Annotated in this window: 116 protein-coding genes, 1 tRNA gene and 1 riboswitch (2 of these 118 cut by a window edge); of the genes, 49 read left to right on the plus strand and 68 right to left on the minus strand. The window is 68.3% G+C overall.

The genetic code is table 11. The annotated features are described in order from the left end of the window. The 18 genes from JOE67_RS02780 to infC form a co-directional block, all read right to left on the minus strand. Positions 1–264, minus strand: the 5' portion of a protein-coding gene (locus JOE67_RS02780; RefSeq protein ID WP_204974053.1) for a bifunctional hydroxymethylpyrimidine kinase/phosphomethylpyrimidine kinase. Its footprint begins 1,863 nt before the window's first position; the window shows 264 of its 2,127 coding nt (coding positions 1–264); the start codon lies at positions 262–264; its stop codon lies beyond the left edge, outside the window. Beyond that, positions 261–1,124 carry a hydroxyethylthiazole kinase gene (gene thiM, locus JOE67_RS02785; protein ID WP_204974054.1) on the minus strand — a complete coding sequence of 288 codons (864 nt, stop codon included), beginning with the start codon at positions 1,122–1,124 and terminating at the stop codon, positions 261–263. The genes JOE67_RS02780 and thiM overlap by 4 nt, the downstream gene beginning before the upstream one ends. Beyond that, a riboswitch (TPP riboswitch) is annotated at positions 1,116–1,209 on the minus strand. (Overlaps the previous gene by 9 nt.) 51 nt (positions 1,210–1,260) lie before the next feature. Further along, positions 1,261–2,232 carry an NAD-dependent epimerase/dehydratase family protein gene (locus tag JOE67_RS02790; RefSeq protein ID WP_204974055.1) on the minus strand — a complete coding sequence of 324 codons (972 nt, stop codon included), beginning with the start codon at positions 2,230–2,232 and terminating at the stop codon, positions 1,261–1,263. A 64-nt stretch (positions 2,233–2,296) separates the two neighbouring features. Beyond that, positions 2,297–2,725, minus strand: a complete 429-nt coding sequence (locus tag JOE67_RS02795; RefSeq protein WP_204974056.1) for a cupin domain-containing protein — start codon at positions 2,723–2,725, stop codon at positions 2,297–2,299. Continuing rightward, positions 2,722–3,306 carry a pyridoxamine 5'-phosphate oxidase family protein gene (locus JOE67_RS02800; RefSeq protein ID WP_204974057.1) on the minus strand — a complete coding sequence of 195 codons (585 nt, stop codon included), beginning with the start codon at positions 3,304–3,306 and terminating at the stop codon, positions 2,722–2,724. The genes JOE67_RS02795 and JOE67_RS02800 overlap by 4 nt, the downstream gene beginning before the upstream one ends. A 93-nt stretch (positions 3,307–3,399) precedes the next feature. Beyond that, positions 3,400–5,898, minus strand: coding sequence for a phenylalanine--tRNA ligase subunit beta (gene pheT / locus JOE67_RS02805; RefSeq protein ID WP_204974058.1), 2,499 nt, complete (start codon positions 5,896–5,898; stop codon positions 3,400–3,402). Next, positions 5,898–6,947, minus strand: coding sequence for a phenylalanine--tRNA ligase subunit alpha (gene pheS / locus JOE67_RS02810; RefSeq protein ID WP_204974059.1), 1,050 nt, complete (start codon positions 6,945–6,947; stop codon positions 5,898–5,900). Before pheS ends, pheT begins: the two co-directional genes overlap by 1 nt. 119 nt (positions 6,948–7,066) lie before the next feature. Continuing rightward, positions 7,067–8,005 (minus strand): amino acid ABC transporter permease, encoded by a 939-nt coding sequence (locus JOE67_RS02815; protein ID WP_204974060.1) that lies wholly within the window; start codon positions 8,003–8,005, stop codon positions 7,067–7,069. After that, a complete protein-coding gene (locus JOE67_RS02820) occupies positions 8,002–8,655 on the minus strand; it encodes an ABC transporter permease subunit (protein ID WP_204974061.1) in 654 nt (217 codons plus the stop codon). The genes JOE67_RS02815 and JOE67_RS02820 overlap by 4 nt, the downstream gene beginning before the upstream one ends. A 61-nt stretch (positions 8,656–8,716) precedes the next feature. Further along, positions 8,717–9,622: a glutamate ABC transporter substrate-binding protein gene (locus JOE67_RS02825; RefSeq protein ID WP_204974062.1), complete on the minus strand. Its 906-nt coding sequence runs from the start codon at positions 9,620–9,622 to the stop codon at positions 8,717–8,719. 41 nt (positions 9,623–9,663) lie between these two features. Continuing rightward, complete coding sequence (locus tag JOE67_RS02830; RefSeq protein ID WP_420827627.1) at positions 9,664–10,410, minus strand: amino acid ABC transporter ATP-binding protein; 747 nt, start codon at positions 10,408–10,410, stop codon at positions 9,664–9,666. Between the two features lie 152 nt (positions 10,411–10,562). Continuing rightward, on the minus strand, positions 10,563–11,522 hold the full coding sequence (locus JOE67_RS02835) for a TAXI family TRAP transporter solute-binding subunit (RefSeq protein ID WP_204974063.1): 960 nt from the start codon (positions 11,520–11,522) through the stop codon (positions 10,563–10,565). Beyond that, positions 11,519–12,901: an ATP-binding protein gene (locus JOE67_RS02840; RefSeq protein ID WP_204974064.1), complete on the minus strand. Its 1,383-nt coding sequence runs from the start codon at positions 12,899–12,901 to the stop codon at positions 11,519–11,521. The genes JOE67_RS02835 and JOE67_RS02840 overlap by 4 nt, the downstream gene beginning before the upstream one ends. A 3-nt stretch (positions 12,902–12,904) precedes the next feature. Beyond that, positions 12,905–13,579: a response regulator transcription factor gene (locus tag JOE67_RS02845; RefSeq protein ID WP_204974065.1), complete on the minus strand. Its 675-nt coding sequence runs from the start codon at positions 13,577–13,579 to the stop codon at positions 12,905–12,907. 10 nt (positions 13,580–13,589) lie between these two features. Next, positions 13,590–14,396 carry a TrmH family RNA methyltransferase gene (locus JOE67_RS02850; protein WP_204974066.1) on the minus strand — a complete coding sequence of 269 codons (807 nt, stop codon included), beginning with the start codon at positions 14,394–14,396 and terminating at the stop codon, positions 13,590–13,592. An 85-nt stretch (positions 14,397–14,481) separates the two neighbouring features. Further along, complete coding sequence (gene rplT, locus JOE67_RS02855; protein WP_204974067.1) at positions 14,482–14,868, minus strand: 50S ribosomal protein L20; 387 nt, start codon at positions 14,866–14,868, stop codon at positions 14,482–14,484. 33 nt (positions 14,869–14,901) lie between these two features. Beyond that, positions 14,902–15,096, minus strand: a complete 195-nt coding sequence (gene rpmI / locus JOE67_RS02860) for a 50S ribosomal protein L35 (RefSeq protein ID WP_204974068.1) — start codon at positions 15,094–15,096, stop codon at positions 14,902–14,904. Between the two features lie 74 nt (positions 15,097–15,170). Continuing rightward, positions 15,171–15,794, minus strand: a complete 624-nt coding sequence (gene infC, locus JOE67_RS02865) for a translation initiation factor IF-3 (RefSeq protein ID WP_204976633.1) — start codon at positions 15,792–15,794, stop codon at positions 15,171–15,173. A gap of 200 nt (positions 15,795–15,994) precedes the next feature. Here infC and JOE67_RS02870 point away from each other — a divergent pair, with 200 nt between their 5' ends. After that, the gene (locus JOE67_RS02870) at positions 15,995–16,426 is read left to right on the plus strand and encodes a DUF1844 domain-containing protein (protein WP_204974069.1); all 432 of its coding nucleotides are present in this window, start codon (positions 15,995–15,997) and stop codon (positions 16,424–16,426) included. A 202-nt stretch (positions 16,427–16,628) separates the two neighbouring features. Here the strand turns inward: JOE67_RS02870 and JOE67_RS02875 are convergent, their stop codons facing one another. Together JOE67_RS02875 and priA are read right to left on the minus strand one after the other, a co-directional pair. Then, a complete protein-coding gene (locus JOE67_RS02875) occupies positions 16,629–17,432 on the minus strand; it encodes an SseB family protein (protein ID WP_204974070.1) in 804 nt (267 codons plus the stop codon). Continuing rightward, entirely contained in the window at positions 17,416–18,162 is a 747-nt protein-coding gene (priA, locus tag JOE67_RS02880) for a bifunctional 1-(5-phosphoribosyl)-5-((5-phosphoribosylamino)methylideneamino)imidazole-4-carboxamide isomerase/phosphoribosylanthranilate isomerase PriA (RefSeq protein ID WP_204974071.1), read from the minus strand. Before priA ends, JOE67_RS02875 begins: the two co-directional genes overlap by 17 nt. A gap of 182 nt (positions 18,163–18,344) precedes the next feature. Here priA and JOE67_RS02885 point away from each other — a divergent pair, with 182 nt between their 5' ends. Next, positions 18,345–19,526: a MinD/ParA family ATP-binding protein gene (locus JOE67_RS02885; RefSeq protein ID WP_239527957.1), complete on the plus strand. Its 1,182-nt coding sequence runs from the start codon at positions 18,345–18,347 to the stop codon at positions 19,524–19,526. Between the two features lie 46 nt (positions 19,527–19,572). Here JOE67_RS02885 and hisH read toward each other — a convergent pair whose 3' ends face one another. From hisH to JOE67_RS02905, 4 genes are read right to left on the minus strand one after another with little or no spacing between them, the layout of a single operon-like run. Further along, positions 19,573–20,205: an imidazole glycerol phosphate synthase subunit HisH gene (gene hisH / locus JOE67_RS02890; protein WP_204974073.1), complete on the minus strand. Its 633-nt coding sequence runs from the start codon at positions 20,203–20,205 to the stop codon at positions 19,573–19,575. Further along, positions 20,202–20,804, minus strand: a complete 603-nt coding sequence (hisB, locus tag JOE67_RS02895) for an imidazoleglycerol-phosphate dehydratase HisB (RefSeq protein ID WP_204974074.1) — start codon at positions 20,802–20,804, stop codon at positions 20,202–20,204. Before hisB ends, hisH begins: the two co-directional genes overlap by 4 nt. After that, positions 20,801–21,892 (minus strand): histidinol-phosphate transaminase, encoded by a 1,092-nt coding sequence (locus tag JOE67_RS02900; protein ID WP_204974075.1) that lies wholly within the window; start codon positions 21,890–21,892, stop codon positions 20,801–20,803. Before JOE67_RS02900 ends, hisB begins: the two co-directional genes overlap by 4 nt. A gap of 39 nt (positions 21,893–21,931) precedes the next feature. Then, entirely contained in the window at positions 21,932–22,312 is a 381-nt protein-coding gene (locus JOE67_RS02905) for a LysM peptidoglycan-binding domain-containing protein (protein WP_204974076.1), read from the minus strand. A gap of 304 nt (positions 22,313–22,616) precedes the next feature. Between JOE67_RS02905 and lexA the strand changes: the two genes are divergently transcribed. After that, entirely contained in the window at positions 22,617–23,303 is a 687-nt protein-coding gene (lexA, locus tag JOE67_RS02910) for a transcriptional repressor LexA (RefSeq protein WP_204974077.1), read from the plus strand. A gap of 104 nt (positions 23,304–23,407) precedes the next feature. On the opposite strand, the gene metE is transcribed toward lexA, so the two are convergent. Together metE and JOE67_RS02920 are read right to left on the minus strand one after the other, a co-directional pair. Then, positions 23,408–25,720, minus strand: coding sequence for a 5-methyltetrahydropteroyltriglutamate--homocysteine S-methyltransferase (gene metE, locus JOE67_RS02915; protein ID WP_204974078.1), 2,313 nt, complete (start codon positions 25,718–25,720; stop codon positions 23,408–23,410). Then, complete coding sequence (locus JOE67_RS02920) at positions 25,717–26,667, minus strand: methylenetetrahydrofolate reductase (protein WP_338041475.1); 951 nt, start codon at positions 26,665–26,667, stop codon at positions 25,717–25,719. Before JOE67_RS02920 ends, metE begins: the two co-directional genes overlap by 4 nt. Positions 26,668–26,782: 115 nt before the next feature. On the opposite strand from JOE67_RS02920, the gene JOE67_RS02925 reads away from it, so the two are divergent. After that, on the plus strand, positions 26,783–28,648 hold the full coding sequence (locus JOE67_RS02925; RefSeq protein WP_204974079.1) for a S9 family peptidase: 1,866 nt from the start codon (positions 26,783–26,785) through the stop codon (positions 28,646–28,648). 3 nt (positions 28,649–28,651) lie between these two features. Here the strand turns inward: JOE67_RS02925 and smpB are convergent, their stop codons facing one another. The 3 genes from smpB to ftsE form a co-directional block, all read right to left on the minus strand. Continuing rightward, positions 28,652–29,128 carry an SsrA-binding protein SmpB gene (smpB, locus tag JOE67_RS02930; RefSeq protein WP_204974080.1) on the minus strand — a complete coding sequence of 159 codons (477 nt, stop codon included), beginning with the start codon at positions 29,126–29,128 and terminating at the stop codon, positions 28,652–28,654. 66 nt (positions 29,129–29,194) lie between these two features. Next, complete coding sequence (gene ftsX / locus JOE67_RS02935) at positions 29,195–30,109, minus strand: permease-like cell division protein FtsX (protein WP_204974081.1); 915 nt, start codon at positions 30,107–30,109, stop codon at positions 29,195–29,197. Next, positions 30,106–31,134, minus strand: coding sequence for a cell division ATP-binding protein FtsE (gene ftsE, locus JOE67_RS02940; protein ID WP_204974082.1), 1,029 nt, complete (start codon positions 31,132–31,134; stop codon positions 30,106–30,108). The genes ftsX and ftsE overlap by 4 nt, the downstream gene beginning before the upstream one ends. Positions 31,135–31,301: 167 nt before the next feature. Here ftsE and JOE67_RS15460 point away from each other — a divergent pair, with 167 nt between their 5' ends. Then, positions 31,302–32,342, plus strand: a complete 1,041-nt coding sequence (locus tag JOE67_RS15460; RefSeq protein ID WP_239527958.1) for a DUF2510 domain-containing protein — start codon at positions 31,302–31,304, stop codon at positions 32,340–32,342. 88 nt (positions 32,343–32,430) lie between these two features. Here the strand turns inward: JOE67_RS15460 and prfB are convergent, their stop codons facing one another. Then, positions 32,431–33,540 carry a peptide chain release factor 2 gene (gene prfB / locus JOE67_RS02950; protein ID WP_204974083.1) on the minus strand — a complete coding sequence of 370 codons (1,110 nt, stop codon included), beginning with the start codon at positions 33,538–33,540 and terminating at the stop codon, positions 32,431–32,433. A gap of 133 nt (positions 33,541–33,673) precedes the next feature. Between prfB and JOE67_RS02955 the strand changes: the two genes are divergently transcribed. Continuing rightward, on the plus strand, positions 33,674–34,897 hold the full coding sequence (locus tag JOE67_RS02955; protein ID WP_204974084.1) for an MFS transporter: 1,224 nt from the start codon (positions 33,674–33,676) through the stop codon (positions 34,895–34,897). A 16-nt stretch (positions 34,898–34,913) separates the two neighbouring features. Here JOE67_RS02955 and JOE67_RS02960 read toward each other — a convergent pair whose 3' ends face one another. From JOE67_RS02960 to JOE67_RS02975, 4 genes are read right to left on the minus strand one after another with little or no spacing between them, the layout of a single operon-like run. Further along, positions 34,914–35,321, minus strand: coding sequence for a hypothetical protein (locus tag JOE67_RS02960; RefSeq protein WP_338041476.1), 408 nt, complete (start codon positions 35,319–35,321; stop codon positions 34,914–34,916). A 23-nt stretch (positions 35,322–35,344) separates the two neighbouring features. Next, positions 35,345–35,818 carry a TadE family protein gene (locus JOE67_RS02965; RefSeq protein WP_338041477.1) on the minus strand — a complete coding sequence of 158 codons (474 nt, stop codon included), beginning with the start codon at positions 35,816–35,818 and terminating at the stop codon, positions 35,345–35,347. After that, the gene (locus JOE67_RS02970; RefSeq protein WP_204974086.1) at positions 35,787–36,188 is read right to left on the minus strand and encodes a TadE/TadG family type IV pilus assembly protein; all 402 of its coding nucleotides are present in this window, start codon (positions 36,186–36,188) and stop codon (positions 35,787–35,789) included. Before JOE67_RS02970 ends, JOE67_RS02965 begins: the two co-directional genes overlap by 32 nt. A gap of 12 nt (positions 36,189–36,200) precedes the next feature. Continuing rightward, positions 36,201–36,386 carry a hypothetical protein gene (locus tag JOE67_RS02975; RefSeq protein ID WP_204974087.1) on the minus strand — a complete coding sequence of 62 codons (186 nt, stop codon included), beginning with the start codon at positions 36,384–36,386 and terminating at the stop codon, positions 36,201–36,203. Positions 36,387–36,544: 158 nt separating this feature from the next. Between JOE67_RS02975 and JOE67_RS02980 the strand changes: the two genes are divergently transcribed. From JOE67_RS02980 to JOE67_RS03040, 13 genes are all read left to right on the plus strand, one after another. Further along, positions 36,545–37,960 carry a recombinase family protein gene (locus JOE67_RS02980; protein ID WP_124895951.1) on the plus strand — a complete coding sequence of 472 codons (1,416 nt, stop codon included), beginning with the start codon at positions 36,545–36,547 and terminating at the stop codon, positions 37,958–37,960. A gap of 211 nt (positions 37,961–38,171) precedes the next feature. Beyond that, positions 38,172–38,468, plus strand: a complete 297-nt coding sequence (locus tag JOE67_RS02985; RefSeq protein WP_204974088.1) for a hypothetical protein — start codon at positions 38,172–38,174, stop codon at positions 38,466–38,468. A gap of 181 nt (positions 38,469–38,649) precedes the next feature. Then, the gene (locus JOE67_RS02990; protein WP_124895953.1) at positions 38,650–38,862 is read left to right on the plus strand and encodes a hypothetical protein; all 213 of its coding nucleotides are present in this window, start codon (positions 38,650–38,652) and stop codon (positions 38,860–38,862) included. Further along, the gene (locus JOE67_RS02995) at positions 38,859–39,278 is read left to right on the plus strand and encodes a hypothetical protein (protein ID WP_124895954.1); all 420 of its coding nucleotides are present in this window, start codon (positions 38,859–38,861) and stop codon (positions 39,276–39,278) included. The genes JOE67_RS02990 and JOE67_RS02995 overlap by 4 nt, the downstream gene beginning before the upstream one ends. Then, positions 39,275–39,571 carry a hypothetical protein gene (locus JOE67_RS03000; protein ID WP_124895955.1) on the plus strand — a complete coding sequence of 99 codons (297 nt, stop codon included), beginning with the start codon at positions 39,275–39,277 and terminating at the stop codon, positions 39,569–39,571. Before JOE67_RS02995 ends, JOE67_RS03000 begins: the two co-directional genes overlap by 4 nt. Then, the gene (locus tag JOE67_RS03005; protein WP_124895956.1) at positions 39,568–40,296 is read left to right on the plus strand and encodes a bifunctional DNA primase/polymerase; all 729 of its coding nucleotides are present in this window, start codon (positions 39,568–39,570) and stop codon (positions 40,294–40,296) included. Before JOE67_RS03000 ends, JOE67_RS03005 begins: the two co-directional genes overlap by 4 nt. Then, complete coding sequence (locus JOE67_RS03010) at positions 40,293–41,510, plus strand: ATP-binding protein (RefSeq protein WP_204974089.1); 1,218 nt, start codon at positions 40,293–40,295, stop codon at positions 41,508–41,510. Before JOE67_RS03005 ends, JOE67_RS03010 begins: the two co-directional genes overlap by 4 nt. A gap of 328 nt (positions 41,511–41,838) precedes the next feature. Beyond that, positions 41,839–42,156 (plus strand): hypothetical protein, encoded by a 318-nt coding sequence (locus tag JOE67_RS03015; RefSeq protein WP_204974090.1) that lies wholly within the window; start codon positions 41,839–41,841, stop codon positions 42,154–42,156. A 71-nt stretch (positions 42,157–42,227) separates the two neighbouring features. Next, positions 42,228–42,440, plus strand: a complete 213-nt coding sequence (locus JOE67_RS15835) for a WhiB family transcriptional regulator (RefSeq protein ID WP_124895959.1) — start codon at positions 42,228–42,230, stop codon at positions 42,438–42,440. Between the two features lie 122 nt (positions 42,441–42,562). After that, positions 42,563–43,135, plus strand: a complete 573-nt coding sequence (locus tag JOE67_RS03025; protein WP_124895960.1) for a hypothetical protein — start codon at positions 42,563–42,565, stop codon at positions 43,133–43,135. A gap of 235 nt (positions 43,136–43,370) precedes the next feature. Further along, positions 43,371–44,021 (plus strand): recombinase family protein, encoded by a 651-nt coding sequence (locus JOE67_RS03030; RefSeq protein ID WP_204974091.1) that lies wholly within the window; start codon positions 43,371–43,373, stop codon positions 44,019–44,021. Positions 44,022–44,057: 36 nt separating this feature from the next. After that, a complete protein-coding gene (locus JOE67_RS03035) occupies positions 44,058–44,591 on the plus strand; it encodes a DUF6998 domain-containing protein (protein WP_124895961.1) in 534 nt (177 codons plus the stop codon). Positions 44,592–44,772: 181 nt separating this feature from the next. Further along, positions 44,773–46,002 (plus strand): hypothetical protein, encoded by a 1,230-nt coding sequence (locus tag JOE67_RS03040; protein ID WP_204974092.1) that lies wholly within the window; start codon positions 44,773–44,775, stop codon positions 46,000–46,002. A gap of 158 nt (positions 46,003–46,160) precedes the next feature. On the opposite strand, the gene JOE67_RS15840 is transcribed toward JOE67_RS03040, so the two are convergent. Beyond that, positions 46,161–46,373 (minus strand): helix-turn-helix domain-containing protein, encoded by a 213-nt coding sequence (locus tag JOE67_RS15840; RefSeq protein WP_124895963.1) that lies wholly within the window; start codon positions 46,371–46,373, stop codon positions 46,161–46,163. 154 nt (positions 46,374–46,527) lie between these two features. Between JOE67_RS15840 and JOE67_RS03050 the strand changes: the two genes are divergently transcribed. Beyond that, positions 46,528–46,692, plus strand: coding sequence for a hypothetical protein (locus JOE67_RS03050; RefSeq protein WP_204974094.1), 165 nt, complete (start codon positions 46,528–46,530; stop codon positions 46,690–46,692). Positions 46,693–46,754: 62 nt separating this feature from the next. Next, positions 46,755–47,120, plus strand: a complete 366-nt coding sequence (locus JOE67_RS03055; RefSeq protein WP_124895964.1) for a hypothetical protein — start codon at positions 46,755–46,757, stop codon at positions 47,118–47,120. Between the two features lie 63 nt (positions 47,121–47,183). Here the strand turns inward: JOE67_RS03055 and JOE67_RS03060 are convergent, their stop codons facing one another. Continuing rightward, positions 47,184–47,837: a hypothetical protein gene (locus tag JOE67_RS03060; RefSeq protein WP_124895965.1), complete on the minus strand. Its 654-nt coding sequence runs from the start codon at positions 47,835–47,837 to the stop codon at positions 47,184–47,186. Between the two features lie 249 nt (positions 47,838–48,086). Here JOE67_RS03060 and JOE67_RS03065 point away from each other — a divergent pair, with 249 nt between their 5' ends. From JOE67_RS03065 to JOE67_RS03075, 3 genes are all read left to right on the plus strand, one after another. Beyond that, the gene (locus JOE67_RS03065) at positions 48,087–48,677 is read left to right on the plus strand and encodes a hypothetical protein (protein ID WP_124895966.1); all 591 of its coding nucleotides are present in this window, start codon (positions 48,087–48,089) and stop codon (positions 48,675–48,677) included. 354 nt (positions 48,678–49,031) lie between these two features. Then, positions 49,032–49,604 (plus strand): hypothetical protein, encoded by a 573-nt coding sequence (locus JOE67_RS03070; RefSeq protein ID WP_124895967.1) that lies wholly within the window; start codon positions 49,032–49,034, stop codon positions 49,602–49,604. Continuing rightward, positions 49,601–51,010, plus strand: a complete 1,410-nt coding sequence (locus JOE67_RS03075; RefSeq protein ID WP_124895968.1) for a hypothetical protein — start codon at positions 49,601–49,603, stop codon at positions 51,008–51,010. Before JOE67_RS03070 ends, JOE67_RS03075 begins: the two co-directional genes overlap by 4 nt. Positions 51,011–51,038: 28 nt before the next feature. On the opposite strand, the gene JOE67_RS03080 is transcribed toward JOE67_RS03075, so the two are convergent. From JOE67_RS03080 to JOE67_RS03090, 3 genes are read right to left on the minus strand one after another with little or no spacing between them, the layout of a single operon-like run. Next, positions 51,039–51,932, minus strand: a complete 894-nt coding sequence (locus JOE67_RS03080) for a type II secretion system F family protein (RefSeq protein WP_204974095.1) — start codon at positions 51,930–51,932, stop codon at positions 51,039–51,041. Then, positions 51,929–52,786: a type II secretion system F family protein gene (locus JOE67_RS03085; RefSeq protein WP_204974096.1), complete on the minus strand. Its 858-nt coding sequence runs from the start codon at positions 52,784–52,786 to the stop codon at positions 51,929–51,931. The genes JOE67_RS03080 and JOE67_RS03085 overlap by 4 nt, the downstream gene beginning before the upstream one ends. Next, entirely contained in the window at positions 52,783–53,925 is a 1,143-nt protein-coding gene (locus tag JOE67_RS03090) for an ATPase, T2SS/T4P/T4SS family (RefSeq protein WP_204974097.1), read from the minus strand. The genes JOE67_RS03085 and JOE67_RS03090 overlap by 4 nt, the downstream gene beginning before the upstream one ends. A gap of 126 nt (positions 53,926–54,051) precedes the next feature. Here JOE67_RS03090 and JOE67_RS03095 point away from each other — a divergent pair. Together JOE67_RS03095 and JOE67_RS03100 are read left to right on the plus strand one after the other, a co-directional pair. After that, positions 54,052–54,133: transfer RNA gene (locus JOE67_RS03095), tRNA-Leu, on the plus strand. A 58-nt stretch (positions 54,134–54,191) separates the two neighbouring features. Then, positions 54,192–54,956: a DedA family protein gene (locus JOE67_RS03100; protein WP_204974098.1), complete on the plus strand. Its 765-nt coding sequence runs from the start codon at positions 54,192–54,194 to the stop codon at positions 54,954–54,956. Between the two features lie 43 nt (positions 54,957–54,999). Here the strand turns inward: JOE67_RS03100 and ku are convergent, their stop codons facing one another. Continuing rightward, positions 55,000–55,908 carry a non-homologous end joining protein Ku gene (gene ku / locus JOE67_RS03105; protein WP_204974099.1) on the minus strand — a complete coding sequence of 303 codons (909 nt, stop codon included), beginning with the start codon at positions 55,906–55,908 and terminating at the stop codon, positions 55,000–55,002. 67 nt (positions 55,909–55,975) lie between these two features. On the opposite strand from ku, the gene JOE67_RS03110 reads away from it, so the two are divergent. Beyond that, entirely contained in the window at positions 55,976–58,525 is a 2,550-nt protein-coding gene (locus tag JOE67_RS03110; protein ID WP_204974100.1) for an ATP-dependent DNA ligase, read from the plus strand. A gap of 110 nt (positions 58,526–58,635) precedes the next feature. Here JOE67_RS03110 and JOE67_RS03115 read toward each other — a convergent pair whose 3' ends face one another. The 6 genes from JOE67_RS03115 to JOE67_RS03140 form a co-directional block, all read right to left on the minus strand. Then, positions 58,636–59,556 carry a cation diffusion facilitator family transporter gene (locus JOE67_RS03115; RefSeq protein WP_204974101.1) on the minus strand — a complete coding sequence of 307 codons (921 nt, stop codon included), beginning with the start codon at positions 59,554–59,556 and terminating at the stop codon, positions 58,636–58,638. A 90-nt stretch (positions 59,557–59,646) separates the two neighbouring features. Beyond that, complete coding sequence (rdgB, locus tag JOE67_RS03120) at positions 59,647–60,237, minus strand: RdgB/HAM1 family non-canonical purine NTP pyrophosphatase (RefSeq protein ID WP_204974102.1); 591 nt, start codon at positions 60,235–60,237, stop codon at positions 59,647–59,649. Then, on the minus strand, positions 60,234–60,980 hold the full coding sequence (gene rph / locus JOE67_RS03125; RefSeq protein WP_204974103.1) for a ribonuclease PH: 747 nt from the start codon (positions 60,978–60,980) through the stop codon (positions 60,234–60,236). Before rph ends, rdgB begins: the two co-directional genes overlap by 4 nt. 40 nt (positions 60,981–61,020) lie before the next feature. Next, positions 61,021–61,863 carry a glutamate racemase gene (gene murI, locus JOE67_RS03130; RefSeq protein ID WP_204974104.1) on the minus strand — a complete coding sequence of 281 codons (843 nt, stop codon included), beginning with the start codon at positions 61,861–61,863 and terminating at the stop codon, positions 61,021–61,023. Positions 61,864–61,874: 11 nt separating this feature from the next. Next, positions 61,875–62,810 (minus strand): N-acetylmuramic acid 6-phosphate etherase, encoded by a 936-nt coding sequence (gene murQ, locus JOE67_RS03135; protein ID WP_204974105.1) that lies wholly within the window; start codon positions 62,808–62,810, stop codon positions 61,875–61,877. A gap of 45 nt (positions 62,811–62,855) precedes the next feature. After that, on the minus strand, positions 62,856–64,322 hold the full coding sequence (locus JOE67_RS03140) for a glycoside hydrolase family 3 protein (RefSeq protein WP_204974106.1): 1,467 nt from the start codon (positions 64,320–64,322) through the stop codon (positions 62,856–62,858). A gap of 85 nt (positions 64,323–64,407) precedes the next feature. Between JOE67_RS03140 and JOE67_RS03145 the strand changes: the two genes are divergently transcribed. Next, the gene (locus JOE67_RS03145; protein WP_204974107.1) at positions 64,408–65,727 is read left to right on the plus strand and encodes a nicotinate phosphoribosyltransferase; all 1,320 of its coding nucleotides are present in this window, start codon (positions 64,408–64,410) and stop codon (positions 65,725–65,727) included. A gap of 12 nt (positions 65,728–65,739) precedes the next feature. Here JOE67_RS03145 and JOE67_RS03150 read toward each other — a convergent pair whose 3' ends face one another. The 3 genes from JOE67_RS03150 to JOE67_RS03160 form a co-directional block, all read right to left on the minus strand. Next, positions 65,740–66,006, minus strand: a complete 267-nt coding sequence (locus JOE67_RS03150; protein WP_204974108.1) for a DUF3039 domain-containing protein — start codon at positions 66,004–66,006, stop codon at positions 65,740–65,742. Between the two features lie 67 nt (positions 66,007–66,073). Further along, a complete protein-coding gene (locus JOE67_RS03155; protein ID WP_204974109.1) occupies positions 66,074–67,639 on the minus strand; it encodes a hypothetical protein in 1,566 nt (521 codons plus the stop codon). Beyond that, positions 67,615–68,829 carry an ABC transporter ATP-binding protein gene (locus tag JOE67_RS03160; protein WP_239527960.1) on the minus strand — a complete coding sequence of 405 codons (1,215 nt, stop codon included), beginning with the start codon at positions 68,827–68,829 and terminating at the stop codon, positions 67,615–67,617. The genes JOE67_RS03155 and JOE67_RS03160 overlap by 25 nt, the downstream gene beginning before the upstream one ends. Between JOE67_RS03160 and JOE67_RS03165 the strand changes: the two genes are divergently transcribed. From JOE67_RS03165 to JOE67_RS03190, 6 genes are all read left to right on the plus strand, one after another. Then, entirely contained in the window at positions 68,801–69,661 is an 861-nt protein-coding gene (locus JOE67_RS03165; RefSeq protein WP_204974110.1) for a hypothetical protein, read from the plus strand. The genes JOE67_RS03160 and JOE67_RS03165 overlap by 29 nt on opposite strands. Before the next feature lie 276 nt (positions 69,662–69,937). Then, a complete protein-coding gene (locus tag JOE67_RS03170; protein ID WP_204974111.1) occupies positions 69,938–70,630 on the plus strand; it encodes an NTP transferase domain-containing protein in 693 nt (230 codons plus the stop codon). 94 nt (positions 70,631–70,724) lie between these two features. Continuing rightward, positions 70,725–71,633, plus strand: coding sequence for a hypothetical protein (locus tag JOE67_RS03175; protein WP_239527961.1), 909 nt, complete (start codon positions 70,725–70,727; stop codon positions 71,631–71,633). Positions 71,634–71,710: 77 nt separating this feature from the next. Next, positions 71,711–72,013 carry a hypothetical protein gene (locus JOE67_RS03180; protein ID WP_204974112.1) on the plus strand — a complete coding sequence of 101 codons (303 nt, stop codon included), beginning with the start codon at positions 71,711–71,713 and terminating at the stop codon, positions 72,011–72,013. Positions 72,014–72,178: 165 nt separating this feature from the next. Next, complete coding sequence (locus JOE67_RS03185) at positions 72,179–73,768, plus strand: acyl-CoA carboxylase subunit beta (RefSeq protein ID WP_420827630.1); 1,590 nt, start codon at positions 72,179–72,181, stop codon at positions 73,766–73,768. After that, positions 73,765–73,983 carry an acyl-CoA carboxylase subunit epsilon gene (locus JOE67_RS03190; protein WP_338041478.1) on the plus strand — a complete coding sequence of 73 codons (219 nt, stop codon included), beginning with the start codon at positions 73,765–73,767 and terminating at the stop codon, positions 73,981–73,983. The genes JOE67_RS03185 and JOE67_RS03190 overlap by 4 nt, the downstream gene beginning before the upstream one ends. Positions 73,984–74,291: 308 nt before the next feature. On the opposite strand, the gene JOE67_RS03195 is transcribed toward JOE67_RS03190, so the two are convergent. The 4 genes from JOE67_RS03195 to JOE67_RS03210 all read right to left on the minus strand — a co-directional run bounded on the left by JOE67_RS03195 (position 74,292) and on the right by JOE67_RS03210 (position 78,445). Then, positions 74,292–75,290: a hypothetical protein gene (locus JOE67_RS03195; RefSeq protein WP_204974114.1), complete on the minus strand. Its 999-nt coding sequence runs from the start codon at positions 75,288–75,290 to the stop codon at positions 74,292–74,294. Further along, on the minus strand, positions 75,287–76,525 hold the full coding sequence (locus JOE67_RS03200; protein ID WP_204974115.1) for a sensor histidine kinase: 1,239 nt from the start codon (positions 76,523–76,525) through the stop codon (positions 75,287–75,289). Before JOE67_RS03200 ends, JOE67_RS03195 begins: the two co-directional genes overlap by 4 nt. Then, a complete protein-coding gene (locus JOE67_RS03205; RefSeq protein ID WP_204974116.1) occupies positions 76,515–77,177 on the minus strand; it encodes a response regulator transcription factor in 663 nt (220 codons plus the stop codon). Before JOE67_RS03205 ends, JOE67_RS03200 begins: the two co-directional genes overlap by 11 nt. Before the next feature lie 68 nt (positions 77,178–77,245). Further along, complete coding sequence (locus JOE67_RS03210) at positions 77,246–78,445, minus strand: class I SAM-dependent RNA methyltransferase (protein WP_204974117.1); 1,200 nt, start codon at positions 78,443–78,445, stop codon at positions 77,246–77,248. Between the two features lie 50 nt (positions 78,446–78,495). Here JOE67_RS03210 and JOE67_RS03215 point away from each other — a divergent pair, with 50 nt between their 5' ends. Next, the gene (locus JOE67_RS03215; protein WP_204974118.1) at positions 78,496–79,143 is read left to right on the plus strand and encodes a Maf family protein; all 648 of its coding nucleotides are present in this window, start codon (positions 78,496–78,498) and stop codon (positions 79,141–79,143) included. A gap of 67 nt (positions 79,144–79,210) precedes the next feature. Next, positions 79,211–80,980, plus strand: a complete 1,770-nt coding sequence (locus tag JOE67_RS03220) for an acetyl/propionyl/methylcrotonyl-CoA carboxylase subunit alpha (protein ID WP_204974119.1) — start codon at positions 79,211–79,213, stop codon at positions 80,978–80,980. A gap of 68 nt (positions 80,981–81,048) precedes the next feature. Here the strand turns inward: JOE67_RS03220 and JOE67_RS03225 are convergent, their stop codons facing one another. Then, positions 81,049–82,497: an NAD(P)H-quinone dehydrogenase gene (locus JOE67_RS03225; RefSeq protein ID WP_204974120.1), complete on the minus strand. Its 1,449-nt coding sequence runs from the start codon at positions 82,495–82,497 to the stop codon at positions 81,049–81,051. Positions 82,498–82,545: 48 nt separating this feature from the next. Here JOE67_RS03225 and JOE67_RS03230 point away from each other — a divergent pair, with 48 nt between their 5' ends. From JOE67_RS03230 to JOE67_RS03240, 3 genes are all read left to right on the plus strand, one after another. After that, positions 82,546–83,379 (plus strand): purine-nucleoside phosphorylase, encoded by an 834-nt coding sequence (locus JOE67_RS03230; protein ID WP_204974121.1) that lies wholly within the window; start codon positions 82,546–82,548, stop codon positions 83,377–83,379. Continuing rightward, on the plus strand, positions 83,376–85,049 hold the full coding sequence (locus JOE67_RS03235; RefSeq protein ID WP_204974122.1) for a phosphohexomutase domain-containing protein: 1,674 nt from the start codon (positions 83,376–83,378) through the stop codon (positions 85,047–85,049). The genes JOE67_RS03230 and JOE67_RS03235 overlap by 4 nt, the downstream gene beginning before the upstream one ends. Positions 85,050–85,179: 130 nt before the next feature. Beyond that, the gene (locus JOE67_RS03240) at positions 85,180–85,926 is read left to right on the plus strand and encodes an alpha/beta hydrolase (RefSeq protein WP_204974123.1); all 747 of its coding nucleotides are present in this window, start codon (positions 85,180–85,182) and stop codon (positions 85,924–85,926) included. Positions 85,927–85,928: 2 nt separating this feature from the next. Here the strand turns inward: JOE67_RS03240 and JOE67_RS03245 are convergent, their stop codons facing one another. The 9 genes from JOE67_RS03245 to JOE67_RS03285 form a co-directional block, all read right to left on the minus strand. After that, entirely contained in the window at positions 85,929–86,774 is an 846-nt protein-coding gene (locus JOE67_RS03245; RefSeq protein ID WP_204974124.1) for a carbohydrate kinase family protein, read from the minus strand. A gap of 7 nt (positions 86,775–86,781) precedes the next feature. Continuing rightward, positions 86,782–87,867, minus strand: coding sequence for an adenosine deaminase (locus tag JOE67_RS03250; RefSeq protein ID WP_204974125.1), 1,086 nt, complete (start codon positions 87,865–87,867; stop codon positions 86,782–86,784). Between the two features lie 17 nt (positions 87,868–87,884). Beyond that, positions 87,885–89,219: a thymidine phosphorylase gene (locus tag JOE67_RS03255; RefSeq protein WP_204974126.1), complete on the minus strand. Its 1,335-nt coding sequence runs from the start codon at positions 89,217–89,219 to the stop codon at positions 87,885–87,887. Then, positions 89,216–89,614 (minus strand): cytidine deaminase, encoded by a 399-nt coding sequence (locus JOE67_RS03260; RefSeq protein WP_204974127.1) that lies wholly within the window; start codon positions 89,612–89,614, stop codon positions 89,216–89,218. The genes JOE67_RS03255 and JOE67_RS03260 overlap by 4 nt, the downstream gene beginning before the upstream one ends. Before the next feature lie 8 nt (positions 89,615–89,622). Continuing rightward, positions 89,623–90,915: an ABC transporter permease gene (locus JOE67_RS03265; RefSeq protein WP_204974128.1), complete on the minus strand. Its 1,293-nt coding sequence runs from the start codon at positions 90,913–90,915 to the stop codon at positions 89,623–89,625. Continuing rightward, entirely contained in the window at positions 90,912–92,210 is a 1,299-nt protein-coding gene (locus JOE67_RS03270; RefSeq protein ID WP_204974129.1) for an ABC transporter permease, read from the minus strand. Before JOE67_RS03270 ends, JOE67_RS03265 begins: the two co-directional genes overlap by 4 nt. After that, a complete protein-coding gene (locus JOE67_RS03275; protein WP_204974130.1) occupies positions 92,207–93,760 on the minus strand; it encodes an ABC transporter ATP-binding protein in 1,554 nt (517 codons plus the stop codon). Before JOE67_RS03275 ends, JOE67_RS03270 begins: the two co-directional genes overlap by 4 nt. Before the next feature lie 66 nt (positions 93,761–93,826). Further along, on the minus strand, positions 93,827–94,927 hold the full coding sequence (locus JOE67_RS03280; protein WP_338041479.1) for a BMP family lipoprotein: 1,101 nt from the start codon (positions 94,925–94,927) through the stop codon (positions 93,827–93,829). 156 nt (positions 94,928–95,083) lie between these two features. Then, a complete protein-coding gene (locus JOE67_RS03285) occupies positions 95,084–96,196 on the minus strand; it encodes a mannose-1-phosphate guanylyltransferase (protein ID WP_204974131.1) in 1,113 nt (370 codons plus the stop codon). A 189-nt stretch (positions 96,197–96,385) separates the two neighbouring features. Between JOE67_RS03285 and sdhC the strand changes: the two genes are divergently transcribed. The 8 genes from sdhC to JOE67_RS03325 all read left to right on the plus strand — a co-directional run bounded on the left by sdhC (position 96,386) and on the right by JOE67_RS03325 (position 103,579). After that, positions 96,386–96,820: a succinate dehydrogenase, cytochrome b556 subunit gene (sdhC, locus tag JOE67_RS03290; RefSeq protein WP_338041480.1), complete on the plus strand. Its 435-nt coding sequence runs from the start codon at positions 96,386–96,388 to the stop codon at positions 96,818–96,820. Further along, the gene (locus JOE67_RS03295; protein ID WP_204974133.1) at positions 96,820–97,263 is read left to right on the plus strand and encodes a succinate dehydrogenase hydrophobic membrane anchor subunit; all 444 of its coding nucleotides are present in this window, start codon (positions 96,820–96,822) and stop codon (positions 97,261–97,263) included. Before sdhC ends, JOE67_RS03295 begins: the two co-directional genes overlap by 1 nt. 17 nt (positions 97,264–97,280) lie before the next feature. Continuing rightward, the gene (sdhA, locus tag JOE67_RS03300) at positions 97,281–99,086 is read left to right on the plus strand and encodes a succinate dehydrogenase flavoprotein subunit (protein WP_204974134.1); all 1,806 of its coding nucleotides are present in this window, start codon (positions 97,281–97,283) and stop codon (positions 99,084–99,086) included. 2 nt (positions 99,087–99,088) lie between these two features. Continuing rightward, complete coding sequence (locus tag JOE67_RS03305; protein WP_204974135.1) at positions 99,089–99,853, plus strand: succinate dehydrogenase iron-sulfur subunit; 765 nt, start codon at positions 99,089–99,091, stop codon at positions 99,851–99,853. 68 nt (positions 99,854–99,921) lie between these two features. After that, positions 99,922–101,004 (plus strand): YhjD/YihY/BrkB family envelope integrity protein, encoded by a 1,083-nt coding sequence (locus JOE67_RS03310; RefSeq protein WP_204974136.1) that lies wholly within the window; start codon positions 99,922–99,924, stop codon positions 101,002–101,004. A gap of 10 nt (positions 101,005–101,014) precedes the next feature. Next, positions 101,015–101,908 (plus strand): exodeoxyribonuclease III, encoded by an 894-nt coding sequence (locus JOE67_RS03315; RefSeq protein WP_204974137.1) that lies wholly within the window; start codon positions 101,015–101,017, stop codon positions 101,906–101,908. An 85-nt stretch (positions 101,909–101,993) separates the two neighbouring features. Continuing rightward, a complete protein-coding gene (gene trpS, locus JOE67_RS03320; protein WP_204974138.1) occupies positions 101,994–102,998 on the plus strand; it encodes a tryptophan--tRNA ligase in 1,005 nt (334 codons plus the stop codon). A gap of 179 nt (positions 102,999–103,177) precedes the next feature. Beyond that, on the plus strand, positions 103,178–103,579 hold the full coding sequence (locus JOE67_RS03325; protein WP_338041481.1) for a hypothetical protein: 402 nt from the start codon (positions 103,178–103,180) through the stop codon (positions 103,577–103,579). 27 nt (positions 103,580–103,606) lie between these two features. Here JOE67_RS03325 and pth read toward each other — a convergent pair whose 3' ends face one another. Together pth and JOE67_RS03335 are read right to left on the minus strand one after the other, a co-directional pair. Then, positions 103,607–104,185, minus strand: a complete 579-nt coding sequence (gene pth / locus JOE67_RS03330) for an aminoacyl-tRNA hydrolase (protein ID WP_204974139.1) — start codon at positions 104,183–104,185, stop codon at positions 103,607–103,609. Between the two features lie 104 nt (positions 104,186–104,289). Beyond that, the gene (locus JOE67_RS03335; RefSeq protein WP_204974140.1) at positions 104,290–104,916 is read right to left on the minus strand and encodes a 50S ribosomal protein L25/general stress protein Ctc; all 627 of its coding nucleotides are present in this window, start codon (positions 104,914–104,916) and stop codon (positions 104,290–104,292) included. A gap of 214 nt (positions 104,917–105,130) precedes the next feature. On the opposite strand from JOE67_RS03335, the gene JOE67_RS15615 reads away from it, so the two are divergent. Further along, positions 105,131–105,256: a hypothetical protein gene (locus JOE67_RS15615; RefSeq protein ID WP_274606813.1), complete on the plus strand. Its 126-nt coding sequence runs from the start codon at positions 105,131–105,133 to the stop codon at positions 105,254–105,256. 130 nt (positions 105,257–105,386) lie between these two features. After that, the gene (gene gndA, locus JOE67_RS03340; RefSeq protein WP_204974141.1) at positions 105,387–106,835 is read left to right on the plus strand and encodes an NADP-dependent phosphogluconate dehydrogenase; all 1,449 of its coding nucleotides are present in this window, start codon (positions 105,387–105,389) and stop codon (positions 106,833–106,835) included. Positions 106,836–106,909: 74 nt separating this feature from the next. On the opposite strand, the gene manD is transcribed toward gndA, so the two are convergent. The 3 genes in view from manD to JOE67_RS03355 are tightly spaced (at most 22 nt apart) and all read right to left on the minus strand, a layout consistent with a single transcriptional unit that may run on beyond the window. Then, positions 106,910–108,148 (minus strand): D-mannonate dehydratase ManD, encoded by a 1,239-nt coding sequence (manD, locus tag JOE67_RS03345; protein WP_204974142.1) that lies wholly within the window; start codon positions 108,146–108,148, stop codon positions 106,910–106,912. 22 nt (positions 108,149–108,170) lie between these two features. Further along, a complete protein-coding gene (dgoD, locus tag JOE67_RS03350) occupies positions 108,171–109,319 on the minus strand; it encodes a galactonate dehydratase (protein ID WP_204974143.1) in 1,149 nt (382 codons plus the stop codon). Next, positions 109,316–109,839: the 3' portion of a gluconokinase gene (locus JOE67_RS03355; protein WP_204974144.1), read on the minus strand. 4 nt of this gene lie beyond the right edge of the window; 524 of the gene's 528 nt are visible here — the last part of the coding sequence; its start codon lies off the right edge, out of view — the gene reads right to left on this strand; the stop codon is at positions 109,316–109,318. Before JOE67_RS03355 ends, dgoD begins: the two co-directional genes overlap by 4 nt.

Below are 109,839 nucleotides of genomic sequence, written 5' to 3' on the forward strand. Positions count from 1 at the left end.
ATGCACGCCGTCGACGCGCGCTCCCCGCCGTCGGGCCTCGACCACCGCATCGACGCGATCGTCGACCACGAGCAGGGCCCGACCGGCGATCGCCTCGCTCAGCGCGATCAGCTGCTCGACGATCGAGGCGTCCGGGGCGTCCTTGTCGCGAAGCTGTACCACGGTGACACCGCCGGCCACTGCATCGCGGACCGTGTCGACGACGCCCCGATCGCCGCACAGGTCCGGATCGGTGACGAGATACGTCGACAGGTCGGCACTCACAGCGCACCCGCCTCGATGCGGTTGGTGCTCTCGTCGACGCGCGCTTCGGCCTCGATGTCAGCAGGATCGATCCCGGAGAGCGCGTCGAGCAGGGCGACGGCGAAGCTACCGGGGCCGTCCGCCGCGCGGGCGGCGTGCTCGGCGGCGATCGTGTACACCAGCGTCGCGGAGGCGACGGCATCCAGCGCGTCCGCTCCGACCGAACGCGCCGCGCCGAGGAACGCCGCCATGAGCGCGCCGAGGGCGCAGCCACCGCCGGTGACGCGAGTGAGCAGGGCGTCACCGTTCGCGATGCGGATCGTGCGGGTGCCGTCTGTCAGCAGGTCGACCGGCCCGGAGACCGCGACCACGCTGCCGCATCGCTCGGCGATCGCGCGAGCGGCATCGATGGCCGCATCCGGCGCATCGACGGCATCCACGCCCCGACCTCCTGCGCCGGTTCCCGCCAGCGCGAGGATCTCGCTGGCGTTGCCGCGCACGGCCGTCGGATGCAGCGATGCGAGTTCGGCGGCGAGCGCGGTGCGCACGGGCAGCGCGCCGACCGCGACGGGGTCGAGCACCCACGGGGTGCCGGCGGTGTTCGCTCCGGCGACGGCCTCGAGGCTCGCCGCACGCTGCTCCGGGGTGGGCGTGCCGAGGTTGATCAGCAGCCCGGACGCGACTCCGGCGAACATGCCGGCTTCTCCGACGATGTCGACCATCGCCGGTGACGCTCCGACGGCGAGCAGGGTGTTCGCGGTGAAGCCGGTGACCACCGCGTTCGTGATGCAGTGCGTGAGCGGTGGCGCCTCTCTCACGCATGTCAGGAGGGCGGCGGCGACGGCCGGGACTCGGGTGGACGGACGCAGAGGATCGCTCATGGGCGACATCCCTTCGCTAGTACGAACTAGATCAGGTTCGACGGGTGTGATCTCAGCCGCGGATGCGGCACCCCGTGTCACTGCACGCGAGTCTAGCGAGGCGTCGGTCGTGTTCAGCGCCGAGAGACGCCGGATGTCAGGACGACGTCAGCTCGTGGATCAGGGCCTCCTCGTCGTCGCGGCTCAGCCCCGCCCGCCGCTCGCGGTCGAGACCGCGAGCGCGCTCGTCGTCGAGCACAGCGCGGATGGTGTCATCCGGCGGGGTGAGGCGTCCCCCGGCGGCGCGATACGCGGAGTTGTCACGACGCATGAACCCGGGCATGTCGGCCGGCAGCCACAGCGGCAGCGAGCGCTCTCCCATCCAGTACTGCACATCATGAGCTTCGAGCCAGGCGTCGCCGGCCTCCAGCAGCTCGCCGGTGTGGCCGGCTGCCGCACGGATGCGGCTGAGCAGGTCGGCGAGCAAGTGCACATCCCCGATGGCGTTCACAATGCCCCGGCGCGGCTTGCCGGAGAGGAACTCCGCGAGGTCGTCGACGTCGATCACCTGGGCCGAGCGTCCGGCGAGCTCGGGCACCAGCACCGGCCCGATGCCCGCCCTCGCGAAGGCCGCCGCCCAGTACCCGAATCGGTCGCTCGGGTCACCAGGGCCGACGATCAGCCCTGGTCGCACGATGAAGGCTCGCTCGCCGAGAGTCGAGACCGCCTGTTCGGCGGCGACCTTCTGGGCACCGTACTCGTACTCGTCGCCGGGTCGCGCAGGCGCATGCAGCTCGCCCGACTCGTCGAGCCCCTCGCTCGCATCGTCGGAGTACACCGACATCGATGAGACGTACGTCCAGTGCTCGGTGCGATCGCCCAGCGCCTCGACCGCCTGCGCGACGTGCTCTGCGCGCGAGGAGATGTCGACGATCTCGTCCCAGCGGTGCTCGGCGAGCCGGTCGTACACCCCGGGTGCATCGCGGTCGCCTCGAAGCAGGACAGTGCCGTCCGGCGCCGCCCGATCGCCGCGCGCGAGACAGGTCACCTCCGCTCCGGCATCCCGCCATCGACGCGCGATGCGCCCCGAGAGCCATCCTGTTCCACCGAGTACGAGCACCTTGGTCATGCCGCAATGACACCACTCGGCTGGAGGCGACGGAAGCGATTCCGCTCAGAGCGTCAGACGGCGCTCACCATGGCATCGGACGGTCCGGGCCGCGCCGGGAGTCGTCCGGCATGTGCGGAAGACTCTCGCCGCCGGAGCGGATGCACAGCCAGCGCAGCTCTGCCGGACTGTCCGGCAGGGCGCGCCAGGTGCGCCAGACGCCCTGGCCCACGCGCACCACCGTGCCCTCGGCGACGTCGACGACGTCATCGTCGAGACCCATCTGGCCGCGGCCGCCGAGGAAGACGTACAGCTCCTCGACCTTCTCGTGCACATGCCAGTAGCCGGCCTGCTCGCCTGGCACGAGCGCATTGGCCGTCATGCCGATGTACTGCATGGTCAGCTCGTGGTCCACGACACGTCGTCCGTCGCGCGAGCGCGCCTCATCGAAGCCGCCGTGGAAGGCACGCCAGTCCTGCTGCGCGCCGATCTCGATCACCTGGTAGTCGCTCATCCCTGCTCCTCGATGTCGTCGGTCTTCTCTGCGCGCTCGACGCCGTGCACCCAGCCCCGGTCTCGCAGCCGGTAGATCAGCCGCACGTGGTCGCGATCGGGGCGTCCCTGCCAGAACTCGACGCGCTCGGGGACGACGCGCCACAGCATCCACTCCCCCGGCAAGACGCGGGCGCGCGCCGACCGGGAACGCGCGGCGAGGTCGGCGGCGCTCTCCTCAGCCGTCGCCTCGACCACCCGGCCGCGCACACGGACCGCGCGCATGAGCGGCTGCCACCAGAAGGCGAGCGCTGCGCTGGGCCGGCCGGCCAGCTGCATGCTCTTCGCCGAGCGACGGTGCCCCGCGAATGCCCAGCCCCACTCGCTCACGTCCTTCAGGATCAGGGTGCGGGCATCAGGCATCCCCTCGGAGTCGACCGTCGCGAGCGTCATCGCAAGAGGCTCGGCCACGCAGCGATCCAGTGCGTCGTCGAGCCAGCTCAGGAACAGCGCAACCGGGTCTGCCGGCGCATCGCTGGGGTCGAAGGCGGGGGCGTCTCCGGTCAGGCTCGGCACGGCCCTGAGGCGGGCGGCGGTGGTCATGCTCTGAGCCTACGCACCGCCGGGGCTCGGAGGGTCCGCAATCGCAGCAGCCCTCCTGAGCCGACCGGCTCAGAAGGGCTGCTCGCAGACGGGTCAGTCGCGGATGCTCGCGCCGACACGCTCCGCCGCGAGAGCGACGCCGGCCATCTTGGCCTCGCTCGCCTCGGCGGCTGTCAGGGTGCGGTCTGATGCCCGGAAGCGCAGCGCGAAGCTGAGGCTCTTCTGCCCCTCGCCCAGGCCATCGCCACGGTAGTCATCGACGAGACGCACCGACTCGAGCAGTTCGCCGGCGCCCTCGACAAGGGCGTCGCGCACCTCGGATGCCGGCACCTCGACGCCCACGGCGAGCGAGACGTCCTGAGTCGCGGCGGGGAACGTCGACAGCGACTCGGCAACCACACGGTGACCGGCGAGGGTCAGCACGCGATCCAGATCGAGTTCGAGCACGTAGGCCCGACCGGGGAGGTCCGCGTCGGCCGAGACCTGCGGGTGCAGCTCGCCGACGTAGCCGACCTGCTCACCGGCGACGGTCAGCGCTCCGGCACGGCCGGGGTGCAGGGCGGCGCGCTGCGTCTGCTCGACCTCGATCTCGACACCGGCTGCGACGGCGATCACCCGCACGGCGTCGAGGGCGTCGGACAGGTCGACGTGCTCGGCGGCGCGGCCAGGCTGGCGCGTGGTGATGCTGCCCGTCAGCAGCGCCGACACGAGGCGAGGCTGCGGCGGGATCGACGCGTTCAGCTCGGCGAGCGTCTCGTCCGAAGGGCGCTGACCGAGTGGCGGGACGATGTCGGTGCCGTACACGACGCCCTCTTCGGGCGTGAACACCGAGCCGACTTCGAACAGCGCGAGATCGACCAGCCCGCGCGAGATGTTGCGGTGGGCGGTCTGCATCAGGCCCGGCACGAGCGAACGGCGCAGGAACGGCAGCTGGCCATCCAGAGGGTTCGCCAGGCGGATGCCGGACAGGTGCGCTCCGGAGGGCGAGCCGTGCAGATCGTTCTGCTCCTGCGTGGTGAAGGGGAACGACGGCGTCTCCACGAAGCCGGCCGCGGCCAGGGCATCCGCGACGCGCTTGCGGCCCACCTGGAGGGCGGTGTAGCCGCGGCCTGACGGCGGCGTCGGCAGGACCGACGGAATGCGGTCGAGTCCGTGAATGCGCGCGACCTCCTCGACGAGTGTCCACTTGTCGGTCAGGTCGCGCCGCCAGCTCGGCGGGATGACGAACCAGCCGCCGTCGGCCTCGGAGACCTCAGCGCCGATCATCTCCAGCGCGCCCGTGATCTCGTCGTCGGTGTAGTCGACGCCCACGACGCCCTGGGTGAAGCCGCGCGGCAGATCGATGCCGGCGATCTCGACCTCGGCGTACAGCGCACCGCCCTCGTCGGTCAGCGTCCCACCGGCGAGCTCGACCATGAGGTCGGCGACGCGGCGCGCGGCGACGAAGGGGATCAGCGGGTCGACACCGCGTTCGAAGCGCTTCGACGCCTCGCTGGGCAGCTTGTGCCGACGGGCCGAACGGGCGATCGTCACCGGGTCGAAGGTGGCGGCCTCGATGAGAACGTTGCGGGTCTCATCGCTCATCTCCGTGGTGCCGCCGCCCATGACGCCGGCGAGGCCGATCGGACCCGAGCCGTCGGTGATGAGCAGGTCCTCGACGTGCAGGTCTCGTTCCTGGCCGTCGAGCGTCGTCATCCGCTCGCCGGCGGTCGCACGACGCACGACGATCCCGCCCTGCAGCTTGTCGAGGTCGTAACCGTGGACCGGGTTGCCGAGCTCGAGCATGACGTAGTTGGTGATGTCGATGAGCACGCCCAGGGATCGCATCCCCGCGAGGCTCAGTCGCGCGACCATCCACGGCGGAGTGGGGCGCGACGGGTCGACCCCGCGCACGACGCGTGCGACGAACTCGCTCGCGCCGACCGCACCGCGGATCGGGTTCTGATCGTCGACGCGGATCTCGAAACCCGCGCCCGGCTGCAGCTCGGCGAAGTCGCGATCGGCGGGGTCGCGGAACTCCGCTCCGGTCGCATGCGAGTACTCGCGAGCGAGTCCGCGCATCGAGAAGCCATAGCCGCGGTCGGGCGTCACGTTGACGTCGACGGCGAAGTCGTCGAGGTGCAGAAGCGCGATGGCATCCGTGCCGACCTCGGGGTCGAGCCCCAGCGTCGACAGCACGATGATGCCGTCGTGCTCGTCGCCCAGACCCAGCTCGCGTGCCGAGGCGATCATGCCGTCCGAGACGTGACCGTAGGTCTTGCGAGCGGCGATCGGGAACGGGCCGGGCAGCACTGCGCCAGGCAGTGTGACCACGACCTTGTCGCCGACCACGAAGTTGTGGGCGCCGCAGACGATGCCCCGGGGCTCGGCCTCGCCGACATCCACCTGGCACCAGTTGATCGTCTTGCCGTTCTTCTGCGGCTCCGGCTCGATCGACAGCACCTGACCGACGACGACCGGACCCGAGATCTCGAAGCGGTGGACATCCTCCTCTTCGAAGCCGACCGACACGAACGACTCCAGGACGTCCTCAGCCGTGGCATCCGGTGCCACATCGACGTACTCGCGCAGCCATGAGAGAGGAACGCGCATCACACCACCATCCCGAACTGCTCGCTGAAGCGCACATCGCCCTCTGCCATGTCGCGCATGTCCTTCACATCGCTGCGGAACATCAGGGCGCGCTCGACGCCGATGCCAAAGGCGAACCCGCTGTACACCTCGGGGTCGATGCCCGCCGCGCGCAGCACGTTGGGGTTGACCATGCCGCAGCCGCCCCACTCGATCCAGCGCGCGCCGCCCTTGAAGGTCGGGTGCCACAGATCGAACTCGGCTGACGGCTCGGTGAACGGGAAGTAGTTGGTGCGCAGGCGAGTCTTCGCCTCGGCGCCGAACAGCTGCTTCGCCAGGTGATCGAGCGTTCCCTTGAGGTGAGCCATCGTGATGCCCTTGTCGACCACGAGACCCTCGACCTGGGTGAACACCGGAAGGTGCGTCGCGTCGAACTCGTCGGTGCGGTACACGCGTCCGGGGCACAGCACGTAGATCGGCACCTCGCGATCGAGCATCGAGCGCACCTGCACGGGGCTCGTGTGCGTGCGCATCACGAGATGGCGCGAGGTCGGGTCGACGTAGAACGTGTCCTGCTCCTGTCGGGCAGGGTGATCCTCGTCGAAGTTGAGTGCGTCGAAGTTGAACCACTCGTGCTCGAGCTCGGGACCTTCCGCGATCTCCCAGCCCATTCCGACGAAGATGTCGCTGATCTGCTCCTGCATGAGCGGCAGCGGGTGGCGGGCGCCGACGCGAGAGCGCGACGCGATCGCGGTGATGTCGACTCGCTCGGCCTCGAGGCGCGCCGCCGTCTCGGCCTCGGCGAGCTCGGCCTCCTTGGCGGCGAGCGCCTGGGTGACCCTGCCCCTCCCCTGCCCGATGAGCTTTCCGAACGCGGCCTTGTGCTCGGGCGCGACCTGACGCATCGAGGCGTTGAGAACGGCCAGCGGCGAGCCCTCGGCGACGTGGGCCCCGCGGGCGGCCTTCAGCTCTGCCGTGTCGGCTGCGGCGCCGATCGCGGCGAGCGCGGCGTCGACGGCCGACTCCACCGCCTCGGGTGTGATCTGGGGTGTTTCGGGCGAGTCTGACACGAGAGAAGAGTCTACCGGCGGACGGGCTGCCGCCCTGCCCGCGGCCTCCGGCGTGATCGAGCGGCGAGAAGCAGAGAAGGCGTCCCCGGTCGGGGACGCCTTCTCTGCCGCGTCTTGGGTCAGAACTGCGCGGGCGGGGCGCCCGAACCCGGGTCGAACTTGCCCGCACCGCGCTGCATGGCGATGACTTCGGTGACCGTCGACTCCCCGTGGATGCGGGGGTCGGCGCCACCGGCATCCGGCGTGTAGCCCTTGAGCTTGGGCGAGTGCCGCGTGCGCACCTCCACCCACTTCGCGATCCCGGCGAGGATCAGGCAGAGCGCGATGTAGATGCCGCCGATGACGAACGCCGACTGCAGGATCGGGCGACCCTGCTGCGAGCTGAGCAGCTTCGCGTAGTACAGCAGCTCGGGATAGGTGATGATGAAGCCGAGCGCGGTGTCCTTGAGCGTGACGACGAGCTGCGCCACGATCACGGGCAGCATGGCGCGCACGGCCTGCGGCAGCAGGATCAGGCGCATGACGCCGCTCTTGCGCAGACCGATCGCGTAGCCGGCCTCCTTCTGGCCCTTTGGCAGCGACTCGATGCCGGCGCGGAGCGCCTCGGCGAGCACCGAGCCGTTGTAGACCATCAGGCCGATGACCACGGCCCAGTACGGGTCCATGTCGACGCCGACCACGGGCAGGCCGTAGTACAGCAGCATCATGAAGACCAGCACCGGCACGGCGCGGAACAGCTCGATGATCACCCCGACCGGGATGCGCACCCACGCATGGTCGGACAGCCGCCCGATGGCGAGCACGAAGCCGAGGATGAGACTCAGCACGGCTGCGAGGGCGAAAGCGCCCAGCGTCTTGCCCAGGGCCCCCAGGATCCCCATCCACACGTTCGAGAACGTGAAGACGTACCATTTCTGCGGCTCGAACTGTCCGCTGGCGTACATGCGGTAGACGACGAAGCCGATCGCACCGAGGACGACGAGGATCGTGATGACGGCGAGGATGCGGTTGCGAGCGATCGCCCGCGGACCGGGTACGTCATAGAGCACTGAGGTCATCGTGCGATCCTCCACTTGTTCTCGAGGTGGCGCTGCACCGCGCTCATCGCGAGCACCAGCACCACGAAGACGATGGCGACCCAGAGCAGGACCTCCATCGGGTTGCCGGGGCGGCCAGGTGCGTCGTTGATCGTGGCCCGCAGAGCAGCGAGCTCGCCGATCGAGAAGCCGGCGGCGACGGTCGTGTTCTTCAGCAGCGCGATGAACACGCTCATCATGGGCGGCACGACAGACCGGAACGCCTGCGGCAGCACGACCAGGGTCATGACCTGGCCGAACGGCAGGCCGATCGCGCGTGCGGCCTCGGCCTGCCCGACCGGCACCGTGTTGATGCCGGCGCGCAGGACCTCGGCGACGTACGTCGCGGTGTAGATGCCGATGGCGAGGATGCCGAGCACCGTGTTCGACAGGTCTGGCAGGCCCAGCTGCGGGTAGCCGAACACGAAGAAGAAGACGAGCGTCAGCGGGGTGTTGCGGACGATGTTCACATACGCCGTGCCGACGGCACGCGCGATCGGCACGGGCGAGACGCGCATGGCGCCCACGATGATGCCGAGCACGAGCGCGATGAGACCGCCGATGAAGAACACCAGGAGGGTGTTCGCGATCGCCTCTCCCCACAGGTCGAGGTTTCCGAAGATGACGTCCACGCCGTCTTCCCTTCTCAGGAGGTGTTCGGGGCGGCCCGTTCAGAGCCGCCCCGAGAGGTGATCAGTACGCGTCGACCTTCGGCTGCTCGACCTCGATGCCCGACTCGCCCAGGTTCTTGTCGAAGATGCCCTGCCAGATGTCGTTGTTCTCGGTGAACAGGTCGTTGATGTGCTTGCGCAGCACGTCGTCGCCCTTGGCGAGGCCGACGCCGTAGCGCTCCTCGGTGAAGAGACCGCCGGTGACCTTGACCTCGTCCGGGTACTGCGCGGCGTAGCCGATCAGGATGGCCTGGTCGGTCGTGACCGCGTCGACCTTGCCGTCGATCAGGTCCTGCACGCAGGCGGAGTACAGGTCGTACTCCTGCGTCTTGATCTCCTTGAAGTTCGCCTTGATGTTCTGGATCGGCGTGGAGCCCGTGGCCGAGCAGACGGTCTTGCCGTTGAAGTCCTCGAGCTTGTCGGCGTCGGGGTCGTCCTTGCGGATCAGCAGACCCTGACCGGTGATGAAGTACGGACCGGCGAAGTCGATCTGCTCCTTGCGCTTGTCGTTGATCGAGTACGTGCCGACGTAGTAGTCGATGTCGCCGTTCACGATCGCCTGCTCGCGGTTCGCGGACGCGATCGGCTTGAAGTCGATCTTGTCCTCGTCGTAGCCGAGCGAGGCGGCGATCCAGCGAGCGATGTCGATGTCGAAGCCCGTGCGTTCGCCCGTCGTCGCGTCGAGGTAACCCAGGTTGGGCTGGTCCTCCTTGACGCCGACGGTGACCTTGCCCGCGTCCTTGATCTTGTCGAAGGTGGGGCTGCCGTCGAGCTTGACGTCCTTGGCGACCTCGAAGAGCGGCTTGTCGCCGCCGTCACCGGTGCCGCCGCCGCCCGGGTTGCTGGGGCTGCCGCTGTTGCAGCCGGTGAGGGCGAGCAGCGCCGCCGTGGCGACTCCGATGCCTGCGAGAACTCGTGTGCGTCGCATGTGCGTCTCCTTCTGTGCTGTGGTGCTGTTCGGTGTGCGGGTCAGTGGGTGAGGAGCTTCGAGAGGAAGTCCTTGGCGCGGGTGCTCTTGGGGTTCGTGAAGAACTCCTCGGGCGTCGCCTCTTCGACGATCTGGCCGTCGGCCATGAAGACGACGCGGTTGGCGGCCTTGCGTGCGAAGCCCATCTCGTGAGTCACGACGATCATCGTCATGCCCTCCTTGGCCAGTTCGACCATCACGTCGAGGACCTCGTTGATCATCTCGGGGTCGAGCGCGCTGGTCGGCTCGTCGAAGAGCATGACCTTGGGATGCATGGCCAGAGCGCGCGCGATCGCGACGCGCTGCTGCTGTCCGCCCGAGAGCTGCGCCGGAAGCTTGGACGCCTGCTGCGCCACGCCCACGCGTTCGAGGAGCGCCATCGCCTCCTTCTCGGCCTCGCCCTTCGGCTTGCCGAGCACCTTGATGGGCCCCAGGGTGACGTTCTCGAGGATCGTCAGGTGCGCGAAGAGGTTGAACGACTGGAACACCATGCCGACCTCGGCGCGCAGCTTCGCGAGGCCCTTGCCCTCGGCGGGAAGCGTCTTGCCGTCGATGCGGATCTCGCCGCTCGTGATCGTCTCGAGACGATTGATCGTGCGGCAGAGCGTCGACTTGCCCGACCCGGACGGGCCGATGACGACGACCACCTCGCCCTTGTCGACCTGCAGGTCGATGTCTTTGAGCGCGTGGAACTCGCCGTAGTGCTTCTCGACGTTCTCGACCACAACCAGCGGTTCGGGTGTGCTCATGCTGTCTCCTTCGGGACGAGGGCTCCGATGGAGTGCGACGCGCCGTTCGGGCGTGACGCGACAGGATCCCCATCGAATCCACTGACGGTCTCAGGATATTCAGCCCCGCACAAGGGGGCCAGCCTCTTGAGTGATTCTTGAGCGTGCGGTACTCAGCCGTGCGCGTCGCGGTAGTACTCGATCGCACCGGGGTGGAGCGGTATCGGATCGGTGAAGATCGCGAGGCGTCGATCGAGAAGCGCCGCGGCGGGGACATCCCCGGCGATCTCCACCCGCGACGCGAAGAGGACGTCCAGCACCTCGCGGACCAGATCGTCCGGCACATCCGCGGACCCGACGAGGTAGTTCGGCACCGTCATCGCGCTCGTCGGCTGCTCACTGCCGTACGCTCCGACGGGGAACTCCGCCGGTCGGTACACCCCGGGGTGCGCGAGGCCGGCACGTTCGACGGCGTCCGCATCGATCGAGAGCAGCCTGATCTCGCGCTCCCCCGCCAGCCGCTCGATCCCCGGCGTCGGCAGGCCGCCGACCCAGAAGAAGGCGTCGATCCGTGACCCGTCGAGCGCGGCGATGGAGGCATCCAGACCCAGCTGGCGGTCGTCGACCGCCTCTGTTCCGATGCCGGATGCCTCGAGAACCCTCTTCGCGACCACGCTCACGCCCGAGCCGCGCGCTCCCAGCGAGACGCGGCGGCCGGCGAGGCCGGAGATCGAACGGACGTCGGAGTCGGCGCGCACGACCACGTGCACATACTCGTCGTAGAGGCGCGCGACCGCGCGGATCGGCAGCGGATCGTCGAACTCCCCCGTGCCCGACACGGCGTCGGCCACGACGTCGCTCTGGGCGAAGCCGAGATCGGCATCGCCCGCGCCGATGCGGCGGAGGTTGTCGACCGAGCCGTTGGTCTCGTGAAAGCGCACATCGGCGTCCATGTCGGACGACAGAGCTTCTGCCAGGCGCTGACCGTAGTCGTAGTACACCCCGGTCGCGCTGCCCCCGGCGAGCCGGATCGGCCGCTGTGCCCACGTCGGCTGCGGCGGCGCGCATCCGGATGCCAGAAGCACGGCGACGAGGAGCAGCGCCGCGACCGGGCCCCTGAGAAGCCTGCTCATCGCTCCCCCGCTGCCGGAAGGCCGAACGACACGCAGAGACCTCCGCCCTCCGCGCGGTCGACCGTCACGCGGCCCCCGACCGAGCGCAGCAGGTCGGTCGCGATCGCCAGACCGAGCCCTGAGCCGGGACTGTTCTGGTCACGGGCACTGCGCCAGAACCGGTCGGTGGCCTGCTCGAGCTCCGCCGTCTCGAGGCCGGGGCCGTGATCGCGCACGGCGATCCGGCATCCCTCATCCGTCCTGTCGACCGACACCTCGATCCGCCCACCGCGAGGCGAGAACTTCACCGCATTGTCGATCACCGCGTCGAGCGCGCTCTCCACGATCGCCTCGTCCGTGCGGCTCCGCACCTCTGCGACCCCGCTGACCCGGAACGCGACGTCCCGGCGAGACGCCACATCCTGCCACGCAGCTGCGCGCCGCCGCGCGAGAGCCGACAGGTCGACGTCGACGAACGTCGAAGGCTGTCCGCCTCGCCGCGCGAAGCCGAGCAGAGTGTCGAGGATCCTGGTCATCCGCCGGCCCTCTTCACGGATCTTCTCGACATCGGCGGCACCGACACCGCCGTCCCCGAGATCCGCGGCGAGAACCTCGACGCGCAGCAGCAGAGCGTTCAGCGGGTTGCGGAGCTCGTGAGACGCGTTCAGCGCGAACTCCTGCTGCCGCGACAGGACCCGCTCGATCTCGTCAGCCATGCGGTTGAACATGACGATCATCCGGTGCAGCTCCTCCGGCCCGGTCTCATCGGCGATGCGCGCGTCCATGTCGCCGCGCTCGATCGCCTCCATCGCCCTATCCAGCCTTCGCAGCGGCCGCAGCACCCAGCCTGCCAGGCGGGAGACGACGAAGAGCCCCGCGGCGATCACCGCGATGACGACCGCTGCGGTGAGCAGCCACAGCCTCGCGATCTCCGCGCGCGGCACATCGACACTCGCCGACATGACCACCGCCCCGATCACGTCTCCGCCCTCGTACACCGGCTCGACCAGCGACAGGTCGCCGAACTGCCACGGCATGACGTCCTGCGGCAGCTCGCCGCGGCGGCCCGAGAGCGCAAGCGCGATCCTCGCGGCAATGTCGTCCACCTCGAGCAGCGGCCTCTCGTCGCGCGGAGCCCACGGCCGCCCTGCGCGATCGACGATCACGATGCTCGTGCCGTACAGCGAGCGGTAGCGCTCGGCCTCACCGTCGAAGACCTCGCTGCTTCCGGACAGCAGAGCCTGCCGGGCGCTGGTGACGAAGTAGCTGAGGTCACCCAGCTGCTCGGCGTAGAACTCCTGCTGCACGCCCCTGGCCGCGCTCCATGCGAACCCGCCGCCGAGCACCGTCACGACCAGCACGAGCGGCAGGAGGAAGACGATGAACAGTCTTCGGCGCACCCGTCATCCCTCCAAGCGGTAGCCGACGCCGCGCACGGTCTCGATGAGCGAGGCGCGGCCGATCTTGCGGCGGATGGAGGCGACGTGGACCTCCAGCGACCGGGCGAAGCTCTGCCAGTCGGTGTTCCACACCTCGCGGATGATGCGATCGCGCGGCACCGGCACGCCGGGGTACCTCGCGAGCACGGCGATGATGTCGAATTCCTTCCGTGTGAGATCTATCGGCTGCTCGCCGACCATCACCCGGCGGGCGACGAGGTCTATCCGCACGTCGTGGATCGCGATGAGCGAGCGGTCGGCAGGACTCGAGTGAGCGTCGAGCGGATGCAGACGGCGCGTGACCGCCTCGATCCGGGCGAGAAGCTCCCGAACGTCGTACGGCTTCACGATGTAGTCGTCTGCACCCGCGCGCAGGCCCCGGATGCGCTCGTGCACGTCGGTGCGGGCGGTCGCGATGATCACCGGCACCCCGCTCTGCGCGCGGATGCGCCGACAGAGGTCGACGCCGTCGACATCAGGCAGGCCCAGATCCAGCAGAACCACCTCGGTGTCGGAACCGAGCAGTCCGAGCGCCTGAGCGCCGTCCTCCGCGCGAACCGTCGCGTAGCCCGAGCGGCTGAGGAAGGCCTCGAGCGCCTCCGCGACGCGGTCGTCGTCTTCGACGATCAGGATGCGCATCCGTCTCCGTTCAGACGTCCGCGCGCTGGGCGAAGGCCGACTCGTACAGGCAGACGCTCGCGGCGGTGGCGAGGTTCAGCGACTCGGCGCGGCCGAAGATGGGCAGACGGAGCGCGCGATCGGCCTGCGCCAGCGCATCGTGCTCCAGACCACGTGCCTCATTGCCGAAGAGCCAGGCCGTCGGCTGCGCGAGCACACCCTGGGCGCGGGCGGCGAGCAGATCATCGCCCTTCACGTCGGCTGCGAGCACGTTCATGCCCGCATCGTGCGCTCGGCGGATCACGTCGTCGAGGTCGCCGCCGACCGAGACCGGCAGGTGGAACAGCGAGCCGGTCGTCGACCGAACGACCTTGGGGTTGTACGGGTCGACTGTACGGCCGGTGAGCACCACGGCATCCGCCCCGGCCGCATCCGCAGCGCGGATGATCGTCCCGAGGTTGCCGGGATCGCGCACCTCCTCGCAGATCGCGATGAGCTTCGGCGAGGCCGCGAAGATGTCGCGCACCGACGTCGGGGTCTGCCTGGTCACGGCCACGAGACCCTGCGGCGTGACCGTGTCGGCCATCGCTGCGAGCACGGCTTCGGTCACGTACTCGACCTCGACGTCATGCTCGGCGGCGAGGGCGCGCACGTCGGCGTGCTTCTCCCACGCAGTGGGCGTCGCGAACAGCTCGACGATCGCGTCGGGCAGGTAGTGCAGCGCCTCGCGCACGGACTGCGGCCCCTCGAGCAGGAACAGCCCGGTCTCGACCCTCGCGCTGCGCTTGGTCAGCTTGGCGACGGCACGGACGCGGGGAGAGCGGGGGTTCTCGAGCACCGGCCCAGTCTATCGGGGCACAGGATGCGCGAACGGGCGCCTCCCCGAGGGGAGACGCCCGTTCAGAACGTTCAGAACGCGAGGATCAGGCAGCGGCCTTGGGCGCGTTGACGTCCGAAGGCAGAGCGTTCTTGGCGACCTCGACGAGGGCGGCGAACGCACCGGCGTCGGTCACGGCCAGGTCGGCCAGCATGCGACGGTCGACCTGCACACCCGCGAGGCCGAGGCCCTGGATGAAGCGGTTGTAGGTGATGCCGTTCTGGCGGGCAGCGGCGTTGATGCGCTGGATCCACAGACGACGGAAGTCGCCCTTGCGCTTGCGACGGTCACGGTACGCGTAGACGAGCGAGTGGGTGACCTGCTCCTTCGCCTTGCGGTACAGGCGCGAACGCTGGCCGCGGTAACCGGACGCGCGCTCGAGGATGACGCGACGCTTCTTCTGCGCGTTGACTGCGCGCTTGACTCTTGCCATTTTCGTGTGTTCCTTTTCGTACGGGCGTCGCGCTCAGCGACCGAGAAGCTTCTTGGCGACCTTGGTGTCGGCCTTCGAGAGGACCTGGTCCTGGTTCAGGCGACGGGTGCGACGGCTCGGCTTGACCTCGAGGTTGTGGCGCATGCCGGCCTGCTGCTTCTTCAGCTTTCCGCTGCCGGTGATCTTGAAGCGCTTCTTCGCACCCGAGTGGGTCTTCTGCTTCGGCATCTTCTCTTCCTTCGTGTGGCGCCCTGGCGGGCGACGGTGGGTACCCGCTCGGAAGCGGGAGCTGGTGGGGCGGCTTATGCCGCGGACTCGTCGGTCGGCGCGGAATCGGCGCTGGCGCCGTTCTTCGCCTCGCGGGCAGCCTGCTTGTTCGCGGTGCGGACCGCGTTCTGCTCGGCCTTCGCCTCGGACTTGTTCTTCAGCGGAGCGACGACCATGACCATGTTGCGTCCGTCGATGGTCGGGTTCGACTCGACCGTGCCGAACTCGGCGACATCCTCGGCGAACTTGCGCAGCAGACGCACGCCCTGCTCGGGGCGCGACTGCTCGCGACCGCGGAAGAGGATCATCGCCTTGACCTTGTCGCCCGCCTTGAGGAAGCCCTCAGCGCGCTTGAGCTTGGTCGTGTAGTCGTGTGCCTCGATCTTCAGGCGGAAGCGCACCTCTTTGAGGATGGTGTTCGCCTGGTTGCGGCGTGCTTCCTTGGCCTTCTGCGCGGCCTCGTACTTGAACTTGCCGTAATCCATGATCTTGACCACGGGCGGCTTCGAGTTGGGTGCCACCTCGACGAGATCGAGGTCGGCCTCCTGGGCAAGACGCAGTGCGGCCTCGATGCGGACAACACCGATCTGCTCACCCGCGGGACCGACGAGGCGGACCTCGGGGACGCGGATGCGCTCATTGGTACGGGGATCGCTGATGCGGAGCTCCTAAGACGTGATTTCCAGGCCACCGGGACGCGGGCCGCGTCTCGGGCGAAATCGGAGTTCTCCCCACCCGCCGGCGCATTCAGACACACCGGCTTGTGACACCCTTTCCACCGGAACCGGCGGGGTGCTGAACCCGGTAGCCTGGAACGGCAAGCGCGGGTGGGATTGAGAATCCTCTTTCGTATCGGAGCATGACACTCCGAAGCCCGCAGAAGTCTACCAGAAAGCAACCCGAAGTGACGATTCCTGCCGAGCACCATGATGACCGCCACGAGCGCTGGGAGCAGCAGGAGCACGCGGCGAGCGCCGCGACCCGCGACATCGCCGACGTTCCCGCGGTCGAGGTGATCACCACTACGGCTGTGCACCTGATGAGCGCCGCGGCCGTGAAAGTCGGCCTCGCGGACTCCCCTGACGAGCAGACGGACCTCGACGAGGCCCGCAAGCTCATCAACGCCCTGGCGGGTCTCATCACTGCCGGCGCCCCCGAGATCAGCGACATGCACGCACGCTCGCTGCGCGACGGCCTGCGCTCCCTTCAGCTGGCATTCCGCGAGGCATCCGTCATCCCCGACCCGATCGGCAAGGGCCCTGGCGAGAAGTGGACCGGTCCGGTCAACTGACGAGCATCACCGTGTGAGCGTTCCGCGGCCTCCGCACAGGTCCGTCGAACGTCTCCAGTCGATGCGGTGCTCGTTCGATTGAAGGCCCCTCTCCGGCGGCACCGCCCGACGGGCGCCTGCCGCGGAGATGTGCGCTTCGCGCGCAAGCATCCGCAGGATCTGTCCGCGCGAAGCGCGCATTCGCGCGCGAACCGTACGCGCCTCAGCCGGCGGACCGAGTGAGCTTGACCGTCAGGGAATCGACGAGCACGGCCATCCGGTCATCCGCCGCCCAGCGCTGCGCGAGTCGCGCGAGCACCGCGTCGAGCGTCTCGCGCTCGAGGCCGTCGACCAGTTCGAGAGTCACGATGAGCTCGGGTCCGCGCATCCGGGCATCCGGATCCCCCGGGGCGACCGACACGTCGATCACGGCGAGCTCGTGCGCGATGCTCTCGCGCAGCGCCGTGAACACCTCGGGCGAATGGAAGCTCGGTTCCCAGCGCTGAGCCTGGGCGATCGCCCAGACCGCCGGGCGCCGGAAGACGAACTCGGTCTCGGATGCCGGGTCGAGCACGATCAGATCCGTCTGCTCACTGGACGCCGACAGCGCCACCCGGATCGCCTCGACCGGAATCGGCCGGGCGGTGGAGTCCCAACGGCGCATCGTGTCGACGGAGGAGAACACCGGCTGCACGCGACGGCCATCCGGGGCCGCGACCGTGACGATCGAGAGCTCCTGCGTCTTGTCGACCTTCAGACCGGTCGGACCGACGCCCTCATCGCCCCGCTCGGCGACGAGCGGCACCAGCACGCGGGCAGCGCGGAAGGCGTCGACCACCTCGACCTGCGAGCCCTCACCGGACCGGAAGCGAAGCAGAGCGGCGTGCAGTGCGGGGTCAGCGGAACCGTCGTCCGCGGCGTGCGGATTCGATTCGAAGCTGCGGCCCACCCATGGCACACCGGCCGAGTCACCGCTGTTCGCGGCGCCGTGCCCGTGGTCGCAGGCGTCGTCAGTCGCCGGCGACATCCAGCGCCTCTGCCAGCGTGAACTGTCCGGCGTAGAGGGCCTTGCCCACGATCGCGCCCTCGACGCCCAGCGGCACGAGCTCGCGGAGCGCGGCGATGTCGTCGAGCGAGGCGACGCCGCCCGATGCGATCACGGGCTTCGGGGTGCGCGAGGTGATCTCACGCAGCAGCTCGAGGTTCGGTCCGCGCAGCGTTCCGTCCTTGGTGACGTCGGTGACGACGTACCGGCTGCAGCCGGCCTCTTCGAGGCGCTCGAGCACATCCCAGATGTCACCGCCCTCCTTCGTCCAGCCGCGCGCCGCGAGAGTGGTGCCGCGGACGTCGAGACCGACGGCGATGGCGTCGCCGTAGCGGCTGATGACGTCGGCGGACCACTCGGGATTCTCGAGTGCCGCCGTGCCGAGGTTGATGCGTGTGGCACCGGCCTCGAGAGCTGCGTCGAGGCTGGCGTCGTCGCGGATGCCGCCCGAGAGCTCGATGTTCACTCCGCGGTACTGCTTGATCACCTTGCGGAGGATGGCGGTGTTGCTTCCGCGACCGAACGCCGCGTCGAGGTCGACGAGGTGGATCCACTGCGCGCCGGCGTCGACGAACTCGCCCGCCGCGTCGACGGGGTCGCCGTAGCTGGTCTCGGTGCCCGCCTCACCCTGCGTCAGGCGCACCGCCTTGCCGCCGGCGACGTCGACCGCCGGCAGGAGGATCAGCGAGGGGGACTGTGCGAAGTCGTTCATGTCGTCCTTCGAAGGGGATGGTGGCGGCCCGAGCGGGCACGAGAGACGAGACTAGTCCCGCACGGCGGAGTCATCAAACCCTGTGTCGGGCATCGGACTTCTCGCATATCCCGCCGGTACCATCGGATGCGCACGCGCAGCGCTGTCATCGCGCGTGTCCGTCGACAGGAGGGACGTCACGCATGGCTGATGCGCACCACGAGACCGAGGCGGCTCCGTTGCGCCGACGCGCGACTGCGACCCGCCGCGGCGGAGCGCAGGCGACTCCTCTGGCCTCTGAGGAGCCATCGCCCTCCGCAGCGCCGCTGGTCTCCGACGTGCCCGTGATCTCCGATGTGCCGCTCCTGCCCTCTGACGCCCTCACCGAGCCGCCTCGCTACCACCGCGAGTCGGCTGCGCCCACCGCGACGCCCACCCCGCCGGCGACGACCTCAAGGCGCGAGCAGCGCGAGCGTCCGTCATTCCTGCAGCAGGAGCGCCGGGAAGAGCCGGCGCGAACCGGTGCGCGAGGGATGCTGAACCGCATCGGATTCTCGCTCCCGCCCGGAACCGCCGAGCGGGCGATCCGTGACAATGAGCTGGTGGTCGGCCAGCACTGGCCGGGGCCGCGCACGATCGCCGTCGTCAACGGCAAGGGCGGCGCGGGCAAGACCCCGACGACAGTGCTGCTCTCAGCCGTGTTCGCACGCTTCGGCGGCGCCGGCGTACTGGCATGGGACAACAACCAGACCCGCGGCACCCTTGGCTGGCGCACCGACACCGGGCCCCATGACCGGACGCTGTTCGAGCTGCTGCCGGAGGCGGATCGTCTTCTCGGGGCGGGCGCGCAATCGGCCGATCTCGCTCACTTCGTGCATCATCAAGCACGGGAGAAGTACGACGTGCTGCGTTCGAAGCCGATGCGACTCGCACAGGAGAACCGGCTGCACTCCTCCGACATCGACGCGATCCACGCCGTCGCGGCGAAGTACTACCGCCTCATCATCATCGACTCCGGCAACGACGAGTCCGACCCCATGTGGCTTCGGATGATCGATCACGCCGACCAGATCGTCGTCGCGACCACCACCCGAGACGATCACGCCGAAGCCGGCGCGCTGCTGCTCGAGGCACTGGAGGACCGGGACGAGCGATCAGCCGATCTCGCTCGCCGATCGGTGGTCGTCGTCACCCAGGCCGATCCGAAGGCGACGGCGGCGGATGTCGATCAGGTGGTCAGTGGATACCGCGACCTGGCGCGCGAAGTCGTCTCGATCCCGTTCGATCGCGAGATGGTGGACGGCCATCTCCGACTCGGGGCCCTCGCGCCCGTGACCCAGACCGCCTGGCTGGCGGCTGGAGCCGCGGTCGCACGCGGACTCTGACCCCTTGATCGGGCCCAGAGGTGGGCCCATGCCGCGGAGGCAGCGCTCAGAGCGAATCGACCCAGTTGCGCAGCAGTCGGATGCCCGCGTCGCCCGACTTCTCAGGATGGAACTGCGTCGCCGACAGGGGTCCGTTCTCGACGGCGGCGAGGAATCGCTCGCCGTGCGTCGCCCAGGTCACCGCGGGCTGCGGGAACGGCGGGATGACGTCGAGATCCCAGGTCTTCGCCGCGAAGGAGTGCACGAAGTAGAAGCGCTCGTGCTCGATGCCGCGGAACAGCACGCTGCCTTCGCCGGGTTCGACCGTGTTCCACCCCATGTGCGGCAGCACAGGCGCATCGAGCTCGGTGACCGTACCCGGCCACTCCCCCAGCCCTTCGGCCGGCTGACCGCGCTCGACACCACGCTCGAACATCACCTGCATCCCCACGCAGATGCCGAGCACGGGGCGACCTCCTGCGAGCCTGCGGTCGACGATCTCGTCGCCGCCGTGGGCGACGAGTGCGTCGCGCACCGCGGCGAAGGCGCCGACGCCAGGGACGAGCAGGCCGTCGGCCTCGAGCGCACGCCCGCGGTCACGGGTGAGTTCGACCTCGGCGCCTGCGGCCGCGAGCGCCTTGACGGCAGAGTGCACGTTGCCGGACTCGTAGTCGAAGACGACGACGCGGCGACCGGTCACAGCGCGCCCTTCGTCGACGGGATGCCCTCTACGAGCGGGTCGTTGGCCTTGGCCTGCCGGAACGCCCGGGCGAATGCCTTGAACTCGGCCTCGGCGATGTGGTGCGGGTCGCGACCCCCGATGACGCGCACGTGCACCGTCAGACCGGCGTTGAAGGTGATGGCCTCGAAGACGTGACGCACCAGCGATCCGGTGAAGTGCCCGCCGATGAGGTGGAACTCGAACCCGGCGGGCTCGCCCTCGTGCACGAGGAACGGTCGGCCTGAGATGTCGACGACGGCCTGAGCCAGCGCCTCGTCGAGCGGCACGAGCGCGTCGCCGTAGCGAGAGATGCCGGCCTTGTCACCCAGAGCCTCTCGGATGGCCTGTCCGAGCACGATCGAGATGTCCTCGACCGTGTGGTGAGCGTCGATGTGGGTGTCGCCCGTCGCGCGCACCGTGAGATCGGTTAGCGAGTGCTTGGCGAACGCCGTCAGCATGTGGTCGAAGAACGGCACCGTGGTGTCGATGTCGCTGCGGCCGGTGCCGTCGAGGTTCACCTCGACCTCGACGGTCGACTCGGAGGTGCTGCGGGTACGGCGTGCGGTGCGGTCGGTCATGCCGGCGATCCAATCGACGCGAGGGCTTCCAGGAAGGCTGTGGTCTCGGCTTCGGTGCCCGCCGTGACCCGAAGGTGGTGCGGTATGCCCACGTCGCGGATGAGCACGCCCTGGTCGTACAGCGCCTGCCACACCGCCTTGGGGTCGTCGACTCCGCCGAACAGCACGAAGTTCGACCACGACGCGTGCGGCGTGTAGCCGAGAGCCTCAAGAGTGGCTGTGATCCGCTCGCGCTGCTCGACGATCTCGTCGACCATGCGCAGCATGGTGGCGGAGTTGCGCAGCGCCGCGACGGCAGCCGCCTGCGTGAGCGCGCTGAGGTGGTAGGGCAGGCGCACGAGGCGCAGCGCATCGATGAACGCCGGGTCGGCGGCGAGATAGCCGACGCGCGCGCCTGCGAAGGCGAACGCCTTGCTCATCGTGCGCGAGACGGCGAGGCGCGGGCGTCCGTCGAGCAGGCTCAGCGCCGAGGGCGCATCGTGCGGGGCGAACTCCTGATAGGCCTCATCGACGATGACGACGCCCCGCGCGGCCCGGTAGACGGCCTCGATCACGTCCAGTGAGAGCGGAGTGCCCGTGGGGTTGTTCGGCGAGCACAGCAGCACGACATCGGGGTCGGCCTCGGCCACCTGACGCGCGGCGTCGTCCGGGTCGATCGTGTAGTCGTCGTGGCGGGTGCCCGCCACCCATCGTGCACCCGTGCCCTGCGTGATGAGCGGATACATCGAGTACGTGGGCGCGAACCCGAAGGCTGTGCGGCCGGGGCCGGCGAACGCCTGCATGATGTGCTGCAGCACCTCGTTCGAGCCGTTGCCTGCCCAGATCTGCTCTGCCGTCAGACCGTGGCCGAGGTACTCAGCGAACCCTTCTCGAAGGGCAGTGAACTCGCGGTCGGGGTAGCGGTTGACGTCACGCAGTGCGAGCGCGATCTCGTCGAGGATGTCACTCGCGACCTCATCGGGAACGGGATGCGTGTTCTCGTTGACGTTCAGAGCGACCGGAAGCGGCGCCTGCGGCGCGCCATACGGTGTGAGCCCGCGCAGATCGTCGCGGAGGGGCAGCTCATCGAGGGATGTCACATGATCCATCGTAGGCCGCGCATCGCGAGCACCGTCGCGGATGACGACTCACTCGGAGTACGCGGTCGGGATGGCGATCGAGGCACCGACCTGGATCATGCCGGAGCTGAGGTTGTTGAGGCTCTTGATGTCGTCGATGACCTCGCGCGGGTCGACACCGGGTGCGGCATCGGCGGCGATCGACCACAGGGTGTCGCCGGGAAGCACCGTGACGGTCTCGAACGCGACGGGCTCGGCGCTTTCGCCCGATGCGACAGCCGAGCCGCCGGCGAGGAGCGAGAACGCGATGGCACCGAGGACCGGCGCTGCGGCGAGTGCGGCGAGCAGGCGGCGGCCACGCGCGGTGAGGCGCAGCCGCGTCGAGACAGAACGCCCGGCAGCGGCCGCGACCGGGACGGTCAGGGGGGCCTGGATGCTGATGGTGCTCATGTGATGCTCCTCTTCACTCTCCCCGCCCGTCGGGCGGAAGTGGTGCAGCTTTCGCATCCGGCATCCGGCCGGGGACGCCGGATGCGAAGCTACGTTCCGAATGTATCTTCGATATCGAACATCTGTCAAGAATTCTTCGAATACTTGGGCGGGACTTCGCAGACACGCTCGAACAGATCTTCCGATTTCCGAGAGAACTCGGATACGGTTTCGATGAAGCCAGCCCACCATGGGCCACCGACATTCGAATCAGATCCCCGCGATGACGCGGATCAGCACCGCATGAGGGCATGAAGGAGCACCGATGAGCGATACCCCCGAGACGGCAGCCGAGGCTCCCCGCACGCGGCGCCGCAAGAACCTCAGCCCCAAGCAGATGGCGATCCTCGAGGTCATCCAGACCTCGATCGCCCGCCATGGCTATCCGCCGAGCATGCGCGAGATCGGCGACGCCGTCGGGCTCAAGTCGCTCTCCAGCGTCACCCATCAGCTCGGCCAGCTCGAGCTCAGCGGCTACCTGCGTCGCGACCCGGGCAAGACCCGCGCGATGGAGGTGCTGATCGACCTGCCGGGCACGAGCGCCGAGAACCCGGCCGACAGCGCCCCGGCGGTCGGAGATGCGGCGCTGGTTCCCCTCGTCGGTCAGATCGCCGCAGGCATCCCGATCACCGCCGACCAGCAGGTAGAGGAGATCTTCCCTCTCCCCAGGCAGCTGGTCGGGAAGGGCGACCTCTTCATGCTCAAGGTGAACGGCGAGTCGATGATCGACGCAGCGATCTGCGACGGCGACTGGGTCGTGGTGCGCACTCAGAACAACGCGGAGAACGGCGAGATCGTCGCCGCCATGATCGACGGCGAGGCGACGGTCAAGACCTTCCGGCGCCGCGACGGCCACACCTGGCTGCTGCCCCGCAACTCCGCATTCGAGCCCATCCTCGGAGACGAGGCCGTCGTCCTGGGCAAGGTCGTCGCCGTGCTGCGCGCGGTCTGACGTCCACCCCGCGCCGCTGAGCGCGACCGCATCGCGAAAGGGGCTCCCCGTCCGCTGGACGGGGAGCCCCTTTCGGCATCCGGGACCGGGTCGGACGCTGCAGGTCAGGCCGGGACGACGACGTCCTCACGCACGCGGCGGGTGGCCTCGACGATGTTGCGCAGCGACTGCACGGTCTCCTCGTACGCGCGGGTCTTCAGACCGCAGTCCGGGTTCACCCACAGCTGACGAAGAGGCAGTTCGTCGACGGCACGGCGCAGCAGCGCCTCGATCTCCTCGACGCTCGGCACGCGCGGAGAGTGGATGTCGTAGACGCCGGGCCCCACGCCGTGGTCGAACCCGAAGCGGGCGATGTCGGCGACGACCTCCATGCGGCTTCGAGCGGCCTCGATCGAGGTGACATCGGCGTCCAGGGCACGGATCGCGTCGATCACGACACCGAACTCCGAGTAGCAGAGGTGCGTGTGGATCTGCGTACCCGGCGCAGCGCCGCCGGTGGCGAGTCGGAACGAGCGCACCGACCAGTCGAGGTAGGAGGCCTGGTCTGCGACCTTCAGCGGCAGCAGTTCGCGCAGCGCAGGCTCGTCGACCTGGATGATCGCGATGCCTGCGGTCTCGAGATCGGTGATCTCGTCGCGCAGTGCGAGCGCCACCTGATTGGCCGTCTCGCCCAGAGGCTGGTCGTCGCGCACGAACGACCAGGCGAGGATCGTCACGGGTCCGGTGAGCATGCCCTTGACCGGCTTCACGCTCAGCGACTGGGCGTACGTCGCCCAGGAGACGGTGATCGGCGCAGGACGCGACACATCGCCCCAGAGGATCGACGGACGCGTCGCGCGCGACCCGTACGACTGCACCCAGCCGTGCTGCGTGACCGCGAAGCCGTCGAGGTGCTCGGCGAAGTACTGCACCATGTCGTTGCGCTCGGGCTCTCCGTGCACGAGAACATCGAGACCGAGCTCTTCCTGCAGCGCCACGACCTGGTCGATCTCGCGGCGGAGGAAGTCGTCGTAGTCTTCCGCCGGAAGCTCACCGCGCAGGAACTGCGCGCGGGCACGGCGGATGTCACCGGTCTGCGGGAATGATCCGATGGTGGTGAGGGGCAGAGCGGGCAGGTTCAGCGCCTGCTGGGCGCTTTCGCGCTCCTCGTACGCGACACGCGAGAACTTCTCCTCGGTGACGGCGTGCCCGCGCACGGCTCCATCGCGTACACCGGGTGCGCTGCGTCGGTCGGCGAGGGCTGCGGATGCCGCATCCAGAGCGTCGGTGATGGCATCCCGCCCTTCCGCGAGACCCGCCGCCAGGGTGACCACCTGGCCGACCTTCTGGTCGGCGAAGGCGAGCCACGAGACCAGTCGCTCGTCGAGATCCGTCTCGTCGTCGACGTCGTGCGGCACGTGCAGCAGCGAGGTGGAGGTGGATGCTGCGACGGAAGCCGCCCCGAGCTCGCCCAGGGTCTCGAGCTTCGTGAAGGCGGCGTCGAGGTCGCCTCGCCAGATGTTGTGCCCGTCGATCACGCCGCCGACGAGCGTCTTCCCCTCGAGTGCTGGCAGCACGGCCGGCACCTCTCCGCGGACGAGGTCGATGCCGATCGCCTCGACGGGCGCCGCAGCGAGCACGTCGAGCGTCGCCCCGAGGGCGGCATAAGGAGCTGCGACGAAGATCGCCGGGCGCTGCGCGGCTGAGCCGAGCACGGCGAGTGCGCGGGAGGCAGCATCGGCGAGTGCGGTGACGTCGACCGGCAGCGACTCGCTGACCAGCGCCGGCTCGTCGAGCTGCACCCACTGCGCGCCTGCAGCCTGCAGCCTGGCGAGCAGCTCGGCGTAGACCGGCAGCACGTCGTCGAGGCGGCTGAGGGGATCAAAGCCCTCAGGAGCGTCGTCGGAGGCCTTCGCCAGCGCCAGCAGCGTGACGGGTCCGACGATCACGGGCCGGGTGACATACCCGGCGTCCGCGGCTTCGGCGACCTGCTGGATGAGGTGCTCGCTCGCGAGCGAGAAGACGGTCTCCGGACCGATCTCGGGTACGAGGTAGTGGTAGTTCGAGTCGAACCACTTGGTCATCTCGAGCGGTGCGCGCTCGCCCTCGCCGCGGGCGACGGTGAAGTACGCGCCGAGACCGATCGAGCCGTCGGCGTCGCGCAGATCGTCGAAGCGGGTGGGGATGGCGCCGACGGTGACGGCGGCATCGAGAACCTGGTCGTAGAACGAGAACGATTCGGGGATCGACGAGTCATCGCGTCCGAGGCCGAGCTCGGCCAGGCGCGCGCGGGTCGTGGCACGCAGATCCGCGGCGGTGCGTTCGAGCTCGGCCCGGTCGGTGCGGCCGGCCCAGAAGGCCTCGACGGCCTTCTTCAGCTCGCGACGACGGCCGATGCGCGGGTAGCCGAGGATCGTCCCTGCGGGGAAAGCGGTCATGAGATTCCTTTCGATGCTGCGGAGAGCTGGCGCCCGGGGATGACCCCGGCGGACTGGAGGACGTCGAGCACGGTCTCGTGCTGGTTGAACGCGTACAGGTGAACCCCGGGTGCGCCGCCGTCGACGACGGCGCGGATGAGGTCGGATGCCCACCGGATGCCGATCTGCCGGCGTCCCTCTGTGGTCGGCTCGATCTCGAGCTCGATAGCGAGCTCCCCAGGCAGCTCCTCACCGGTCAGCTCGAGCACCCGCGTGAGGCGGGCCGGTGAGGTGATGGGCATGATGCCGGGGAGGATCGGGATCGTCACACCGGCGCGGCGGGCGCGCTCGACGAACGCGAGGTAGTGGTCGGCGTGGAAGAACAGCTGAGTGATGGCGACCGTCGCGCCCGCCGCCTGCTTGGCGAGCAGCGCATCGACGTGCTGACTGCTGTAGGCCGAACGCGGGTGCCCGTTCGGGAAGGCGGCGACGGCGATGTTCACCTTGCGTCGAGGGGCGACACGCACGGCGCCGGGATTGCCTCGCACCGGGGACTCCTCGTACGGCGCGCGCTCGGCCTGCACGCGGTCGATCAGCTGCACGAGCTGGGCCGAGCTCTCGAGGTCGCCGAGGAAGACGTCGTTCTCGCTCTGCCCGGCGGGCGGATCGCCGCGGAGGGCGAGGAAGCTCAGCACCCCGGCGTCGAGGAATTCGCGGATCAGGCGCGCGGCGCCCGCGTAGGTGTTGCCCACGCAGGTGAGATGCGCGAGCGGCTCGGTGTCGGTGTGGCTGCGGATGTACTTGAGCACCTCGAGCGAGCGGCCTCCGGTCGAGCCGCCCGCGCCATAGGTCACGGAGATGAACTCCGGACAGGCTTCCGCCAGGCGGTCGATCGTGTCGTGCAGCGCTCGTGCGCTCTCGGCCGTGCGGGGCGGGTACAGCTCGAAGGAGAAGGGGGTGGTGCTCACGTGTTCTCCTTCGATGCTCGGGGCGGGGGTGTTCTCAGAAGGTAGGACAGCCCCTCGTCGCGACGCACACTGTGTGACGCCGTGTGTCGGGTACGGGGCTGGTTAGGCTCGAGGCATGACCGCACCTCATGGCTCGTGGCCCTCTCCGTTCACCGCGCAGATGATCGCGCAGGCGTCGCCTCGCATCGACGGGGCCCGCTTCGTCGGCGCCGAGATCTGGTGGGGAGAATCGGTGCCGGCCGAGGGCGGTCGCGTGACGGTGCGCAGCTCCAGCGGCGATGAGGTGCTCTCCGCTCCGTGGAACGCTCGCTCGCGGGTTCACGAGTACGGCGGAGGCGCATGGACAGCGGGTGCTGACGGCGCCCTCTGCTTCGTGCACGGCGCCGATCAGCGGGTGTACCGAACGCCGCGCGGTGGTGAGCCCCAGCCGCTGACTCCGGCGGGCGTCTCGTACGGCGGCCTTCGGATGCAGCACGGCCGGCTGCTCGCCGTGCGCGAGGATCTGCGGCCCGAGCAGCACCAGCGTGCGATCGTCGAGATCCCCCTCGACGGCTCTGCTGCCGACGACGAGTCCGCGGTGCGGACGTTCGTCGCGACCAGCGGCTTCGTTGCGCATCCCGCGCTCTCCCCCGACGGCGACCGTCTCGCCTGGGTGCAGTGGAGCACCGTGCGGATGCCCTGGGAGCAGGCGCTTCTGCATGTCGCTCCGGTCGATGGCGATGATGCCGAGGCGGTCCCGACGCACGCGGCTCTGCAGCCGGAGTGGCTGAGCGACGACGAGCTGCTGTACCTCGACGATCCATCCGGCCGCTGGAACCTGCAGCGTGTGCGCCTCGGCGGAACCGCGACCCCCTTCGCGGCGGCAGACGCAGACACCGGCGGTGGGCTGTGGGTGCTCGGCAACCGCTGGTACCAGCGCCTCGACGACGGCCGGACCGTTGCGGTGCGCACGAACGGGGCGGATGAGATCGTGCAGATCTCAGCCGACGGCGCCTCGGTCGAGCTGCTGACCCTGCCGATCACGGCAGGAGCGAGCATCGACGACGCACAGGGCTCGCGAGTGCTCATCTCGGGTGCGGGGCGCACGGTGGGCGCGGGGCTGTGGTGCGTCGATCTCGACGACGGCACGATCACCACGGTCACCGGCGGCGCCGAGGCCGACGCCCGCTGGGTGCCGCGTGCGCGCCCAATGACCTTCGACGGCCCGCACGGACCGGTGCACGCCTTCGACTACCCGCCGACGAACCCTGGAGCCTCGGCTCCTGACGGGGAATTGCCGCCGTATGTGGTGATGGTGCACGGCGGTCCGACCTCGCACGTCTCGGGTGCGGCATCCACCGCCTACGCGTACTGGACCAGCCGCGGCATCGGCGTGCTCGATGTGAACTACGGCGGCTCGACAGGCTACGGCCGCGCGTACCGCGAGCGCCTGGACGGGCAGTGGGGCATCGTCGACGTCGACGACGTCATCGCCGCGGCCCGCGGCATGGCCGACGCGGGTCTCGCCGATCCCGACCGGATCGCCATCCGCGGCGGATCGGCCGGCGGGTGGACGGTGCTGTGCGCGCTCGTGCGGGGCGGCACCTTCAGCGCCGGCATCTCACGGTACGGAGTGGCTGATCTCCGGATGCTCGCGGCCGAGACGCACGACTTCGAAGCGCACTACCTCGAGGGCCTGGTCGGGCCGCTGCCCGAGGCGGAGAGCGTGTACATCGAGCGCTCGCCCCTGTCGCACGTCGATCGGATCGACGTGCCGGTGCTGCTTCAGCAGGGTTCGGACGACCGGGTCGTGCCGCCGTCGCAGTCGGAGGCGATCAGGGATGCTCTGGATGCCCGAGGGGTCCCCCACGAGTACCTGCTGTTCGAGGGCGAGGGGCACGGTTTCCGCGCCGCGGAGACGATCATCGCATCGCTCGAGGCGGAGCTCCGCTTCCTGGGGCGGACGTTCGGCTTCCAGCCGGAGTTCACCGCCGCCGTCTGAGCGCTACTCCCCCACGCGGTTACGCAGTCGCATGGCGCGCTCGGCCTCGCGCGTGTCCTGACGCTCGCGCAGAGTCTGCCGCTTGTCGTACTCCTTCTTGCCCTTCGCGAGGGCGATCTCCACCTTCGCGCGGCCGTCGGAGAAGTACAGCTTCAGCGGCACGAGCGTGTAGCCGCCCGCCGATACCGCGTGCTCGAGCTTGCGGATCTCGTCTTTGTGCAGCAGCAGCTTGCGGATGCGCTTGGCCGAGTGGTTGGTCCAGTGCCCCTGCGAGTACTCGGGGATGTGCACGGCGTCGAGGTACGCCTCGCCGCCCTTGACGTAGGCGTAGCCGTCACTGAGGTTGGCACGCCCCTGGCGCAGCGACTTGACCTCGGTGCCGGTGAGCACGAGGCCGGCTTCGAACGACTTCTCGAGGTTGTAGTCGTGACGTGCGCGACGGTTGGTCGCGACGACCTTCTCCCCGCGTTCCCTGGGCATGTTGTTCTCCTGACGACAGACAGCCCACCAGCATAACGGCTGTCGGGCGTCCGCAGTGCGAACGGGTCAGGTGCGAAGCCAGCGGCGGATCGCGAATCCGGCCGACAGGGCGGCGAGCACGACGCCGATGCCGATCAGCACTGGCACCACGAACACGGCATCCTGCATGTCGACCAGCGGACGCATGAAGGGCACCCGTTCGGCGAGATATCCCTCGACGCCCCACTTCACCCCCGCGAGCACGGCGGCACTCGCGAAGACCGATCCGAGGAACGCCGCGAAGACGCCCTCCAGAACGAACGGGGTCTGGATCGACCGGTTCGACGCGCCCACCAGGCGCATGATGCCGATCTCCTTGCGACGCGCGTAGGCCGACAGGCGAATCGTCGTGGCGATGAGCAGCACGGCGGCGACGAGCATGAGCGCTGCCACGCCGACGGCGATGTAGGTGGCGACCGTGAGGGCTGAGAACAGCGGGTCGAGCAGGCGGCGCTGATCCTGCACCTCGTCGACGCCTGCCTTGCCCGAGAACGCCTCGGTGAGCACGCGTGACTGCTGCGGGTCCTTCATGGTCACGCGGAAGGCGACACCCATGTTCTCGACGCCGAAGGCGTCGGCCTGCTCCTGACCGAAGCGCTCGACCCAGTTCTGGTAGGTGGTCTCCTTGTCGTCGAAGCCCACCTCGCTGATGAGGGGCTTGAGCGCGGGCCCGGCGAGGTCGTCCTTCACCGTCTTGATCTGATCCTCGGTCGCCTCGGCGGCCGTGCAGTTGTCGGAGGTCGACAGCGGCGAGCACATGTAGATGGTCACCTCGGCCTTCTCGCCCCAGTAGCCGCGCATCGTCTGAATCTGCGTCTGCATGAGGATCGCCGCGCCGACGAACGTCAACGAGACGAAGGTGACCAGCACCACCGAGATGACCATGGAGATGTTGCGGCGAAGGCCGATCAGCGCCTCGCCGACGATGAGTCCGAAGTTCATGAGGTCGGGCCCACTTCCTCGTCGTCGTCACCCGAGAGGCCGAGACGGTCGGCCATGCCGAGTTCGGCGACCTCCACCTCCGGGATCACGATCGGGTTGGTTCGAGGACCGACGGTCGCCGGTTCCTCGGCCGGTGTGGGCACCGCCGGCGGTTGCTGGTCGGCTGGTTCTACCGGATGCCGGGCATCCGGACCCGATGTCGGCGCCGACGCCGTCTCGACAGGAGGCGTCGTGACGGTGGCCGCGGTGATCGTCTCGCGCTGCACCTCCTGCACGGCGGTGAGGGCGGCCGCGGCGGCAGCACCCGGCACCGCTTCGGGGGTGAGGCGGGGGATGCTGGAGGTGTCGCCGTATCCGCCGCCGACCTCGTCGCGCACCATCTCGCCGTTCTTCAGCTCGATGACGCGGCGCTGCATCTGGTCGACGAAGGCCGCCTCGTGCGTCGCCATGACGACGGTCGTGCCGCCCGCGTTGATGCGGGTGAGCAGCTGCATGATGCCCACCGAGGTCGCGGGGTCGAGGTTTCCGGTGGGCTCGTCGGCGAGCAGCACCTTCGGACGGTTGACGATGGCGCGCGCGATCGCGACACGCTGCTGCTCACCACCCGAGAGCTCGTGCGGCATCCGCTTGGCCTTGCCGTCGAGGCCCACGAGGGCCAGCGCCTCGGGCACGGCCTGCTGGATGAACCCGCGCGACGAGCCGATCACCTGCAGCGAGAAGGCGACGTTCTGCGCCACGGTCTTCGATGGCAGCAGGCGGAAGTCCTGGAACACCGATCCGATGTGCCGGCGGAAGTAGGGCACCTTGCGGTTCGCGAGCGAGCGCAGGTCGCGCCCGAGCACGGCGACCCGGCCGCTGGTGGGGACATCTTCGCGAAGGATCAGCCGCAGGCAGGTCGACTTTCCAGAGCCCGAAGCCCCGACGAGGAAGACGAACTCGCCCGCCTCGACGTCGAAGTCGACTTCTGACAGAGCGGGTCGTGTGGTGCCGCGGTAGCGTTTGGTGACGTTCTCGAACCGGATCATGGCCATACGAGCCTATGCGCGGGGTCGTCGCCGATGCTCAGCGACACTCCCCCGTGTCTTTCCCGTCGACGGCGACTGATATACACGTAGAGGCGCTGATGCGCCATGAGGGGATGTCGCGGGCTCACCGCCGGCGGCGCAGACGGACACGCAGACGAGGAGGCGCCATGAGCGTTCCCGCAGGATGGTACGACGACGGATCGGGACGCCAGCGCTGGTGGGACGGTGAGCAGTGGACCGACCACTTCGTGCCCGAGACGCCCGCCCTGCCCGAAGAAGGCGGCACGGTTCTCGCCGGCGGGGAGGCGGCCGGCGAGGCACTGGATGCCCAGGCATCCGCCGCCTCGTACGAGCCTCCGGTCGCACCCGGCGCGCAGGAGAGCCCGGCAGCCCAGCAGGACGCGCAGCCCACGGCGGCCTACCCGCCCGTCTCGGACGACGGCTACCCGCAGAGCGCATACGGCCGGGCCCCGTACGGGCAGACCCCCTACGGCCAGGAGCCGTACGGTCAGGCCCCCTACGGTCAGGCCGGATACCCGGGTGCCGGCGCCTACGACGCCCAGAACCCCTACGCCGCTCCGGCGCCCTATGGCACCGACGCCGCCTACGGCGCGTACGCCGCACCCGAGCCCGGACCTCGCAAGACCCCCGTGCTCGGCTACATCGGTCTCGGCCTCGCGGTCGTCGGTGGCATCATCGCCTGCATCCCGAACCTCGTGACGTTCGGCATCGGTTCATTCCTGCTGTTCGCCGCCTTCGTGGTGTCGATCATCGCCCTGTTCATCAAGAACACCGTGAAGTGGCCAGGCATCGTCGGCCTGATCCTGTCGGTCGTGATGGGCATCGTCGCGTCGATCGTGCTCGCCGTCACGTTCTTCGCCAGCTACGCCGACGACTCGTGGAATTCGCCGTCGAGCCCCTACTCCAGCCAGGAGCCGTGGCCGGACGAGTCGTCCGCGCCCGAGGGCAGCGCGGAACGCCCGACACCCGAGGAGCTCGCTCCCGGTATCGAGACGATCGTCGCCGACACGGGTTCCAGCCCGTTCCCCGATGAGGTGATCGTGTGCCTCAGCGATGAGTTCTACGCATCCGAGATGAGCGATGAGGCCCTTCAGACCGTCGCCGAGGGCAGCACCGACTTCGCCGACCCCATGGATGCGCTCGACTTCGCGAAGACGTTCACGGATTCGGCATCCGCCTGCAGCTGACCAGGCGCAGATGCGAGAACGGGCCCGGGAGCACTGCTCCCGGGCCCGTTCTCATGTCGCGCACGCGTCTCGCGCGTCGGAGTGAGGGTCAGTCCTCTTCTTTGCGCTTGCGCCAGCGGATGCCCGCCGAGATGAAGTCGTCGAGGTCGCCGTCGAACACGCTGGCCGGGTTGCCCGACTCGTGCCCGGTGCGCAGGTCCTTGACCAGCTGCTGGCCGTAGAGGAAGTACGAGCGCATCTGGTCGCCCCAGCTCGCGGTGATGTTGCCCGCGAGCTCCTTCTTCTTCGCCGCCTCTTCTTCCTTCTGCAGCAGCAGTAGGCGGGTCTGCAGCACGCGCATGGCGGCCGCGCGGTTCTGGATCTGCGACTTCTCGTTCTGCATCGACACGACGATGCCGGTCGGCAGGTGGGTGAGGCGCACGGCCGAGTCGGTGGTGTTGACCGACTGCCCGCCCGGTCCCGACGAGCGGAACACGTCGACGCGGATGTCGTTCTCGGGGATCTCGACCTCGGTCGCCTCTTCCATCAGCGGGATGACCTCGACGGCGGCGAACGAGGTCTGGCGCTTGTCGGCGGAGCCGAACGGGCTGATGCGGGCGAGGCGGTGCGTGCCGGCCTCGACCGACAGCGTGCCGAACGCGTACGGGGCGGTGACCTCGAACGTGGCCGACTTGATGCCTGCGCCCTCGGCGTACGAGGTGTCGAGCACCTTCACGGGGTAGCCGTGCTGCTCGGCCCAGCGCAGGTACATGCGCATGAGCATCTCGGCGAAGTCGGTGGCGTCGTCGCCGCCTGCGCCCGAGCGGATCGTGATGATCGCGTTGCGCTCGTCGTATTCGCCGTCGAGCAGCGTCTGCACTTCGAGCTGGTTGATGGTCTGGGTCAGCGATTCGAGCTCAGCGCGCGCTTCGGCAGCGGAGTCCTCGTCCTGCATCTCGTTCGCGAGCTCGACGAGAACGTCGAGGTCGTCGAGACGGCGCTCGACCTCGGTGACGCGCTTGAGGTCAGCCTGCTTGTGGCTGAGCGCGCTCGTGACCTTCTGCGCCTTCTCGGGGTCGTCCCAGAGGTCGGGGGCGCCCGCTTCCTCGCTGAGTCGCGCGATGTCTTCGCGCAGAGAATCGACGTCGACGACCTCGCGGATGTCGCCGAAGGTGTGTCGCAGGGCCTGTATGTCGGCGGAGAGATCGAGTTCGAACATGGCAGTCAACCTTATCGCGCCGCGGCCCTGCTTCTCTGACCGCGGTATGTCCCGCCGTCGGTCGCGTGCCGTCGGGGCTAGCGTGAGCCTTGTGAGCGACAGTGCGGCGAGTGTTCTGAGACGTTTCGGACCGATGGTCTACGCGCCCACCGTGCTCTTCTCGCTCGGCGAGGGCGCCGTGATCCCGCTCATCCCGGTGATCGCCACCCGGCTCGGCGCCGACGTCTCGCTCGCCGCCCTCGTGGCATCGGCCCTCGTGATCGGTCAGCTGTGCGGCAATCTGCCCGCCGGCGCGCTGGTCGCGAAGATCGGCGAGCGCTTCACGATGGTCGTGGCCGGCGCGCTGTCGATCGCGGCCGGTGTCGTGATGCTGCTGGCCGACGCTCTTGCGCTGTTCGCCGTCTCGGTGTTCGTGCTCGGCTTCTGCGCCGCCGCGTTCGGCCTGGCGAGGCACGCGTTCATGACCACCAGGGTGCCACCGCGGTTCCGCGCGCGGGCCCTGTCGCTGCTGGGCGGAAGCTTCCGCTTCGGCGTGTTCATCGGGCCGTTCGTCGCGGCGGCGCTGATCCAGCTGACCGGATCCGAGCAGTCGACGATCTGGGCGCTGATCGTGTGCTGTGCGGCGATCGTGCCGCTGGTGCTGTTCGGCCCCGACCCCGAGAAGAGCAGTCCCGTGCTGCTGAAGCCGACCGGTGCCGCGGTCGCCGAGGATTCGGGAGAGGTGGTCACCGGATCCATCCCGACCCGTGACCGGTATGGCGTGCTCGCCACCATCTCGTATTACCGCGGGGTGCTGATGCGTCTCGGCACCGCGGCGGCGGCGCTGTCGGCCGTGCGCTCTGCGCGCCAGGTCATCGTGCCGCTGTGGGGTGTGTCGCTGGGGCTCGATGCGAGCACGATCGCGATCGTCGTGGGTGTCTCGGGCGCGATCGACTTCGCGCTGTTCTACGCGAGCGGTCAGGTGATGGACCGCTTCGGTCGCATCTGGGCGGCGCTGCCGGCCATGCTGCTCATGGGCGTCGGGCTGATCGCCCTCTCCCTCACCCACGATCTCGATCAGGCGTCGATGTGGTACGCGCTGATGGCCGCTGTGCTGGGCCTGGGCAACGGCCTGTCGAGCGGCATCCTGCTCACCTACGGCGCCGATCTCGCGCCCGAGACCGATCCCGCGACCTTCCTCGGCGCGTGGCGGACGCTGACGGATGCCGGCGGCGCGGCGGCCCCGGTGGTGATCGCATCGATCGTGGCCCTGGCCTCGCTGCCGCTCGCTACCGGCATGATGGGCGGCGTGGCGCTGCTGGGCGCGGCGGGCTTCGCCGTGTGGACGCCGCGTTTCCTGCCGCGGCACGACGACTGAACTCTGCTGCCGTCCGCTACCGCAGTGCCGTTCGGCTCGTCGCGGTGGCTTCGAGTGGCACGCCGTCGGGCACGAAGGCCGAGAAGAGCGGCGGATGCCAGTCCGCGGCGACCGTGACTCGGGCCGTGACACCATCAGGGGTGCCTGCCGACACGAGAGTCGCCTCCGAGTCCACAGCGTCGACCAGCGCCTCTGCCTGGTCGCGCACGTCGTCGTCGGTGAGCTCTGCCCGTACGTCCGCCCCCTCGGATCTCAGGATGAAGCCGTCTGATGCGGCGAGCGCAGCCGCATCGGCAAGTGAGTCGAGGCGCTTCTGTGCGATGTAGAGGTCGGTGGCGCACACGCATACGAAGAGGAGCGCCGCCGCGAGCAGCGCGTACCCCACGACCATCGGAAGCACGCTGCCCTCATCGTCGGTCAACACAATGCGATTCCTTCGGCGGGTTCTCATCCGCTTCCCCACTGACGCGACACCTTCTGCGCCGACTGCGCCTCGACGGGGATCGCCGTCAGCTCGTCCAGTCCGAAGATCGGCGGCAGAAAGGGCAGCGACACCTGCGTGCGCACGGTGACGATCACGGTGGCGCCGGCCGTCGGGCACTCCCGGGCGGCCGGCCGGCAGGTGATCCTCACGCCGACGGCATCCGCATCCATCCCGTACTCGCGGACGATCCCCGCCAGCACCGCGTCACCTCGCTCGGTCGCGGTGTCGGCATCCGGCGCCTGACCGATCACTCGCGCGGTGTGACGAGCAGCGGCCTCGGCGCCGAGCGTCTGCTCCTGCACCGCGCCCAGCACGAGCACGAGGTAGGCGAGCGGAACCAGCATGAGCACGCCTGCCACCATGAACTCGAGAGCCGCGGAGCCCCTCTCATCGCCGATCAGCGATTCACTCCTCTCCGAACGATTCGACGGGTGCACGGGCTTCCACCTCCATTCCATACGGCACGCCGACGAGCCCCAGCACGGGGAGGGCCGTGCGCACTCGCACCGTCACGCAGGGATATCCGAGGCTGTCGTCTTCACCCACCGCGATGTCGTCGGCATAGTCCGCGCCGACCGCACGGATGATCACCGCCTTCGTGCGCGATGCGCCCTCCTCGAGGGACGTGTCTGCGAGCGCGGCATAGTGCGCTCCTTCGACCGCCGCGTCGTGCACGACGTTGCGGACGTACACGGCGAGGGCCACCTGCAGCACCGCGAGGGTCAGGGCGGTCAGCAGCGCGCCGACCAGCACGAACTCGACGGGACTCGAGCCCCGGTCATCGTCGTCGAGTGATCGCGCGTGCATCGCCGGCTCCGATCAGAGGCCCGAGACGCGCGAGATCGCCTGCTCGAACAGGTTGACGAGGGCAGGGCCGGCGACAGCCCAGATCACCACGACGAGCGCGGCCGTCATGAGCGTCACCAGAACCCAGCCGGGCACGTCTCCCCGTTCGTCGTCGACGAGCCCACGACCAGCAGCGAACCATCTCTTCAGCGTCTTCATTTCTCTTCCCCAATCGGATAGCGGATCGTGTGTGCGACGAGGCTGCGTTCAGCCCAGCCCCAGTCGCAGAATGAACAGACCGGGGTAGACCGCGAACAGGACGCTCAACGGCAGGATCAGGAACACGAGCGGCTAGAGCATGGTATTAAAGTACCTTTATGGATTGCGTCATATACACCCGCGTCAGCATCGACCGCACTGGTGAGGCGCTGGCCGTGACTCGCCAGGAGCAGGAGTGCCGCGCGCTGGCCGACCGTCTCGGACTCAAGGTGATGGCGGTGCACTCGGACAACGACATCAGCGCCACCAGCGGCAAGGCTCGTCCCGGCTTCGAGGCCATGCTGAAGACCAAGCCCACGGCCATCATCGCTTGGCATCAAGACCGCTTGTTGCGTCTGACCCGGGACCTCGAGCGGGTGATCACACTGAACGTGCCGGTCTACACCGTCACGGCAGGCACCCTGGACCTGACGACACCGGCTGGCCGTGCAGTAGCGCGAACCGTTGCCGCATGGAGCCAGTACGAGGGCGAGCAGAAGGCCACGCGCCAGGTCGCCGCAAACGTGCAACGCGCCGCTAATGGGGTCCGCACTGGACGCGTCGGATACGGATACCGGCGTGCGGGTACCACCGTGGTCCTGGACGACGCTGAGGCTGCGACGATCCGGTCGGCAGTGAGGCGCGTACTCCATGGCGAATCGCTACGAGCGATCTGCAAGGACCTCGATGCACAGGGCATCCCGACCCCTGGCCGTGGTGCAAAGTGGAACAGCACCACCCTCAAGCAACTACTACTTCGCCCCTCGTTGGCAGGGCTGACGGTCCACCGAGGCCAGGTCGTGGGCCGCACGCCAGACGATTCCCCTCGTGTGATTGACGAGGACACGCACGAACGATTGAAGGCCGCGTTGACAGACCCTGTTAGACGGACCGCCCCCGTGGGCAGAGCACCCAAGTACCTGCTGGGAGGCATCGCCCGTTGCGGACGCCCGACCGGCACTTTGGACGACAAGGGCGAGCCAGTGTTGTGCGGCGGTGTGATGGTGCGCGCCGTAGGGCGTAAGACGACCACCAAGTCCGGCGGGACCAAGCGTCAGCCTCCGAGCTACGTGTGCAGTGCGTGCTACCGCGTGCGCCGCATTCAGGATCTGGTGGACAAGATGGTCGAGGGCATCGTGGTTGGGCGACTGGAAATGCCCGACGCCGCACAGCTTTTCGCGACGGGCGACCCGGTAGCTCTGCAAGAGGCTCGCGACTCTATCGAGGCTATCGACGCGCGCCTGACCAACGCGGCCGACATGTTTGCGGCAGGCACGATCGACGCGGCACAGCTCACGCGCATCACCGAACGCCTGAGAGCTGACCGCGCACAAGCCGCCACCGCACTGGACGCCGCACTCCCCCCGGCTATACCTGCCGATCTGATCGGAGCCAACGCGGGCGAGGTGTGGCATGGCCTCAGCATGGATGTCAAGCGCGCGGTGATGGACACCCTCGTGACGGTGACGATCCTGCCGAGTGGGAGCGGGAAGGCGTTCGACCCCGACACCGTGCAGGTGGTCTGGCGTAGCTGAGCCCTCCGGGCACAAACGGGCGTCTGCGCGTTACGCCGTACCCGCGACCACCGAACGACGCAGGCGGTCGCAGAGAGCCGTTGCTGGCCTGCGACACGCCGAGGCACGCCACAAGTTTGCAGCGAGTCTTTCCCTACGGCCGCTATGCACGGCGTCATTTTGCGGCATTTCCTGACGAGCGGAGATGGCCCCGGTCGGCAAGGCTTATGGCATGGCAAACCAGCGATACACGATCAAGGTGCTCTGCAGGGGCACGTCCCGGCATGCACACTCTCGTCGTGAGATCGCCCGCTACGAGTGGTCCGAGTCGGGTACTTTCTGGGATCGGATCGACCACGCCGACTCTGGCAAGGACTGGGCCGGAGGAATGAACGACGAAGGCAAGATCGAGATACGACCACGCCCCGTGTTTGAGTGCCAGTGCGGCAACCGTCCGGTGTACACTCACGACGAGCTTCAGCAGAAGCTCCAGCTCGCCGCAGACGAAGGCAAGCACCTGACGGTCTAGCACCGGCAGACTTTACAACTGAATACCGCTGGTGATCGGCGGGATACAAGGCACGGTCACATTTCATGGCTTACAAGCCGGTGGGAGCCGTACGCGAGACGGACATAGCCCCGGTGCCTAGATCAGAGCCCCTGGTCGAGCTCCTCAGCGGGAGTCAGTACTTCGCTGAAGGAAAGCTCCCATGGCTACTATCACTCGCACGCTCACTGCGTCGGCGCACGTCGCTGTCGCTGTCCGACTCAAGGACCCCGAGCGGGAGACCGTTGCACGCCGCAACCTGGCAGAGGCGCAGATCGCCGATGCCATCGACCGCGCACTCACAACCGCGCCACCCCTGAACCCCGGCCAGATCAGGACACTGACGACTCTCCTCAAGGCAGGGGGTCAGCGATGAAGAAGTTCCCCGCCGACTACCCGAGCAAGCACTCCCTCACTGAGACCGAAGCGAACAACGCGCTTCAGTTCGGGCCTGACCTGGCATGGTTCGAGCCGTGGGCCGAGCGTGCCATCAACATCTCCGACGTCACCACGCATGCATACGGGTATACCCACGTCTACAGCAGCCACGGCTCGTTCAACTACGACTTCGCCTCGTGGCCGACGAAGGAGGGTCTCGCGCTGGGTCTGGAAGACCTCTGGCGAGACCACACAGGACGCGGCTTCACCACCACCGACCGCACCTTCCCGAAGTGCCAGGACTGCCAGGGCGTCGTCTACTTCGCCCCGGATGAGCCACTCCGGCTGTACCTCGTGATCGAGCAGGACGACGATGAGGATGACCCCAGCGATGACGGCGGGGCCGACCAGTGATCGCCGCAGACCAGAGCATCAAGGCGATTCTGGGAGACGGGACCATCGAAGCTGAGGCCGCTCGCCGGCTGAAGGTCAAGGTGGCAGGCGTCGGCACTCGCGATAGCTGGTCGCCGGTCACCGATGCCCGCGTGCGCATGGCGGTCACCCGCGTCCTCAGCGCCATCCACGACGAGCTGGTGGCACGCCCCGGCATCGTGTGGGAGGAGTCCGTAGCGCTCGATGCGCTGCTGGGTCAGTACTGGCTCAACGTCGTCATCGACTACGTGTTTGATGGCAGGGCCGAACGATGACGGTCCCGGTAGGCGCTGCTCTGCGACTGGCCCGTGCGGGCTGGCGCGTGGTCCCACTCAACGGCAAGAAGCCCTTCCTCCCCGGCTGGATGGAAGAGGCCACCACCGACCGCGACACGATCAAGGGCTGGTGGGCCGAGCAGGACTTCAACGTCGGCGCGGTCATCCCGCTCAACCACGTCGTGATCGACATCGACCCGCACAACGGTGGCTCTCTCGAAGCTCTGGAAGACCTGGCCGGGGTCAAGATGCCACCTACGCTTTCGATCCTGTCCGGCCGGGGAGACGGCTCGGTGCATCTTCACTACCTCCGCCCGTTCCCGAAGACGACCAAGGTGCGCATGCCCGCTGGCATCGACGTGCTCACGCGCGCACAGGTGGTCATGCCGCCGAGCGTGCACCCCGACACCGGCAAGCGCTACCGCTGGGGTGACGACGTACCCGTGGCACGACTCCCCCTTGAGGTTGTCCGCCTCATCCGACCGAAGGTGCACATCACTCGCGGAGCCGGGAACGGTCGGGACGTCAGTGCGCTGATCGCCTACGTGCGTCGGCAGGAGAAGGGCCAGCGGCACGACGCCTATCACTGGGCAGTTCGCAGGGCTGTGGAGCAGGGGGCACCCGAGCGTCAGATGAACCGGCTCATCGAGGCCGCAGAGGATCTCGGCTTCACGCCGCAGGAGGCTCGCCGCATCGTCGAGTCCGTGAGAAAGGCATCAGCATGACCTCCGCACCGTCTAGCCGCAGTGGCGCTCCCAAGAAGCGTCCTGTCCGGAAGCCGAAACCTGCCTCGGGAGATGGCACCCTCACGCCGGAAGAGAAGGCGCTGATCGCGCAGAAGGACTACGAGGAGGCCGTCGAGGAACGGGTGCGCTCGATCCAGATCGGGGAGGAGGCTAAGCGTCGCCTGGCCGAGGAGAAGGCGGGCGCGCTGGAGATTCCGAAGCTGGAGACGCTGGATCGGTTCCTGCGCCGCAAGATGCCTCCGCAGAAGTACCTGATCGACGGCCTGTGGCAGGCGGACGGCAACGTCCTACTCGCAGCACAGAGCAAGGGTGGCAAGACGACCATCGTCGGCAACCTTGCCCGCTCGCTCGTTGACGGCGACCCGTTCATGGATCACTTCGAAGTGGTCGAGACACGGACGGTAGCGCTGCTCGACTTCGAGATGTCGGAGCACATGCTCCAGGACTGGATGCGGGAGCAGAGCATCCGCAACAGGCGCAACATGGCGCTCGTACCCATGCGGGGCAGGGCTGGTGCTTTCCGGATCACCGACGACGCCACACGGGCGCTGTGGGCGCGGATCATCGAGGACGCCGGTGCCGAGGTACTCATCTTGGACCCGCTGCGACCAATCATCGACGCGATCGGACTCAAGGAATCGAACGAGCTGGGTGAGTTCCTCCAGGCGTTCGCAGCGCTCAAGGTCGAGGCGGGCATCAGCGAGGGGCTGATCGTGCACCACTACGGCCATGGTGCTCAGCGCGCCTCCGGTGATAGCCGCCTGTTGGGGTGGCCCGATGCCATCTGGAACGGAACCCTGCAGGAGGTCAACGACCCCACATCGATCCACTACTTCCAGGCGTACGGCCGTGACGTGAACATCCCCCGAGGTGTGGTCCTGATGGACGACTTCAAGCGCCTGGAGTTCAAGACGGACGTACCCGAGGAGAGCAAGACGGTCCTCTACGACCGGCTGGTCGAGTGGCTCAAAAAGCAGAAGGAACTGGACATGGAGGCAGTCGCCAAGGGCGAGGAAATCGACGGCAACGAACCCGGCGAACGCAGGTCGTCTCAGATCATCAACGCGGGCATCAAGGGCATCACCAAACACACGGCAGCCGAGGAGCTCAAGAAAGCGACCAAGGCCGAGCGCGTGGTTCTGCGTGACGAAGGAAACGGGAAGTCGAAATGGTACTCACTGCCTACCTCCTGACCACCACTACCCAGCACAACCACCACCACCGCCCCCCTCTCTTAAAAGAGAGGAGGGGGTGGGGTAGGTGGCTAAGCGGGGGGCGGCTCAACCCCAATCTCTGGGGGTGGGTCTTGGGGGTGGTTTACACCACACCGGCTGTGTGGCCGAGTACTCCACCGCACCGGAAGACACACCCCACACGCACGAAACGCACGCGACGCCTCTCTGTACGCGCAATCTGCCGGTCTCTGGCCAAGGGGCAACCGAGCATCACGCTCAGGCGGAATCGGCCGACTACGACTTCAGCCGCGTTCCGCCTCATCTACCGAAGAAGGACATCTAGATCATGACTGACACCATCCGCACCGAGACAGCCGAGATCGATAAACCCTACGTCGAGGTAGTCCTGAACGGCGGCGACGAGCGCGCGCCTGAACTGAGCGCCGTGTGGGCGGAGATTCGCGCGCTGCTCAACGACGGCACGCACACGGTCGATGACCTCGTGGACACCACCGGCTTTACTCGGGCGACCGTGAGAGCGCTGCTCTACTACGGACGGAAGCGCCGGAAGGTTCGCATGGTCGAGGTCCGGCGTCAGGTCGAGGTCTCTCCCGACCTGTTCATGGTCCGCACTGTTCGTGCGTACAGGGCGCCGAGCCAGTGACTCCCGAGGACGCGTGGGATGCACTCGATGAGGCCTTGCAGGAATACGAGCCCCCTTGTCGGGATGACCCCATGTTCACCACGACTGACCGGCTCAGCCCCGAAGATCATGCCTTCTGCGAGTCGCTCTGCGCCGGGTGCAAGGTGCTCGACCTGTGCGACACCTACGCCACCACGGCAGACGTCCGGATGGGGTTCTGGGGAGGGCATCGACACACGCAGAAGGGCAAACAGCCTGCCGGTCCCAGGACGCTCCCGGGGCCACCCCGGCAGGCCAGCACCTAGGCCACACCACCCCAACGACCCAGCGGGACGCTCAGCGATACCCACCGAGACACCCGCACCACCCCACAGACACCGCACCGGGACGGATTCCCGGAACCCAGTAGAAGCAGAAGGAACACATCATGGCTAAGCACACCGCAGCATCCGTCGAGACGAGCCTCCCCAAGGCGCAGAGCGGCTACAAGGAGCGGGCGAGCGCCGTCAAGGCCGCACACGACTCCACCAAGCAGGCGATTAAGGCCGACCCGATGACGTCCGACCTCGCGAAGAAGGACAAGCTCGAAGCCCTCGACAAGGACACCAGGGCCAAGCTCGACGCGATCAAGGACGAGCAGGTCACCTACGAGAAGGGTCTGCGCGACACCATCGAGCGTGAGTTGCGCGGGAACCAGCCCGCCGACGCGAACAGCGTGCTGCTCCGTCGCGACGCCGCCGACCGTGTCCGCAAGATCACCGACAAGCAGGAGGCGATGGACATCCTGCAGGACGCTCTGGCCAACTCTGACGAGTCGATGGCCCACGCGATCGGCACCCGTGCACGGAACGCCGCTTGGCTCGACGTGGCCGAGGCATACCAGGCCGCGTACCCTGCCACGGCTGACTCGGCGGCTGCTCTCGCCTACGTCGAGGCGAACACCAGCGGAGCCGCCTACAACCTGTCCAACCAGATCACCTACTCGGCGCCGCTCCACTGATCTGCCTATGACTGGGTGAGAGGGTTTCCTCCTTTTCCCTCCTCACCCCGCTGGGACGGGGTATCCCAGCACCAAGAGACCCCTGGTCACGATCCGGGGGTCTCTTGCATGTCGTCAGCATGCACGTCCATGGCCGCATGGATTCAGTAATTTGCGGTGCTCATCAGGCGTCAGCAAAAGTTTCAGGCACAAGGCGATGTCGGACATTTCTGCCGGACCCGAAGGAGACCACGCGATGAGCAAGCACATGATCGGATACGTCCGCGTCAGCACCGAGGAGCAGGAGCGGTCCGGGCTGGGAGTCGAAGCACAAGAGGCCTCTATCAAGGAGGCGTGCGAGCGCCGGGGCTGGACCTTCGAGTTCTTCCGCGACCTGGGATGCTCAGGTAAGCATGTCAACCCTGAGTTGCGCCGTGGCCTCGACATGCTGTCCGCGGGGCAGTTCGACGGGTTGATGGTTGCCAAGCTCGACCGCCTCGCCCGTAGCGTGCGGCATGCATCCGCCATCATCGACTCGGCAGTCACGCAGGGCTGGGCGCTTGTAGTGCTGGACAACGCGCTCGACCTAACCACGCCGGGCGGACGGGCCATGGCCAACATGCTCGCCACCTTCGCCGAGCTGGAGCGTGACCTGATCGCTACTCGCACCCGTGAGGCGCTGGCCGCACGCAAGGCACGGGGCGAGCACAACGGACGACGCACCGCTATCCCGGCTGGCGTGCTCCGGCGCATCGTCACCAGCCGGGAGGAGCACCGCCTTAGCTTCTGCCGTATCGCAGATGCCCTCACGGCTGAGGGTGTGCTGTCGCCTACCGGCCTACCGCGCTGGCATGAGTCCACAGTGCGCCGCGCATACGCCTCAGCCACGGCGACCGTCACCGTCTGACCCTTCCGGCAGACTGATCGACAGAGGAGCACCAACATGAGCAATCTGAACGACAGCGGCACCGAACGGGTCGGCCTGCCCGACGTCACTCGACTGTCGGTGAAGCATCTGCTGCTGCTGGAGGCCAGCGTCGTGAAGGAGCTTCGGCGTCGCGATCTGGTGCGGACCAACAACAAGCCACTGGGAGACATCGCGGAGTACGTCGTGTGGCTGGCACGCGGCGGAGTGCTCGAACCCAACTCGACCAAGTCACACGACATCACGACCGAGTCCGGGCACCGCATCCAGGTCAAGGCGATGGCAAACCGCGCGGCTGGAGCCGGGGCGAAGTTCAGCCCGTTCCGGAGCGCGGGCTACCACACGGCGGTGTTCCTGCTGTTCAACCTGGAGTTCGAGATCGCGGAGGCATACGAGGTCGAGGCTGATCTGATCGAGGAGCACGTGCGGTTCGTCCCTCATGTAGCTGGACGCCAACCGAGCCTGACTCAGGTACGCGCGCTGGGCACCGACGTTACCGCCGAGATGCAGTCGGCATACGCACGCATCGACGGCGCGCCTCTCTCCGACTGATCACCCCGCACCGAGTCCTCTGGGAAACGCTCCTGGGGGTCTCTTGCGGGCCTGAGGCTACCTGGCACCTAGGCCAAGCGCTGCTGGCGACCCAGCGGGACGCTGAGAGACGCGCGCAGAGACATGCAAGGGCAGCCCGTCGCCGGCTTCGAATGTCGGCGCGCACTGAGATCATGTTGAGATGACCGAGCGCGAAGGGCACAAGTTCACGCTGTCAGCAGACGACTACAGCATGTGGGTCCTTGACTGGCGGGCGAAGCAGATCCGCATCGTCATGCAATCGGGCGAAGAGCACGTTGCTCCTATGGACGCGGACGAGCGACGCCCTAGCAACCAGATCGCGCGATCATTCTTTGATTGGGACCGTTGGTGGCTGACCACCGAGACCGAGAAAGGTCACCTCGTCTTCTGCGAGGTATGGAGTCCGGTCGGTGACCCTGTGAAGGGTCGGCCATCGGTATACCTTGACCAGCTCCACTGGAGCACGATCGCAAAGGCACTGGTCAAGCCCGAGGCTCTGTCCGAAGCGGACCTCACCGCCGCTCAGCGGATCATGAAGCTTGGCCATGATGGTGGCATCCGGCTCCCCCTCTCCTCAGCGACGATGCAAGAGACAGCCGCGTTGTTCGGGGACAGGCGCTACGAGGTCGGCATCGCTATTGCATCTCTCAGCGGCGGTTGGCAACTCCGCGACCCCCTCGAGCTCCGACGCCGGGAGTTCGCCGCGTGGTTTGCCGAGCGGCTCTCTCTGGATGCGCCCGTTCCGGCGGCTGACGCGGTCACGCTCGCACCCAGAAGCATATTTGGTGACCGCGTCGGGTCCGCAGCAGGGGCCGATCTGAGCGACAGCATGCGCCAGTTTATGGACGCTCTCACCTGGCCTTCGGTGCTTGTCTCCATGCTGATCGACCCTGCCCCAATCACCGGTGCACCTCCCACGCGGTGGGCCGAAAGCAACGGCGACATTGCTAAGTGGATGGCTTCAATGTCGCGTGAACAACGGGCATCGGCGGCCACGTGGGCGGCTATCCAGGACAACGAAGGCTTGATGTCGTCCGCTCTTTCTCTCATTGGTGACCCCTCCACGCTGGTGGGTCGCCTCAATCCGACGGACCTGGCTGACGCGGTGACCGATACTCGCTTCGGAGGACTGTACACCGCGATCATGGGCGAGCGGCATCGCGATCCGAACCGTCGATGGCTACCCAACGATCTCAACGACATCATGTTCCTGACTTGCGCTGCCGCTTACTGCGACTACGTCGCAGCCGAGCGGTCAACTGGTCGCCAGATGGCGCAACTGTTGACTCGACGCAAAGTGAAGCCGAACATCTACACCACCCTGCCTGACCTTGTCGAAGCACTCGACCGTGACGGCGTTCGTACGGTGTCCGAGGTCGAGGGTTCATAGCACTGGCGGGCAGCCGCAGTTCAGGTCAGGTCAGGCGGAAACGTACGACTACGACGTGTGCCGCACCTGCCGACCGCCTCCTCCAGCTGTCAAAGCCGTGACCGCATACGACCCTCACAAGAGACCCCGAGTCGACTGGCCATGGGACTCTCGCAGTTCTAGGCGAGGAGGTCAGCCGCTGGCACGTCGAGAGCCTGGGCCAGCTTTTGGATGATGTCCAGGGTTGGGTTACGAGTACCGCGCTCGATGCCGGAGACGTATGTGCGGTCGAGGTTCGCACGGTGCGCGAAGTCCTCCTGTGACCAACCGCGCCCGGTCCTGAGTTCGCGCACGCGCGCACCGAACGCGGCTCTGTGAGGTGGAACGGGCATCTTCCAACGCTCGCGCTAAGCTGACAATGAGTCCACGGACTATGAGTCACATTTACGAAAGGTGCAGAGAGTGTCGAACCATCTGAACGTCTTCAGCCAGAAGGGCTGCGTTGATTGCAAGTCATGCGAGAAGGGCGGAGCGCACGTTGGGCGAATGGCAACCCTGTGGACGATTGGGGTCTGCACGGCCGGAGTCGGCCTTCTCTACCTGCCGTTCTTCAAGAAGTGCCAGTACTGCTCTCATAACACCTGGTGGAACAAGCACTACGGGCCGGATCTGCGTCGAGCGGCACAGGCGCCTGCAGCTGTCGCCAACTGAGTGAGGCTAGCTAAGATAACGGCCAACCTGTCGACTATAAGTCACATCAACCAAGGAGCAACATGCCTCGCAGAGCCAAGTTTGCAACGACCGTCGCCGCACTCGCGCTAGCCGTGACCGCTCTTGCCGGATGCGCCGCCTCGACCACGCCGCAGTCGGCTGACTCTACGCCGACCGTCAGCCCCACACCGACCCCGGACTACCTGACCGAGCTACCCCAGTGGGCGGCAAACACCACACCGTGGATCATCTACCCGGACGGTTTCGAGTGCTACGGCACCGAGGGGTGCCCCAACGACTACCGCTGGCACTTCGGCGAGCCCGGCCCGGTCCTACCCGAAGGCGTCGTCTTCTACGACCCGGCTGTGCACGACTGCGTAGAGGTGAGACCCCTAGGTATGGAGTGCGGGAAGACCCCTGCTGGCTAGCGCGGCACCGTATGAATCTGCCCGGATGGGCGGCTACCCACGGAGCACTTCTTGCCGCCGACATCAGCGATCTAACGCCCCGAGGCCTTCTCCTGCCAAGAACTCCGCGGTCTCTCGTTGCGCAGTAGCCACCAGTTCCCTGAGCGTCGACTCCAACGTGAGAATCGCTGAGGCCCTGCGGGCGGGCGAAGCAGTCGTGTAGGCGGCTAGCGCATCAACCACTTGATCCATCGATCGAATTTGCACGTTCGAGTAAGCGGGGGTGGTTGCCGTGAGACCCCCAATCGCGTTGACTACGCGATGCTCCGCGTCCTTCGCGATGGTCGCAGCCTCGAACAGCCGCTGTGTGAGCGACACCATCGCGATACGGTACTGCTCGAACCCGTTCCCGACCGACTGGTTCGTACGCATCGCGTCGTATACGGCTCGACTAGCGTTAGCGAAGTGGCGCGTGGCCTCTATGACACGGGGCCACTCACGGCGAATGCGCTCGTCGTACTCCCAGTCCCTTTGTTCCTCTCGCTCTGCGCTGCGAGCTTCGCGGTCTAGAGCGCGTTCGGCCTCTCGATCGAGTCGATCCTGTTCGCGCTCCTGCGCTCGGTCCTCCCGCGCGCGACGGCGTAAATCAAGCGAGAAGAGCCATGCCGCCAGAGCACCCACGATCGCGCCGCCGAGCGCGCCCCACATCGTCGCCCAGAAGGTATTCCAGAAGTCCATGCTGGAACTCTAGCCAGGACGCTTGCGTAGCCTAGTGACATGGACGATCTCGACCGTCAGCGAGAGTTGCGACGGCTCCGCGATGAGGTGCTGAGCACTCCAAACTGCCTCCGGTGCGTGCAACGCATGGAACCCGCCGAGGTGGACGGCGAGCCTATCTGGCAGTGCCCGGAGTGCGGCGCGACGCGGTCGGCGTAGCCACACCGGCGAACATCTCTCGATGTCGGACATCGCATCTATGCTGAGCACATGGCTGCTCCACCACCATGGATGAAGAGCTGGCGGAAGACCCGTCGCTCTTCCCAGGAGCGCGCGAAACGGATCCGCGTACTTAACGCCGAACTCGACGTTCTCCGGGGCGCATCCGCCGACCGGTCGCGGACCATCGACACGAAAGCGTCATTCATCGTGGTGGTCGCGGGTGTGCTGGCGTCGGTTACCGGACTCTCGCTAGTAACCACTGATACCTGGCTCGTTGGGCTCGTACCGTTCGGACTCACCGTTGCCGCCGTAGCTGTGGCGACGGCCGCCCTGTGGCCACGAAAGATTGACTTACCGTCCGCTCGCGATGTTGTCGATGCGTGGGTGGATGCCGACATGCCCGCTGACGAGCTGGAAGACAATGTGCTTGAGGTCAAGGCACGTGAGGTCACCAACCGCGACGCGCAGAACGAGGAACGAGCGAAGCTGACGAACTGGGGTTTCGGCCTCGTGCTCGCCGGTCTCGTGACGACTCTTGTTGTAGTAACCCTCAATGCAGTTAGCCCAATCTGGAGTGAACATGACGAAGCCGAACCCGCCCAAGCCCCAGTCAGCACCCAAGCCCCGGCCACGCCCTGACGTGTCGATGGTGATGCAGACGCTGACCCACAGCGACGACACGCCCATGGAGACGCGATGAGCGACGACCAGAAGCCGTCCTCCGCCCCCGCCTCAACACGACCAGACGTGGAGGTCGTCTTCAAGGAAGTCATGGCCACCGAGCACGGCAAGCCGAAGAGCCAACCGTGAGCGATGACACCCCTCCCCCGCCGCCCCCGCCGCCCGCACGGCCCGACGTCGAGAAGGTGTTCAAGCGGGTGACCGAGAACGACCGCAAGCCTCAACCACGAGGGGATGGTCAGCGGGGCTGATATCCGACTCTCCAGTACGCGGTTCCGTGGAACGCAACTTTGGAGCCGCTATGGTTGGGCCATGTCAGCAGAGGCGACTCAGGAAAAGGGGCGACGGGGAGTCGCGCACACCAAGCGGTGGTTGGAGGCGACAACTTTTGTCGAGCTCCAGTTCAATGCCTACGAAGATGAAGGCATGTGCGAGCTAGAACTACTTTCGGGAACAAAGGTGTTCGACATGTACGGCTCCATGCTCGGCCCGAACCGCCGACCCGTCTACGTTGAAAACAAGGACGACACGAATGTGTCCAGACTGTACTCGGCGTATCAAGAGTTCCTCGCCAACGCTTATAGTGCGACCGCGCGGCGGATCCAGGTCGCGAAGGACCAGAAGGCCGAGTTCATGTGGGTGAGCACTCACCCGTTTAATCAGGCCGGATGGGGAAAGCTCGCAACGCCTGATGAAGTAAAAACCGCACTTGGCAAGTATCCCGGAGTGCTCGGAGCCACAACGGTAGACGACGAGCTGCTCCGGACCGTAGCCTCCCGGATCTGGGTGCTGGTGATGAATCACCGTCAGCTTGACATCAGCCTTACCCACGAGGAGGTCCAGCTTGTTATGGGGCCACTGAAACGAAAGGTACCGACGCTGTGACGTTTGTCGAGACGCTCAAAGCCGCGAAGGACACCCGCGTTGCTGATGACTACATCTCTCGGGTTAAGTCAGCGGTGTCCGCGGAGCTGGAGTCCCTCGATTCGTCTGCAGTGATCGAGGACACCTCCTATTTCAACCACTCGGCTATTCCTGATTTAGTCCTCACCTGGCCGCGCGAGAGGGCCACCCGAGCAATCTTCCTTCGCCACAGCTACCAGTCAGTTGTTGACGCCGATGACGTCGATTACTTGGCCGAGAGACACCCGGTGTTCATGTCGCTGGATACCCGCGAGCGGGAAGACAGTCGGGCCGAGACTGTCCTTCGGGAGACGGCAAGCAGTGTTCGAACCTTGGTAACTGATCCCACCGCGGTGGACGTAATCCGCGGCGAAGAGTCATCCGGGAGCCCCCTCGCCGATCTTGTGCGGGCGAACTTCATCAGGGGCGGACGTGGCCTCATCGATGAAGGCCGCGCCACATCACTAGTGGAATCAACCCAAGCGGCTGAGCCGACTGCACGCGAACTGCTCATCTCGGAGAGTTTCAGCGAGGATGCTGCCGCACGAATCACACGGACCTCTCAGCTAATAGCGCTCGCCCTCGACCCAGATTTCTCACTTCTCGATGGAGAGGAAAGCCCTCTCGTCGGCGGGAAGCTCTCGATCGCAGAGCTCCGCCACCTGGTCCCTTGGCTTCTTAGACAAGACGCGGCGATAGAGAATACTCAGTTCTGGCGTCACCTTGGCGACTACGTCACGTTCGCCGAGCTAGAGAACATTCGCGCGGATCTGGCCGACATGGATCTGACCCCACTCGTTAAGGCGAACGCAGGTCGCTGGAGTGCGAAGTGGGCCTACGTGGGTGTTGCAACCCCGGTTGAAGGAGATGAGACCTACTCCCTCCGCTCCGACTACTGGTCATTCCGGAATGGCGGAGCACTGGGGATCGATGTCGAAGAACAACGACTCTCCCTCGCCCATAACGGGCAACTAGCGAGCAAGGGCAGAGACGGCACCTCGAGTGCGACGTGGGAGCGAATCAAGGACGCGGTTGCGTCAGACCGTCTGGCACGTATCGATCTGCGCGGGATTACCCGCTCAGTGATTCTGAACGCCGAGCGAAGTCCAGATATCCGGAGCGACATCCAGAAGGTCACAGACAGTTTGGATGATTCATACACGGTCAACGAGGTTGTGCTGCGGACGAAAGCGCCTCAGGAAGACGGCACCACCGAGATAGAGGTGAAGTTCGATAACGCGCTCGTGATAGCGGCATCCGGAGCATCAATCGCTGATCTGGCTCGTGTGTCGCTCCAAGTGCTGAACTACCGCACGCCAGTGACCGACGAAGTGGTCGGCGGGTTGTTCGATGAGACCGCTCCGGCGGACGAGAGCAACAACGGCTGACGACGCCTCCGGCTGGGAATCAGCTATCTCACCTACCGGCAAGGTACCTTTTCCCATTTGTGCCGGGGAGCAGCATGAGGATCTCCTTCTGTCCCGCCTGCTCGATGAGCACCCGCTTCGCCTCGTCTCGCGCGTCGGCCGCCTGCGAATGCAGCACTGCGGCGAGCGGCGCGCCGTGCTCGAGCGCCGCGATGATCTGGTCGGTGGCTCGCGAGAGGCCGGACAGCTGCAGTCGTGCGGCGGTCTCGCTGAGTGCGTCGGCGAGCGGAGAGCCCGTCCGCACGGCGAGCACCGTCTGACGCAGCTCTTCCGTGAGCTCGCCCGTGCCGATGGCCGACACACGGCGAAGCGCATCGAGCAGCGACTCGCCCGCCGACAGGCAGAGCGCGAGGAATTCGAGAGTCGTTGGCAGCTCGTCCGCGAGTCGCGCTCGGCGTGCACGGGCACGGGCTGTGAGCTGCATGTCGTAGGCCACCGTGGTCCCCGCGGCGGCGATGACCGGCAGCAGGACCGCGGGCGGCGTCATCCGTCCTGAGACAGCGATGAGCACGACGACGACTGCGCCGGCCAGCAGGCCGCCCACGCCCCACGCGAGCTGCCGCCCGCGGAAGGCGGCGGGAGTCTGGGCGAGACCGGCCTGTGCGATGCGCAGCCGCAGTGTCTCTCCTCCGCCCAGGATCCGATCGAGCAGCTCATGCAGACGGTTCCAGAGCCGTCGCCCGTGCACGGGCATGACTCCGACGGCAGGCAGGATGCCTGAGGGCAGGGCATCGTCGGCGACGACGTCTCGCACATAGGGCGCGATGCGGCGCTCGAGCGACGGTCCGCGCCATCGGGGCAGTGCTGAGAGCACGCTGAGAAGCCCGAGCGCGAGCGTCCCGCCCAGCAGCACCGCGATCGCGGCATCGGTCACGCCTGTCATCCGAACCACCGTTCGGGCTCTGGAAGGCGCCCGATGCGCAGCATGATGCGGAAGGCGATCACCGACACGACCGCCCCCGCGAGGATGACGAGCACGCCCTCCGTGCTCCCGTACGCATCGCGTCCTTCAGGTCGCATCGCGAGCAGAGCCAGGATCACCCACGGGGCGACCGCGCCGAGCACAGCTGCACCGCGGATCCACGACTGGCGCGCCTCGACCTCACCGCGAAGCGCCGCATCCGCTCGCACCGACGACGACAGTGCGCGCAGCACTCCGGTCAGCTCGGCGCCGCCGACCTGACGGGCCATCCGCAGCGTCTCGACGATGCGATCGGCGATCGGGTCTGCGAGGGTCGCCTTGAGTCGGTCGAGACTCGATTCGAAACGGCCGGTCTGCTGCAGATCGCGTGCGAACACCGCGAAGGCAGGACGCACCGCGGGTGGAGCGGACTCGGTGAGGCTCGCCACGGCATCCGGCAGCGACAGACCCACTCTGATGGCGGCGACCAGCAGATCGCACACGTCGGGCCACACCTGGCGACGCGCCTTGCGCAGCCGGAGGCGACGCCCCCGCAGAAACATGACAGGAGCGGCGGCTGCGGCGAGCGCAGCGAGCAGCGCCAGCACCGGGATGCCGGCGAGAAGCCACGTCAGTGCTGCAGCCCCCGCGGCGACCGCCACCATGACCATCACGACCGTGCGCGTCGCCGTGCGGGAATGCCCGGCCTCGTCGAGCAGGCGACGCAGTCGGGTGCTTCGCACCTCGCGGGCGGTCTTCTCTCGCGGCGGCCAGAGCCACGGCGACGCGCAGAGCAGCAGACCCGCACCGAGCAGCGCGCCGAGGAGGAGAGTCATACCCGCTCCTCCGCTCGGTATACGGACGTGCTCAGGATCCGCCCGTCGATCACCTCGCCGGTCGGCGCGATCACCTCGCCGATGCCACGCGTCCCGTCCGCTGCGCGCCGGCAGTGCACGACGAATGAGATCGATGAGGCCAGCGCGGGAGCGATGAACGCGCGGTCGATGTTGCGCCCCGCGAGCAGCGGCAGCAGCGCGAGCTTCTCGAGCGCCTCGACGGCCGAGTTGGCGTGCACGGTTCCGGCGCCGGGCACTCCCGTGTTGAGCGCCAGCACCAGGTCGAGCGCCTCGGCGTCGCGCACCTCGCCGACCACGAGGCGGTCGGGTCGCATGCGCAGCGCCTCTTTCACGAGGCGGCGCAGAGTGATCTCTCCCGTGCCTTCGAGGCTCGCCTGACGTCCCTGCAGCGCGACGACATCAGGCCCGTCGACAGCGAGCTCGAAGGTCTCCTCGACCGTGATGATCCGCTGCCCGGCGGCGGTCGCCGCGAGCAGTGCGCCGAGCAGAGTCGTCTTGCCTGCATGCGTGGCGCCGGAGACGATGATGCTCCGACCGTCGCGCAGCGCGGCGAGCAGCATGTCCGCGATGTGCTGTGGCACCGATCCCTGCGCGATCAGCGCCTCGAGGGTGCGGTGGCGCTTCAGGAACTTCCTGATGTTCACCGCCCAGGATCCGTGCACGACGTCGGCTATGGCGACGTGCAGGCGCGACCCGTCCGGCAGCGAGGCGTCGACGAACGGCTGGCTGACGTCGACCCGCCGCCCCGTGGTCTGCAGCATCCGCTCCACGAGGTCGCGGATCATGGCATCCGTCAGCTGCAGGTCGACGCGGTGCGACACACCGCCCTTCGCGGCGAAGATGCGATCGGGTCCGTTGAGCCAGATCTCCTCGACCTCGGGGTCGTCGAGCAGCGGCTGCAGAGCTCCGAAGCCCGATACAGACGCCAGCACATCGCGGACGAGCGCCTGCTCGTCGTCGATCAGAGCCTCGCCGCGCTGCAGCGCGAGGTCGTTGTGCCGCCGCACCTCGAGTTGAGCGATGCGCCGCGCCTCGTCGGGCTGCGCACCGGGGTCGGTGTTCTCCAGGCGCAGGCGACGTCGCACTCTCTCGGCGACGGCAGGGGACGGGTGACTCACGCGGGCATCCTGACAGAGATCGGAGAGCTGTCGCGGAAGTTATCCACAGTCCGCCGACCGACCGGTCTGAGCACAGGGCAGATCTACGGAAAACCCGACCGACCCGATCGCTAGACTCGGAAGCGCGCGGAAGTGGTGGAATTGGTAGACACGCAGGATTTAGGTTCCTGTGCCCCTGGGCGTGTGGGTTCAAGTCCCATCTTCCGCACAGCATCCCCCATGCACTCCGCCGAAATCGAACGACGGGAACACTCTTGCTTCACACCATGCTTCAGGCGCCGACCGCGCTGATCCCGTGGCTCGACCCGGCGAACATCATCCACGGCGCGGGCGCCTGGGCGCTCGCCGTCGTCTGCTTCATCGTGTTCGCCGAGACCGGTCTGCTCGTCGGCTTCCTGCTGCCGGGTGACACGCTGCTGATCATCTCGGGTCTGCTCACGCACACCAACGACATCTTCGGCGTCAACATCTGGGTCGTCTCGCTGCTCATCGCCCTCGCGGCATTCGTCGGCGGAGAGGTCGGCTACCTGATCGGCCACAAGGGCGGGCCGGCGGTGTTCGAGCGCAGGGAATCCGGCCTGTTCAGCGTCAAGAACGTCGAGCGCACGAACGCGTTCTTCGAGCGCTTCGGCGGCATCACGATCATCCTGGCCCGCTTCGTGCCCATCGTGCGCACGTTCGCGCCCGTGGCGGCCGGCGTCGGACATATGCCGTGGAAGCGATACTCGCTCTACAACCTCATCGGAGCGCTGCTCTGGGGATTCGGCCTCACGATGGTCGGCTACGTCATCGCCTACATCCCGTGGATCCGCGATCTGGTCGTCGACTACATCGACGTGATCCTGCTGATCGCCGTCGGGGGCACCGCCGTCGTCACGCTCTGGCACTACCTCGTCGAGCGGTGCAAGGCGAAGAAGGCCGCGGCCGCCGGGCAGGACGTCGACACCGACGCCGCCGAGGCCGCGGCGCTCCGACTCGACCCTGAGGTCTTCGACCGCGCACCCGACATCGACGGAGACGGCAAGCACTGACCTCGGTCAGCATCGATCCGCGGGCCGGCTGACGCCTCGAGCGTCAGCCGGCCTTCTTCTTCGCCGTCGTCTTCTTGGGCTTCGACGCGGACTTCTTGTCGTCCGCTTCGCCATCGGCATCGTCGTCAGCATCCTTCGCCGCGGTCTTGCCGCCGCCCGTGCGAGCGGCCTTCGTGCGCTCGACGCTGGCCCGCAGGGCCTCCATGAGGTCGATGACCTCGCCGCCCTTCTCCGCCTTGGCCTCGTCGCCGAACGTCTCCGACACGTCGAAGCCCTCGCCCGCCTCGATCTTCGCGTCGATGAGCGTGCGCAGCTCTTTCTGGTACTCGTCGACGAACTCCTCTGGATCGAAGTCGCTCGAGTAGCTCTCGACCAGCGCGGCCGACATCTCGAGCTCCTTCTTGCTGATCTTCACGTCCTCATCGAGGGCAGGGAAGGCGGCCTCTCGCACCTCGTCAGACCAGAGCAGCGTCTGCAGCACGAGCACATCGCCGCGCACCCTCAGGGCCGCGAGCCTGGTCTTCTGGCGCAGCGTGAAGCGTACGACCGCGGTGCGATCGGTCTGCTCGAGGGTCTTGCGCAGCAGCACATACGCCTTCGGCGACTTCGAGTCGGGCTCGAGATAATACGGCTTGTCGAGGGTGAGCAGGTCGATCTGCTCGGTCGGCACGAACTCGACGACGTCGATCTCGCGGCTCTTCTCGGCCGGAAGCGAAGCGAGGTCGTCTTTCGTGAGCACGATGGTCTGGCCGTCGTCGACGTAGGCGCGATCGATGTCGGAGTAGGCGATCACCTTGCCGCACACCTCGCAGGTGCGCTGGTACCGGATGCGCCCGCCGTCCTCATCGTGAACCTGATGCAGCGGCACGTCGTGATCCTCGACGGCGGAGTACACCTTGACCGGGACGTTCACGAGACCGAACGTCAGGGCGCCCTTCCAGATGCTTCTCATGCCCCTAGTGAACACCAGCCGCTCCGCCTGCGGCGAGGGGCTTGCGGATCACCGCTAGCCTGGCCCCATGGCATCCGGCGAGCAGGTCGTGCAGATCGACGGCCGACGCCTGCGCATCACCAACCTCGACAAGGTCGTGTATCCCGAGACGGGCACGACCAAGGGCGAGGTCATCGCCTACTACTCGCAGATCGCTCCGCTCATGCTGCCGCACATACGAGGGCGACCGGTCACCCGCAAGAGGTGGGTCGACGGCGTCGGCACAGCGGATGCCCCAGCCGAGAGCTTCTTCACCAAGCAGCTCGAGCGAGGCGCGCCTGATTGGCTCAGGCGGATGCCGATCGAGCACTCCGACGGACCGAAGGAGTACCCGCTCGCCGACGACGTCGCATCTCTCGTCTGGTTCGCGCAGATCGCCGCCCTCGAGCTTCATGTGCCGCAGTGGCGGTTCACCCATTCGGGCGGACGCGGGATGCCGGATCGCCTGGTGCTCGACCTCGACCCCGGCCCCGGGGTGGGACTCGCCGAGTGCGCGGAGATCGCGCGGATCGCCCGAGGCATCCTGGGCGGGATGGGGCTGGAGCCCATGCCGGTCACGAGCGGCAGCAAGGGCATCCATCTCTACGCCCGGCTGCCGACGACCGACGACGGCACCGGTCTGCAGACGAGTGACGACGTCTCGGCGGTCGCGAAGGAGCTCGCGCGCCTGATCGAGGCCGATCACCCCGATCTCGCGACCCACGTCATGGCGAAGTCGCAGCGCGGCGGGAAGGTGTTCATCGACTGGAGCCAGAACAGCGCCTCGAAGACGACCATCGCGCCCTACTCGCTGCGGGGCCGCTCACGACCTTGGGTCGCCGCCCCGCGCACCTGGGACGAGCTCGACGACCCCGGTCTGCGGCACCTGGAGTACCACGAGGTGCTCGAGCGGATGGAGGCGGGGATCGATCCGCTCGCCGCGCTGGCGCCCGCCAGCACCGCTCTCACCTCGTACCTCGCGAAGCGCGACTCGGCGAAGACGCCGGAGCCCATGCCGCGCACGGCATACGCGAGCTCTGGCGGCGCGCCTCGCTTCGTGATCCAGGAGCACCACGCCAGCCGACTGCACTACGACCTGCGCATCGAGCGCGACGGCGTGCTGATCAGCTGGGCGGTGCCGAAGGGCGTGCCCGAGACCGCCGAGCGCAATCACCTCGCCGTGATGACCGAGCCGCATCCGCTGGAGTACCTGACCTTCGAGGGCGAGATCCCCGCGGGCGAGTACGGCGCCGGATCGATGACCGTGTGGGACACCGGCACGGTCGCACTGGAGAAGTGGCGCGACGACGAGGTGATCGGCACGTTCACCGGCCAGACGGGTGGGCGGCTGGGTTCCGCCCGGCTCGCGCTGATCCGCACCAGCGGAGAAGGTGAGAAGTCGCAGTGGCTGCTGCATCGCATGAAGGACGAGTCCTCTGCCCCCGAGCGTGCGACGTCTCGGCACCCTGCTCCCCCTCGCTCAGCGACCGCTCGATCAGCGACCGCCCACTCATCGCCCGCTCGCTCATCGCCCGCTCGCTCAGCGACCGCCCACTCAGCGGCGCCTGAGCGCATCGCGCCGGGTAGCGCCGTGACGCCGCCCCACGCGGCCGCGTCCGCGTCGTTCATCGCGCCGATGCTTTCGGAGTCCGGTACACCGGGTCTCGCCCGCTCGCTCAGCGACCCGTCCTGGGCAGAGATCAAGTGGGATGGCATCCGCGCGGTCGGCACCTGGCAGAAGACCGATGACGGTGACGGGCGCTTCACGCTGAGGGCCCGCAGCGGCACCGACATCACGGCCCGCTACCCCGAGCTCACCTCCGACGGCGCCCCGCACCTCCCGGCATCCGATGCGGTCGTCGACGGCGAGATCGTCGCCTTCGACCGCGACGGCCGGCCCAGCTTCGCTCGGCTGCAGAACCGGATGCATCTGACCAAGGGCCGCGAGATCGAGCGCGAGGTCGTGCGCACCCCCATCGTCTACATGCTCTTCGACCTGCTTCGCCTCGACGGGCACGACCTCACCGGCCTGCCCCTGCGTCAGCGTCGCGAGCTGCTCGAGCAGCTCGCGACCGGCCTCGATGCCCCCGTGCAGGTGCCACCCGTCTTCGACGACCTCGAGGCAGCGCTCGGCGCCAGCCGCGAGTTCGGGCTCGAGGGTGTTGTCGCGAAAGACCCCGATTCGAGGTACCGCCCCGGCCGCCGGACCGGCTCCTGGCTGAAGCTGAAGCAGACGCACACGCAGGAGGTCGTGATCGTCGGCATCCGCCCCGGTCAGGGCAACCGCCGCAGCGGCATCGGCTCGCTGCTGCTCGCCGTCCCCTCCGCCGAGGGCGGGCTGCGCTACGTCGGCCGCGTCGGCACGGGTTTCACCGACCGGATGCTGAGTGACCTGGCGACGCAGCTCGAGCCGCTGCGGGTGAAGGCGGCGCCGCTCGAGGTGCCCTCCCCCGATGCATCCGACGCGCTGTGGGTCAGGCCCGAGCTGGTCGGCGAGGTGGAGTTCGCCAACTGGTCGCCGGGTGGCATCCTCCGGCACTCCCGCTGGCGCGGACTGCGCCCTGATAAATCTCCCGACGAGGTGCGGCTCGAGGACTGACCGTCACCGCCGCCGTTCAGGTCGCACGTCAACCAGGATGGACGCTCGAACAGCGGGACCAATCGCCACCTGAGGACTGATCGGTGCGAGGAACCCACACCGGGTGCGGGTCAGGCGTGCGCCGCTTCGCATTCGTCGTGATCGGCCGGCTCGAGCTGGAAGGTCGAGTGCTCCACGTCGAAGTGGTGGGCCAGGCATCCCTGCAGCTCCTGCAGGAGCTTCGATGATCCGCCCGCCGCCAGCACCGCCGATTCGACCGTGACGTGCGCGGTGAACACGGGCGCGCCGCGTGTCAGCTGCCAGACATGCACGTCGTGCACGTCGACCACTCCCGGGTACACCTTCAGGTGATCGCGGATCTCGCTCACCGCCATGCCTTCCGGCGCCGACTCCGCGAGCACCGAGAACACCTCCCTCAGCAGCGAGACAGCGCGGGGCAGGATGAGCACGGCTATGAGCAGCGAGGCGATCGCGTCGGCGGGCATCCATCCCGTCGTGACGATGACCACGGCGGCGACGATGACCATAGCCGAGCCGATCAGGTCGCCCATCACCTCCAGGTACGCTCCGCGCACGTTGATGCTCGTCTTCTGCGCGCGGCTGAGCACCCACATCGCGACCGCATTGGCGATCATGCCGATGACCGCGACCGTGAGCATGAGCGGTCCCGCCACCTCGACCTCGCCCGGGTCGATCAGGCGCTGAACGCCCTGCACGGCGACCACCACCATCAGCACGATGAGGATGATCGCGTTGATCAGCGCACCGAACACCTCTGCGCGCTGGTACCCGAAGGTGCGCCGGTCATCCGCGGGGCGCGCAGCGACCGCGGTCGCGATCAGCGCGACCACGAGAGCAGACGAATCGGTGAACATGTGCGCAGCGTCAGCCAGCAAGGCCAGCGAGCCCGAGAGGATCGCGCCGATCACCTGCACCACCATCACGGTTGCGGTGAGCGTCAGCGAGATCGCCAGCAGGCGCCGGTGGCCGGCGTCGCGGATGCCTCCGGAGGCAGGAGCGTGGTCGTGCATGCATCCAGGCTAGGCCGGGCGCACGCCCGGCAAGCCCGGATCCGGGTAGTCGGGAACGGTAACGCTTCTCAATAGCGAGAAGCCCGGATGCTAGAGCGCGGTGAGCAGCGGAATCAGTGCCTGGAAGGCCCTGGCACGATGCGACTGCGACTGCTTCTCGGCGTCGGTGAACTCACCGACCGAGCGCTCGGCGTCGGGAGCCTGACCGTCGGGGATGAAGATGGGGTCATAGCCGAATCCGCCGGCACCGGATGCCCGGTGTGCGAGGCGCCCTGGCCAGATGCCCTCGACGGTGCGCTCGCTCTCGGCGGTGACGAGTGCGATGGTCGAGTGGAACTGCGCGGCGCGGTGGGGGTCGGCGACATCGTGGAGCTGATCGAGCAGCAGCTCGAGGTTCGCCGTCGCATCCTTCTTCTGGCCAGCCCAGTACGCCGAGAACACTCCGGGTGATCCGCCGAGGACATCGACGCAGATGCCGGAGTCGTCTGCGAGCGACGGCAGCCCGGTGTGCGCGAACGCGGCTCGCGCCTTGATCAGCGCGTTCTGAGCGAACGTGACGCCGTCTTCGACCGGCTCGGGGCCGTCGTAGCCGATCACTTCGAGGTCGGGCCGCGTGGCCGCCACGATCTGCTGGAACTCGGCGACCTTGTGCGGGTTGTGCGTGGCGAGGACGACCTTCACTCGGCACCGCCCTCAGCCAGCGCCGCGAGCTGGTGCTGCTGCAGCGTCGCGCAGCCGTTCACTCCGAGCTCGAGCAGAGCATCCAGCTCGCGCTTGTCGAAGGGTGCTCCCTCGGCGGTGCCCTGCACCTCGACGAAGAGTCCACGGCCCGTGACGACGACGTTCATGTCCGTCTCAGCCCGCACGTCCTCGACGTAGGCGAGGTCGAGCATCGGCTCGCCGTCGATGATCCCGACCGAGACCGCGGCGACGGTGTCGAGCAGAGGGGTGGAGTTCTTGCCGATGAACTTCTTCGCGCGGCCCCATTCGATGGCGTCGGCGAGGGCGACGTACGCTCCGGTGATCGCCGCGGTGCGAGTGCCGCCGTCGGCCTGCAGCACGTCGCAGTCGATGACGATCGTGTTCTCGCCGAGTGCCTTCGTGTCGACGACGGCACGCAGCGCCCGGCCGATCAGTCGCGAGATCTCGTGCGTGCGGCCGCCGATCTTGCCCTTGACGCTCTCGCGGTCGTTGCGCGAGTTCGTCGCGCGCGGCAGCATCGCGTACTCGGCGGTGACCCAGCCCTTGCCCTTGCCCGTCAGCCAGCGGGGAACGCCGTTGGTGAACGAGGCCGTGCAGAGCACCTTGGTGCCGCCGAAGCTGATCAGCGCGGATCCTTCGGCGTGCGCGGACCAGCCGCGTTCGATCGTGATCTCGCGAAGCTGGTCGGTGCTGCGGCCGTCGGCGCGGACGATGTCTGACATGGTGTCCTCTCGGAGGGGTGAGGGCTGAGGCTGTCGGCTCTCAGGGCTGGTGGTCGGCTTCGCGCAGGTACGGCAGCTCGAGAACGCCGGTCTGCACGAGCTGCACGTCGCGCACCTCGTGCCCCATGAGGCGGTTGGCGAGCACGGCGAAGTCGGTGGCGGATGCCCCTGTCGCCTCGTACACGTAGCTGGCGACAGCGCCGGGCGAGGCGAGTTCGCCGCGCTTGACCAGCTGGCGGTAGACATCGGCGGCGGTCTCGTCGTCGCTCGACACGAGAGAGACTCCGTCGCCCATCACGTAGCTGATCGCGCCGCGCAGGAAGGGATAGTGCGTGCATCCGAGCACGAGCGTGTCGACCTCGGCCTCGCGCAGCGGCGCGAGGTACTCCTCTGCGACGGCCAGCACCTCAGGTGTGCCGGTTATGCCCGCCTCGACGAATTCGACGAAGCGAGGGCACGCGGCGGTGAACACCTGCAGTCGCTCGTTCACCTCGAGCATGTCCTGGTAGGCGCGGGATCCGATCGTTCCGACCGTGCCGATCACCCCGACACGGCCGTTGCGGGTCGTCGAGACGGCGCGGCGCACCGCAGGGCCGATGACCTCGACGACGGGAACGTCGTAGCGCTCCCTCGCGTCGCGCAGAACGGCGGCGGATGCCGTGTTGCACGCGATCACGAGCATCTTCACGCCCTGGTCGACGAGCGTGTCGAGAACCTCGATGCTGTATCGCCTGACATCGGCGATCGGCTTGGGGCCGTAGGGCGAGTGCGCGGTGTCTCCGACGTAGACGAGCGACTCCTGCGGCAGCTGGGCGCGGATCGCGCGAGCCACGGTCAGTCCGCCCACACCGGAGTCGAAGATGCCGATGGGCGCGTCGTTCATGATGCCCAAGCCTACTCGGCGGGGTGCTCGCCCCGGGCCGCGGCGAGCGCCTGGCGCAGGTTGCCGCCCGACTGCTCGAGCGCAGCGCGCGCGACGTCGGCATCGACGCCGGTCTCGACGAGCGCGATCGCGAGCTTCACGGATCCGTCTGCGGTGCTCAGCGCCTCGGCGGCCTTCTCCGGCGAGCAGCCGGTCGCATGCATCACGGTGCGCTCGGCGCGAGCCCGCAGCTTCTCGTTGGTGGACTGCACGTCGACCATGAGATTGCCGTACACCTTGCCCGACTGCACCATCGCGACGGTCGAGATGGCGTTGAGCACCAGCTTCTGCGCCGTGCCCGCCTTGAGCCGGGTCGAACCGGCGACCACCTCGGGACCGACGACGACCTCGATCGCGACATCGACGCCCTGCGAGATCTCGGAGTCGCGGTTGCACGCGAGGCTCACGGTGAACGCGCCCCGTTCGCGCGCCGCGCGCAGCGCGCCGCTCACGTAGGGAGTGCGACCCGATGCCGAGATGCCCACGATCGCGTCATCAGGGCCGAGCCGGCTCGCTGCCTCGGCGCCGGCGTCGACGTCGTCTTCGGCGTTCTCGACGGCGTTGCGCAGCGCGTGCTCGCCGCCCGCGATGATGCCGACCACCAGCGAGGGGTCGGTGCCGAACGTGGGCGGGATCTCACTGGCATCCAGCACCCCCATCCGCCCCGCCGTGCCTGCGCCGACGTACACGAGCCGGCCGCCGCGGTGCAGCCGGTCGACGATCCCGTCGATCGCGCGGGCGATGCTCGCACCCTCGGCGGCGACAGCCTGTGCCGCCACGATCCCCTGCTCGGTCATCAGTGCGACCTGGTCGACGGTGCTCAGCAGGTCGAGATCGGCGAACGCCGGGTCGACGCGCTCGGTCGACAGGGTCTCGAGGGTGGAGCGCAGCTCTTCGCGGTCTGACATGTCGTTTCTTCCTTCGGCGTTGCGGCGGATGCCCGGTGAGGGCGTTCAGTGGGTGAGCAGAGCGCGCCGTGCGGCCCGAGCGGCCAGCCGGCTCGCGGCCGGAGACGAGACGACGGGCCCGTCGGCGTGCGCGGGCAGGCCGACGTTGACGGCGACCACGCGCGGCGCGACCGATCGGATGGTGTCGAGCACGTGCCGCTGCGGAGTGCTGGCGTCGATGCGGTCGACGAGCACGATGGTCTGAGCCGCGCCCGCACGCTGCACGACGCCCCCGATCTCGGCATCATCAGCGGACTCTGCATCGAGCCTGATGATGTCGCCGCCCTCGGCGAGCGCCAGGGCGACGTGAGACGCGGCGCTGTCGACGGCCAGGCTCGAGGCGCGGCGAAGGTCGATGACCGTGGTGGGCTGGTCGATGAAGACCGGCAGGTCGCCGTGCACGCGCACGGCTCGGTCGGCGATCGCGTCTGCGTCGAAGGGCACCTCCGATGCGGCGGAGCGCGGGCGCACGGCATCGGCCATCGCCGCGACTCGCCCCGCGGCCTCCGCGACCCGCTCGTGCGAGAGCTCGCCGCTGCGGATCGCGGCGATGACCGCGTCACGGGCGATCAGGTAGTCGATCTCGTCCTGGTCGGGCAGCATCGCGGGGCCGGGGTTGGTGGGGTTGCCGATGCACAGCAGATCGGCCCCCGCCGCAAGAGCGCGCACCGCTCCCCCGCCGATGCCCACCCGCTGGCGGATCGCCGCCATGTCGAGGGCGTCGGTGATGATCACGCCATCGAATCCGGCTGCGCGCAGCCGCCCCAGCACATCGCTGTTGAGTGTGGCGGGCGCGTCGCCCCACTGCGGGGCGCAGATGTGCGCGGTCATGATCGCGCGCACGCCCGCGTCCACCGCGGCCGAGAACGGCGGAAGGTGGTGCGCGTCGATCTCCTCCTGAGAGAGGGTCAGCGCCGGCAGATCGTGGTGCGAGTCGGTGTGGGTGTCGCCGTGGCCGGGGTAGTGCTTGGCGCAGGCCGCCACTCCCGCCCGCTGGATGCCCCGCACGGCGGCGGCTGTGTGCCGCGAGACGAGGGCGGTGCTGTCGCCGAACGCCCGCACGCCGATCACGGGGTTGCGGGGATCGGTGTTCACGTCTGCCACAGGGCCGATCACGACGTCGGCGCCGATCGCATCGACGCGCCGCCCGATCTCGTAGCCCGTCGCCTCGGTGGCGTCCAGGTCGTCGACGACCCCGAGCTGCGCCGCTCCCGGCACCGTCGAGCCCGTGTCGGTCTCGAGCCGGGTGACGCTGCCGCCTTCCTCATCGATGCCGATCAGCGCTCGGGGCGCGCGGCGGTGGATCTCGGCGCTCAACGCCGCAGTGTCTCCATGCAGGTTCTGCGCGAAGTACACGACGCCGGCCAGACCGTCGTCGAGGGCCGTCCCGAGCCACTCCGGCATCTCGGACCCCAGGAAACCCGGCCAGAGCACGCCGTTCACGAGTCGAGTCAGCTCATCGGCCTGCGGCATGCGGGAATCCTCCATGATCGGGTGGGTGCGGAGTGGGGCTGCGCCCTTCAGTATTCCGGATCCGGCGCCTCGATACACTGGCCGGATGAGCTCCGCGTTCCTCACCGACCGCTATGAACTGACCATGCTCGCAGCCTCGCTGCGCGACGGCACGGCATCGAGGCCCAGCGTCTTCGAGCTGTTCTCGCGTCGCCTCTCGGGCGGTCGTCGCTTCGGTGTCGTCGCCGGCACCGGCCGGCTGCTGACGCTGCTGCGCGACTTCCGGTTCGGCGACGACGAGCTGCGGTATCTCCGCGATAACCAGGTGGTGGATGCCGAGGCCGTCGCGTACCTCGAGAACTACCGCTTCACCGGCACCATCCTCGGCTATCGCGAGGGCGAGCTCTACTTCCCCGGCTCCCCCATCCTCACCGTCGAGGGCACCTTCGCCGACGCCGTCGTGCTCGAGACGCTGGCGCTCAGTGTGATGAACCACGACTCCGCCGTCGCGACGGCGGCATCCCGCATGAGCATCGCCGCCGGCGAGCGCCCCCTCGCCGAGATGGGCTCGCGCCGCGCGGCCGAGCAGTCGGCGGTGGCTGCGGCGCGCGCTGCGTACATCGCGGGATTCGGATCGACGAGCAACCTCGAGGCCGGCCGCCGATGGGGCATCCCGACAATGGGCACGGCAGCGCACTCGTGGACGCTGCTGCATGACTCCGAGGAAGCCGCGTTCCGCTCGCAGATCGACAGCCTCGGCACCGGAACGACGCTGCTCGTCGACACCTACGACATCGAGAAGGGCGTCGAGACGGCCATCCGAGTCGCCGGCACCGGGCTCGGCGGCGTGCGCCTCGACTCGGGCGACCTGCCGCTCGTCGCCGCAGCCGTGCGCCAGCAGCTCGACGAGCTGGGTGCCACCGAGACCAAGATCACGGTCACGAGCGATCTCGACGAGTACGCGATCGCCGCGCTGGCGGCCTCGCCCGTCGACTTCTACGGCGTCGGCACCTCGGTCGTCACCGGCTCCGGATACCCCACCGCGAGCATGGTGTACAAGCTCGTCGCCAGGCAGGACTCCGCCGGGCGCTGGGTCGCCGTGGCCAAGGCCTCGACCGACAAGGGCTCGAAGGGCGGGCGCAAGGCCGCCTTCCGGACCCTGGAGAACGGCGTCGCCGTGGCCGAGACCGTATCGGTCGCCGACGGCTTCGAGCAGGTCGATACCGCCGCTGAGCACCCTGACTCTCGTGCGCTGCAGGTCGTGCTCGTGGACAGTGGCGAGATCGACACGGCGCACGAGGGTGCGGAGGGAACGGCATCCGCTCGCGAGCACCACCTGCGGGTGCGCGAGGAGCTGCCGGTGCGTGCGCTCGCACTCAGCAAGTCGGATCCGGCGATCCCGACCGTCTTTGTCGACGCCGACTGACGCGGGTCCGCGTCAGGACACCATGCTCTCGTAGATCTCTTTGCAGGTCGGGCAGATGGGGAACTTCTCCGGATCGCGACCCGGAGTCCACTTCTTTCCGCAGAGGGCGCGCACCGGCTTGCCGGTGATCGCCGACTCGAGGATCTTGTCCTTCTTCACGTAGTGCGAGAAGCGCTCGTGGTCGCCGGGCTCGAGGTGCTCCTCGCGGAGCAGTTCTTCGAGCTCGCGATCAAGTGTTGCCACGCCACCCTGATCGGGGCTTTCCAGCGGAGTACTCATGCGGAGATTCTATCCGCCGCCTCACGCGTCGGGGCCCGGTTCCTGAGCCGGGGTCCGCACAGAAGGCTCAGGTCGTCTCGACGAACTCCATGAGCCGCTCGCCGCTGCGCTCGAAGATCGCCGCCCCGATCGCAGAACCACCGAAGAGCACCCCGACGCCCGTGAGCACGCCCACCCAGAACGTCGACGCCCCGTGCTGCTCGCCATCGATGAGTGTCAGCGCGAACAGCCAGATCGTCGGAGTGCTCGCCAGCAGAGCGCCGACGAACGTCAGGGCTGCTCCATACGAGCCATGCGATGACGAGCGCTGCGGCTGCTGGAACGGGCTGTCGCCCGGGCGCGAGACGGCGTACGGGGCGACCACCGAGGCGACGCTCGAGATACCGAGGCCCGTCAGCAGCAGGGCCGCCGTGACCCCGATGAGCGGCAGCATGAGATGCCAGTCCGCTATCACCGCGAGGGTGACCGAGATCCCGACCGCGAGCACGGGCAGCGCGACCAGAAGCACAGGCACCAGCCGGCCGAAGCGATCGGGCAGCCCGCGCACGCCGCTGGCGATGTGCATCCACAGCGCGGTGGAGTCGTATGCGACGTCATTGTGCGGCAGCCAGCCGAAGAACAGGGCCATGAGCGGCACCGGCACGAGCGCCGCGATCCACAGCGGCACCCCGGCGACGAGCAGCGGGAACACTGTCAGCACACCGGCGATCGGCACCACCAGCAGGTTCACGATGTAGCGGCGGTCGCGCAGCCAGTAGACGAGACTGCGAGCGGCGATGGCACCGAAGGCGTTCGCGGGCAGCGAGCCGAACCAGCCGAGACCTGAGCGCTCACGGGTGGCGTACGGCCGTTCTGACGCGGTGAGCAGGCGACGCACGAGGAGATTCCAGATCAGCAGCATCCCGCCGATGGTCGCCAGCGCGACCAGCCCGCTCACCCAGGCCGCCGTCGCCTCGCCTGCCGCCACATGGAACAGGAACGCCTGGGGCGCGGCGAGCGGCGAGAACCCGACAATGCTCGTCGCCGTGTGCACGGCGGAGGGAACCTGGCCGTCCCACCGCAGCGATGCGAAGTAGGCGGCGACGGGGAACGCGATGACGATCACCGGGAGGGTGAACAGCACGGTCAGCTCTCGAGAGCGACGCTCGGGCAGCAGGATCGCGCTGATGGCCATGCCTATGCGGGCGGCGAGGGCGATCGAGATCACGCCGATCGCCCCGAACAGCACGGCTGCGCCCCACGCCACTCCGGACTGCACGGCGACGACCACGACGCACGCCGTCACGGCGATCAGGGCGAGGCTCGGCACGCTGATCAGCGAAGCCAGCACGAGTGTCCAGCCGAGGCGTCGCTCGTCGAGCCCGAACGGCCAGAAGCGCCGCGGATCGAGCTGGTCGGGAGTGCCGGTCAGCATGGGACCCACGAAGAAGGCGAGCATCAGCGCCGCGGCGCCGAGAACCACGACGGTCTCGGCCGTGGGCAGCGGGGCCTGGCCGAGCCCGAGGATGGCGACGCAGACGGCGACGGTGGCGGCGATGGATGCGACCAGCGCGATGGCGGCGCGCACGGCGTGCTCTCCGCGCAGAGCACCGACCAGCAGCGCCAGCCTCAGTCGGAGAACGTGTGCAGCCACTCGAGGCCCTCCACTTCGCCGCCGGTACCCGAGAGCTCGACGAACCGCTCCGTGAGCGTCTGCCCTGCGCGCACCTCGTCGATGGTGCCTTCGGCGAGCACCTCACCGCCGACGATCACGGCCACGCGCGAGCACACGCGCTCGACGAGATCCATGCCGTGGCTCGACAGGATCACCGTGCCTCCGTGCGACACGTACGAGCGGAGGATGTCGAGGATCACCCCCGACGACACCGGGTCGACCGCTTCGAACGGCTCGTCGAGCACGAGGACGCGCGGCGAGTGGATCAGGGCGCCTGCGAGCATCACCTTCTTGGTCATGCCGGCCGAGTAGTCCGACACCACGCGGCTGAGCGCCTCGCTGAGGTCGAATGCACGGGCGAGGTCGGCGGTGCGCTTCTCGATCACGGCGCGATCGAGGCCGCGCAGCTGACCGTAGTAGTGCAGCAGCTGGCGTCCGGTGAGGCGATCGAAGGTGCGCAGACGGTCGGGCAGCACTCCCATGACGCGCTTGGCCTCGAGCGGCTTCTCGCGCTGGTCGATCCCGCTGATGTGCACGGTGCCCGCGTCAGGGCGCAGCAGTCCCGCGATGATCGACAGCGTGGTGGTCTTGCCCGCGCCGTTCGGGCCGACGAGGCCGTAGAACGACCCGGCGGGCACAGTGAGATCGACATGGTCGACAGCGTTCGTGTCACCGAAGCGCTTCACCAGACCGCGGATGCGGATGGCCTCACGGGCCACCGGCTGGCCGTCGGCGGACTTGGCTGCGATCGCACCGGCGTCGAGCGCGGGCAGATCGACAGCGGGGGTCACAGCGATCTCGTCTGCGGTCTCCGCGTGCGGAGCGGCATCAGCGTCAGCAGGGGCATCCGTGGCGGATTCCTCGGACGAGGGAAGGTCTGCGGCCTCGGATCCGGGCACGGTGGCCCCTGACGCGTCGTCGGTCGGCGCGCCGGTCGCGGAGACGTCGGACGCCGAGGCCTCTTCCTCGTTCGCGTCGGGTGCGGGTGAAGCGGACGCGGGCGTGACAGGCGCGTCACCCGCCGGATCGTCGACGATGGTGGCGGATGCCGCAGTGCTGCTGCGCGGAGGCCTGGCCTCCGCGAGGTCCGCACTGTTCGAGGCTGCGATCAGTCTGCGCCCTGGCTCGGATTCCAGAGCGATGACCACGTCGGTGGTCACTTCGGGCATCGACGGTGCGACTCCCCCAACGGGCGCATCGAGTGCGGCACCGGCTGGCCGATCCGCTGTCGCCTTCGTGTCGGTCTTCGCAGTCGTGGTCTTCTCCGCCGACGTCGTCTTCACTGCCGCCGTCTTCGCAGAGGTCTTCTTCGCCGCCGTCTTCTTCGCCGACGTCGTCTTCGCTGCTGCCTTCGTCGCGGGTGTCGACGCACCGGCCGTCGACCCGGCAAGGGTGGACTTGGCAGTGATGGACTTCGCAGTGGTGCTCTTGGCGGCCGCGACCGTGGCCGCGGTGCTCTTCGTGGCCCCGGCGGATCTCCTGGCCGCAGCGGACTTCGCGGCGGCCGGCTTCGCCGCCGCGCGCTTGGTCCCAGCGGGTCTGGCTCCCGAAGTCGCCTCGGAGCCGGCGGCGTCTGGCACCGACGTCTCGACACCCGTCGTCTCGGCCAGCGCCGCCTTCGCCGCCGCGGCCTTCCTGGCCCTCACCGTGGCCGCGGCCTTCTTGGCTGCCTCGCTGCGCTTCGCTGCTGCCGCCTTCTCCGCCGCACTCTGCGCGGCCGTCGCCCGGCTGGTCGACTTCGCCGCTGCGGCCGTGGTGCTCGCCTTCTTGACTGCGGCCGCGCGGCCAGCATCCGCCGCTGCCGCCTTCTTCGCCGCTGCGGTCTTCGCGGCGGCAGTCGACGCCGCCGCCTTCTTCACGGCCGCAGTCCTGACTGCGCTCGACGTCGCGGGCTTGCGTGGCGCGCGAGCAGGCTTCTTCTGCCCTGCTGGCGCGTCAGCACGTTCTGCGAACGTGCTCTGGCTGCCTTCGATGCGAAGCTCGCCGTCGATTCGGGGCTGATCGTCGATTAGGGCATCCTCTGAGTCACGCGCGGCAGTCACTCCTCTACGGTACCAACCGCTCCTGACAGCGCTCAGGGGCACCGCCGTCGAACCAAACCCGGGAAAGCAAGCCCCTTGCATGACGCTGGGAGAAACGTGTGGAATCAATCACGAAAGGGCAACGGGACCGCCTCCTCCCGATGTCTCCCAGCCTCGATCGGTACCATTGCGGAGGCACGAAGAGGTGTCCCGTCGGTGAACCGACAGTGAACACAGTTCTTTCTTAGGAGATTCCGTGACTCTTCAGACCGTCATCCTCGCAGCCGGCATGGGCTCGCGCCTGGGCCGCGCCCTGCCGAAGCCGCTCACCGAGCTCAGCGACGGCCGCACGATCATGGGCCAGCAGCACGACAACATCCGTGCAGCGTTCGGCGACGAGGCCCGCATCACGACCGTGGTCGGCTACCGCGCCGAGACGATCATCGAGGCCTTCCCGTCGGCGAAGTACGTGCACAACGAGCGCTACGACGTCACCAACACCTCGAAGAGCCTGCTGCGCGCACTGAGCGCCACCGGCAAGGGCGGTGTGCTGTGGATGAACGGCGACGTCGTCTTCGACCCGCGCATCCTCGGCCGCGCAATCGAGTACATCGAGCGGGACCAGTCGTTCGTCACTGTCAACACCTCGAAGGTGAGCGACGAAGAGGTCAAGTACACCGTCACCGCGGAGGGGTACATCGACGAGCTCTCGAAGACCGTCAAGGGCGGTCTCGGCGAGGCAGTGGGCATCAACTACATCTCGTCTCGCGACAAGAAGGCGTTCATGCGGCAGCTGCAGCGTGTCGACGACCAGGACTACTTCGAGCGCGGCCTCGAGCTGTCCATCGCCGAAGACGGCCTGCTGCTGGAGCCGATGGACGTCTCCGACCTCTACGCCGTCGAAGTCGACTTCGCAGAGGACCTGGAGCGCGCGAACCTCTTCGTGTGACCCCTTTCTGACACGCGTCACCCGAGAGCCCCGCCCCTGTCAAGGGGAGCGGGGCTTTCGGCATTCTCGCGGATGCCCTGCATAAGATCGGCGCATGCGTGAGAAGGTCCACAAGATCCACTCCCTCTCGGAGGACTCGCCGTGGGACAAGCCCGTCCCCCCGGTGGGTTCTCGCGAGCACCCGCTCAGCGTGCGCAGCCTCGACCGGGTTATGGGCGTGCAGCGCCCGCTGGTCGTGGCGCATATCCGGAGCATCCGCCGCCGTCATCCCAACGCCACCCCCGAGCAGATCGTGCGGATCCTCGAGGCGCGCTATCTCGCCGCGGTCACGGCGGGCGGCGCGGCGGTGGGAGCGACCGCCGTCGTTCCCGGCATCGGCACGGGCATCACGCTGGCGCTGTCGGGAGTCGAGACGATCGGATTCATGGAGTCGACCGCCCTCTTCGCGCAGTCGGTCGCCGAGGTGCACGGGATCGCGATCGACAACCCCGAGCGCGCACGCGCCCTGGTGATGACGCTGATGCTCGGCAAAGAGGGTGTGGATCTCGTCTCGCAGCTCGCCAAGCAGGCGACAGGCAGAGGCGGCACGCGCTCGTCGTACTGGGGAGAGATGGTGACCAAGTCCCTGCCGAAGGCGGCTATGGGCCCGATCGTCGATCGGCTGAAGTCGGAGTTCATCCGGCAGTTCGCCAAGCGCGGCGGCGCATCGTTCCTCGGCAAGGCGCTCCCGTTCGGCGTCGGCGCGGTCGTCGGAGGCGCCGGCAACCATATGCTCGGGCGACGGGTGCTCACCACCTCGCGGCGGGCGTTCGGCGCGGCACCTGCTGTGCTGCCGGTCGAGCTCGAGCCGACGCCGGGCAGCGAGAGACTGGAAGCACGGATGCTGAAGGGCGCCCGGTTCATCGGGTCGAAGCTGCGGCGCGCGCCGCGTGAGGTGGAGCCCTCCCCGTCCGAGCGGCCTGCCTCGACGACGGGATCATCGCCCTCCACAGACACGGACTGAGCGCGAGTTGTGCACGGATCAGGTGGCGTCGTCATCGCGACCTCCGGGAGGTCTGACCTCCTTCCTACGGTGACGGGATGCAGCGTCCCCACGATCCGGAACACCCCGATCCCCCTGTCGCGTACTGCGTGCCGTGGGTGATCACTCGACGCGACAGGATCCACCCCGTCTTGCTCAATGCCGGTCGCGAGCCTGTGGACTTCGTGCGGGCCTTCCGCGACGTCGACGATCAGCAGGTGGTCGACCTGTGGGGGCGGGTGCTCCCCGGGGAGACTGTCGAACTGTGCCTGTGCGCGTCCGACCCTGACGAAGTGGTGGTCTCCATCGCGTGGTTCCGGCGCCTCGATGGACTGGAGTACCTGTGGCGCTTCGTCGTGTGAGGCTGGGGATTCCCAGGCGCGCCGATCCCCTGTGCCGTCCGGGGGTCGGCGCCGCCTCAGCCGGCGTGTGCCGGCCGGCCGTGAGCACTCGCACCCAAAGGATCCTCGGTTCCGTTGTGGCGAGCATCCAACAGCAGAACGGGCCCCGGCGCTAGTGTGGAATCCGTGACCGACAAGCCAGACCTCTCGACCACGGCCGCCCGGATCGCGAACCTTCGCGACCGCTTCATCGATGCAGTCGTCGAGCCCGAGAAGATCGCCCAGCAGAAGCAGCACGCCAAGGGCAAGATGACCGCTCGCGAGCGCATCGAGCTGCTGGTCGACAACGGCAGCTTCGTCGAGTTCGACGAGTACGTGCGCCACCGCACCACCGCGTTCGGCATGGATCGCAACCGCCCCTACGGCGACTCGGTCGTCACGGGCGTCGCCACCATCCACGGCCGCACGGTCGCGGTGTACTCGCAGGACTTCACCACCTTCGGCGGCTCACTGGGCGAGGTGGCCGGTGACAAGATCATCAAGATCATGCAGTTCGCCCTGCAGAACGGGATGCCCATCATCGGCATCCTGGACTCGGGCGGAGCCCGCATCCAGGAGGGCGTGCTCGCGCTCAGCAAGTACGGCGAGATCTTCCGGCACAACACCCGCTCGTCGGGTGTCATCCCGCAGATCTCGATCATCATGGGGCCTGCAGCCGGCGGCGCCGTCTACGGCCCCGCTCTCACCGACTTCGTCATCATGGTCGACAAGACCAGCCAGATGTTCGTCACCGGTCCCGACGTCATCAAGACCGTCACGGGCGAGGATGTCGGCATGGAGGAGCTCGGCGGCGCGCTCACGCACAACACCCGTTCGGGAGTCGCGCACTACCTGGCTGAGGACGAGGATGACGCGCTCGACTACGCGCGCACCCTGCTCAGCTACCTGCCTGACAACAACATGGCCGAGATCCCCGCCTACGACTCTCACTTCGAGTGGGAGACGACGGACGCCGATCACGTGCTGAACAAGATCATCCCCGACTCCCCCAACCAGCCCTACGACATCCACACGGTGATCGAGCATGTCGTCGACGGCGGCGAGTTCCTCGAGGTGCAGCCGCTGTTCGCCCCGAACATCGTCATCGGCTTCGGCCGTGTCGAGGGCCGCTCTGTGGGCATCATCGCCAACCAGCCCTCGCAGATGGCCGGCACGCTGAACATCGAGGCGGGCGAGAAGGCCAGCCGTTTCGTGCGCTTCTGCGACTCGTTCTCGATCCCGATCGTCACCCTCGTCGACGTGCCCGGCTACCTGCCCGGCACCGACCAGGAATGGACCGGCGTCATCCGGCGCGGTGCGAAGCTGATCTACGCCTACGCCGAGGCCACCGTGCCGATGGTCACCGTGATCCTGCGCAAGGCATACGGCGGCGCATACATCGTGATGGGCTCGAAGCAGCTCGGCGCCGACATCAACCTCGCGTGGCCCACCGCCGAGATCGCCGTGATGGGCGGCCAGGGTGCCGTCAACATCCTCTACCGCGGAGAGATCAAGAAGGCCGAGGAGGCCGGTGAAGACGTCGCCGCCGTGCGCAGCCGCCTCGCCGCCGAGTACACCTACGGCGTGACCAGCCCGTTCCTCGCCGCCGAGCGGGGCGAGATCGACGGCATCATCGAGCCCTCTGCCACCCGCGTCGCCATCGCGAAGGCGCTGCGCGCGCTGCGGGGAAAGCGCGCCGAGCTGCCGCCCAAGAAGCACGGGAACATCCCGCTGTGACCGAGGCCGATGAGACCCCGCGCATGGAGATCGTGCGCGGCAACCCGACCGAGGAAGAGCTCGCGGCGCTCATCGCCGTCGTCGCCGAGGCGTACTCGCACGAGTCCGCCGAGGCGGTCGCCGATGTTCCGCACGTCTCGGCGTGGCAGCGGACGCAGCGAGCGCTGCGCCGCCCGCTGCGTCGCGACATCCCCTGGGGGCGCTACTCGGGCTGACGGCACGCCCCCTGGGTGGGCCGAGCCCTCTCTGACGGCCGAAGCAGACGGCGTCGGCGCCGGAAGCCGGTACTTCGTCTAGCACAAAAGCGTGTCCCCCGAAATACCTACAGACAGACGGCTTGCGCGGGCGCGACACTGATAGGGACGCTTCGCGTTAGGCGGCTGCTCTGTCCCCAGGGTAGGCAGACGCAGCACCGCCCATCAGCGGACAGTTTTCGGGTAGCTGTTCCGCACATGGCGAGGGGCCGGCAGATATGCCGCCCCTCGCCTTTCCCATGCGTGCCGCGCTCGCATGCGCCCGGCCGTCATTCGGCCACGCGCCGGATCTCATGCCAGAGCTCGACCGCGTCATCGTCGGTGGCACCGCCCGCCGTGCGTCCGACCACCGTCACGGCGTTCGTCTCGTCGCGTCCGGCGCGGATGATGAGGCGGTTCGAGTGCGCGCGCGCCAGCACTCCTGCCAGCTCGGCGCGGATCTCGTCGATGCGCTGCTCGTCGATCCCCTCGAGCCCGCCTTCGTCGAACACCGTCACGGTGGCGCCCGCCCGACGTGCTTCGGTGATCGCCTCGCGCACGGCGTCGCTCATCAGATCGCCACCCCGCAGCTCGTCGCGCAGAGTCCCCTCGGCGAGCCTCGCCTGCAGGCGCTCGTCTTCCGAGAGCTGTCCGCGCACCGCGATCGTGCGGCTGAGCACCGGGCCCGCAACCGCCAGCGCGCGCTGCGCCCGCACCCGGCGCTCTCGCTGACGAACGAGCTGGGTGGCGTGCCAGGCCGACACGGCGCGCTGCACGTCTGCGAGCCGTTCGGTGTCGCGCACCGCGCGATCCCAGAAGAACACCAGCAGCTGCGCAACCACCACCCACGTGATCGAGCCGACCAGCCCGAGGGTGAACGCCGAACCGATGCCCATGAACGCGCACGCCGCGACGATGAGGGTCACCAGCATCGCCCACCCGACCAGCGGGCGCCTGCGCACGATGCAGACGACCGCGAGAAGGCCCGTGGCTCCGATGTACCAGGTCGCGAACCCGGCGCCGCGAAGCGACGGCTCCAGCGCGAGACTGACCAGCACCGGCACGATCGCGCTGCTCACGAGGGCGAGCATGGCGGCGCCCACGGGCATCCGCACCTCGCGAGGGGCGCCGAGCACGGCCGTGAGCACGGACGCGAGATAGAACGCGATCGCGGCGACGATCAGCAGCGGGGCATCGGGCTGCACCGTCCACCAGATCCCGCGCGCGGCGAAGTACAGCGCGAACCCGAGGGCCAGTGCGGTCGTGATGCTGCGGACGGAGCGCCTCATGACGGCTCCCAGGAGAGCACGACCGTCGTGCCGTCGGCATCCGAGTCGATGCGGGACTTTCCCGCGACAGCCGCCATGCGGGCGATGATCGATGCACGGATGCCCAGGCGGTCCTCGCCGATGACCTCAGGGTCGAAGCCGGGACCGCTGTCGACCACGGTCACGCTGAGTCGATCCGGCGACGCCGATTCGGCGAGAACGTGCAGGCCCCTGCCGCCCGCGTGGGCCAGGGCGTTTCCGATCGCCTGACGTGCGGCCAGCACCATGGCCCGTGCGACCTTGCCTGGCACCTCCGCCTCGGCCGAGCCGCGCTCTTCGACCACGGCGTCGACGCCCTGCTCAGACAGGGTGCGCCGCAGTTCCGCGACGATCTGCGCGCGCGAGACGGGGGCGTCGCTGCCCTCCTGAGCGATCGACGCCTCGGTGTTCGCCAGACGGGTGAGCGCCTCTCGCGCCATCGTCACGGCGAGCGCCCGCTCGCGCTCTCCTCCGGCGCGTTCGGCGGCGATCAACGCGGCGAGCACACTGTCGTGCATGAGGGCGGACATCGCCACGCGCTCTTCCTCGGCAGCCGATGCCGCAGCCGCGGACGCGTAGCCCTCGACCGCCTGCGCTCGCGCCTCGTCGACGCCTGCCGCCACCTGACGGAACATCCAGGCCAGCGAGATGATCACCGACCCGAGGATGATGGTGAACGTCACATCGAATCCTGTGCTGATCCACCAGCTCTGCTCGAAGTCGCCCTGGACGAGCCGAACCCACCCGTAGAGGATCGGCAGCGTGAGGGCCCAGATCAGCTGCACGCGGGGCGTGAAGGCGAGCATCGCCGCGACCACCCCGATGTTCACGAGGAAGAAGATCCACGGCTGGTTCGACGGCTCGCGCACCGTGCGGTCGACCACGACAGGCCAGACTGCGAGGGCGGCGGCGTAGGCGACCGTGAAGGTGCCGGCAGCCGGCTTGACCCCCTTGCCGATCAGGCACGCGACGATCATCCACAGCAGGGGCGCGAAGACCAGCGCCATCATGCCGAGATGAGCGGCGTCAGGCTGGTTGAGCCTGGTCACCGCGGCGGTCAGGGCCTGCGCTCCGAGGGCGGCCGATCCGATGGCGCCAACCGTCGAGAGGATCCGCTCCATGCGCTGACCGGTGAAGCGCTCGAGTCCGATACCGACTTCGCCCTGCGAGGGGATGCTGCTCCACGCCTCCTTCAGAGTGCGGTCGTCAGCCGCCACTGGGAACACCGTCCGGAGCGACGATGCCGTCCTCCATGGCGCGCCGCAGCAGATCCACCTTGGTCGGCGCGGGACGCCCGACCTCCACGTACTTCACCCGGATGCGCGTGATGTTCTCCTTGGCGGTGGAGTAGGCCACCCCGAGTCGCTCGGCGACCGCCTTCAGAGGCAGCCCGGCGGCGTAGAGCCGGAGCACCTCGCGCTCACGGGTCGACAGCTGCGCGTCGGCGAACTCCCGGTCGCCGTCGACGGCGCTCGCCCACTCGACGTTGTTCAGAGCCTCGCCGCGCGCGACCGTGCGGATCGCGTCGAGCACATCGTCGAGGGCGGAGGACTTGCTGACGACGCCGGCCGCTCCCGCGGCGAGCGCCTCTCGGACGGAGGCGGGCCGGTCTGCGACGCTGTGGATCACGACGCTCGCGCCGTCGGCGACGAGAGTGGTCACGTTCTCGGTCACGGTCGTGCCGTCGCCGAGCGTGAGGTCGAGCACGACCACGTCGACGGGCGGCTCGGCGGAGGAGGCGCGCCAGGTCAGGTACTCCTTGACCGTTCCGCCTGAGAAGACGACGCGCTGCTCACCGTCGCGCATGCACGCGGCCTCCAGGCCGAGGCGTACGGACTCGTGGTCGTCGATGAGGGCGACGGTGCTCATCCCGCCAGCCTACCCAGTACAACGGGGTCTGCCGGTATACCGGTTCGGTGCGGACCAGAAAGGACGGCTCAGCGGGAGAGCAGGGCGACGGCCTCGAAGTGGTGCGAGTGGGGGAACAGGTCGAATGCGCGCAGCGACGCGATGTCCCAGCCCAGCTCGCGAAAAGTGCCGAGGTCACGAGCGAGAGCGACCGGATCGCAGGCGACATAGACGACGGTCTCGGGGTCGAGCGCGTGGATCGATTCGACGACGCCTCTGCCTGCTCCGGCGCGGGGCGGGTCGAGCACGACCGCGCCGGCGCGGGTCCCATCAGGGATGCCTGTCAGGAACCTGTCGACGCGGGCGGTGACCGCGTGCACATCGACGTCAGCCAGGTTCGCACTCGCGTGCTCGGTCGCGCGGCGGTCGGACTCGACCGTGACGATGTCGGTCGCTCCCTGCTCGGCGAGCGTCGAGGCGAACAGGCCGACTCCGCCGTAGAGGTCGAAGTGCGTGGCATCCGGGTCGACCCGACCGGCGAGCGCCTGACCGACGGCGTCGTGCAGCGTCTCGGCGGCGCGGGGGTGCACCTGCCAGAATCCCCCGGCGTCGAGCTGGAAGCGACGGCCCCCGACCTGCTCGAACACGACCTCCGGTCGACCACGTCGGGCCCCCTCCGGGCGCGGCAGGACGCGCGCGCGACCGTCGGCTGGTTCGACGATGTCGACGCGGCCCGGCTTCTGCGAACGCAGGCCGAACGCTGCGGCCTCAACGGCAGGGCGCGCCAGCGGCAGCGTGGCGACATCGATCACGCGGTGGCTGCGCGCGGCGTACGGGCCGACGCGTCCGTCAGCGTCGACGTGCAGCGAGACGCGGGTGCGCCAGCCGGTGCCGTCGCCCTGATCGACCGGCTCGACCGAGGGGGCGTCGACCCCGGGGCCCGCGAACTTGTCGAGCGCCTCCTGCAGCACCCGCTGCTTGAGCATCCGCTGGTGCTCCAGTGCGATGTGTCCCAGGTCGGCGCCTCCGACCCGATCGGCGGGCGACCGCGAGATGTCGGCCTCTGCCCACACGTGGTCGCGTCGGTGCGGAGACGCCTCGATCACTTCGAGCGTCTCGGCCCGCCAGAATCGCTTGCCCTCGTCTCCCTCGGTCACCTCCGCGCGCACCCGCTCGCCGGGGATGGCATCGGGCACGAACACGACGCGCCCCTCATGCCGTGCGATGAAGGTGCCGCCGTGCGCGATACCGGTGATGTCGAGGTCGAGTGTGCGCGCTGAAGAGGTCATCCCTCCAGGATCCCACACGGCGCTCCCACGCCACGGGCTAGCGTTGACTCATGCGCGTGTGCCTGGCATCCACCTCCCCTGCCCGCCTGATGCTGCTGCGGCAGGCGGGCATCGAACCGATCGCCCTCTCCCCCGCGGTCGATGAGGATGCGGTGGCCGCTGCGGCGAGCACGGAGCGCGGCGCCGCGCTCCCGCCCGAGGAGCTCGTCCTGCTGCTCGCCAGGGCCAAGGCCGCCGAGGTCGCGCACCGCATCCACGACGAGCATCCCGGATTCGACGGCATCGTCATCGGGGGCGACTCGATGTTCGCCATCGGAGGGCAGGTGCACGGCAAGCCGTACACGCCCGAGGCCGCCCGTGAGCGCTGGCAGCAGATGCGCGGCGCCACAGGGATCCTGCACTCGGGCCACTCCGTCTTCCGCGTCTCGCCGGGGGCGGAACCGGTCGAGGCGACGGCCGTGGCCGAGGCGTCGGTCACCTTCGCCGATGACGTCACGGATGCCGAGCTCGAGGCGTACATCGGCACCGGCGAGCCCCTGCACGTGGCCGGCGCCTTCACTGTCGACAGCCTGGGTGGCGCGTTCATCACCCGTGTCGAGGGCGACCCCTCGACCGTGGTGGGCATGTCGCTGTCGACTCTGCGACGCCTGGCGAGGGAGCTCGGCGTGGTCTGGACCGATTTGTGGGCGACGGCCTAACGGGTTCGCACATTTCTTGTGGAGAGTCGTCAAAAAGATCGGCGTCGACCTCGCTAGGCTGAAGCCCATGCCTGATATCGCCAAGGTGCTCATCGCGAACCGCGGCGAGATCGCCGTACGCATCATCCGCGCCGCCCGGGACTCCGGAATCTCTTCTGTCGCCGTGTACGCCGACCAGGACCGCGACGCCATGCACGCGCGTCTCGCCGATGAGGCGTACAGCCTCGACGGGTCGACAAGCGCGACGACCTACCTGCAGATCGACAAGATCCTCTCGGTCGCACGTCGTGCCGGAGCGGACGCCGTGCACCCCGGCTACGGCTTCCTCGCCGAGAACGCCGACTTCGCCCGGGCCGTGATCGGCGCGGGAATGACCTGGATCGGTCCGTCGCCTGAGGCCATCGAGGCACTCGGCGACAAGGTCACCGCGCGTCACGTCGCCGAGAAGGTCGGCGCACCTCTCGCCCCCGGCATGCCGGGGCCGGTCGACGGTGCCGACGAGGTCATCGCGTTCGCGAAGGAGCACGGCCTGCCGATCGCGATCAAGGCGGCCTACGGCGGCGGGGGCCGCGGTCTGAAGGTCGCACGCGAACTCGACGAGGTCGCCGAGCTCTTCGAATCGGCCACTCGCGAGGCGGTCGCCGCCTTCGGCCGCGGCGAGTGCTTCGTCGAGAAGTACCTCGACAAGCCGCGCCACGTCGAGACGCAGTGCCTGGCCGACTCCGCGGGCAATGTCGTCGTGATCTCGACGCGCGACTGCTCGCTGCAGCGTCGCCATCAGAAGCTTGTCGAAGAGGCTCCCGCGCCCTTCCTGACCGATGAGCAGAACGAGCTGCTGTACTCGGCGTCGAAGGCCATCCTCAAAGAGGTCGGCTACGTCGGCGCGGGAACCTGCGAGTTCCTCATCGGCGCGGACGGCACCGTGTCGTTCCTCGAGGTGAACACGCGCCTGCAGGTCGAGCACCCGGTCTCGGAAGAGGTCACGGGCATCGATCTGGTGCGCGAGCAGTTCCGCATCGCCGCCGGCGGCACCATCGACTACGACGATCCGGCGCCGCAGGGGCACTCGATCGAGTTCCGCATCAACGGCGAGGATCCGGGTCGCGGGTTCCTCCCCCAGCCTGGCCCTATCAACGTCTTCAAGACGTTCGGCGGCCCCGGCATCCGCCTCGACTCCGGCGTCACCGCCGGCGACGCCGTCTCGGGCGCCTTCGACTCGCTGCTGGCGAAGATCATCGTCACCGGTCGCGACCGCGCCGAGGCGCTCGAGCGCTCGCGTCGGGCCCTCGACGAGTTCGAGGTCTCCGGCATGCCGACCGTGCTGCCCTTCCACCGCAAGGTCGTCAACGACCCCGCCTTCGTCGCGGCCGACGGCGAGTTCGGCGTGTACACGCGCTGGATCGAGACCGAATTCGTCAACGACATCCCCGCGTGGGACGGCGAGCTGGAAGGCCCTGCGGCAGCACCGGGCCGCCACACGGTCGTCGTCGAGGTGGCAGGCAAGCGCCTCGAGGTGAGCCTGCCCGACCGCGTCGCCGCTCCCGTCGCAGGCACCGCGGGTCGTCCGGCGGCCGCGCCGCCGTCGCGTCGCAGCCACACCGCCACCGCGAACGCGGGCGCCTCAGGCGACGCCGTCAAGTCGCCGATGCAGGCCACCGTGGTCAAGCTGGCCGTCGAAGAGGGCCAGCAGGTCGTCAAGGGCGATCTCGTGGTCGTGCTCGAGGCCATGAAGATGGAGCAGCCGCTGCAGGCGCACAAGGACGGCGTGGTCGGCAACATCGACGCCACGCCTGGTGCGACCGTGTCGGCAGGGCACCAGCTGCTCACGATCAGCTGATCCGACCTGACAGTGCAGAAGGCGCGTCCCCGATCGGGGACGCGCCTTCTTCGTCTGGTGGTGCGGAGTCAGACGGCGCTGACCGCGTGCATGGCCCGGCTCGCGTCGGTGATGCTCGTCGTGAGCGACGGGTAGGCGGCGAAGACCCGGGCGACCTGATCGACCGTCATCCGTCGCTCGACCGCGATGGCGAGCGGGTAGATGAGCTCGGATGCCCGAGGTGCGACGATCACGCCGCCGATGACGGTTCCGGACCCTCGGCGCGCGATGACCTTCACGAACCCGTCCTTGATGCCGAGCATCTTCGCGCGCGGGTTGGCGGCGAGCGGCAGCTTGTGCGCGATGCCGTCGGCCTCGCCGTTCTCGATGTCCTGCTCGGAGAACCCGACCGTCGCGATCTCGGGCGCGGTGAAGATGTTCGCGGTGATCTTGCGCTGCTCGAGCGGGATCACGATGTCGCCGAGGGCGTGGAAGACAGCCGTGCGGCCCTGCATCGAGGCGACGGATGCCAGCGGGAAGAAGTTCGTGCAGTCGCCGACCGCGTAGACGTTGGGCACCGAGGTGCGCGCAACACGGTTGACGCGGACGTGACCGGACTCGGTCAGCTCGATGCCGGCCTCTTCCAGACCGATCCCGGCGGTGTTCGGGATCGATCCGACCGCCATCAGGCAGTGGCTTCCCTCGACCGTGCGCCCATCGGCGAGCGTGACGAGAACGCCGTCGTCGGTGCGCTCGACGCTCTCGGCCCGCGCCTTCGAGAGCACCTGCATGCCACCGCGGGTGAAGACCTTCTCGAGCACCTTCGCGGCATCCTGGTCCTCGCCGGGAAGCACCTGGTCGCGGCTCGACACGAGCGTGACCTTCGCGCCGAGGTTCATGTACGCCGAGGCGAACTCCGCACCGGTGACGCCGGAGCCCACGACGATCAGGTGCTCGGGCAGCGCCTTCATGTCGTACAGCTGGGTCCACGTGAGGATCCGCTCGCCGTCCGGCTTCGCCGTGGGCAGCTCGCGCGGCGACGCACCAACGGAGACGACCACCGTATCCGCCTCGACGCGGTCGAAGTCGGTGCCGCCGGGGCCGGTGGCGACGACGATCGCGTTCGGACCCTCGAGGCGGCCGTGGCCGGAGATGATACGAACGCCGGCCTCGAGCAGGGTGGCGCGCATGTCCTCCGACTGCTGGCCCGCGAGGGCGAGCAGTCGCTTGTTGACCGCGGCGAGGTTGATGGCGATCTCGGGCTTGAGGGGCTTGTCGTTCGCACCGCGCGCATAGAACTGCACGCCGAGGTCGCTCGCCCCGGCGATGGCGACCGCTGCGTCGGCGGTCGCGATGAGGCTCTTCGACGGCACGACGTCGGTGAGCACGGCCGAGCCGCCCACCCCGACGCGCTCGACGAGCGTCACATCCGCTCCCAGCTGGGCGGCGGCGATCGCCGCCTCATACCCACCGGGGCCGCCGCCGAGGACGGCGACGCTCTGCCTGTTCGCGAAGGAAGTCTGAGACATGAACTCCATTCTTCCGCAATCCTGGCACCCGCCCTGCCACCTTCCTAGAGTGGACTCATGCGTGACACCACCCTGAACCCCCTGGACGACCCGACGGCGGACCCGTTCGCCGTCGCAGCCGATGCGGCCGCCGACATCGCGCGCCTCACCGGGGTCGACCACCACGACATCGCCCTGACCCTCGGCTCCGGCTGGGGCAAGGCCGCTGAGCTCATCGGCGAGACCGTCGCCACGGTCCCCGCGACCGAGGTGACAGGGTTCTCGAAGCCCGCTCTCGAGGGCCACGTCGGCACACTGCGCAGCATCCGCACCCCGAACGGGAAGAACGTTCTCGTGATCGGCGCGCGCACCCACTACTACGAAGACCACGGCGTGCGCCGCGTAGTGCATTCGGTGCGCACCGCCGCCGCCACCGGCGCCGAGATCATGGTGCTCACCAACGGCGCCGGCGGCATCCGCGAGACATGGAAGCCCGGCCAGCCGGTGCTGATCAGCGATCACATCAACCTCACCGCCGACTCTCCTCTCGAGGGCGCGACGTTCATCGATCTGACCGACCTGTACTCGACCCGCCTGCGCGACATCGCGCGCACGGTCGACCCCACCCTCGACGAGGGCGTGTACACCCAGTTCCGCGGTCCGCATTACGAGACTCCGGCCGAGGTGCAGATGGCGAAGGCGATCGGTGGTCACATCGTCGGCATGTCGACCGCCCTCGAGGCCATCGCCGCCCGCCAGGCGGGCATGGAGATCCTGGGCTTCTCGCTGATCACGAACCTGGCCGCGGGCATCCAGAAGACCCCGCTGAGCCACGACGAGGTCATAGAGGCGGGCCGTGAGGCGGAGCCGGTGATCTCGGCGCTGCTCGCCCGGGTGATCGAGGCGCTGTGAACGAGCGCCTCTCCCAGGCGCGCGCCTGGCTGCGACAGGATCCGGATGCCGAGACACGCGACGAGCTCGCGGGCATCATCACTCGCGCCGCAAGCGGCGACCCCGCCGCTGCAGCGGATCTCGACGACCGTTTCGGCAGCCGCCTCGCCTTCGGCACAGCCGGCCTGCGCGGTGAGCTCGGCGCCGGCAGCAACCGCATGAACCGGGTGCTCGTGACGCAGGCGGCAGCCGGCTTCGCCGGCTACCTGCTGCAGCGCGACTCGGGCTCGGGACCGCGCCCGACCGTGGTGATCGGCTATGACGGGCGCCGCAACTCGCGCCGCTTCGCCCTCGACTCCGCCGAGATCTTCGCCGGTGCGGGTCTGCGCGCCGTCCTGCTGCCCCGCCTGCTGCCGACGCCCGTGCTCGCCTTCGCAGTGCGTCATCTGCAGGCGGATGCCGGAGTCATGGTCACCGCGAGCCACAACCCGCCGAACGACAACGGCTACAAGGTGTACCTCGGCGGCGCAGACGAAGGATCCCAGATCGTCGCACCCGCTGATGCCGAGATCGCCGCGCACATCCAGCGCGTCGCCGACGCAGGCGACGTCGGACTGCTTCCCCGATCGGACGCCTATGAGGTGGCCGGGGAGGACGTCGTCGAGGCGTACATCGCCGCGACCGCCGCCGTCGCACCCGCGCCGTTCGGCGTGCAGGAGATGCGCTGGGTGTACACTGCCATGCACGGTGTGGGCTGGGAGACCTTCTCACGCGTCGTGAAGGCGGCCGGGTATCCGGCGCCGCGCATGGTCGATGCACAGCGCGATCCCGACCCCACCTTCCGCACGGTGTCGTTCCCGAATCCCGAGGAGCCGGGCGCGATGGATCTCGCCTTCGCTCGCGCACGTGAAGCCGACGCCGAGTTCATCATCGCGAACGACCCGGATGCCGATCGTCTCGCGGTAGCGATCCCGGATGCCTCCGCTGAGGGCGGCTGGCGCCGTCTGACCGGCAACGAGGTCGGTCTGCTCCTCGGATGGCGCGCTGCTCGCGCGGCTCAGGGACAAGAAGGCGCATCCCTCGCCTGCTCGCTGGTCTCATCGCCCGGGCTCGGCGCTGTCGCCGAGCGGTACGGGCTCGACTTCCACGAGACGCTGACGGGATTCAAGTGGATCTCCCGTGCGCCCGGCATGGTGTTCGGATTCGAAGAGGCCCTCGGCTATCTCGTGAACCCGGGCACCGTGCGCGACAAGGACGGCATCTCCGCTGCGGTCGCGCTGCTGGGGCTCGCCGCCGAGGCCAGGGTGCGCGAGAGCAGCATCGCCGGCCTGCTCGACGAGCTGGGCTCTGAGATCGGGCACTTCGCGAGCGGCCAGGTGTCAGTTCGTGTCGATGACCTCTCGCTGATCGCCGGAACGATGTCGTCGCTGCGAGCGCAGCCGCCGGCATCGTTCGGCTCTCGTGCCGTCGCGTCCGCCGAAGACCTCGCTGCGGGCGATGCGGGTGTGCCGGCGGGCGATGTGTTGCGCTACCGTCTCGACGACGGGTCGCGGGTGATCGTGCGCCCGAGCGGCACCGAGCCCAAGCTCAAGGTGTACATCGACGCGCGCGGCGACAGCCCGGCAGCAGCGGCGTCCGCCGTCGCCGAGCTCGAGTCCGCCGTGCGGGATCTGCTCTCCGAGCGTCGCTGAGTGCTGGCCGTCGTCACCGCCGCGACCGTCGTCGCGGCGGTGACCCAGCGCGTCACGGGGCTCGCGTTCGTCCTCGGTGGTCGTTGTGTGCACGGCCGTCGGCCTCTTCGCACGACGATAGTCTCGATCCATGGCCCGCACGCGCTCCACGCGCATCCTCCTCCGCGTCCTGTGGTCTCTGGGAGCCCTGGTCGTGCTTCTCGTCGTCGGCACCGTCGTATGGAGCCAGGTCGGCGTCATGGGCGCCGAGCCCGGCCCGCTCGCCGAGGCGGAGAACAACCCCGCCGTGACGATCGAGCAGACACCGGAGGGCGTCGTGCTCTCTCCCGCCGATGGCGACTCGGAGGTCGGCCTCGTGTTCGTCCCCGGCGCGAAGGTCCAGCCCGAGGCCTACCTCTCGACACTTGAGGATCTCGCCGCAGACGACGGCATCACCGTCGTCATCACACGGCCGTGGCTGAACCTCGCGTTCTTCGATCCGCGAGGGCTGGACGCGTTCACTTCGGCCGCGCCCGAGGTCGGCACGTGGATCGTGGGCGGGCATTCGCTGGGCGGGGTGCGCGCCTGCCAGCTCGCGGCGGACGCCGATGCGCTGGTCCTCTTCGCCTCGTACTGCGCGAACGACCTGTCGGAGTCAGCGCTGCCTGTACTGAGCCTGTCGGGCAGTGAGGACGGACTGTCGACGCCGCAGAAGATCGCGGATACCAGGCACCTGCTTCCGGAGAGCGCCGAGCTCATCGAGATCGATGGCGCGTCGCACGCGTCCTTCGGCGCGTACGGCCCGCAGGCCGGCGACGGCACTCCTGCGATCTCGGACGACGACATGCGCGCAGAGATCACCGAGTCGGTCGGCGCTCTCGCCGCCGGGCTCGACTGACGTCAGTGGTCGAGAAGCGGATGCAGATGCCGGGAGGCCAGCACGACGGATGCTGAGCGGGCACCCGCCGACAGGGCCTGCGCAACCGTCGCGCCCGAGAGGCGCGCGTCGAGCACCCCCGCCAGGAAGGCATCACCTGCGCCGTTCGTGTCGACGACATCGACCGGCGCCGCACTGACGCGATGCGCGTTCCCCTCGGAGTCGATCGCGACCGCACCGTCGGCGCCGAGCGTGCACACCGCCAGCGACGCGCCCGCCGCCACCCGCGACCGCAGGAAGGCGACCGGGTCGTCGAGCCGATCGGCATTGCAGAACACCGCGTCGGCGGCTGCGAGGAACGGTCGATGGAATTCCGCTTCGCCGTCGTAGTCGTGCACGTCGACCCAGACGGGACGTCCCGCGCGCTGTGCGAGCGGCAGCAGCCGCAGCGGCTCGGCGGCGAGGTCCAGCACGAGCGCGTCAGCGGCCTGCATGGCGGCCTCGATCGCGGAGTCGTCTGCACCGTCGCCCGGCGGCGGGGACGCGAGGTACAGCGACACCCGCTCGCCCGCTCGCGTCATCAGGTTGAGGTGCCGCTCCGTGACCTCAGCGTCCGCCCAGAGGGTGGGCACGCCGGCATCCGCCAGCGCGGCACGCACCCGCATGCCGGCACCGTCGTTCGCGCTCATCGCATACAGCAGGACGTCGCGCCCCAGAGCGGTGAGGCTCAGTGCCTTTCCCGCGCTCGTGCCGCCGACGGTCTCCCACGAGTCCTCGGCGAACTGCATGTGCGGCACAGGCTCGGGCAGCCTGTCGAGCACGACGAGCGTGTTCCACGATGCCGGGCCCGCGATGAAGACCGAGCTCATCGGCCGCTCAGCGCTCGAAGCCCTCGGCGACCATCTCGACCAGCTCCTCACGCTCCTCGACCGGCAGGAAGGCGGCCGAGGCGGCGTTGAACTGGAAGGCCTCGAGGTCGTCGAGGTCGTAGCCGAACGCGTCGACGAGCAGCGACAGCTCGCGGGTGAGCGAGGTGCCGCTCATGGTGCGGTTGTCGACGTTCACGGTGACCGAGAAGCCGAGCTGGTAGAGCAGGTCGAACGGGTGGTCGGCGAGTTCGTCGCCCCACTGTGCGATCGCCCCGGTCTGCAGGTTCGACGAAGGCGAGAGCTCGAGCGGTATCTCACGGTCGCGCACCCAGCGCGCCAGGTCGCCGAACTGCACCTGCACCTCGTCTCCCTCGCGCTCGATCACCTGCAGGTCCTCGGCGATCCGCACTCCGTGGCCCAGACGCAGCGCACGCCCGTCGATCAGGGCCGAGCGGATGGATGCCGGGCCCGCTGCCTCCCCCGCGTGCACCGTGACGGGCATGAACTCCCCGGCGAGGTAGTCGAACGCCTCGCGGTGCTGCGAGGCAGGGAAGCCGTCCTCAGGTCCGGCGGTATCGAAGCCGACGACGCCCGCCTCGCGGTGTCGGACGGCGAGCTCGGCGATGTCGCGCACCCGGTCGTTCTGACGCATGGCGGAGAGGATCTGTCCCACCCGGATGCTGTGACCCGCGGCATCCGCCTCGTCCTCCCCCTCCTCGATGCCGCGCTGCACGGCACGCACCGCGTCGTCGAGGCTGACGCCGCCCGCAAGATGCTGCTCAGGCGCCCAGCGCATCTCGCCGTAGATCACGCCGTCTGCGGCGAGGTCGGCGACGAACTCGCGCGCGACCCGGGTCAGGGCCGCCTCCGACTGCATCACGGAGGTGACCAGATCGAACGTCTTCAGGTACTCGACGAGGGAGCCGGCGTCGCTCTGCTTCGCGAACCAGCGGCTGAGGCCCTTGGCGTCCTGCGCCGGGACCTCGAGTCCCGCCGCGTCGGCGAGCTCGAGGATCGTCGCGGGGCGCACGCCGCCGTCGAGGTGGTCGTGCAGCGAGATCTTCGGCAGAGCGCGCAGTTCGTCGATCTTCATGGGTGATCCTCCGGGATTCAGGCGGTGATGCGCTCGCGCACGATGGGCTGAGCGGCCGGCGCCACCGAGGGGTCGCCGATCTCGTATGCGCCCTCGAGGGCGTCGAGCGCACGAGCGAAACGGGCGTCGTCGTCTGCCGACAGCGTGAACAGGGGCTGACCGGCGGTGACCCGCTCACCCGGCTTGACGGCGAGGTCGATGCCAGCGGCGAAGACCACCGGATCCTCGGCGCGCGCACGGCCGGCGCCGAGACGCCAGGCCGCGATGCCGAACGGCAGAGCGTCCATCCGGGTCACGACGCCGTCGCGTTCGGCGGTGACGACGTGCGTTTCGCGTGCGGTCGGCAGCGGGGCATCCGGGTCGCCGTCCTGCGCGCGGATCATCGCCTTCCAGCTGTCCATCGCACGGCCGTCGTCGAGAGCGGCCTCGACATCGGCGTCAGGCTGACCTGCGAGCGAGAGCATCTCGCGGGCGAGGGCGATCGTCAGCTCGCGCACGTCGGCGGGGCCGCCGCCGGCGAGGATCTCGACCGACTCGCGCACCTCGTTGGCGTTGCCGATCGCGAGGCCGAGCGGGACGTTCATGTCGGTGAGCAGCGCGGTCGTCGCGACACCGGAATCGGTGCCCAGCTCGACCATCGTGCGAGCGAGCTCACGCGCACGGTCGATGTCCTGCATGAACGCGCCGTTGCCGAATTTGACGTCGAGCACGAGTGCGTCGGTGCCCTCGGCGATCTTCTTCGACATGATGCTCGATGCGATCAGCGGGATCGCCTCGACCGTTCCCGTCACATCCCGCAGCGCATAGAGCTTCTTGTCGGCCGGGGCGAGGCCCGACCCCGCGGCGCAGATCACCGCGCCCACGTCGCTCTGCATCTGCGCGAACATCTCGTCGTTGCTGAGCGCGGCGCGCCAGCCTGGTATCGACTCGAGCTTGTCGAGCGTTCCGCCGGTGTGGCCGAGACCGCGTCCGGAGAGCTGAGGAACGGCGACGCCGAACACGGCGACGAGCGGTGCCAGCGGCAGCGTGATCTTGTCGCCGACGCCGCCGGTGGAGTGCTTGTCGACGGTCTTCTTGCCCAGGGTGGCGAAGCTCATCCGCTCCCCCGACGCGATCATGGCGTCGGTGAGCACCCGGATCTCGTCGCGCTGCATGCCGCGCTGGAACACCGCCATCGCGAACGACGCCATCTGGGCGTCGGAGACGTATCCGCGCGTGTAGGCGTCGACCATCCAGCGCAGCGCCTTCTCCGGGACGACGCCGCCGTCGCGCTTCGCGCGGATGACGTCGATCGCGTCGAACGCCTCGACGGCCTGGTGCCCGCTGGGCGCGAGCGACTCCTGCGTGCTCATCGGACGTCCTCCAGATCGCGCGGCCCGAAGGCGTCGGGCAGCACCTCGTCGATGGTGCGGATGCCCGAGACCGTCTCGAGCAGCATCTCGGGGCTGGAGTGCTCGAACAGCAGCTGACGGCAGCGGCCGCACGGCATGATCGTCTGCCCGTCGTTGTTCACGCACACGAACGCGACGAGCCGGCCGCCGCCCGACATGTGCAGATCGCCGACGAGGGCGCACTCGGCGCACAGCCCGACGCCGTACGAGGCGTTCTCGACGTTGCAGCCGGAGACGAGTCGTCCGTCGTCGACGAGAGCCGCAGCTCCCACCTTGTACCGCGAGTACGGCGCGTACGCCTTGTGCATCGCCTCGGTGGCGACCTGTCTCAGCTCGTCCCAATCGATGTCGGTCACGTGTTCTCCTATGACTTGATGTACGGTTCGCCGTCGGCTGCCGGCGGGCGGGAGCGCCCGACCAGGCCGGCCACCGCGAAGATCGTCACGACGTACGGAAGCATGAGCATGAACTGGCTGGGCACCGGCGAGCCGATGACGCTGAGCACGCCCTGCAGGTTGGTGGCGAAGCCGAACAGCAGCGCCGCGAGCGTCGCGCGGATCGGGTCCCACTTGCCGAAGATCACGGCGGCGAGGGCGATGAAGCCCGCACCCGCGGTCATCTCCTGGTTGAACCTGGGCACAGACACGAGCGTGTAGAACGCGCCACCGAGGCCGGCCACGGCACCGCCGAGCAGCACGGCGCGGTAGCGGGTCGCCGCGACCTTGATGCCCACCGTGTCGGCCGCCTGCGGGTGCTCGCCCACGGCGCGCAGACGCAGACCCCACCGGGTGCGGTACAGGCCGAACCAGACCAGCGCCACGACCGCGTACATGAGGTACACGATGAACGACTGCTGGAACAGGATCGGGCCGATCAGGGGGATCTCGCTCAGCACCGGGATCGGAACGACCGAGAAGGTGTCGGGGCTGTTCATGGTCTCGGTGTTCGGGGCCAGCACCTGACGGAACAGGAACGTGGTGATGCCGATCACGAGCACGTTCAGAACCACGCCGACGATGACCTGGTCGACGTAGTACGTGATCGTGAAGACGCCGAGCACGAGAGCGACGAGCACACCCGCCAGCATCGCGGCGACCAGACCGGCCCACGGGGTGCCCGCGAGCGAGCCGGCGACAGCCGCGGTGAAGGCACCGGCGAGCATCTGCGCCTCGATGGCGATGTTCACGACGCCTGCGCGTTCGCCGATCACGCCGCCGAGGGCACCGAAGATGAGCGGAGTAGCGAGCGCCAGGGCTCCCGCCAGCAGTCCGATCATCGGCAGCGTCGCGCCCGCGCCTGCCCAGGCGAGGAAGCCGATCAGCAGCACCGCGACGTACGCGACGATCAGCCAGAGCGGCAGACGACGGTGCGCCTTGACCGTCATGGCCGCGTACCCGGTGCACAGCGCCAGCAGCAGCACCGCGATCCACGCGGTGGGGGTGGCCGGCAGCAGCACGTCGGGCACGGCGATCGCGGCGTTCTGCTCGGCGAGCCGGAAGGTCGTGTCGCCTGGTCGAGGAACGAGCAGCGGCAGCAGGGCGAACAGCACGGTGAAGATGCCGAAGATGATCGGCGCTTTCCACGAGACGACGGTGACGACGCGCGGCTGGTCGATGTCGCCCTGCGGCGCACCGGTCACGGGAGCGGTGATGCTCATGCCGACACCTTCTTTCCCTCGGTCTGGTTGCGACGGGCCTTGGCGATCCGCTTGGCCTTGCGGCTCGGACGGCCCGGCTGGGGAAGTCCGAAGATGGCGCGCACCAGAGGCGGCGCGGCGATGAAGAGCACGATCAGGGACTGCACGACGAGGATGATCTCGACCGGGATGCCCTGCGAGGACTGCATCGTGAAACCGCCGGTCTTGAAGGCGCCGAACAGCAGGCCCGCGAAGAGGATGCCGATCGGCGACGAGCGTCCGAGCAGCGCGACGGTGATGGCGTCGAAGCCGATGCCGGCGTCGATGCCGCCGCTGAAGCCGCGCACCTCGGTGCCCAGCACCTGGCTGACGCCCGCGATGCCGACGAGCGCGCCGGCGATGAGCATGACGACGAAGTACATGCGCCCGACGTCGATGCCGGCGACCTTGGCCGCCGAGGGGTTCTCACCCACCGCGCGGAAGCGGAAGCCGAGAGACGAGCGCTCGAGCAGCCACCAGGTGAAGGCGACGGCGATGAGTGCGAGCAGGAAGCCGGCGTGCAGCTTGTAGCTGGGTCCGAGCAGCTGCGGAAGCACCGCCGTCTCCGCCATCGGAGCGGTCTTCGGGTTGCTCGAACCGGGGGCCTGCAGCAGGCCCTGCGTGGCGAGCATCCACGCCAGCAGATAGAAGGCGATGTGATTGAGCATGATCGTCGTGATCACCTCGTGTGCACCGGTGCGGGCCTTCAGCAGACCAGCGATCCCGGCCCAGATCGCCGCGGCGATCAGGCCGGCGACGATCGCGACGACGAGGTGCAGGCCCATCGGCAGGTCCATCGCGGTGGCGACGTAGCCAGCGGCGGCTGCGGCCATCAGCATCTGCCCCTGGCCGCCGATGTTGAAGAGTCCGGCGCGGAATGCGAGACCGACGCCGAGACCGGCGGCGATCAGCGGGGTGGCGAACTTCAGCGTCTCGGTGAGGGGTCGGATGCCCTTGTCGAACGTCTCGGCGTTGAAGTTGTAGATCGCCCCGCGGAACAGCGCGGCGTAGGCGCCGGTGACGGCCTCCCAGATCGCGGCGAAGGTGTCGCCCGGCTGCGCGAAGAAGTAGCCGGACGCGGCCTGCACCTCTTCATTGGTCGCGGCGATCATGATCGATCCGACGATGACAGCGAGCAGCACGGCCAGCAGAGAGATGATGCCGTTGCCGGTGACGATGGCCTGCAGCGCGGTCTGCCAGCGCGAGGGGGCGACCTTGGTCTCGGGTTCGGCGAGCGGGGCCGGCGTCTGCGGTGCCGGTGTCTGGGTCGCGCTCATGCGCTCTCTCCGTTCGTGGAGGTGATCGGGCTCGCCGTGGTGTCGGCCGCGGTCTCGGACATGCCGGCCATCATGAGGCCGAGCTTCTCGCGCGACGTGTCGCCGGGGACGATTCCCATGATCCGGCCGCGGTACATCACGAGGATGCGGTCGGCGAGGGCGGCCACCTCGTCGAGCTCGGTGGATATGACGATCACCGGCACGCCCGCGTCGCGGGTCTCGATGACGCGCTTGTGGATGAACTCGATCGAGCCGACGTCGACGCCGCGGGTGGGCTGTGCGGCGACGAACAGCGCGAGGTCACGGCTCAGCTCGCGAGCCAGCACGACCTTCTGCTGATTGCCGCCGGAGAGACGGCCCGCCGCCTGGTGCGGACCCTGCGTGCGGATGTCGAACTCAGCGATGCGGTCGTGGGCGAAGTCGTGCAGCAGTGAGCGCTGCACGGTGCCGGCCTTGACGAAGGGCGCGCCGTGCGAGCGATCGAGCATGAGGTTCTCGGCGATCGAGAACTCCTTGACCAGACCGTCGACGCTGCGGTCCTCGGGCACGAAGCCGACGCCCGCGTCCAGGATCTGCCGAACGGTGCGGCCCACGAGCTCCTGCCCGTCGAGGCGGATGCTGCCGCGGACGTTCTCCTGCAGGCCGATGATGGCCTCTGTGAGCTCGGTCTGGCCGTTGCCCTGCACACCCGCGATCGCGAGCACCTCGCCGCCGCGCACCTCGAACGAGGCGCCGTCGACGACGACGGTTCCAGCCGGGTCGGTGACGGTGAGGTCGCTGACCACCAGCCCGTTGCCGCGCACGGATGGCGTCTCCTTGTGGACGGTCAGCTCGACGGCTCGACCCACCATGAGCGAGGCGAGCTCCTCGTTCGACGCGGTCGGCGACGCCTCGCCGACGACCTTGCCGAGCCGGATGACGGTGATGCGGTCCGCGACCTCGCGAACCTCGCGCAGCTTGTGGGTGATGAAGACGATGGAGGTGCCCTGCTCCTTGAGCTGGCGCATGGTCGCCATCAGCTCATCGGTCTCCTGCGGCGTGAGCACGGCGGTCGGCTCGTCGAAGACGAGCACCCGCGCTTCGCGGGAGAGGGCCTTGATGATCTCGACGCGCTGCTGGACGCCGACCGGCAGGTCTTCGACGAGGGCATCCGGATCGACGTCGAAGCCGAACCGGTCGGAGATCTCGCGAACCCGTGCTCGAGCCGCGTTCAGGTCGAGACGACCGCCGAACGTCGTCTGCTCATTGCCGAGCATGACGTTCTCGGCGACCGTGAAGACGGGGATGAGCATGAAGTGCTGGTGCACCATGCCGATGCCTGCGGCCATCGCGTCGCCGGGGCCGGCGAAGTTCTGGACGACGTCGTCCAGCAGGATGTCGCCCTCGTCCGCCTGGTAGAGGCCGTAGAGCACGTTCATCAGCGTCGACTTGCCGGCGCCGTTCTCACCGAGAAGACAGTGGATCTCACCCGCTTCCACGGTGAGATCGATGTGGTCGTTGGCTGTCAGCGCGCCGAACCTCTTCGTGATGCCGCGCAGTTCAAGCTTCATGTTCTGATCCTATTCAGGCAGAAACGGGGAGGCCGGCATTCGCCGACCTCCCCGATCCGGACGGTCTTACTTGCTCAGGTACGAGGTGACCTTCACCTTGCCGTCGATGATGTCCTGCTGCAGCTGCGTGACCTCGTCCTGCAGGCCCGAGTCGACCTTGTCTGCGAAGTTGTGCAGCTCGGCGATGCCGACGCCCTTGTTCTCGAGCGTGCCGACATACGCTTCGGCGTCGAACTCGCCCTCACCGCTGGAGAGCACGGCCTGGTAGGTCGACAGGTCCATCGCCTTCAGCACCGAGGTGAGCACGACGTCCTTCGTGCTCGGGTCGGTGACGAAGAGGTCGGCGTCCGCGCCGATCAGGGCGATGTCCTTGCCGGACTCCTTGATGGCCTGCTGCGCCGACTGGTAGATCGGGCCGCCGACGGGCAGGATCACGTCGACGCCCTGGTTGAGGATGTTGACAGCGACCTGCTTGGCGTCGGGGTTGGCCTCGAAGCCGCCCGTGAACGAGCCGGTCTTGCCGTCCCAGCCGACGACCTTGACGTCCTTGCCCTTGACCTCGTTGTAGTGGTCGACGCCCTGCTTGAAGCCGTCCATGAAGATCGTGACGGTCGGGAACTCCATGCCGCCGAAGGTGCCGACCTTGCCGGTCTTCGAGTAGCCGGCCGAGAGGTAGCCCGCGAGGAACGCGGCCTCAGCCGTGTTGTAGAGCAGCGGCTTGACGTTGGCCGCGTCCTTCTCGCCGTTGAAGTCGTTGTCTGCCGCGTCGTCGACCAGGATGAAGTCGATGTCCTCGTTCGCGGTCGCCGCCTCGACGGTCGCCTGCGACAGCGCGAAGCCGACGGCGACGATCGCGTCGCAGCCCTCGTCGACGAGGTTCGTCACGTTGGGGCCGTACTCGGTCTCGGCGTTCGACTGCACGTCCTTGAGCTCGACGCCGAGCTCGTCGGCGGCCTTCTTCGCACCCTCGAACGAGAGCTGGTTGAAGGACTTGTCGTCGAAGCCGCCCATGTCGGACACGATGCAGGGCAGGAAGTCGGATGCAGCGGGCTTGTCGCCGTCGCCTGACGGCTTGTCAGCGGGAGCCTGGCCGCAGGCGGCGAGACTCAGAACGACACCGGCGGCGACTGTGACGCCGAGCAGCTTCTTGGTGATGGAGATGGACACTCATGCCTCCCGGGAAAGTTCCGCGGACATCGCGGATCGATCGAGGTTACCCAGTGTTACGGGATTCGTGCACGCCCGGCCCCGAAGTGCTGGCGAAAGGTTACAAATCCGCAATCATGACCCGCGAGTGCGCTTGGCCGTGCCTCACAGGACACGTCAGAGCACGTCGTCCCGACCGGTCAGCTTGAGCGACTCGACGACCCCCTTGACCCGCTGGGCGTGCTCGACCGTCGTCACCAGCAGCGCGTCGTCGGTGTCGACCACCACGATGTCCTGCACTCCGACGAGACTGATCACACGCGTCGTCTGCGACACGAGGATCCCGCTCGCCGCATCCGACAGCACCCGGGCGCGCGGCCCGAGCACGGCGAGGTCGTTCTTGCGCCCGTTGGTGATGAGCTTGGTGAGCGAGGCGAAGTCGCCCACATCGTCCCAGTCGAAGTGGCCGGGAACGACGGCGAGACGCCCGCGCTCCGCAGCGGGCTCGGCGACGGCGTAGTCGATGGCGATCTTCTTCAGCCTCGGCCAGATGCGGTCGACGGCGGGCCCACGGCGTTCGCGGTCGTCCCACGCCTCGGCGAGCTCGATGAGACCGGCGTGGAGCTCCGGCTCGTTCTCCCGCAGCTCGTCGAGCAGCACGCTCGCCTTGGCGATGAACATGCCTGCGTTCCAGAGATGGGCTCGGTCGGCGACGTAGGCCTTCGCGGTCTCGAGATCGGGCTTCTCGACGAAGCGGTTCACGAGGGCCGCCTCGCGGGCGCCGTCGACGACGAGCTCAGCCCCCTTCTCGATGTACCCGAAGCCGACGGCCGGCTCTGTCGGGGTGATCCCGATGGTGCAGATGTACCCTTCGCGTGCCACCTCGACGGCGTCTCGCACAGCGAACTCGAACACGCGCGTGCCGCGGATGACGTGATCGGCGCTGAACGAGCCGATGATCACATCGGGGTCGCGCCGGTGCAGGATGGCGGCTGCGAGCCCGATCGCCGCAGCGGACTCGCGCGGCTCGGACTCGAGGAAGACGTTGGCATCCTGGATGCCGGGCAGCTGCGCCTCCACGGCCGCGCGGTGCGCGCGGCCGGTCACCACAGCGATGCGGTCCTCCCCCGCCAGCGGCGCCAGCCGGTCCCACGTATCGCGCAGGAGCGAATGGCCCGAGCCCGTCAGGTCGTGGAGGAACTTGGGGGCATCCGCCCGCGACAGCGGCCACAGCCTGCTGCCGATCCCGCCCGCGGGGATCACCGCGTAGAAGTCATCGATTCGTGACATGCCTCACACCCTAGCCGGGCCGATCGGGACGCCCTCCGCGGCACCCGTCCGCCTGACCCCCGACCGTGAGACGGGGATCTGCGGCTAAGGGTGCCCTTCGTCGCACCCAGCCTTCTGACAGGAATAGGATGAGTGAGGTCGGGCGTGCCCGGATGCATGCACGACGTCTCATCGATCAGGGAGGACGACGTGTCCACGAGCACACGCTTGACACCGTCGATTTCGGAGACCACGTCACGGTCCCCGCGCGGCACACTGTATCGGGGCCGCGAAGGCATGTGGTCGTGGGTGCTGCACCGCATCACCGGCGTCGCGATCTTCTTCTTCCTTCTGGTGCACGTCCTCGACACCTCGCTCATCCGCGTGTCGCCTGAGGCGTACGACGCGGTGATCGGCACCTACAAGAACCCGGTCATGGCCTTCGGCGAGGTGGTGCTGGTCGCCGGCATCGCGTTCCACGCGTTCAACGGCCTGCGCATCATCATCGTCGACTTCTGGTCGAAGGGCGCGAAGTACCAGCGCCAGCTGTTCTGGATCGTGCTCGGCCTGTGGGCGGTCGTGATGCTCGGCTTCGTGCCGCGCCACCTGTCGCTCGCGTTCGCCGGATTCGGAGGGGGTCACTGATGACCACGCAGACCGCTGTGCCCGTCGCCCGTCGTCAGCGCGGAGTCAACCTCGAGAAGTGGGGATGGCTGTTCATGCGCGGCTCGGGCGTGCTGCTCGTCGTGCTGATCTTCGGCCACCTTTTCGTGAACCTGATGGTCGACGAGGGCATCCACCAGCTCGACTTCGCGTTCATCGCCGGCAAGTTTGCCACGCCGTTCTGGCAGTGGTGGGACGTTCTGATGCTGTGGCTCGCGCTGCTGCACGGCGCGAACGGCATGCGCACCATCGTCAACGACTACGTCACCCACGAGAAGGCCCGCAAGGCTCTCGTCTGGGCGCTGGGCCTGGCGGCGGCGCTCCTCATCATCCTGGGCACCCTCGTGGTGTTCACGTTCGACCCCTGCGCGGGCGTCCTCGAGGACGGCTCGATGTGGGAGACCTGCCAGGCACTGGGCAAGTAAGCGAAGAAGGCAGATCATTGACTACGCAGACCTCTGACTCCGTCGTGCGCGACGGGGTGCACTACCACCAGTTCGACATCGTCATCGTCGGCGCCGGCGGCGCCGGCATGCGCGCCGCCATCGAGGCGGGCCCCGGCGCGAAGACCGCCGTGATCACCAAGCTGTACCCCACGCGCTCGCACACCGGCGCGGCGCAGGGCGGCATGGCTGCGGCCCTCGCGAACGTCGAGGACGACAACTGGGAGTGGCACACCTACGACACGGTCAAGGGCGGCGACTACCTCGTCGACCAGGACGCGGCTGAGATCCTCGCCAAGGAGGCGATCGACGCGGTCATCGACCTCGAGAACATGGGCCTGCCGTTCAACCGCACGCCCGACGGCAAGATCGACCAGCGCCGCTTCGGCGGCCACACGGCCGAGCACGGCAAGACGCCGGTCCGCCGCGCCTGCTACGCCGCCGACCGCACGGGTCACATGATCCTGCAGACGCTGTTCCAGAACTGCGTCAAGCTCGGCATCAACTTCTTCAACGAGTTCTACGTCCTCGACCTGATCACGGTGAAGGACGCCTCGGGCGCCACGCAGGTCGCTGGCGTCGTCGCGTACGACCTCGCCACCGGCGACCTGCATGTCTTCCAGTCCAAGGCCGTGATCTTCGCGACCGGCGGCTTCGGCAAGATCTTCAAGACCACGTCGAACGCGCACACCCTCACCGGCGACGGGGTCGGCATCGTCTGGCGCAAGGGCCTGCCGCTCGAGGACCTGGAGTTCTTCCAGTTCCACCCGACGGGTCTCGCGGGCCTGGGCATCCTGCTCACCGAGGGCGCCCGTGGTGAGGGCGCGATCCTGCGCAACGCCTCGGGTGAGCGCTTCATGGAGCGCTACGCCCCGACCATCAAGGACCTCGCCCCGCGAGACATCGTCGCGCGCAGCATGGTGCAGGAGGTGCTCGACGGACGCGGCGCCGGCCCCCACAAGGACTACGTGCTGCTCGACTGCACGCACCTGGGCGCCGAGGTGCTCGAGACCAAGCTCCCCGACATCACCGAGTTCGCGCGCACCTACCTCGGTGTCGACCCGGTTGTCGAACCCGTCCCGGTGATGCCGACGGCGCACTATGCGATGGGCGGCATCCCGACCAACAACGACGCCGAGGTTCTCTCCGACAACTCGACCGTCGTCCCCGGCCTGTACGCGGCCGGCGAGTGCGCGTGCGTGTCGGTGCACGGCTCGAACCGCCTCGGCACCAACTCCCTGCTCGACATCAACGTGTTCGGCAAGCGGGCAGGACGCAACGCCGTCGAGTACGTCAAGACCGCCGACTTCGTGCCGCTGCCCGAGAACCCCGCCGGTTTCGTCAAGGACATGGTCGAGGGTCTTCGGAACAACCAGGGCACCGAGCGCATCGCCGTGCTGCGCAAGAAGCTGCAGGACGAGATGGACAAGGGCGCCCAGGTGTTCCGCACCGAGGAGTCGCTGACCCACGTGCTCGGCGTCATCGAGGAGCTGCGCGAGCGCTACAAGAACATCCACGTCGACGACAAGGGCAAGCGCTTCAACACCGACCTGCTCGAGGCCGTCGAGCTGGGCTTCCTGCTCGACATCGCCGAGGTCGTCGTCTACGCAGCCCGCAACCGCAAGGAGAGCCGTGGCGGCCACATGCGCGACGACTTCCCGAAGCGCGACGACGAGAACTTCATGAAGCACACGATGGCCTACCTGGTGGGAGACGCGCACTCCTCCGACGCCTCGGACCACATCAAGCTGGACTGGAAGCCCGTGGTCGTCACGAACTACCAGCCCATGGAGAGGAAGTACTGATCATGACCGATGTCGTAGAGGCACCAGCCGACGCCGCCAACGACTCGGGGGTGCAGTCCTTCCTGGTCACCTTCAACATCCGCCGCTTCGACCCCGAGGTCGACGAGGAGCCGCGCTGGGTGGATTACGACGTCGAGCTCTACGCGACCGACCGCGTGCTCGACGCTCTGCACAAGATCAAGTGGGAGGTCGACGGCTCGCTCTCGTTCCGCCGCTCCTGCGCCCACGGCATCTGCGGTTCCGACGCCATGCGCATCAACGGCCGTAACCGTCTGGCCTGCAAGACGCTGATCAAGGACCTCGACATCTCGAAGCCGATCTACGTCGAGGCCATCAAGGGCCTGCCGCTCGAGAAGGACCTCATCGTCGACATGGAGCCGTTCTTCGCCTCCTACCGCGAGGTGCAGCCCTTCCTCATCGCGAACTCGACGCCCGAGAAGGGCAAGGAGCGCGTGCAGTCGATCACCGACCGCGCGATCTTCGACGACACCACCAAGTGCATCCTGTGCGCCGCGTGCACCTCGTCGTGCCCGATCTTCTGGACCGACGGCCAGTACTTCGGCCCGGCGGCGATCGTCAACGCCCACCGGTTCATCTTCGACTCGCGCGACGACGCCGGAGACGTGCGCCTCGACATCCTCAACGACAAGGAGGGGGTGTGGCGCTGCCGCACCACCTTCAACTGCACCGAGGCCTGCCCCCGCGGCATCGAGGTGACCAAGGCGATCGCCGAGGTCAAGCAGGCAGTGCTGCGCGGCGGCCGCTGAGCGCAGACAGCATCATGCGCGCCCGACTGACTCGTTCAGCCGGGCGCGCTGCTGTATGGGGACAGCGGGTGGCGGAGCTCTTCCCCGTGCGCGTCTGGCGGCGCTTCCTGCGCCGCAACGGCTTCCTGCTCTCGGCCGGCATGGCCTATCAGGCGCTGTTCGCGCTGTCGGCGCTGGTCTACGTGACGTTCGCCGTGGCGGGTGTGTGGCTGGGCGGCAGCGAGCCCGCCGTCGAAGCTCTGATCCGGATCGCGAACAGCTACCTGCCCGGCATCATCGACGAGGCGGGCACCGGTCTCGCCAGGCCTGAGGATGTGCGGGACATCGCCGTGGCGGCGACCAGCAGCTTCACCGTCACCGGCGCGATCGCGGCCGCGGTGTCGATCTGGGCGGCGATCGGCGCTGTCACCTTCACCCGACGCGCCGTGCGCAACATGTTCGGCCTTCCCTTCGACTCGCGCAGCTACATGCTGCTCAAGCTGCGCGACGCGCTCGGCGCGCTCGCATTCGGCATCGCCCTGCTCGTCGGCGCCGTGCTCTCGGTAGCCGGGGTCTGGGCGCTGGGCGGCCTGCTCGAGCTGCTCGGCTGGCAGATCGGCAGCGTGCCGTACGCCGCGCTCGTGCGCGCCTCGTCGGTGCTCGTCATCGTGACCATCGACGCGACCGCGATCGCTCTTCTCGTGCGGTTCCTGACCGGGACGTCGATCCGCTGGCGGCGGATCTGGCCGGGCTCGACGCTGGGCGGCGTCCTGGTGGCCGCGTCTCAGCTCGGCGCCGGCCTGCTGTTCGCGCACAGTCCGGGCAATCCGCTGCTGGCGACATTCGCCGTGATGGTAGCGCTGCTGCTGTGGTGCCGGATCGTCGCTGTGCTGATCCTTCTGGCGGCCACCTGGATCGCGCTCAGTGCGCACGATCGCGACGAGCCGCTCGAGCGACCCGATCCCGCTGCGGTGCAGAGAGCACACCTGGTCGACGCAGAGCGTCAGGCCCGTGAGCGTGTGCGGGCCGCCGGCGCGGAGCTGCAGCGGGCGTCATGGCGGCATCGCCGAGCGCGTCGCACCGAGCTGCTCATCGCGCAGGCGGAGTGGGCGGATGCGGCGGCGGAGCTGGATGAGGCGGAGCAGGGCAGCAGTGTCGGCAGCTCTCATTAGGCTGGATGCCATGCCTCATCTGCGTATCGCCTCTGTCAACGTCAACGGGATCCGTGCGGCCGTGCGCAACGGCATGCACTCCTGGCTGGAGACGGCGGATGTCGACATCCTGACCCTGCAGGAGGTGCGAGGTCAGGACGAGCACCTTCTCGAAGCGTTCCCCGACTGGTCGATGCTGCACGACCCCGCCACGGCGAAGGGCCGCGCAGGCGTCGCCGTGCTCAGCCGGACCCCCGCTCTCGCCTCCCGCACCGCGCTGGGTGCCGACGACTTCGACTCGGCCGGCCGCTGGCTCGAGGCGGACTTCGAGATCGGCGGCATGCCGCTGACTGTCGTCAGCGCCTACGTGCACTCCGGCGAGGCCGACACCCCGAAGCAGATCGAGAAGTGGAAGTTCCTCGACGCGATGGGGTCGCGCATGGCGCAGCTGGGCGCCGATGACGCCCACGCGCTCGTGACGGGAGACCTCAACGTGGGCCACCAGCCCTTCGACATCCTGAACTGGAAGGGCAACGTGCGCAAGTCCGGCTTCCTCGCGCGTGAGCGCGCGTACTTCGATCGCTTCCTGGGGGCCGCAGGCGAGGCCGTGCTCGGACAGGAGGGAATCGGCCGCGGCATGGTCGGTGAGCTGAGCGACACCCGCTCGTTCGCCACGGAGGGCGGCGGTCTGGGACTCGGATGGGTCGACGTGGGACGAGCGCACCACGGCCCTGTACCCGGCCCGTACACGTGGTGGTCGATGCGCGGCAAGGCATTCGACAACGACAGCGGATGGCGGATCGACTATCACCTCGCCACCCCGCCCCTCGCCGCGCGCGCCACCGGCTACACGGTCGCACGTGCCGCGACCTACTCAGAGCGCTGGAGCGATCACGCCCCCGTGATCGTCGACTACACGTACTGAGCACCACACGATCACCCGCCCGGACGGTCGACGGCACCCGCACCACCCGGCGGATGCGCATGACACAGCCCCATAGGATTGACCCGTGACGAAACCACGCCTCTACTCCGGAATGCAGCCCTCCGCCGACTCCCTCCAGGCCGGCAACTACATCGGGGCGCTTCTGCAGTGGCGTGACATGCAGAGCGCGTATGACGCCTTCTTCTCGGTGGTCGACCTGCACGCGATCACCGTGCCGCAGAAGCCCGAAGAGCTGCGCGAGAAGACGCGCCGCACCGCCGCGCAGTACATCGCCGCGGGCATCGAGCCGTCGAAGTCGACCCTGTATGTGCAGTCACACGTGCGCGCGCACGCCGAGCTGGCGTGGATCCTCAGCACGATCACGGGGTTCGGCGAGGCCGGCCGCATGACCCAGTTCAAGGACAAGTCGCAGCGCTACGGCCAGGACTCCACCTCGGTGGGCCTGTTCACCTATCCCGTCCTGATGGCCGCCGACATCCTGCTCTACCAGAGCGAGCTGGTGCCGGTCGGCGACGATCAGAAGCAGCATGTCGAGCTCACGCGCGATCTCGCCGAGCGCTTCAACAGCCGGTTCGGCACGACCTTCACGGTACCCACCCCGGTGATCCAGAAGGACACCGCGCGCATCTACGACCTGCAGAACCCGACGTCGAAGATGTCGAAGTCCGCCGAGAGCGATGCAGGAGTGCTGTGGCTTCTCGACGACCCCGCCAAGTCGGCGAAGAAGATCATGCGCGCGGTGACCGACAACGAAGGATCAGTGCGGTTCGACCGCGAGAACAAGCCGGGTGTCTCGAACCTGCTCACGATCTACGCCGCCCTCACCGGGCGGCAGGTGGGATCGATCGAGGACGAGTACGCGGGCCGCGGTTACGGCGACTTCAAGAAGGGCCTGGCCGAGGTCGTCGTGAACGAATTCGGTCCTGTGCGCGAGCGCGCGAACGCGCTGCTCGACGACCCCGCAGAGCTCGACCGCCTGCTCGCCGTGAACGCGGCGAAGGCGGACGCCGTGGCAGACGCCACCCTCGCAGACGTCTACGACCGCGTCGGCCTGCTGCGCCGCGTCTGAGGAGCGAGATGTCCGATCCGTTCATTCCGCCCGGAGGCTCCGTGCCACCCGCGGACGGAGCTCCGCCCGTACCGCAGGCGCCTGCGGTGGGTTTCGGTGCGCCCGTACCGCAGGCGCCGCCACCTGGCGCCTATCGCGTTCCGGTCGGCGGCTATCACGCTCCGGTCGGAGGTTATGCGGTGCCCGCACCGACGCCCTCGTCGCGCCGGACGGGAGCGCTGGCGCTCGCGTCGGCGCTCGTCGCGACGCTCGTGACCCCGGTCGTCGCCGGCGTGCTCGCTCTTCAGATCGGACTCGTCGTCTCGATCGATCAACTCGTCAGCGTGAGCGGTGACGTCGTGATCGCCGCTCTCTCCCCCGCCCGCATCGAGACGCTGTGGGCGGAGATCATGTTCTGGCTCGGCACCGCGCTCGGGCTCTTTGCGATCGTCGCCGGCATCATCGCCATCGGCCGCCGTCGCGGACGAGGGATGGGCATCGCGGCGATCGTGATCGCGGTACTGGGCCCGATGTTCTTCTTCCTCGCCGTCACCCTCCTGTACGGCATCGGCAACGGGATCGCCTTCGGCTCGACGGTCTGAGACGCGAGACGCGCCGAGCACGGCCGCTCAGCGGGAGTGATGCCGCTGCTGGGCCGCCAGAAGGCCCTCGTCTACGAGCTGTTCGACAGCATCCGCGACATCCGAGATGAAGATCGGCAGCGTCTTCGACTCGACTGAGCCGAACGGCGCGAGCACCCAGTCGGCGGGGTCCTGCCTACCGGGCGGACGGCCGATGCCCGCGCGCACCCGCAGGAAGTCGGGGGTCGTGAGGGTGCGCGCGATGTCTCGCACTCCGTTGTGCCCGCCATGGCCGCCGCCGACCTTCAGGCGGATGCTGTCGAACGGGATGTCGAGCTCGTCATGCACGACGATGACGTTCTCGGGCTCGACCGAGTAGAAACGCGCGAGAGCAGCGACCGGCGTGCCCGAGGTGTTCATGTAGGAGTTGGGCTTGGCGAGGACGATGCGATCGCCGCCGGGCCGAAGGCGCGTCTCGACGACACGTGCCCCTGCCTTGTGCTCACGGAACCGCTCACCGCGACGATCAGCCAGCTCGTCGACGACCATCTGCCCGATGTTGTGGCGGGTCGGCGCATAGCGCGGGCCGGGGTTGCCGAGGCCGACGATCAGCCAGGTGGTGGTCATGCCTGTTCCTCTCGGGCGGGCGGATCGGGGATGGTGGACGACGACGGGATATGACAGAGGGGACGCGATCAGATCGCGCCCCCTCCGTCAGGATCGTCAGCGGATCACTCCGCGGCGGCGTCCTCGGCCGGAGCCTCAGCGGCGTCCTCGGCCGGAGCCGCAGCGTCGCCCTCAGCCTCGTCCTCGACCGGCGCGGCCGGGACCGAGATCGCGACCACGAGGGTCTCGGGGTCGGCGACGAGCGTGACGCCCTTGGGCAGCTTCACGTCGGCGGCGGTGATGTGCGCGCCCTCCTCGAGGCCCTCGACCGAGACCTCGACGTTCTCGGGGATGTGGGTGGCCTCGGCCTCGACCGCGAGGGTCGTGGCGTCGAGGTTCGCGATGGTGCCCGCGAACGACTCGCCGGTCAGGACGACGGGCAGGTCGATCGAGACCTTCTCGCCCTTCTTCACGACCAGGAGGTCGATGTGCTCGATGATCTGGTGCACCGGGTCCTTCTGCACGTCCTTCACGAGGGCGAGCTGCGAGGTGCCGTCGATGTCGAGGTCGAGCAGCGCGTTGGCGCGGCGGATGATGAGCGACACCTGGTGGCCGGGCAGGGCCACGTGCACGGGGTCGGTGCCGTGGCCGTAGATCACAGCAGGGATCTTGCCGGCGGCGCGCAGGCGGCGGGCGAAGCCCTTGCCGAAGCTCGTGCGGGTCTCGGCGACGACCTTGTTCTCGTCAGACATGTTGTTCTCCTTCAGGCACGCGGGACGGGGCCGCGCGATGGTCATGGTCTCGGAAGCCTCGGGTGCGGACACGAGGAGGCGAGACGCTGTGCGGCTGAATCATCCAGCCGACCACCGGGCTCACGTCACCGCGTCGATAACGGATGCGCGCATGAACGCGCTCCCTCGCCGAGGAACTCCTCCATGGTACCCGAAAGGTCGGTAGGCTGTGAGCATGCTCGATGCCGCCTTCCTCTCGCACGTCGTCCTCTGGATCATCGGCGCGATCGCCGTCTGCGGCGTCGTGTCGTCGTTCGCCGCGATGTTCTCGATGGGACGCTCCGGCTACCGCAAGGACTGACCGCACGGCCGGCACGCCCGGCTCACTGCGCCCGGGGCCGATCGCCCGCACGAGCCGATGAAACGAACGGTTCGCGACCGTCCGGCACCGATACTGTGGGATCACCCCTTCATCACTCGAGGAGATCCCTGTGCCCACAGCCGCAGCCAACATCGGAGTCGTCGGACTCGCCGTCATGGGTTCGAACCTGGCCCGCAACCTCGCCAGCCGCGAGGGCAACACGGTGGCGGTCCTGAACCGCTCGCGGGCGAAGACCGACGAGCTCGTGTCGCTGCATCCGGAGGCGGGCTTCGTGCCGACCTTCTCGTACGAGGAGTTCGCCGCTTCGCTGCAGAAGCCGCGCACCGCGATCATCATGGTCAAGGCGGGACTCGGCACCGACGCCGTCATCGACGAGCTGGTGCGTGTCTTCGAACCAGGTGACATCATCGTCGACGGCGGCAACGCCTACTTCCCCGACACGATCCGCCGCGAGCAGGCGGTTCGCGAGACCGGCATCAACTTCGTCGGTGCGGGCATCTCGGGCGGCGAAGAGGGGGCACTGCTCGGCCCGAGCATCATGCCTGGCGGCTCGGACGAGTCGTGGGTGACCCTGGGTCCCATCCTCGAGTCGATCGCCGCGGTCGCCGAGGGCGAGCCCTGCGTGACGCACGTCGGCCACGGCGGCGCCGGCCACTTCGTGAAGATGGTGCACAACGGCATCGAGTACGCCGACATGCAGCTCATCGCCGAGGCCTATGACCTGATCCGTCGCGGCACGGGCAAGTCGCCCGCCGAGATCGCCGACATCTTCGCCGAGTGGAACACCGGCGAGCTGGAGTCGTACCTGATCGAGATCACCGCCGAGGTGCTGCGCCAGATCGATGCCGAGACGGGCCAGCCGCTGGTCGACGTGATCGTCGACCAGGCCGGCGCCAAGGGCACCGGCGCATGGACCGTGCAGACGGCTCTCGCTCTCGGCGTTCCTGTGTCGGGCATCGCCGAGGCGACCTTCGCGCGCTCCCTCTCATCTCACCCCGAGCAGCGCGCCGTCGCCGCCCACCTCCCCGGCCCCGAGGGCGACTTCGTCGTCGACGACGCCGACGCCTTCATCGAGGACGTGCGCCTGGCGCTGTACGCGTCGAAGATCGTCGCGTACAGCCAGGGCTTCGACGAGATCCGCGCCGGCGCTGTCGAGTACGGCTGGACGATCGACCTCGGCGCCGTCTCCAAGATCTGGCGCGCGGGATGCATCATCCGCGCCCAGTTCCTGAACCGCATCGCCGAGGCCTATGCGGGCGAGCCCGATCTGCCCGCGCTGCTCACCGCACCGTACTTCGCCGAGGCTCTTTCGCGCGGTCAGGCCTCGTGGCGCCGCGTCGTCATCGCGGCGGCTCAGGCCGGCATCCCTGCCCCGGCGTTCTCGTCCTCGCTGTCGTACTACGACGGCATCCGTGCAGACCGCCTGCCCGCAGCGCTCGTGCAGGGACAGCGCGACTTCTTCGGCGCGCACACCTACCGTCGTATCGACAAGGACGGCACCTTCCACACTCTGTGGTCGGGCGACCGCACCGAGATCCCGGCGGTCGACACGCACTGAGCAGCGAGCTGCGCCACGCGCTCAGCAGAAGGGGGCCGCGGCATCGCCGCGGCCCCCTTCTGCTCTGCGTCAGCTCACCAATCGTGCACGGTGCCGTCGGCGAGACGGTTGTACGGCAGGTAGGCCTGCTGGTACGGGTACTTCCCCGCCTCGTCGAGGTCGAGCTGCACCCCCAAGCCGGGCTCGTCGCCGGGGTGCAGCATTCCGCCCTGCCAGGTGAACGACTGCTGGAAGACGGCGTTCGTCCTGCTGCCGTGCTGCATGTACTCCTGGATGCCGAAGTTGTGGATCGCCAGGCCGAGGTGCATGGCCGCTGCCATCCCGACCGGTGAGATGTCGGTCGGGCCGTGCATGCCGGACCGGATCTGGTACTGCGCCGCATAGTCGAGCACGCGTCGGAGGTGGCTGATGCCCCCGGTGTGCGTGACGGCGCTGCGCACGTAGTCGATCAGCTGCTCGCGGATGATCTGCTGGTAGTCCCAGACGGTGTTGAAGATCTCGCCGATCGCCAGCGGGGTCGTGGTGTGCTGGCGAACCAGACGGAGTGCCTCCTGGTTCTCGGCGGGCGTGCAGTCCTCGAGCCAGAACAGGTCGTAGGGCTCGAGCGACTTGCCCAGTTGCGCGGCCTGGATCGGGGTCATCCTGTGGTGACCGTCGTGCAGCAGCGGCAGCTCGGGACCGAATTCGTTCCGAACGGCCTCGAAGACGGTCGGCACGTGCCGCAGGTAGCTGCGGGTGTCCCAGTCCTCTTCGGACGGGTAGGCGCCGCGCTGGGCTGGCTCGTGGTCGTACCGAGTGCCGGCGTTCGCCTCGAAGGTCGCGTTCGAGGCGATCCCGTAGATCGACTTCAGACCCGGGACACCCGTCTGGATGCGGATCGCGCGATAGCCCTGATCCAGGTGGCTGCGGACGCTGTCGAAGAGCTCGGGCAGCGACTTTCCCGAGGCGTGCCCGTAGGCGAGCAGGCCCGTGCGGCTCGCTCCGCCCAGCAGCTGGTACAGCGGCATCCCCGCGGCCTTCGCCTTGATGTCCCACAGCGCGACGTCGACGGCGGCGATGGCCGCCATCGTGACCGGCCCGCGGCGCCAGTACGCCGAGCGGTAGAGGAACTGCCAGGTGTCCTCGATGCGATGCGCGTCCCGGCCGATGAGCAGCGGGACGACGTGTTCGGTCAGGTAGGACACGACGGCCATCTCGCGTCCGTTGAGGGTGGCGTCGCCCAGTCCCGTCAGACCGTCGTCCGTCGTCAGCTTGAGCGTGACGAAGTTGCGGTCGGGGCTGGTGACGATCACCTCGGCCTTGTCGATGATCACTGCAGATTGTCCTCTCGTTCGTTCACCACTCCGCCGCCGATCCGTCGGGATGACGCCAGAGGGGGTTCTGCCATGGCTGCCAGCGCGATGCCGCGTCGCGGACCGCGCTCTCGTCGACCTCGATCCCGAGTCCAGGCGCGGTCAGGCGCTCGAAGCAGCCGTCGACGAAGCGCAGCGGCTCGGTGTCGACCACGTAGTCGAGCACCTCCGCGCCCTGGTTGTAATGGATCCCGATCGACTGCTCCTGGATCAGGTGGTTCGGCGAGGCGAAAGCCACCTGAAGGCACGACGCCAGCGCGATGGGACCAAGCGGGCAGTGCGGGGCGATCATCGCATCGAAGGCCTCCGCCATGGCGGCGATGCGCCGCACCTCTGAGATGCCGCCGGCATGCGACAGATCGGGCTGGAGGATGGCGACGCCTGCCTGCAGCGACGGGATGAACTCCTGGCGCGAGTACAGCCGCTCCCCCGTCGCGATCGGGATGCTGGTCGATTCCACGATCCGCTCGATCATGTGCGTGTTCTCGGGCACGACAGGCTCTTCCAGGAAGAACGGATGCAGGGGCTCGAGCAGCGGCGCGAGTCTGCGGGCCGTCGCGATCGTGAAGCGTCCGTGAAGGTCGACTGCCACGTCGCGATCAGGACCGAGCACCTCGCGGGCGCTGGCCACCCTGGCCACGACGCGGTCGAGCTCGGCGACGGAGCCGTTCCTGCTCATCCGGCCCGAGGCGTTCATCTTCACGGCGGTGAGCCCGACGGCCACCTGCGCGGAGATGTGATCGGCGACCTCGTCGGGGTCGTCGCCTCCGACCCAGCCGTAGGCACGGATGCGATCGCGCACGGCGCCGCCGAGCAGATCGTGCACTGGCACCCCGAGGCGCTTGCCCTTGAGGTCCCACAGCGCCTGGTCTATGCCGGCGACCGCACTGGCCAGCACGGCGCCCCCACGGTAGAACTGCCCCTTGGTGAGCACCTGCCAGTGGTCCTCGATGCGGTCGGGGTCCTTGCCGACGAGGTAGGCGGCGAACTGGACGACGGCGGCCGCGACGACGTCTGCGTACCCCTCGAGCGAACCCTCTCCCCAGCCGACGAGGCCGTCGTCGGTCTCGATCCTCACGAACAGCCAGCGAGGCGCGACCGGCAGCGCCTCAACCCTCGCGATGGCGCTCACGCCGCCTCCCCCGTGTCTGCGAGGTAGTCGGCGAGGATCTGCTCGACCACGTCGTCGGGGCTCTGCTCGACGCTCACCTGGATGCCCCGCTCGTCTGGCTCGAGGGGCTCGAGCGTGTCGTACTGCGATTGCAGCAGAGTCGGAGGCATGTACTCGTGGCTGCGCGCCGCGATGCGCGAGGCGATCAGCTCGATGGGCCCCCACGGCTCGACGATGTACAGCGAAGGCGCATGGGCGCGCAGCGTGTCGCGGTACGCCCGCTTGAGCGCCGAGCAGGCGACGACGGCTCCGCCCGTGGCGGCGTGCGCGGCGATGGTGTCGCCGACGAGCCGCAGCCACGGCTCGCGGTCGGCGTCGTCGAGCGGTGTTCCGGCGGCCATCAGCGCGACGTTGCGGGCGGGGTGCAGGCTGTCGCCATCGATGAACGGCACCCCGAGGCGGGTGGCGAGCATCCGTCCCGTGGTGGTCTTGCCGATGCCCTGCACGCCCATGACGACGATCGCGACGGGTGATCTGTGCG

The sequence above is a fragment of the Microbacterium esteraromaticum genome (assembly GCF_016907315.1).
GTDB lineage: Bacteria > Actinomycetota > Actinomycetes > Actinomycetales > Microbacteriaceae > Microbacterium > Microbacterium esteraromaticum.

What these genes read in the sequence shown, in the direction of transcription:
- thiM (WP_204974054.1), bottom strand. Translation starts at nt 1,124, where the DNA reads ATGAGCGATCCTCTGCGTCCGTCCACCCGAGTCCCGGCCGTCGCCGCC.
- JOE67_RS02790 (WP_204974055.1), bottom strand. Translation starts at nt 2,232, where the DNA reads ATGACCAAGGTGCTCGTACTCGGTGGAACAGGATGGCTCTCGGGGCGC.
- JOE67_RS02795 (WP_204974056.1), bottom strand. Translation starts at nt 2,725, where the DNA reads ATGAGCGACTACCAGGTGATCGAGATCGGCGCGCAGCAGGACTGGCGT.
- JOE67_RS02800 (WP_204974057.1), bottom strand. Translation starts at nt 3,306, where the DNA reads ATGACCACCGCCGCCCGCCTCAGGGCCGTGCCGAGCCTGACCGGAGAC.
- pheT (WP_204974058.1), bottom strand. Translation starts at nt 5,898, where the DNA reads ATGCGCGTTCCTCTCTCATGGCTGCGCGAGTACGTCGATGTGGCACCG.
- JOE67_RS02815 (WP_204974060.1), bottom strand. Translation starts at nt 8,005, where the DNA reads ATGACCTCAGTGCTCTATGACGTACCCGGTCCGCGGGCGATCGCTCGC.
- JOE67_RS02825 (WP_204974062.1), bottom strand. Translation starts at nt 9,622, where the DNA reads ATGCGACGCACACGAGTTCTCGCAGGCATCGGAGTCGCCACGGCGGCG.
- JOE67_RS02830 (WP_420827627.1), bottom strand. Translation starts at nt 10,410, where the DNA reads ATGAGCACACCCGAACCGCTGGTTGTGGTCGAGAACGTCGAGAAGCAC.
- JOE67_RS02835 (WP_204974063.1), bottom strand. Translation starts at nt 11,522, where the DNA reads ATGAGCAGGCTTCTCAGGGGCCCGGTCGCGGCGCTGCTCCTCGTCGCC.
- JOE67_RS02845 (WP_204974065.1), bottom strand. Translation starts at nt 13,579, where the DNA reads ATGCGCATCCTGATCGTCGAAGACGACGACCGCGTCGCGGAGGCGCTC.
- rplT (WP_204974067.1), bottom strand. Translation starts at nt 14,868, where the DNA reads ATGGCAAGAGTCAAGCGCGCAGTCAACGCGCAGAAGAAGCGTCGCGTC.
- rpmI (WP_204974068.1), bottom strand. Translation starts at nt 15,096, where the DNA reads ATGCCGAAGCAGAAGACCCACTCGGGTGCGAAGAAGCGCTTCAAGATC.
- JOE67_RS02870 (WP_204974069.1), top strand. Translation starts at nt 15,995, where the DNA reads ATGACACTCCGAAGCCCGCAGAAGTCTACCAGAAAGCAACCCGAAGTG.
- JOE67_RS02875 (WP_204974070.1), bottom strand. Translation starts at nt 17,432, where the DNA reads ATGTCGCCGGCGACTGACGACGCCTGCGACCACGGGCACGGCGCCGCG.
- priA (WP_204974071.1), bottom strand. Translation starts at nt 18,162, where the DNA reads ATGAACGACTTCGCACAGTCCCCCTCGCTGATCCTCCTGCCGGCGGTC.
- JOE67_RS02885 (WP_239527957.1), top strand. Translation starts at nt 18,345, where the DNA reads ATGGCTGATGCGCACCACGAGACCGAGGCGGCTCCGTTGCGCCGACGC.
- hisB (WP_204974074.1), bottom strand. Translation starts at nt 20,804, where the DNA reads ATGACCGACCGCACCGCACGCCGTACCCGCAGCACCTCCGAGTCGACC.
- JOE67_RS02900 (WP_204974075.1), bottom strand. Translation starts at nt 21,892, where the DNA reads ATGGATCATGTGACATCCCTCGATGAGCTGCCCCTCCGCGACGATCTG.
- JOE67_RS02905 (WP_204974076.1), bottom strand. Translation starts at nt 22,312, where the DNA reads ATGAGCACCATCAGCATCCAGGCCCCCCTGACCGTCCCGGTCGCGGCC.
- lexA (WP_204974077.1), top strand. Translation starts at nt 22,617, where the DNA reads ATGAGCGATACCCCCGAGACGGCAGCCGAGGCTCCCCGCACGCGGCGC.
- metE (WP_204974078.1), bottom strand. Translation starts at nt 25,720, where the DNA reads ATGACCGCTTTCCCCGCAGGGACGATCCTCGGCTACCCGCGCATCGGC.
- JOE67_RS02925 (WP_204974079.1), top strand. Translation starts at nt 26,783, where the DNA reads ATGACCGCACCTCATGGCTCGTGGCCCTCTCCGTTCACCGCGCAGATG.
- smpB (WP_204974080.1), bottom strand. Translation starts at nt 29,128, where the DNA reads ATGCCCAGGGAACGCGGGGAGAAGGTCGTCGCGACCAACCGTCGCGCA.
- ftsX (WP_204974081.1), bottom strand. Translation starts at nt 30,109, where the DNA reads ATGAACTTCGGACTCATCGTCGGCGAGGCGCTGATCGGCCTTCGCCGC.
- ftsE (WP_204974082.1), bottom strand. Translation starts at nt 31,134, where the DNA reads ATGATCCGGTTCGAGAACGTCACCAAACGCTACCGCGGCACCACACGA.
- JOE67_RS15460 (WP_239527958.1), top strand. Translation starts at nt 31,302, where the DNA reads ATGAGCGTTCCCGCAGGATGGTACGACGACGGATCGGGACGCCAGCGC.
- prfB (WP_204974083.1), bottom strand. Translation starts at nt 33,540, where the DNA reads ATGTTCGAACTCGATCTCTCCGCCGACATACAGGCCCTGCGACACACC.
- JOE67_RS02955 (WP_204974084.1), top strand. Translation starts at nt 33,674, where the DNA reads ATGGTCTACGCGCCCACCGTGCTCTTCTCGCTCGGCGAGGGCGCCGTG.
- JOE67_RS02970 (WP_204974086.1), bottom strand. Translation starts at nt 36,188, where the DNA reads ATGCACGCGCGATCACTCGACGACGATGACCGGGGCTCGAGTCCCGTC.
- JOE67_RS02975 (WP_204974087.1), bottom strand. Translation starts at nt 36,386, where the DNA reads ATGAAGACGCTGAAGAGATGGTTCGCTGCTGGTCGTGGGCTCGTCGAC.
- JOE67_RS02980 (WP_124895951.1), top strand. Translation starts at nt 36,545, where the DNA reads ATGGATTGCGTCATATACACCCGCGTCAGCATCGACCGCACTGGTGAG.
- JOE67_RS02985 (WP_204974088.1), top strand. Translation starts at nt 38,172, where the DNA reads ATGGCAAACCAGCGATACACGATCAAGGTGCTCTGCAGGGGCACGTCC.
- JOE67_RS02990 (WP_124895953.1), top strand. Translation starts at nt 38,650, where the DNA reads ATGGCTACTATCACTCGCACGCTCACTGCGTCGGCGCACGTCGCTGTC.
- JOE67_RS02995 (WP_124895954.1), top strand. Translation starts at nt 38,859, where the DNA reads ATGAAGAAGTTCCCCGCCGACTACCCGAGCAAGCACTCCCTCACTGAG.
- JOE67_RS03005 (WP_124895956.1), top strand. Translation starts at nt 39,568, where the DNA reads ATGACGGTCCCGGTAGGCGCTGCTCTGCGACTGGCCCGTGCGGGCTGG.
- JOE67_RS03010 (WP_204974089.1), top strand. Translation starts at nt 40,293, where the DNA reads ATGACCTCCGCACCGTCTAGCCGCAGTGGCGCTCCCAAGAAGCGTCCT.
- JOE67_RS03015 (WP_204974090.1), top strand. Translation starts at nt 41,839, where the DNA reads ATGACTGACACCATCCGCACCGAGACAGCCGAGATCGATAAACCCTAC.
- JOE67_RS15835 (WP_124895959.1), top strand. Translation starts at nt 42,228, where the DNA reads ATGTTCACCACGACTGACCGGCTCAGCCCCGAAGATCATGCCTTCTGC.
- JOE67_RS03025 (WP_124895960.1), top strand. Translation starts at nt 42,563, where the DNA reads ATGGCTAAGCACACCGCAGCATCCGTCGAGACGAGCCTCCCCAAGGCG.
- JOE67_RS03030 (WP_204974091.1), top strand. Translation starts at nt 43,371, where the DNA reads ATGAGCAAGCACATGATCGGATACGTCCGCGTCAGCACCGAGGAGCAG.
- JOE67_RS03035 (WP_124895961.1), top strand. Translation starts at nt 44,058, where the DNA reads ATGAGCAATCTGAACGACAGCGGCACCGAACGGGTCGGCCTGCCCGAC.
- JOE67_RS03040 (WP_204974092.1), top strand. Translation starts at nt 44,773, where the DNA reads ATGACCGAGCGCGAAGGGCACAAGTTCACGCTGTCAGCAGACGACTAC.
- JOE67_RS15840 (WP_124895963.1), bottom strand. Translation starts at nt 46,373, where the DNA reads ATGCCCGTTCCACCTCACAGAGCCGCGTTCGGTGCGCGCGTGCGCGAA.
- JOE67_RS03050 (WP_204974094.1), top strand. Translation starts at nt 46,528, where the DNA reads ATGGCAACCCTGTGGACGATTGGGGTCTGCACGGCCGGAGTCGGCCTT.
- JOE67_RS03055 (WP_124895964.1), top strand. Translation starts at nt 46,755, where the DNA reads ATGCCTCGCAGAGCCAAGTTTGCAACGACCGTCGCCGCACTCGCGCTA.
- JOE67_RS03060 (WP_124895965.1), bottom strand. Translation starts at nt 47,837, where the DNA reads ATGGACTTCTGGAATACCTTCTGGGCGACGATGTGGGGCGCGCTCGGC.
- JOE67_RS03065 (WP_124895966.1), top strand. Translation starts at nt 48,087, where the DNA reads ATGGCTGCTCCACCACCATGGATGAAGAGCTGGCGGAAGACCCGTCGC.
- JOE67_RS03070 (WP_124895967.1), top strand. Translation starts at nt 49,032, where the DNA reads ATGTCAGCAGAGGCGACTCAGGAAAAGGGGCGACGGGGAGTCGCGCAC.
- JOE67_RS03080 (WP_204974095.1), bottom strand. Translation starts at nt 51,932, where the DNA reads ATGACAGGCGTGACCGATGCCGCGATCGCGGTGCTGCTGGGCGGGACG.
- JOE67_RS03085 (WP_204974096.1), bottom strand. Translation starts at nt 52,786, where the DNA reads ATGACTCTCCTCCTCGGCGCGCTGCTCGGTGCGGGTCTGCTGCTCTGC.
- JOE67_RS03100 (WP_204974098.1), top strand. Translation starts at nt 54,192, where the DNA reads ATGCTTCAGGCGCCGACCGCGCTGATCCCGTGGCTCGACCCGGCGAAC.
- ku (WP_204974099.1), bottom strand. Translation starts at nt 55,908, where the DNA reads ATGAGAAGCATCTGGAAGGGCGCCCTGACGTTCGGTCTCGTGAACGTC.
- JOE67_RS03110 (WP_204974100.1), top strand. Translation starts at nt 55,976, where the DNA reads ATGGCATCCGGCGAGCAGGTCGTGCAGATCGACGGCCGACGCCTGCGC.
- JOE67_RS03115 (WP_204974101.1), bottom strand. Translation starts at nt 59,556, where the DNA reads ATGCACGACCACGCTCCTGCCTCCGGAGGCATCCGCGACGCCGGCCAC.
- rph (WP_204974103.1), bottom strand. Translation starts at nt 60,980, where the DNA reads ATGTCAGACATCGTCCGCGCCGACGGCCGCAGCACCGACCAGCTTCGC.
- murI (WP_204974104.1), bottom strand. Translation starts at nt 61,863, where the DNA reads ATGAACGACGCGCCCATCGGCATCTTCGACTCCGGTGTGGGCGGACTG.
- murQ (WP_204974105.1), bottom strand. Translation starts at nt 62,810, where the DNA reads ATGTCAGACCGCGAAGAGCTGCGCTCCACCCTCGAGACCCTGTCGACC.
- JOE67_RS03140 (WP_204974106.1), bottom strand. Translation starts at nt 64,322, where the DNA reads ATGCCGCAGGCCGATGAGCTGACTCGACTCGTGAACGGCGTGCTCTGG.
- JOE67_RS03145 (WP_204974107.1), top strand. Translation starts at nt 64,408, where the DNA reads ATGAGCTCCGCGTTCCTCACCGACCGCTATGAACTGACCATGCTCGCA.
- JOE67_RS03150 (WP_204974108.1), bottom strand. Translation starts at nt 66,006, where the DNA reads ATGAGTACTCCGCTGGAAAGCCCCGATCAGGGTGGCGTGGCAACACTT.
- JOE67_RS03165 (WP_204974110.1), top strand. Translation starts at nt 68,801, where the DNA reads ATGACCACGTCGGTGGTCACTTCGGGCATCGACGGTGCGACTCCCCCA.
- JOE67_RS03160 (WP_239527960.1), bottom strand. Translation starts at nt 68,829, where the DNA reads ATGCCCGAAGTGACCACCGACGTGGTCATCGCTCTGGAATCCGAGCCA.
- JOE67_RS03175 (WP_239527961.1), top strand. Translation starts at nt 70,725, where the DNA reads ATGCGTGAGAAGGTCCACAAGATCCACTCCCTCTCGGAGGACTCGCCG.
- JOE67_RS03180 (WP_204974112.1), top strand. Translation starts at nt 71,711, where the DNA reads ATGCAGCGTCCCCACGATCCGGAACACCCCGATCCCCCTGTCGCGTAC.
- JOE67_RS03195 (WP_204974114.1), bottom strand. Translation starts at nt 75,290, where the DNA reads ATGAGGCGCTCCGTCCGCAGCATCACGACCGCACTGGCCCTCGGGTTC.
- JOE67_RS03205 (WP_204974116.1), bottom strand. Translation starts at nt 77,177, where the DNA reads ATGAGCACCGTCGCCCTCATCGACGACCACGAGTCCGTACGCCTCGGC.
- JOE67_RS03210 (WP_204974117.1), bottom strand. Translation starts at nt 78,445, where the DNA reads ATGACCTCTTCAGCGCGCACACTCGACCTCGACATCACCGGTATCGCG.
- JOE67_RS03215 (WP_204974118.1), top strand. Translation starts at nt 78,496, where the DNA reads ATGCGCGTGTGCCTGGCATCCACCTCCCCTGCCCGCCTGATGCTGCTG.
- JOE67_RS03220 (WP_204974119.1), top strand. Translation starts at nt 79,211, where the DNA reads ATGCCTGATATCGCCAAGGTGCTCATCGCGAACCGCGGCGAGATCGCC.
- JOE67_RS03225 (WP_204974120.1), bottom strand. Translation starts at nt 82,497, where the DNA reads ATGGAGTTCATGTCTCAGACTTCCTTCGCGAACAGGCAGAGCGTCGCC.
- JOE67_RS03230 (WP_204974121.1), top strand. Translation starts at nt 82,546, where the DNA reads ATGCGTGACACCACCCTGAACCCCCTGGACGACCCGACGGCGGACCCG.
- JOE67_RS03240 (WP_204974123.1), top strand. Translation starts at nt 85,180, where the DNA reads ATGGCCCGCACGCGCTCCACGCGCATCCTCCTCCGCGTCCTGTGGTCT.
- JOE67_RS03245 (WP_204974124.1), bottom strand. Translation starts at nt 86,774, where the DNA reads ATGAGCTCGGTCTTCATCGCGGGCCCGGCATCGTGGAACACGCTCGTC.
- JOE67_RS03250 (WP_204974125.1), bottom strand. Translation starts at nt 87,867, where the DNA reads ATGAAGATCGACGAACTGCGCGCTCTGCCGAAGATCTCGCTGCACGAC.
- JOE67_RS03255 (WP_204974126.1), bottom strand. Translation starts at nt 89,219, where the DNA reads ATGAGCACGCAGGAGTCGCTCGCGCCCAGCGGGCACCAGGCCGTCGAG.
- JOE67_RS03265 (WP_204974128.1), bottom strand. Translation starts at nt 90,915, where the DNA reads ATGAGCATCACCGCTCCCGTGACCGGTGCGCCGCAGGGCGACATCGAC.
- JOE67_RS03270 (WP_204974129.1), bottom strand. Translation starts at nt 92,210, where the DNA reads ATGAGCGCGACCCAGACACCGGCACCGCAGACGCCGGCCCCGCTCGCC.
- JOE67_RS03275 (WP_204974130.1), bottom strand. Translation starts at nt 93,760, where the DNA reads ATGAAGCTTGAACTGCGCGGCATCACGAAGAGGTTCGGCGCGCTGACA.
- JOE67_RS03285 (WP_204974131.1), bottom strand. Translation starts at nt 96,196, where the DNA reads ATGTCACGAATCGATGACTTCTACGCGGTGATCCCCGCGGGCGGGATC.
- JOE67_RS03295 (WP_204974133.1), top strand. Translation starts at nt 96,820, where the DNA reads ATGACCACGCAGACCGCTGTGCCCGTCGCCCGTCGTCAGCGCGGAGTC.
- JOE67_RS03305 (WP_204974135.1), top strand. Translation starts at nt 99,089, where the DNA reads ATGACCGATGTCGTAGAGGCACCAGCCGACGCCGCCAACGACTCGGGG.
- JOE67_RS03315 (WP_204974137.1), top strand. Translation starts at nt 101,015, where the DNA reads ATGCCTCATCTGCGTATCGCCTCTGTCAACGTCAACGGGATCCGTGCG.
- pth (WP_204974139.1), bottom strand. Translation starts at nt 104,185, where the DNA reads ATGACCACCACCTGGCTGATCGTCGGCCTCGGCAACCCCGGCCCGCGC.
- JOE67_RS03335 (WP_204974140.1), bottom strand. Translation starts at nt 104,916, where the DNA reads ATGTCTGACGAGAACAAGGTCGTCGCCGAGACCCGCACGAGCTTCGGC.
- JOE67_RS15615 (WP_274606813.1), top strand. Translation starts at nt 105,131, where the DNA reads ATGCTCGATGCCGCCTTCCTCTCGCACGTCGTCCTCTGGATCATCGGC.